The organism is Paenibacillus sp. E222, assembly GCF_013401555.1.
In the GTDB taxonomy this organism is placed as follows: Bacteria; Bacillota; Bacilli; order Paenibacillales; family Paenibacillaceae; genus Paenibacillus.
Genome location: NZ_CP058552.1, coordinates 1,960,826 through 2,076,168 on the forward strand (window position 1 = coordinate 1,960,826; position 115,343 = coordinate 2,076,168).

General features: G+C 44.9%; 86 protein-coding genes and 1 pseudogene (2 of these 87 running past the window's edge). 80 read left to right on the plus strand and 7 right to left on the minus strand.

All coding sequences use genetic code 11. The features are described 5' to 3' along the window. The 47 genes from HW560_RS08625 to HW560_RS08850 all read left to right on the plus strand — a co-directional run. On the plus strand, window positions 1-3,094 hold the 3' portion of the coding sequence (locus tag HW560_RS08625) for an S-layer homology domain-containing protein (protein WP_179262781.1). It extends 800 nt beyond the left edge of the window; the window shows 3,094 of its 3,894 coding nt (coding positions 801-3,894); its start codon lies off the left edge, out of view; its stop codon occupies window positions 3,092-3,094. 207 nt (window positions 3,095-3,301) lie between these two features. Then, entirely contained in the window at window positions 3,302-3,643 is a 342-nt protein-coding gene (locus tag HW560_RS08630) for a hypothetical protein (protein WP_179262783.1), read from the plus strand. A gap of 515 nt (window positions 3,644-4,158) precedes the next feature. Continuing rightward, complete coding sequence (locus HW560_RS34225; RefSeq protein WP_179262785.1) at window positions 4,159-7,671, plus strand: S-layer homology domain-containing protein; 3,513 nt, start codon at window positions 4,159-4,161, stop codon at window positions 7,669-7,671. A gap of 463 nt (window positions 7,672-8,134) precedes the next feature. Next, on the plus strand, window positions 8,135-9,376 hold the full coding sequence (locus HW560_RS08640) for a hypothetical protein (RefSeq protein ID WP_179262787.1): 1,242 nt from the start codon (window positions 8,135-8,137) through the stop codon (window positions 9,374-9,376). Between the two features lie 108 nt (window positions 9,377-9,484). Continuing rightward, the gene (locus HW560_RS08645; RefSeq protein ID WP_179262789.1) at window positions 9,485-12,142 is read left to right on the plus strand and encodes a hypothetical protein; all 2,658 of its coding nucleotides are present in this window, start codon (window positions 9,485-9,487) and stop codon (window positions 12,140-12,142) included. Between the two features lie 148 nt (window positions 12,143-12,290). Further along, complete coding sequence (locus tag HW560_RS08650) at window positions 12,291-12,884, plus strand: hypothetical protein (RefSeq protein WP_179262791.1); 594 nt, start codon at window positions 12,291-12,293, stop codon at window positions 12,882-12,884. 148 nt (window positions 12,885-13,032) lie between these two features. Beyond that, window positions 13,033-13,305, plus strand: coding sequence for an alpha/beta-type small acid-soluble spore protein (locus tag HW560_RS08655; protein WP_179262793.1), 273 nt, complete (start codon window positions 13,033-13,035; stop codon window positions 13,303-13,305). 257 nt (window positions 13,306-13,562) lie between these two features. Beyond that, on the plus strand, window positions 13,563-14,765 hold the full coding sequence (gene metK / locus HW560_RS08660) for a methionine adenosyltransferase (RefSeq protein ID WP_179262795.1): 1,203 nt from the start codon (window positions 13,563-13,565) through the stop codon (window positions 14,763-14,765). 204 nt (window positions 14,766-14,969) lie between these two features. Continuing rightward, window positions 14,970-18,707: a SwmB domain-containing protein gene (locus HW560_RS08665; RefSeq protein ID WP_179262797.1), complete on the plus strand. Its 3,738-nt coding sequence runs from the start codon at window positions 14,970-14,972 to the stop codon at window positions 18,705-18,707. Window positions 18,708-19,234: 527 nt separating this feature from the next. Next, window positions 19,235-21,958, plus strand: coding sequence for a stalk domain-containing protein (locus HW560_RS08670; protein WP_090903538.1), 2,724 nt, complete (start codon window positions 19,235-19,237; stop codon window positions 21,956-21,958). Between the two features lie 47 nt (window positions 21,959-22,005). Continuing rightward, window positions 22,006-23,166 (plus strand): sensor histidine kinase, encoded by a 1,161-nt coding sequence (locus HW560_RS08675; RefSeq protein ID WP_024631628.1) that lies wholly within the window; start codon window positions 22,006-22,008, stop codon window positions 23,164-23,166. Between the two features lie 4 nt (window positions 23,167-23,170). Next, a complete protein-coding gene (locus HW560_RS08680; protein WP_024631627.1) occupies window positions 23,171-23,893 on the plus strand; it encodes a response regulator transcription factor in 723 nt (240 codons plus the stop codon). Between the two features lie 326 nt (window positions 23,894-24,219). Continuing rightward, a complete protein-coding gene (locus tag HW560_RS08685; RefSeq protein WP_090903539.1) occupies window positions 24,220-24,600 on the plus strand; it encodes a hypothetical protein in 381 nt (126 codons plus the stop codon). A gap of 562 nt (window positions 24,601-25,162) precedes the next feature. Further along, a complete protein-coding gene (locus HW560_RS08690; RefSeq protein ID WP_179262799.1) occupies window positions 25,163-27,055 on the plus strand; it encodes a helicase-related protein in 1,893 nt (630 codons plus the stop codon). Window positions 27,056-27,164: 109 nt separating this feature from the next. Continuing rightward, window positions 27,165-27,359, plus strand: a complete 195-nt coding sequence (locus HW560_RS33765) for a hypothetical protein (protein ID WP_257031812.1) — start codon at window positions 27,165-27,167, stop codon at window positions 27,357-27,359. A gap of 25 nt (window positions 27,360-27,384) precedes the next feature. Continuing rightward, window positions 27,385-28,071, plus strand: coding sequence for a ComF family protein (locus HW560_RS08695; RefSeq protein WP_257031813.1), 687 nt, complete (start codon window positions 27,385-27,387; stop codon window positions 28,069-28,071). Between the two features lie 310 nt (window positions 28,072-28,381). After that, on the plus strand, window positions 28,382-28,789 hold the full coding sequence (locus HW560_RS08700; RefSeq protein WP_064641917.1) for a TIGR03826 family flagellar region protein: 408 nt from the start codon (window positions 28,382-28,384) through the stop codon (window positions 28,787-28,789). Between the two features lie 152 nt (window positions 28,790-28,941). Then, window positions 28,942-29,226, plus strand: a complete 285-nt coding sequence (gene flgM, locus HW560_RS08705; protein WP_062329757.1) for a flagellar biosynthesis anti-sigma factor FlgM — start codon at window positions 28,942-28,944, stop codon at window positions 29,224-29,226. A gap of 8 nt (window positions 29,227-29,234) precedes the next feature. After that, on the plus strand, window positions 29,235-29,735 hold the full coding sequence (locus HW560_RS08710; RefSeq protein WP_090903542.1) for a flagellar protein FlgN: 501 nt from the start codon (window positions 29,235-29,237) through the stop codon (window positions 29,733-29,735). An 18-nt stretch (window positions 29,736-29,753) separates the two neighbouring features. Continuing rightward, window positions 29,754-31,316: a flagellar hook-associated protein FlgK gene (gene flgK / locus HW560_RS08715; RefSeq protein ID WP_090903543.1), complete on the plus strand. Its 1,563-nt coding sequence runs from the start codon at window positions 29,754-29,756 to the stop codon at window positions 31,314-31,316. A 23-nt stretch (window positions 31,317-31,339) separates the two neighbouring features. Next, window positions 31,340-32,248, plus strand: coding sequence for a flagellar hook-associated protein FlgL (gene flgL, locus HW560_RS08720; RefSeq protein WP_090903544.1), 909 nt, complete (start codon window positions 31,340-31,342; stop codon window positions 32,246-32,248). A gap of 89 nt (window positions 32,249-32,337) precedes the next feature. Beyond that, on the plus strand, window positions 32,338-32,787 hold the full coding sequence (gene fliW, locus HW560_RS08725; protein ID WP_179262804.1) for a flagellar assembly protein FliW: 450 nt from the start codon (window positions 32,338-32,340) through the stop codon (window positions 32,785-32,787). Beyond that, window positions 32,787-33,020, plus strand: coding sequence for a carbon storage regulator CsrA (csrA, locus tag HW560_RS08730; RefSeq protein WP_179262806.1), 234 nt, complete (start codon window positions 32,787-32,789; stop codon window positions 33,018-33,020). The genes fliW and csrA overlap by 1 nt, the downstream gene beginning before the upstream one ends. A gap of 186 nt (window positions 33,021-33,206) precedes the next feature. After that, complete coding sequence (locus HW560_RS08735; RefSeq protein WP_179262808.1) at window positions 33,207-33,974, plus strand: flagellin N-terminal helical domain-containing protein; 768 nt, start codon at window positions 33,207-33,209, stop codon at window positions 33,972-33,974. A gap of 149 nt (window positions 33,975-34,123) precedes the next feature. After that, window positions 34,124-34,495 carry a flagellar protein FlaG gene (locus tag HW560_RS08740; protein WP_257031814.1) on the plus strand — a complete coding sequence of 124 codons (372 nt, stop codon included), beginning with the start codon at window positions 34,124-34,126 and terminating at the stop codon, window positions 34,493-34,495. Window positions 34,496-34,512: 17 nt separating this feature from the next. Next, entirely contained in the window at window positions 34,513-36,057 is a 1,545-nt protein-coding gene (gene fliD / locus HW560_RS08745) for a flagellar filament capping protein FliD (protein WP_306459232.1), read from the plus strand. A 13-nt stretch (window positions 36,058-36,070) separates the two neighbouring features. Further along, window positions 36,071-36,454, plus strand: coding sequence for a flagellar export chaperone FliS (fliS, locus tag HW560_RS08750; RefSeq protein WP_179262810.1), 384 nt, complete (start codon window positions 36,071-36,073; stop codon window positions 36,452-36,454). After that, complete coding sequence (locus tag HW560_RS08755) at window positions 36,451-36,798, plus strand: hypothetical protein (RefSeq protein ID WP_179262812.1); 348 nt, start codon at window positions 36,451-36,453, stop codon at window positions 36,796-36,798. Before fliS ends, HW560_RS08755 begins: the two co-directional genes overlap by 4 nt. A gap of 114 nt (window positions 36,799-36,912) precedes the next feature. Beyond that, a complete protein-coding gene (locus HW560_RS08760) occupies window positions 36,913-37,935 on the plus strand; it encodes a motility associated factor glycosyltransferase family protein (RefSeq protein ID WP_179262814.1) in 1,023 nt (340 codons plus the stop codon). 80 nt (window positions 37,936-38,015) lie between these two features. Continuing rightward, window positions 38,016-38,705, plus strand: a complete 690-nt coding sequence (locus tag HW560_RS08765; protein ID WP_179262816.1) for a hypothetical protein — start codon at window positions 38,016-38,018, stop codon at window positions 38,703-38,705. Between the two features lie 52 nt (window positions 38,706-38,757). Then, window positions 38,758-39,777, plus strand: coding sequence for a UDP-N-acetylglucosamine 4,6-dehydratase family protein (locus tag HW560_RS08770; protein ID WP_179262818.1), 1,020 nt, complete (start codon window positions 38,758-38,760; stop codon window positions 39,775-39,777). Then, window positions 39,774-40,472 carry an acylneuraminate cytidylyltransferase family protein gene (locus HW560_RS08775; RefSeq protein ID WP_179262820.1) on the plus strand — a complete coding sequence of 233 codons (699 nt, stop codon included), beginning with the start codon at window positions 39,774-39,776 and terminating at the stop codon, window positions 40,470-40,472. The genes HW560_RS08770 and HW560_RS08775 overlap by 4 nt, the downstream gene beginning before the upstream one ends. Window positions 40,473-40,505: 33 nt before the next feature. Continuing rightward, complete coding sequence (gene neuB, locus HW560_RS08780; RefSeq protein WP_179262822.1) at window positions 40,506-41,534, plus strand: N-acetylneuraminate synthase; 1,029 nt, start codon at window positions 40,506-40,508, stop codon at window positions 41,532-41,534. After that, a complete protein-coding gene (gene neuC, locus HW560_RS08785) occupies window positions 41,531-42,673 on the plus strand; it encodes a UDP-N-acetylglucosamine 2-epimerase (RefSeq protein ID WP_179262824.1) in 1,143 nt (380 codons plus the stop codon). The genes neuB and neuC overlap by 4 nt, the downstream gene beginning before the upstream one ends. A gap of 51 nt (window positions 42,674-42,724) precedes the next feature. After that, window positions 42,725-43,354, plus strand: a complete 630-nt coding sequence (locus tag HW560_RS08790) for an acetyltransferase (RefSeq protein ID WP_179262826.1) — start codon at window positions 42,725-42,727, stop codon at window positions 43,352-43,354. A gap of 11 nt (window positions 43,355-43,365) precedes the next feature. Further along, complete coding sequence (locus HW560_RS08795) at window positions 43,366-44,511, plus strand: DegT/DnrJ/EryC1/StrS family aminotransferase (protein WP_179262828.1); 1,146 nt, start codon at window positions 43,366-43,368, stop codon at window positions 44,509-44,511. 121 nt (window positions 44,512-44,632) lie between these two features. After that, window positions 44,633-46,195: a lipopolysaccharide biosynthesis protein RfbH gene (gene rfbH / locus HW560_RS08800; RefSeq protein ID WP_179262830.1), complete on the plus strand. Its 1,563-nt coding sequence runs from the start codon at window positions 44,633-44,635 to the stop codon at window positions 46,193-46,195. A 16-nt stretch (window positions 46,196-46,211) separates the two neighbouring features. Beyond that, window positions 46,212-47,006, plus strand: coding sequence for a glucose-1-phosphate cytidylyltransferase (gene rfbF / locus HW560_RS08805; protein ID WP_179262832.1), 795 nt, complete (start codon window positions 46,212-46,214; stop codon window positions 47,004-47,006). Continuing rightward, window positions 47,000-48,067, plus strand: coding sequence for a CDP-glucose 4,6-dehydratase (gene rfbG, locus HW560_RS08810; RefSeq protein WP_179262834.1), 1,068 nt, complete (start codon window positions 47,000-47,002; stop codon window positions 48,065-48,067). Before rfbF ends, rfbG begins: the two co-directional genes overlap by 7 nt. 15 nt (window positions 48,068-48,082) lie before the next feature. Then, window positions 48,083-49,858 (plus strand): thiamine pyrophosphate-binding protein, encoded by a 1,776-nt coding sequence (locus HW560_RS08815; RefSeq protein ID WP_179262836.1) that lies wholly within the window; start codon window positions 48,083-48,085, stop codon window positions 49,856-49,858. A 43-nt stretch (window positions 49,859-49,901) separates the two neighbouring features. After that, window positions 49,902-50,816 carry an NAD-dependent epimerase/dehydratase family protein gene (locus tag HW560_RS08820; protein ID WP_218834989.1) on the plus strand — a complete coding sequence of 305 codons (915 nt, stop codon included), beginning with the start codon at window positions 49,902-49,904 and terminating at the stop codon, window positions 50,814-50,816. A 15-nt stretch (window positions 50,817-50,831) separates the two neighbouring features. After that, a complete protein-coding gene (locus HW560_RS08825) occupies window positions 50,832-52,658 on the plus strand; it encodes a glycosyltransferase family 2 protein (RefSeq protein ID WP_179262838.1) in 1,827 nt (608 codons plus the stop codon). A 145-nt stretch (window positions 52,659-52,803) separates the two neighbouring features. Beyond that, on the plus strand, window positions 52,804-53,001 hold the full coding sequence (locus HW560_RS08830; protein WP_024631599.1) for a cold shock domain-containing protein: 198 nt from the start codon (window positions 52,804-52,806) through the stop codon (window positions 52,999-53,001). 417 nt (window positions 53,002-53,418) lie between these two features. After that, on the plus strand, window positions 53,419-53,982 hold the full coding sequence (hpf, locus tag HW560_RS08835) for a ribosome hibernation-promoting factor, HPF/YfiA family (protein WP_062329707.1): 564 nt from the start codon (window positions 53,419-53,421) through the stop codon (window positions 53,980-53,982). A gap of 1,015 nt (window positions 53,983-54,997) precedes the next feature. Further along, window positions 54,998-57,502 (plus strand): preprotein translocase subunit SecA, encoded by a 2,505-nt coding sequence (secA, locus tag HW560_RS08840; RefSeq protein ID WP_090903559.1) that lies wholly within the window; start codon window positions 54,998-55,000, stop codon window positions 57,500-57,502. Between the two features lie 439 nt (window positions 57,503-57,941). Beyond that, window positions 57,942-59,055 (plus strand): peptide chain release factor 2 gene (gene prfB / locus HW560_RS08845; protein WP_179262841.1). Its coding sequence is split into 2 segments (ribosomal slippage): window positions 57,942-58,013 and window positions 58,015-59,055, totalling 1,113 coding nucleotides; the frame shifts between segments, so codons are not numbered across the junction. Window positions 59,056-59,155: 100 nt separating this feature from the next. Further along, a complete protein-coding gene (locus HW560_RS08850) occupies window positions 59,156-60,061 on the plus strand; it encodes a YitT family protein (RefSeq protein WP_090903561.1) in 906 nt (301 codons plus the stop codon). Window positions 60,062-60,259: 198 nt separating this feature from the next. On the opposite strand, the gene cls is transcribed toward HW560_RS08850, so the two are convergent. Continuing rightward, window positions 60,260-61,708 (minus strand): cardiolipin synthase, encoded by a 1,449-nt coding sequence (gene cls, locus HW560_RS08855; RefSeq protein WP_090903562.1) that lies wholly within the window; start codon window positions 61,706-61,708, stop codon window positions 60,260-60,262. 330 nt (window positions 61,709-62,038) lie between these two features. Here cls and argC point away from each other — a divergent pair, with 330 nt between their 5' ends. The 7 genes from argC to argH all read left to right on the plus strand — a co-directional run bounded on the left by argC (window position 62,039) and on the right by argH (window position 71,227). Further along, window positions 62,039-63,088: an N-acetyl-gamma-glutamyl-phosphate reductase gene (gene argC / locus HW560_RS08860; RefSeq protein ID WP_110000868.1), complete on the plus strand. Its 1,050-nt coding sequence runs from the start codon at window positions 62,039-62,041 to the stop codon at window positions 63,086-63,088. Between the two features lie 116 nt (window positions 63,089-63,204). Continuing rightward, window positions 63,205-64,443 (plus strand): bifunctional glutamate N-acetyltransferase/amino-acid acetyltransferase ArgJ, encoded by a 1,239-nt coding sequence (gene argJ, locus HW560_RS08865; RefSeq protein WP_179262842.1) that lies wholly within the window; start codon window positions 63,205-63,207, stop codon window positions 64,441-64,443. A gap of 320 nt (window positions 64,444-64,763) precedes the next feature. After that, window positions 64,764-65,603 (plus strand): acetylglutamate kinase, encoded by an 840-nt coding sequence (gene argB / locus HW560_RS08870; protein ID WP_090903565.1) that lies wholly within the window; start codon window positions 64,764-64,766, stop codon window positions 65,601-65,603. 369 nt (window positions 65,604-65,972) lie between these two features. Further along, window positions 65,973-67,229, plus strand: a complete 1,257-nt coding sequence (locus tag HW560_RS08875) for an aspartate aminotransferase family protein (RefSeq protein ID WP_090903566.1) — start codon at window positions 65,973-65,975, stop codon at window positions 67,227-67,229. 199 nt (window positions 67,230-67,428) lie between these two features. Continuing rightward, window positions 67,429-68,397, plus strand: a complete 969-nt coding sequence (gene argF, locus HW560_RS08880; RefSeq protein ID WP_090903567.1) for an ornithine carbamoyltransferase — start codon at window positions 67,429-67,431, stop codon at window positions 68,395-68,397. An 85-nt stretch (window positions 68,398-68,482) separates the two neighbouring features. Beyond that, on the plus strand, window positions 68,483-69,718 hold the full coding sequence (locus tag HW560_RS08885) for an argininosuccinate synthase (RefSeq protein ID WP_090903568.1): 1,236 nt from the start codon (window positions 68,483-68,485) through the stop codon (window positions 69,716-69,718). 105 nt (window positions 69,719-69,823) lie between these two features. Beyond that, window positions 69,824-71,227 carry an argininosuccinate lyase gene (gene argH, locus HW560_RS08890; protein ID WP_090903650.1) on the plus strand — a complete coding sequence of 468 codons (1,404 nt, stop codon included), beginning with the start codon at window positions 69,824-69,826 and terminating at the stop codon, window positions 71,225-71,227. A gap of 211 nt (window positions 71,228-71,438) precedes the next feature. Here the strand turns inward: argH and HW560_RS08895 are convergent, their stop codons facing one another. Beyond that, on the minus strand, window positions 71,439-72,227 hold the full coding sequence (locus tag HW560_RS08895) for an alpha/beta hydrolase (RefSeq protein WP_179262845.1): 789 nt from the start codon (window positions 72,225-72,227) through the stop codon (window positions 71,439-71,441). A 305-nt stretch (window positions 72,228-72,532) separates the two neighbouring features. Here HW560_RS08895 and HW560_RS08900 point away from each other — a divergent pair, with 305 nt between their 5' ends. From HW560_RS08900 to HW560_RS08915, 4 genes are all read left to right on the plus strand, one after another. Further along, the gene (locus tag HW560_RS08900) at window positions 72,533-73,156 is read left to right on the plus strand and encodes a YhbD family protein (protein ID WP_179262847.1); all 624 of its coding nucleotides are present in this window, start codon (window positions 72,533-72,535) and stop codon (window positions 73,154-73,156) included. A gap of 14 nt (window positions 73,157-73,170) precedes the next feature. Further along, a complete protein-coding gene (locus tag HW560_RS08905; RefSeq protein ID WP_179262849.1) occupies window positions 73,171-73,896 on the plus strand; it encodes a polymer-forming cytoskeletal protein in 726 nt (241 codons plus the stop codon). A gap of 35 nt (window positions 73,897-73,931) precedes the next feature. Continuing rightward, complete coding sequence (locus tag HW560_RS08910) at window positions 73,932-74,636, plus strand: hypothetical protein (protein WP_179262851.1); 705 nt, start codon at window positions 73,932-73,934, stop codon at window positions 74,634-74,636. 73 nt (window positions 74,637-74,709) lie between these two features. Then, window positions 74,710-76,272: an MDR family MFS transporter gene (locus tag HW560_RS08915; protein WP_179262853.1), complete on the plus strand. Its 1,563-nt coding sequence runs from the start codon at window positions 74,710-74,712 to the stop codon at window positions 76,270-76,272. Window positions 76,273-76,428: 156 nt separating this feature from the next. Here the strand turns inward: HW560_RS08915 and HW560_RS08920 are convergent, their stop codons facing one another. Beyond that, window positions 76,429-77,862, minus strand: coding sequence for a VanW family protein (locus tag HW560_RS08920; protein ID WP_179262855.1), 1,434 nt, complete (start codon window positions 77,860-77,862; stop codon window positions 76,429-76,431). A 252-nt stretch (window positions 77,863-78,114) separates the two neighbouring features. Between HW560_RS08920 and ftsE the strand changes: the two genes are divergently transcribed. From ftsE to HW560_RS08945, 5 genes are all read left to right on the plus strand, one after another. Further along, window positions 78,115-78,801, plus strand: coding sequence for a cell division ATP-binding protein FtsE (ftsE, locus tag HW560_RS08925; protein ID WP_024631580.1), 687 nt, complete (start codon window positions 78,115-78,117; stop codon window positions 78,799-78,801). Then, window positions 78,791-79,708, plus strand: a complete 918-nt coding sequence (gene ftsX, locus HW560_RS08930; RefSeq protein ID WP_063567509.1) for a permease-like cell division protein FtsX — start codon at window positions 78,791-78,793, stop codon at window positions 79,706-79,708. The genes ftsE and ftsX overlap by 11 nt, the downstream gene beginning before the upstream one ends. A 153-nt stretch (window positions 79,709-79,861) precedes the next feature. Further along, window positions 79,862-81,142: a murein hydrolase activator EnvC family protein gene (locus HW560_RS08935; protein WP_179262857.1), complete on the plus strand. Its 1,281-nt coding sequence runs from the start codon at window positions 79,862-79,864 to the stop codon at window positions 81,140-81,142. A gap of 134 nt (window positions 81,143-81,276) precedes the next feature. After that, the gene (locus HW560_RS08940) at window positions 81,277-82,746 is read left to right on the plus strand and encodes a S41 family peptidase (protein ID WP_076287642.1); all 1,470 of its coding nucleotides are present in this window, start codon (window positions 81,277-81,279) and stop codon (window positions 82,744-82,746) included. Window positions 82,747-82,810: 64 nt separating this feature from the next. After that, window positions 82,811-84,136 (plus strand): PDZ domain-containing protein, encoded by a 1,326-nt coding sequence (locus HW560_RS08945; protein WP_179262859.1) that lies wholly within the window; start codon window positions 82,811-82,813, stop codon window positions 84,134-84,136. A gap of 52 nt (window positions 84,137-84,188) precedes the next feature. Here HW560_RS08945 and HW560_RS08950 read toward each other — a convergent pair whose 3' ends face one another. Continuing rightward, window positions 84,189-84,878, minus strand: a complete 690-nt coding sequence (locus HW560_RS08950) for a response regulator transcription factor (RefSeq protein ID WP_090903577.1) — start codon at window positions 84,876-84,878, stop codon at window positions 84,189-84,191. Window positions 84,879-84,897: 19 nt separating this feature from the next. Continuing rightward, window positions 84,898-86,172, minus strand: coding sequence for a sensor histidine kinase (locus tag HW560_RS08955; RefSeq protein WP_179262861.1), 1,275 nt, complete (start codon window positions 86,170-86,172; stop codon window positions 84,898-84,900). Between the two features lie 218 nt (window positions 86,173-86,390). Between HW560_RS08955 and HW560_RS08960 the strand changes: the two genes are divergently transcribed. From HW560_RS08960 to HW560_RS08985, 7 genes are all read left to right on the plus strand, one after another. Beyond that, window positions 86,391-87,326, plus strand: coding sequence for an ABC transporter ATP-binding protein (locus HW560_RS08960; protein ID WP_306459233.1), 936 nt, complete (start codon window positions 86,391-86,393; stop codon window positions 87,324-87,326). A gap of 11 nt (window positions 87,327-87,337) precedes the next feature. Further along, on the plus strand, window positions 87,338-88,528 hold the full coding sequence (locus HW560_RS08965) for an ABC transporter permease (RefSeq protein WP_179262863.1): 1,191 nt from the start codon (window positions 87,338-87,340) through the stop codon (window positions 88,526-88,528). Then, window positions 88,521-89,414, plus strand: a complete 894-nt coding sequence (locus HW560_RS08970) for an ABC transporter permease (protein ID WP_257031817.1) — start codon at window positions 88,521-88,523, stop codon at window positions 89,412-89,414. The genes HW560_RS08965 and HW560_RS08970 overlap by 8 nt, the downstream gene beginning before the upstream one ends. After that, window positions 89,312-89,698 carry an ABC transporter permease gene (locus HW560_RS33770; RefSeq protein ID WP_257031818.1) on the plus strand — a complete coding sequence of 129 codons (387 nt, stop codon included), beginning with the start codon at window positions 89,312-89,314 and terminating at the stop codon, window positions 89,696-89,698. The genes HW560_RS08970 and HW560_RS33770 overlap by 103 nt, the downstream gene beginning before the upstream one ends. Before the next feature lie 290 nt (window positions 89,699-89,988). Beyond that, window positions 89,989-91,686: a molecular chaperone HscC gene (locus HW560_RS08975; RefSeq protein ID WP_090903582.1), complete on the plus strand. Its 1,698-nt coding sequence runs from the start codon at window positions 89,989-89,991 to the stop codon at window positions 91,684-91,686. Window positions 91,687-91,693: 7 nt separating this feature from the next. Beyond that, window positions 91,694-94,483 carry a J domain-containing protein gene (locus HW560_RS08980; protein ID WP_090903583.1) on the plus strand — a complete coding sequence of 930 codons (2,790 nt, stop codon included), beginning with the start codon at window positions 91,694-91,696 and terminating at the stop codon, window positions 94,481-94,483. Between the two features lie 12 nt (window positions 94,484-94,495). Continuing rightward, a complete protein-coding gene (locus HW560_RS08985; RefSeq protein ID WP_090903584.1) occupies window positions 94,496-95,179 on the plus strand; it encodes a DUF1266 domain-containing protein in 684 nt (227 codons plus the stop codon). 133 nt (window positions 95,180-95,312) lie between these two features. On the opposite strand, the gene HW560_RS08990 is transcribed toward HW560_RS08985, so the two are convergent. Then, window positions 95,313-96,155 carry a flagellar motor protein MotB gene (locus HW560_RS08990; RefSeq protein WP_090903585.1) on the minus strand — a complete coding sequence of 281 codons (843 nt, stop codon included), beginning with the start codon at window positions 96,153-96,155 and terminating at the stop codon, window positions 95,313-95,315. Beyond that, the gene (locus HW560_RS08995; protein WP_090903586.1) at window positions 96,139-96,936 is read right to left on the minus strand and encodes a flagellar motor protein; all 798 of its coding nucleotides are present in this window, start codon (window positions 96,934-96,936) and stop codon (window positions 96,139-96,141) included. Before HW560_RS08995 ends, HW560_RS08990 begins: the two co-directional genes overlap by 17 nt. 169 nt (window positions 96,937-97,105) lie before the next feature. On the opposite strand from HW560_RS08995, the gene uvrB reads away from it, so the two are divergent. The 10 genes and pseudogenes from uvrB to rfbB form a co-directional block, all read left to right on the plus strand. Further along, window positions 97,106-99,097 (plus strand): excinuclease ABC subunit UvrB, encoded by a 1,992-nt coding sequence (gene uvrB / locus HW560_RS09000; protein ID WP_090903587.1) that lies wholly within the window; start codon window positions 97,106-97,108, stop codon window positions 99,095-99,097. A gap of 595 nt (window positions 99,098-99,692) precedes the next feature. Then, entirely contained in the window at window positions 99,693-102,551 is a 2,859-nt protein-coding gene (gene uvrA / locus HW560_RS09005) for an excinuclease ABC subunit UvrA (protein ID WP_090903588.1), read from the plus strand. A gap of 322 nt (window positions 102,552-102,873) precedes the next feature. After that, window positions 102,874-103,086, plus strand: coding sequence for a hypothetical protein (locus HW560_RS09010; RefSeq protein ID WP_090903589.1), 213 nt, complete (start codon window positions 102,874-102,876; stop codon window positions 103,084-103,086). A 272-nt stretch (window positions 103,087-103,358) separates the two neighbouring features. Then, window positions 103,359-104,529: pseudogene (locus HW560_RS09015) on the plus strand (S1C family serine protease). 43 nt (window positions 104,530-104,572) lie between these two features. Further along, window positions 104,573-106,471: a stalk domain-containing protein gene (locus HW560_RS09020; protein WP_256222280.1), complete on the plus strand. Its 1,899-nt coding sequence runs from the start codon at window positions 104,573-104,575 to the stop codon at window positions 106,469-106,471. Window positions 106,472-106,975: 504 nt separating this feature from the next. Further along, window positions 106,976-109,489 (plus strand): U32 family peptidase, encoded by a 2,514-nt coding sequence (locus HW560_RS09025; protein ID WP_111621560.1) that lies wholly within the window; start codon window positions 106,976-106,978, stop codon window positions 109,487-109,489. Window positions 109,490-109,662: 173 nt separating this feature from the next. After that, window positions 109,663-113,283, plus strand: a complete 3,621-nt coding sequence (locus HW560_RS09030; RefSeq protein WP_179262865.1) for a DEAD/DEAH box helicase — start codon at window positions 109,663-109,665, stop codon at window positions 113,281-113,283. An 81-nt stretch (window positions 113,284-113,364) separates the two neighbouring features. Further along, entirely contained in the window at window positions 113,365-114,243 is an 879-nt protein-coding gene (gene galU, locus HW560_RS09035) for a UTP--glucose-1-phosphate uridylyltransferase GalU (protein WP_179262867.1), read from the plus strand. 181 nt (window positions 114,244-114,424) lie between these two features. Then, on the plus strand, window positions 114,425-114,973 hold the full coding sequence (gene rfbC / locus HW560_RS09040; RefSeq protein WP_064641968.1) for a dTDP-4-dehydrorhamnose 3,5-epimerase: 549 nt from the start codon (window positions 114,425-114,427) through the stop codon (window positions 114,971-114,973). A 55-nt stretch (window positions 114,974-115,028) separates the two neighbouring features. After that, a protein-coding gene (rfbB, locus tag HW560_RS09045) for a dTDP-glucose 4,6-dehydratase (RefSeq protein ID WP_179262869.1) crosses the window boundary here: on the plus strand, window positions 115,029-115,343 show its start. 711 nt of this gene lie beyond the right edge of the window; only the first 315 of its 1,026 coding nucleotides appear in the window; its start codon is at window positions 115,029-115,031; its stop codon lies off the right edge, out of view.

Genomic DNA, 115,343 nt, shown 5'->3' on the forward strand with positions numbered 1-115,343 from the left:
TATTGTGGATACTCTGGGAAATGCCCAAAGCTTGCTTGGTGTAGAGCCAGTGTTCACCGAGACAGCCAAATCCGCTAAAGTACATGTACAGATGTTGGTTCCAAATGATGAAGTCTCTAAGAAAAGTTTCAAAGATGGCGCAGTTATTGGCGTAGATGGTCAAACGGTAACGCCATCCAATGTGACAGAACTGTTTATTCCTAGTTTGAAGGATAACACGCCTTCGTATTGGCTCGCATCATTTGATATCACTGCAGTAGCATTTAATGAAGATCCAAATACCAATAAGACTTTGGTGGATCAAAACCATACACTCTCTGTAACTTACGGTACCAAGACAATAAGTAAACCGATGGACTTCCAATACATGGAGGGACAGACGGTAATTACAAACCTTAAGTATCTCAAAGGGTACTCAGAGGATAATAAATCGAATGTTCCTTCAGGTGAGCCACTTAATAATGCCAAAGTAGACTCGGGTGACTTCTATATTCTGGTCGAGACGAATAGCACGCCTGCTGATTTGGATAAACTAATGGCCAATTACCTGCCACTGGGTACAAGTTCAATTACAGTTAAGCATGTATACACTGTTCCTACGAGTGATACGTCACCGAAACTGCAATATGTGTACAAAGTTGAAGGGCTGAAGAACGGGAATCAAACCGTTCGTTTTAATTATGATAAATCAACGGCTTACAAAGATGTTACGATCTCTTTTGCATCCAAGAACTATATCTATGTTGAAAATCTTACAGACGGTCAGACTTACAATGTAGATTCCTCAGAGAAGAAAAGCATGCATGTGAAAGGACAATATATTGATTTTGATACGTTGAAAAGTGACTATTTTGTGGCTGAAGTATTTGTAAATGGTGCGAAAGAGTATTCTACAGATCCGGCAGAAAAATTGACTCCTGGTTGGTTGGATACTGAAACAGGTGATTTTGGATTTGATCTGCCCATTTCTCTGGATAAAGGACCACTGGTGTATGGGGAGAACCGAATCATCTTTACAGGTACAGGCAAGGATGATAAAGGACAAGCTCGTGAAGTTCGTAAAGAATTGCGAATTTATGTTGTTGACAACAACGTTTCAACAATCGTGAATTTCCAACCAGCGGTAGGTAAGGATCGTCCAACATTCCCACCGAAAGAGTATAGTGGAAATAGCGAAGTAGTTAAAAACATCTTCAACCTCACACCTGAATTTACATTTAATGATAACAAGTATACAACTTCATTGAAGGAATATGACCTCGTTCTGCGTGGTAGTGGAGCTACAAAACTCAACCTGAACATGGGAACCAAAAATATTCTTTCTGTAGACATTCCGGCAACTGCAGCAGTTGGTACGCCAGTAGTCACTTTCCCGGATACCAGATACACGTATGAGTTTGCAGGAGACCAAAAAGATTTCATAATGCGTATTCAGGATCTGATCTCTGATGCGCCAGGAACGTATGTATATACCCTTGAACTCGTCAATGAACTTGGAGCGAAAACGACGCAAAGATTGGAAATCGTAAGAGAAGTCAGTGCGTATCGTATTCTTTCTCCACAGCCGACAGTAGGCAAGCAAATTGTCGTGAACAAAAACTTTGTCCACTTCGATATCGAAGCTGAAGGTGCTACGTCAGTACTTATCGGCAAAGATCCAGCTGTGAAGCGTACAGATCTAGGGGCCAACCGTTTTGTATATGATTATGTAGGCTTAAAACAAGACAAGTCCAACAAAATCAAAATCACAATTAATCGTACTGGCGCAAGTAACACAGATACAGTGGAAGTATTCTATACAGGAACAGTAGGTGTAGATGCACAGTTCATGGCACCTAAAGTTGCAACCAAATACACCGTATTTAACAAAGGACTCCAGCTGTCATTCCCTAAAGGGACTGTCATGCAGAGTACAACACCTAGAGGGATTGCAAAGTATTACCCAGATACCAAATTATTGTTTGGTATTGCTGATCCTGTGACTGGTATTGTAGAACGACGCAATGACTACGGTAATATTATTGGATTCCCCGGAACAGGGGAGAACAGCGGTGCTCCTTCATGGAGTATTCCGGATGAATACACACTCAACTTCGGATCAACTACAGCTTCCAGAAACTTTGGTCTGATCTCGCAAATCTATTGGATAAATGGTGGTCTGGGTGAGTCTGGTGATGTAGGTTCAGCTACGTATAAAGCACCTACGAATGGACTGGCGCCATATTCACTGGAAGGATTGTTTGGTAACCCGCAAACACCAGTTGAACGTAAAATTACTCCTTCAAAACGTGGTGAACTGACCCTTTCGTTCGACCCTAATGTCGTAGACGAAGCGGGTTCAACGATTACGGTGTATCGTTATACAGACAAACGCCAATGGGAGAACATCGGTGGGGAAGTAGATACCAAAAGTCATACAGTAACTGTACCATTTGATGAATTCGGTTATTACAAAGTAATGAAATTGAATCGTGGATATAATGATATAACGAATCATAACTGGGCTCGTAATATTCTGAATGGACTCTACTCCAAAGGTTTCATGAACAATCTTAGATTTGAACAGTTTGGTACAGACGATCAGACAACACGCGGCGAATTTGCTACGCTGCTGGTCAAAGGATTGAGTCTGCCAATCAATTCGGACAGCAACCGTACGTTTGCCGATCTCGTTCCGGGTGCTCGTTCCGCAACATGGGATTATGACCATATTGAGACAGCAGCTAGAGCAGGTATTGTCACAGGACTTACAGATGGCGTATTTGGTCCAGACCAACCGCTTACGCGCGAACAGGCTGCAGTAATGATTGCACGTGCACTGAAGCTGAAGCTGGCAAACAATGATAGTAAGCTCCAAGCTACATTGGCAAAATCATTCCTAGACTCTGGCCGTATTGAGACCTATGCAGGACCGGCAGTGATGGCTGTATCCAAGGCTAAAATCATGGAAGGTGCAGCTGTTACCGTTCCTGGTCAGAAGAAAGCGCAATATAACTTCAATCCCAAAGGCAATCTGACACGTGCAGAGGCCGGGAAAATTGCAGTAGAATTACTTAAGAAGAGTACTAGCGTATTCCCGAAAAACTTGAGCTAATTCATGTGATACCATCTATGCATTTTAGGAAGGACCTGTCCCTTGCGCTAAAGGGGCAGGTCCTTTTTATGAGTGTTATGTAACTGATAAAGAACACTTTTATAATAGAAGAAATAAGTTTTTTACCAATAACTATTTTTGTAATTTGCTAGAGTTTAAGATACAATAACGGTAAATACACAATGATCTAGAGGGTGAAGTTAGCTAATGAAACCGATTTATTCGAAAGCCCAGCTGGGCTACATGAAGGCAAAGACACAGTTCGAGAAGCAGGCAGTCATTATGGAGAAGAAAATAGAAGAGGCACGCAAAGTACAAGAGGTTTCACAAGAAGTAATGGAAGGGCTGGTACAGTCCACTGGCTTCCATGATGCGTATAACAATTTGGTTCTGGCTGAGAATGAATTGATTGAATGGTCTCACACAACGATGAAGCATGAAAAAACGTACCGTGAGAACAGACAACCCATTGATGATATGTATCTAAGATTGAACAGCGATCCGAATATGCGAGCTCAAATTATTGACCTTGCAATGAAGATTCGCTAACGTATAGAACCAGAACTGTACCTAAAGCATCCCATAATGGGGTGCTTTTTATTTTTGATTTTGAAGAATTTGTCGCTTCATGCTTGGAAACTGTGGGTATAAATAAACGATAGCAACTCAGACGACGCACTAAGTTTTTCAACAATTCCAGTTCTAACAAGGGTTTCCGATCGTTTTGAATGGCATCTTAACCTGCACTGTACCTATACATAAATAAATTCAAAACTTTTTTTGTGGAATCCGCAACTTTTTGAAATCTGCTGCGTTTAAGATGTAGAGTCAAAAACATTGGGCCTGTTACCAAGATTGACCTCGTGAAGAATCTTGTCTATTTTTTAGAAAAAATTGCTTTACGACACGGAAGACCCATTGTATAATACGTAGGTAGGATTAGGAAACTACTCTATTTTCGTATGATTCTGCATTACAACCTAGTTTACAAGTTTCTGTGATATGCTCACAGACATCATTTATATTAACTTGCTCACAACTCTGGAAAGGGGGTGCAACAATATATGAGGAATACGAGCGACCCTATTAAAGAAAATTCAAATGTTATGAACGCCCAAGGAGGAGAAAAAAAGGTTATGAAGAAAATTTTATCCGTAGCTCTGTCTACAGCAATGGCATTCTCAATGTTTGCATCTGTAGCATTCGGTGATACAGCAGTATCAGCACAACAACAGTTTGATGCATTGAAAGCAAAAGGTATTTTCACTGGTTACCCAGATGGAACTGCTGGTTTGAACAAAGAGATGACTCGCGCTGAGTTCGCAAAAGTTATCACTAAATTGCTTGGCCTGAAAGAAATCACTGGTGTATATTCTTACAACGATAAAAACTACAATGCTAAAAACTGGGCTGCTCCTTACATCGAAGCAGTAACAGCTGCAGGCATCATGGAAGGTAAAAACGTTGAGAAGAAAATCTTCGACTTTAACGGTAAAGTAACAGTTGAAGAAATGGCGAAAGTTCTGACAATCGCTTTGGAACTTGAAGTTCCAGCTGAAACTAACAACTCAGCAACAACTTGGGCTAAAGGTTATGTTCAAGCGGCAATCAACGCTGGATTGCTTGATTCCAAATTGAACTTCCAATCTAACGCTTCCCGTGAATTGCTTGTAGGCGCTGCTTACGCAATTGACCAAGCGCAAAGCTTGAAAGTTACTAAATACGAAGTAAGTGAAGGCGGTAAAGTCGTTACTTTCACAATCAGTGACGGCGAAACTGTAAAAGTTACTTTGGATAAAGCTCTTGAAGCTAACAAAGAAACTGAAGTGAAATTTACTTACAAAGAAAAAGAATTCACGGAAAAAGTTACTTATGTTGTAGAAGCTGCAACTAAAGTACAATCCGCTTCTTCTGTTAACTTGAAAGAAGTAGACGTTGCTTTTGACGGTAAAGTAGACAAAGCTACTGCAACTGACAAAAATAACTACACTGTTGATGCAGGTTCAAGAAAAGTTAAATCTGTAACTTTGTTGGAAGATGGTAAAACAGCACGTCTCTTGTTGGATACAACTTCTGCAGGTGCATTCACACAAGGAACTACTTACAAAGTAGTTGTTAAAAACGTGAAATCTTCTACTGGTACAGTATTGCCACAAGGTGAAGTTTCCTTCACATCTGCTGACAATGTACTGCCTACAGTAACAGAAGTTAAAGCTCTGGGAACTAAAGTTATCAAAGTAACTTTCTCTGAGCCAGTTAAAGCTCCAACAAGTAGCAACTTCCAATTGGATGGTAAAGCGTTTGTTGGTAATGTAACTTTGGGTGCAAATGAGCGTGAAGTAATCCTGCGCGATTACACAGGTTCAATCTCCGAAGGAGCACACAAACTCACAACTTCTTTGGTTGAAGACTATGCAGGATTGAAATCTTTGTCTGCAACAACTGATTTCACAGTAGCTGTTGATACTGAAGGTCCTAAAGTGACTGAAATTTCTGCTACTTTGGAAAAAGTCACAGTGACTTTTGATGAAGAAATCGATCCAGCGTCCTTGACTGATGAAAGCTTCTACTGGTTGTCCGGATCTACTAAGAAAACTGGTAAAGCAACTCAAATTTCAGGAAACGTATATGAAGTTGACTTCAATGCTAACGGTAATCGTTTGCCTGGCTACGAAACTACATTGTATGTTAACGTTAAAGATTATTCCGGTAACGTAAATGCGGTTAAAGAACATAAAGTCACTGCAAGTGTAGACCTTGTTCAACCTCGCGTATTGGAAGTATCTTATGGTTCTATGAATGCTAATGAGTTGACTGTAAGATTTGACAAAGCTGTTAACGCTGCAGATAAAAAGTACTTCACTATCAAAAAAGGTGACGATACTTACCCTGTACAAAGTGTAAGAGCAATTGATGGAACAAACAAAGTATTTAATGTTACTTTCTATGCTCCGCTTGCTTATGGCACTTATAACATCAAAGTATCTGGTCTGACTGATACTACTGCATTGAAAAATGTTCTTGTTGACTACGAAGGAACATTTGTTGCAGGTGATACTACTCAACCAGCTGCAGATGCAGTAGATGCTAACAGCAACACTCGCAAAGTATCTATTACTCTTGATAGAGAAATGGATCTGGCAACATTGAGCAACCGTAGCAACTACTATGTTTCTTTCAAGAAACAAAATAGTTCTGTAGTTGAAAGAATTGCTCTTCCTTCAGATGTACAACTTGATGTAGTGAACACTGGTAAATCTGTTGTTCTCACATTCCCGCAATATATTGAAGCTACTCCAGTTACTTTTAATGCAGATGGAACTGGAACTGTTTCTAAAATCTTGATCACTGGTTTGAAATCTAAATCCGGACAAAATGTCGGTATTGTAGACGAACCAGTGAAAACTGCAGCTCTTGCATTGAGCAGTGTTGCACAAAAAGATGCAAGAACATTTGAAGTGCTCTTTAACCAAGTCATTGCTACAGCAAGCACAAGTGACTTCACAATCGGTGGTGTATACCCTACTTCGGTATCAATCGATGGTAAAAAGGTAACTTTGAAAACAGGTTCTGATTTTGCAGGTAATAACACTATTAGAGTTCTTACAGGTAATGGAATCCAAACTTATTCCGGGAACACTATCGTAAGTGCTTCTGATAGCACTACTGATGCAGTTGCTCCTAAAGTTAGCTTGGCAAGTAATTCTGTGTTAGACCAAGTTAATAAGAAAATTGTGATCCCATTCACTGCAAACTTGGATACATCTTACCAAGGTAATGATAATCTTGGAGTTGACGCGGCGAACGATTTGATCATCAAAAAATTAGGCGCAACAAATACTCCTGCATTGTCTCCAAAAATTGATTATACTACTAGAATCATTGAAAACAATAAACTTGAAGTAACATTCACTGATAACACTTATACTAATGAGTACTCAGTACAAGTTAAGAAGGATGCTAACTTCATCCGTTCAAATGGTAAAGCAGCTGCAGAATCTGAAGTTTTTGCAACTACTAAAAACAAATTTGACGATGTTGAAGCTGCAAGTGCTAAATTTGCTGAAGTAACAGCTGCAGTAAAAGCTAAAGCTACAGTAGGCGGTTTGACTTTCACTGCTAAAGAAGGTGGAGAGTTCGCTGCTAATGTAACAGTAGTAACTGGTACAGCGTTCGGTGTGGCTAAAGATGCAGATGGTGATTACACAATTACTGTTCTTGCTAATTCCACAAATAATGATGTTATTGCTAATCTGACTCAAGAAGATGTGCCTTTCAGCGCTTCTCTTGCTGCAGGAGCACAAGGTATTGATACTGTAGGCGCTGGCAATGCTCAATTTGCGAATGGCTCTAATGCTAAAGGAACTGTAACTGTAGCTTTGAATGTTGCTTCCGAAGTATCTGAAGTCAAAGTTGATGGTAATCCAGTTGCAGCTAATAACTTGACAGTTGCTCAAGATGGAAAAAGCTTTGTAATTGCTAACGTTGATGCTTCCCAAGTAGGTAAAAACGTTACTGCAAAAGTTCAAGGTCCAAGCGGTGAAGAAAAAACAATCACTGAAGCAATTACTAAGTAATAATCAAAATTAAGACAAAGGAGAGTTTCCTATATGGAGACTCTCCTTTTACTTTTTTAGGTTATTTAATAATTGGTATGGTGGAGGGTGCATGTGCGAGATAGTATATAAGAAATGTTGTTGCTCGATTCAAAAAATAACGAAAACTTAGCATATTGAGATTTAAATAAATTAGGATTTCTATTATATAGAAACTGTGTATATTACTTTGTTAAACTGTGGTTAATACAACAACCGTTGAAGAGAACAAGAGTATTGTCATTTTATTGACAATACAATGTATATCTTCGCGATTGGAATTCCAAGAACACAAATTTACTGTGTACTATACAACAAAAAGTGTTAAATGGTTATGTAATATATCGTTTACTTATTTACTTCTTTAAAGCCAATAAGATTGAAACTTTTTTCGTTTAAAATGTTTATACTTGAAAGCAAGAAACAACTTAGGGGAGGTATGGAAGTGGATTATAAAAAGATTATTGCGACTTTGTTATCTAGCACATTGTTGATCAGTTGGAGTGGAGGGGGCATCTCTGCTAGAGCTAACTCTGGTGAGATAATAGATCATCTGCTAGCAACCAATAGTGGCGCTTATACAAAGCATAATAAATTTGATAAAGTACCTACAGTGTGTGCTGAAAGCAAATTTTTATCAAAGAATAAAATAGAGGAAGTTAACATAAATGCTCCTAAAGTGAGCCTCGAAGTTGAAACAAAGATTTCTCAAACGAACAAACAAATCAAAATTCCATTCAACGAGATTCTAGATACAGCTAATGCAGACCTGTATGCCAATGATTTGACTATCCGACCATTAGGTAGAGTTAATGTTCCTGTACTAATACCATTCGTGGATTATACAACTGCTGTAGAAGAAAACAAAATCGTCGTCACTTTTTCAGGCGATTATACAGACGAGTATTCGGTACAAGTGAAAGATGCAATATATATACGAGCAAATGGCATAGCAGCAGCCCAATCCCCTGAATACTATACAACGAAGAATATTCAAGTTAATCCTGAAATGCTAGAAGTAAGTTTGTCAGAGGGGACAGTGATTAATCAAACGAATAAACAAATCAAAATTCCATTCAACGAGATTCTAGATACAGCTAATGCAGACCTGTATGCCAATGATTTGACTATTCGACCATTAGGTAGAGTTAATGTTCCTGTACTAATACCATTCGTGGATTATACAACTGCTGTAGAAGAAAACAAAATCGTCGTCACTTTTTCAGGCGATTATACAGACGAGTATTCGGTACAAGTGAAAGATGCAATATATATACGTGCAAATGGCATAGCAGCAGCTCAATCCCCTGAATACTATACAACGAAGAATATTCAAGTTAATCCTGAAATGCTAGAAGTAAGTTTGTCAGAGGGGACAGTAATTAATCAAACGAATAAACAAATCAAAATTCCATTCAACGAGATTCTAGATACAGCTAATGCAGACCTGTATGCCAATGATTTGACTATCCGACCATTAGGTAGAGTTAATGTTCCTGTACTAATACCATTCGTGGATTATACAACTGCTGTAGAAGAAAACAAAATCGTCGTCACTTTTTCAGGCGATTATACAGACGAGTATTCGGTACAAGTGAAAGATGCAATATATATACGTGCTAATGGCATAGCAGCAATTCAATCCGCTATGTATTTTACAACAAAGAATGTTGATATGACAATGTAATACATTGTTTCTTGTTTTACTTGCCGAAAAACCAACAACATCGTAACTTTCTTTTCCTTTCAAACGTTTATACTATAAAGCAACAAGCAACTTATGGGAGGTTTGGAAGTGGATCATAAAAAGGTCATGATGACTTTAATGGCAAGCATGTTGTTGATCAGTTCAAGTGGAGGTATCGCAGCAGCTGCGAATACGTCGACGAGTTCAAATAAAACATCGAAGAACAGTGAAACTAACAATACAACGAAGAAAGAACAAACAACCACAGTTACAAAAGTAGTACATACATTGGCCAACGTTCCAGCAGTGAAAGTTACTGCACGGAGTACCGTGAAATTAACGGATGTGAATATCTTGTCTCAAGACGACGGGAATACAGTGACGTATACGCTGACGTATAAAAACAACGACAGCACACCAATGATGATGCTCGATTATTGGAGCAAAGTGAAGACCAGAGGTGGGACAACCTTCTCACCTAAATTGATCGCCAAGGATCAGGAAAAAAAGACGGTATCTCCTGGTTCTACGGTTGATCTTACTTATGTCATGAAGGTTGGACGTGAAGTGAAGCTGAGCGACCTGAACTTCCTCATCGTAAAATGGGATTTCAGTAAACCTAACTATGAAAGCACATTGGGGAAATTTAACGTTCCTGCTTCCTACAGCATTACAACACCTGTAGGCAAGACAAAAACGGTTCGTTTGAGTGATTCAGCGGTCAAAGTTAAGGTGTCTGGGATCAAGGTATATCCGGGTGAAGATAAGAAGCAGTACGTCAAAGTTGGCGTGAACCTTAATAACATTAGTTATAAATTGTTGGATAATCCGAATATCAAGTGGATTTTGCGTACACCGAATGGTACGAATTATCCGTTAACGCCGGACAAAGACAGTACAGGCATCAGCATTCAGGCACAGGCCAACAAAACCTTGAGTTTAATGGCCTCTTTACCCACAGCGTTGAAACTCGAAAAGTCCGAATTGCTGCTTGTGGAAGAACAAGGTGAAGAGAAGACAGCCCTGCCTGTGGCTGCTTTACAACTGCCAGAAGCTAGTCAATCTAATGTAGATACAGCAGCGAATCAACCGAATATCATTTCGATTGATGGACAACCTGTATCCACCCTTTTGGAATCCGCGCGTGTTCGTACAGAGGATGAAGAGTACGATCTGACGATGCAAATGGTCATTAAAAACCAAGGTAAGAAAGAAGTTAAGGTTCCTAAATATGCATTAGAGATTCGAACAGCAGATGGTACAGCATATCCGATTGAGACGAAAGCATTGGATGATCTGAAGCTGAAGCCAGGTGCGACGAAGACGATTAAACTGATTACTACCATTCAAGGTGATGGGGATACCAGCAAAATTAAACTGTATGTGATCACACCAACAACCAAGGATGAGAGCAAAGAAAGCGAAACAGGCGCAGGTGCAAGTACTAACGGTTTCCAGTTTTCTTATCCGGTAGGCATCTACGCTATTCCTGAGTCCGTCACAAGTGGAGATGGACTTACGACAGAGACGGTAATTAAGAATAGCAAAGGAACATTTGGTGTATCTGTTGGTTCTTTACAGCGGCTGCCTTGGACAGACAGCGATATTATTGCTGCCAAAGTGACGATCCGTAATGCATCGACCAAAACGGTTCAATTGCCTGAACTGGAAGCAATGTTTACTATCGATTCCGCAAAGATCGACGGGGATACGAAGCTAATTCGTGCGCAAGGGGGCAAGCTGCTCGGCCCAGGTATGACAACAGAGGCTTATCTTTTGACCAAAATTCCGTCAGAGTTGAATATGAGTCGTCTGGAAGTAACTTTGCTGGAGAAGGTAGGCGAAGAAGAAACGAATGATTGGATTACTCTTAGTACATCCGGTATAATCCAGCCACTTTCGTATGTAGGAGCAGGGAAGACCTTTACTCAAGGTACTTCAGAGAAGGAAACAGAGCTTGGTGTACGCAGAACCTATGTGTATCCTGGATCTTCTTCGGATATCGTATATACCGAGTTTGAAATGACGAATAAGTCCCTCAGACAGAATGGTCTCGGAAAACTCGTAGGATATTATAAAACAGCAGATGGCCAATATTACAAAGCTACAGCGAAGCAAGCAGACCGTGTTCCAGGGCCAGGTCAGAAGAGTGTCGTTACGTTCTGGGCCAAAGTACCGAAGAGTGTAACGTCGACATCCGATATGCGACTGATCGTGGGTGAAGGTGTGGCTGACAACAAATTTGTATCCGGCGAAGGTGAAGCAACGGCATATGTTAATGCGATGTCCTTTGAGGTGCAGCCGAAATCCTTACCTGTCCTGTCATCTCTGAATGATATCGACTTATATCCGTTCAAATTCTCTGGCAGCAACATCAGAGCTTATCTCACAGGTGGTACAGCGGTACAAATTGAGATGATCTACTCGCTAACCCAGGAAGAAGCTGTCGATAGCGGTGAATACGGACATAAATTGATTCTTTCGCTTACAGACGGATCTGGTAAAGTGTTTGATAAAGAACTCACGCCGGGAACCGATCTGAAAACGGGTATTAATCAGACACTGAACTGGAGCATCGATGACACGGTCTTCGATAAAATACGCGGGGGTTCATATCGTGTAGCTTTGTATGATGTGTTTGAAGGCCAACGGATTCGTCTTGCAGAACAAGGATACAGTTACGATGTATCCAAACTGCCAAAAGAAGAACCGGAGTTTCCAGAGTTTCCGGAAGAGGGTTCCGGGAACAACAACAATACAAAATAATAAGTAGATAGATTATCTGTACTACTATACTCAGAATGCAGACTTAACCTCGTTTCCGAGAAATCGGGAGCGAGGTTTTGCTTGTCCCCACAGCATTTTTTCTCTATAGTTAAAGTTAATAGATTTCCAGAGGAGGAAAATAAATCACATGAAACCTTATATGAAAGTATCCCTGGCTGCGCTGGCGATTGGTGTTGGCGTATGGGTTGGGTCTGTATACAGCAACACGGCAATAGGTGCAGGCACAATTCAACCGGGAACAGCCGATGATCCGGTTGTAACGAAGAGTTATGTCGACCAGCAAATCCAGCAAGCGTTGGGTGGTAAAATTCCCGCAGGCAGTGGTAACACGAATAGTGGAGGCAACAATGCAGGAACTGGCAATACATCGGGTGCGAACAACGGCTCTGCAGGAACAGGTACGACAGGTGGAGACACAACACTTCCACCACTGGTATCCGGTGCGACAGATGCCGTAGAGATTGTAACCGTGAAGCCGGGCCAACAGCTGATCGGGAAGTCTGGCGCGGAGTTCATTGTACGCAGCGGCAAAGCTGTGATTGTCAGTGAAGGTACGAATGGTGTAGCTGATCTGACGGACGGGGTAGACCTGACGAATGGACAGGCAGCGCCGACCAATCACCTGCTTTCTTTTCCAAAGGATGGTCGAGGCATTACAGTTCTCGATGGCAACAAATACAGTCTGACTGTTATGGTTCGCGGTGGATATTCTTTGAAGTAGTTTGAGCATTGTAACCTGAAATTATTCAATATTACGTAATAAGGATTGCTGAGATTACCCAGTTCTAACAAACATTAATACGGCTAGCCAGCCTTGTTCCTGCTCACTCTATAACTGTACACAACCAATAACCGGAGGTGCAGGAATCATGGCTAGAAGCAACCGCAAAGTGGTACCCGAAAGTCGTCAGATGTTGGATCAGATGAAGTATGAAATTGCCGCTGAGTTTGGTCTGAATGTGGGATATGGCGGTAGAGGTCTTGCTGGTGCAGATACCGAATTTGGTTCTGAACTGGGTGAGGTGAGTGATCACTCCTATGGGCAGTATAAAGGTTGGGGTCATCTGACTTCCCGTGACAATGGATCGGTCGGTGGAGAGATTACCAAAAGGCTGATTCGCCAGGCACAGCAGCACTTATAGGATGTTTTCCTTATCCCAATCCGTTTGACACGTCTTGACAAATACGTTAAGATGGCAGTTGAGGTACGCAACCTTTTCCGCTAGGGAAAGGTTGATTTTTTGTTGAGGCCATTACCTGAAAAATCCTTATCTTCGTAACTGCGGACCCTGCGTCCTTATTCCGCCCGGAAAGCTTTCGAGGGTACAGTGAACGAATCAACGTAAATGTTTTGTTCGGGCAATCGCCATACTACTCGTTATGGGAGGTTGAAACTTCAATGTCTATTAAAGGCCGACATCTATTCACATCGGAGTCTGTAACTGAAGGACATCCGGATAAAATTTGCGACCAGATCTCGGACGCCGTATTGGATGCGTTTCTGGCGAATGATCCAAACGCTCGTGTAGCGTGCGAAGTTTCCGTAGCAACAGGACTTGTGCTTGTCATCGGTGAGATCAGCTCCGCGTCTGAATATGTGGACATTCCGTCCATCGTTCGTAATACGATTAAGGAAATCGGGTACACTCGTGCCAAGTTCGGTTTCGACTATAATACTTGTGCAGTCCTGACTTCTCTGAACGAGCAGTCTGCTGACATTGCACAAGGCGTTAACGCAGCTCTGGAGAACCGTGACCCGGAACAAATGGCTCGCGAAACAGAGAACATTGGTGCTGGTGACCAAGGTCTGATGTTTGGTTTTGCAACGAATGAAACACCTGAACTCATGCCTTTGCCAATCGCATTATCCCACCGTATCGCTCGCCGTTTGGCTGAAGTGCGCAAAAACGGTACATTGGAATATCTCCGTCCGGATGGTAAAACTCAAGTAACGATTGAATACGACGGTGACAAACCGGTGCGTGTTGATACCATCGTCGTGTCTACTCAGCATGCTGAAGAGACTCTACTTGCGCAGATCCAAAAAGACATCAAAGAACACGTAATTCTGCCTGTCGTTCCAGCTGAATTGCTGGATGAGCAGACTAAATATTTCATCAACCCAACTGGACGTTTCGTTATTGGCGGACCTCAGGGAGATGCAGGTCTGACTGGACGTAAAATTATCGTAGATACCTACGGCGGTTATGCACGTCACGGCGGTGGCGCATTCTCCGGTAAAGATCCAACAAAAGTAGACCGTTCCGCAGCTTATGCAGCTCGTTATGTTGCGAAAAACCTGATTGCTGCAGGTCTTGCCGACAAAGTGGAAATCCAGCTCGCTTACGCGATTGGTGTAGCCAACCCGGTATCGATCAACGTAGATACATACGGAACAGGCAAAGTCAGCGAAGAGAAATTGGTTGAGCTTGTACGCAATAACTTCGATCTTCGTCCGGCTGGCATCATCCGTATGCTGGATCTGCGTCGCCCAATCTACAAACAAACGGCTGCTTATGGTCACTTCGGCCGTACAGACCTGGATGTACCTTGGGAACAAGTGGACAAAGCAGACGTTTTGAAAGAGCAAGCAGGTCTGTAAGTTAACTAAGGCCTTTAAATGAAGCTTCTGGTTCCGATTAGGAATCAGGGGCTTTTTTCATTTTGTAAATTGGAAAGCTAAAGATTTTAAATATAATTCCTTATATTCCCTTTTATCTAAATAATATCTTAGATTTAGCCGACATACATAATGAGGTCTGTACACCAGACAAGAGAGGAAATCCAAGATGAGGGGGAAGATTGGGTGAGTTTGAAACGAATAGCCAGAAGAGGAATGATGGGACTTTTAATCGTAATGCTAACCGCACAGGGTTTGTTGACGACTCTTGTGGGAAAAGAGAATACTGCATATGCGTTAGATGACTTAACTACACTTGGAGTCACTTCAACGGTTCCTGCATTAGGAGCAAATTATGTGAATGGGGCAGCACCACTGGAGATTGAATTTGATCGACCGGTACAGAAAACCGATGGAAGTACGAATGGATACATATCAATTAAACGTTTGGCGGGAGACATGGATGTCATTGACCCTATTAAAGTGAACGGCGTGGATTCAACTAATATAATTATTACACCAGATGATGTTGCCGTTCCAGGTGTAGGGAAAAAAGTAGTCATTAACCATGCTCCTCTTCCAGGAGGTACTTATTATGTGCAGATTGATGCAAATTCCTTTGTATACGCAGATGGAAGTAATACAGCATTTCCGGGATTAGATAAACAATGGACTTTCCGAACACAGGGTGTGGGATCTTCATCAATCATCAATAAATATCCGAGAAATGCAGCAACTCAAGTGCCACCTGATTCCAATTTGATTATGCATTTTGAAAAGAACGTCAGTGCTGGTTCAGGCTCACTGCTTGTATATCAGGGAAGTCTTCTACATGAGGAAATCCCTGTGACTTCTGACCGTATTACGGGGATAGGAACAACAACGATTACAGTTGATCCTAAGAAGACATGGAACAACAACAGTACGTATTTTATCGTATTTCCTGAAGGTTTTTTACGGGATGAACAGGGGAACGATATCGAAGGGCTTAAGGGAACCGATTGGGGATTTAACGTAGGTGTTATATCTGATCCGACCGCACTTACGGTTTCAACGTTATCACCTGCGAACGGTGCAACCAGTGCTTCACTGACAGGGGAATTGACCGTTACCTTTAACAAGGAACTTGACCCCAATTACAGAGGAAATGCAACCTTGAAGAAAGCGAATGGAGCAATCGTAGCTTCAACAACAGCTATTAATGCTTCTGACAACAAACAACTTCGCATTATTCCTTCAAGTGTATTGGACAGTAACACCACATATTCTATCGATATTCCAGGGAATATATTTCGTGATAAGGCGGGTAATATATTTGCTGGTTTAAATGGCTCTAGATCTTGGAGCTTTAAAACATTAAGTAAAGATACAACACCACCTGTACTAAAGTCTGCCAAGATGTACAGCAACAATACGATTCGACTTACTTACGACGAGTGGCTGTCTAATATAGATCCAATCACCAGTAGTTATGCCGTCACCGTTAATGGTGAGAATCGTAACGTGAGCACGGCGTATATCTCCGGAGATAGTGTGTATATTGTGCTGGATACAGGTGTAGCTGTAGGACAAGTGGTACGGATTGCGTATACGCCGGGAACGGGCAATCGCGCAGTTACAGATCAGTCACTGAATGCAGCAGCGTCTTTTTCCGCTCGGGATGTAGAGAACACGCTGGATTCTGTGATGTCCAAACCACGTGATGGTAACGTTTATTACAGTACAATTAGTTTATACTACCCGGAGACGGTATATGTTAATTCCAGCGATGCAGTGAGACAGTTCAGCGTAACCGCTGATGGTGCGTCTGTGGGCATCAATAGTATCTCCGTCAACAGCAGCTCATTGGTGACATTAAATCTTAGCCGTTCCATTACGGACGGAGAAGTGGTTCGGGTGGCGTATACACCTGGCTCATGGCCGGTAAAAGATAGCCGCGGTCAGGCACTTGCAGGATTTAGCGGTTTTTATATTCGTAATACGATTGATACCAAAGCACCTGTATTCCAAAGTGCCGAGGTAAGTGGCTCCAAGATGTGGGTCCGTTATAATGAACCCCTCAACACATTAAATAAGCCGCTAAAGAGCCAATATTCCGTACTTGTCGATGGCAAGGCAGTGTTTGTAAACGATATTGCGATTGAAGATGATCTGGTAACGTTAACGCTCGCTTCATCGGTTACGAATACTCAAAATGTGACCTTATCTTATGTGCCGGGAGCATTAAGATTGACCGATCTGAACGGGAACCCGGCAGGTTATATTAATCTGGCGCCAGTCACCTATACTTCAGGTACGGGCTTGATCAAATCAGCTTCTGTCCAGGGAGATACCGTTACCATAACGTTTCGTAATGCATTGCAATCCCAGACGGCGCTGACTACTTCCCAATTCAACGTACAGATTGGTGGTAGCACAGCAGGGATCATCTCTGCGGCTTCGTCAGGTACAACAGTAACACTGAAACTGTCAAATACGGTCACAACAGGACAGACAGGGACAGTAAACTATGTTCCAGGTGCAGTACCATTACGTGACCAGCTTAATGTATTGATTGAAGCATTTGGGCCGCTAACATTGCAACAAAACGGAGGCTTAACTACTAACACAGGAAATACGAATTCAACGCTTCCTTCATGGCTAACGGTTTCGGACACGTCTGCGTTTAATAAGTCCATGTATGTTATGAGTACGGACGCAGCAGTTTCTTCTTCAGCTTCGTCGCGAAACAGTCGCTCTACTCATCAGTTTAATGTGGATGGTAGCAAATTAAATCAGGCATTCCAGTATGCCGGATTAAGCAACAATGCAAGTCGTCTGGTCGTGTTCGAAGTTCCGTCATCTGAATCAGCGGCTTACGTTGGATTCCCAATCGACACCTTGGCAGAAATTGCTGCCCGTGAGCGTTTTTCTTCCATTGGAGTAAGATTTGGAGACCGTTTATGGTCAGTACCTTTATCCGATTTGAATATATCCGCGATTAGTCAAAGTCTGGGGACATCTGTTGGTTCTGGTGGATCATCGTACTTGTATGTCCAACTTGAATCGGTTCCTATAACCGTATCCGGTACAATGGACGGGATGTTAGCGTCGGCTGGAGCCCAAAGAGTTTCGGAGATTACGGATGTATATCTGTCTGCATACAATGGCTATAGCGGCCAGCGGGCTGAACAACAGACGAAGAGTCAGTTAGCGCTTAGATTGCCTTCAACGACATCAGGAACAATAACAGGACTAGTATACATCGATCAGGGTACTTCATCTCTGGCTAACATTCCTCATACGTTCACTAATGCAGCCGGGGCGGTTATGGTGACAGGTCAGCTGAGTGGAAACCAGACTGTCGTTGCAGCATCACATCCGGTTTCTTATCGCGATACGACTTCTCACTGGGCAAAGGATATCATTGGGGAGTTGTCCGCCAAATGGATTATTAATGGACAAAATGGGACACTTTATGTACCAGATCAGCAAATTTCACGTGCGGAATTCGCGACTTTGGTTGCAAAAGGGTTGGGGTTACCGGGTGATTATTCAAGTGCGCAGCAGTTCAAGGATGTACGCTACGGTGATATTTCGGGCGCTTATATTGGGGCAACGGCCAAAGCAGGCATTATTACTGGGAATACAGATGGTACCTTTAGACCGGATAGTCTCATTACCCGGGAACAGATGGCTATTATGATGGTGCGTGCATTGGAGTACGCAGGTCAGCCCACAGTCCTGAAGTCATCCGCAGCATCAACATTAGCTAAGTTTAAGGATAACAAAAAGATCCAATCCAAGGATTCTGTCGCCAAAGCGGTGCAGGAAGGTATTATTCAGGGGATGACGTCAAAGACATTTGAACCTCAGGGGAATGCATCTCGTGCACAAGCGGCGGTAATGTTGAAACGTGTTCTGGATAAGTTAGGATATTTGTAAAAAACGAGATATCTTATCATTCATTTTATTCAGGAATGGTCAGGATAATGATATGTAACAAGGTTGGAACATCTCAAGAAAGATCATTTCTTGAGGTGTTCCTTTTTTCATTAGAAAGAGGAGTTCGATTATGTTCGTGTACGAGAAAGATGGAACAACAATTATTGGTGAATTTATCATTTCAAAACCGTCACCGTAATTATTAGCTTCAACATTCCTAGATGTAGAAACTAACGTTGATTTGGTAACATCAATTGTTTCAACAGCCAGATTTACTTCAAATAGACTTCGGTTGTGCTAACTTAAGCTTAACTGAAGTCTATTTTTTTGACTGTAAAAACGTATAAAAGAAAAATAGAATGTCGCATAACCCAATAAATACCTGAATTCAGGCTCGGGGCGTAACTTTTTCCACAAAAAGTAGTCTATTAATAGAAGAGTATACTAGAAATCTCGCTATCTGCTGCCACGTGGCAGAGATCGTGATATCTAAGATTGATATACAAGATGGGAGAGACGTTTCAAACATGCTGGGGAAACAAGGGAAACGGCTGAACGACGTTAAGGGTAGCAAGGCGAAGAAATGGGCGATTGTGACGCTGGCAGGCGTGATCTGGATTGCACCGGTTCTGGGAGCAGGACAACAGGTGTGGTCGGGAAGTACATGGCAGTCGGTGGCTGCAGCGGCCTCTACAACAACAAGCAAATTGAGTGAAGAAATTCTGACTTCGGGTGCGAAGTTAATGAAATACAATTATACAACAACACGTTCCGGCTCGAAGGTGAACGTACTGGCTGACGTCATTCAAGTGGATTTGCAAAATCCCTATGTGAAGCTGGATGTCATGACAGGCAAAGGTGGCAATCTGAATAGTAAACAAAGCACGGGTGGCATGGCTAAGGAAAATGGTGCAGTAGCCGCCGTGAACGGCGATTATTTCAATGTATCCGGGGAACTTGCTCCAATCGGTGGACAGGTCTCGGATGGGGTCCTCGTATCTACTCCATCAGAACTGTCAGGGATGTATGCCCTCACCGTAACCAAAGACGGCAAGCCGATGATTGATGAATATTCATTCGATGGCACCGTGAAGGCAGATGATGGTTCAACGTTTGCTTTGCGTGGGATAAATAAAGAGGACTACACGGTCGAATCGAGCTCGGTGAAGTACAGTCATGCCAATTCGATGTATATTTATACACCGGCTTGGACGTCAACGAAGCGGCCGAATGATCCTTCCACAACACCAACCGAGGTCCTTGTGCAGAACGGTGTGATCACGCAGATTTCGGATAAAAAGGCGTTAAACATGACGGTGCCGGCGGATGGGTACATTTTGCGTGCGCACGGAACGGCAGCGACATGGATTATGACTCACCTGGCGGTAGGCCAGACGCTGAATGCGGATTACAAGTTGAAAGCCAAAACGACGGGGGAGACTGTTGATCCAAGCAACCTGCAGATGATGATCGGTGGCCATACCATTCTGGTGAATGGTGGCAAGGCGGCAACTTTTTCCCGCGATATTGCTGCTTCCGGCATTGGTGGCATTCGTGCGAGAACAGCAGTCGGCTACTCTCAAGATGGTCGGTATGTCTACATTATTGCAGCGGAGAAAAACAGTAACAGCAGTGGTTTGTCGCTGACTGAACTGCAATCCTTCATGACCAGCATTGGTGTATGGAAAGGCATGAATCTGGACGGAGGCGGCTCCACAACGATGGTAACTCGTCCGCTTGGTGAGGAGACAGCAGGGCTTACGTTCAACACGGAGTATGGTACAGAGCAGCGTCAGGTCGTAAACACGCTGGGCGTGTTCTCTACGGCTCCGGAAGGTAAGCTGAAGGGCTTTGCCGTGAGTGGCAGCCAAACGTTGCTGGTCGGACAAGAGGGCAAGTATACAGCCAAAGGATATGACACCTACTATAACCCGATTGCCACAGGCGATATCAAGATGACCTGGAAATCGAGCAACAACGGCATCGTGAGTGTAAGCAATGGAACGATCAAAGGTGTGAAACCAGGTACAGCGACGTTGACTGCAACAAGTAATGGTGCTTCATCTTCCATTAAAGTTACCGTGCTGGGCGGAAATGAACTGGCTTCCCTGACAGCAGGGTCTGGCTTGGGATCGCTCCAAGCGGGCACAACGATTTCCATACCGGTAACGGCGAAGACCAAAGACGGACAAAGTGTGACAGTTCCGGCGGACTCGCTGACTTGGGAATTTATTGGCTTCAAAGGTAAAGTGGTTGCAGACCAATTAACCGTATCCTCTGTGAACTCTGGTGCTCAAGTTGGCTATGCGATCGGTCGTTATGACGGCTACAGCACGGTGGTTGTGCTCTCTGCTGCGGGAAGTGAAACGATATGGGAGAACTTCGAGAATGTAAGCTACCCGATCAACTTCACGACCAACGCATCAGGTGTAACTGGATCGGCATCCGTGACAGCGGGAACAGGTGAAAAAGCCGGTTCCAAGGTGCTGCAGCTGAGCTATGATATGACCGCAGGAATAGGTAAAATGTATGCATATGCCCAATTGAACGGTTCCACTGGCAAAGAGGTATCTGCAACAGCGACATCCATGTCGATGGATGTTATGGGAGATAAGAGTCTGAACTGGCTGCGTGCCGAATTTACCGATGCCAATGGCAAAACGGTATATGCCGATCTCGCTAAAGCGATTGATTGGGATGGTTGGAAAAAGCTGAATGTGGACCTAAATGGGCTGAACATGGCTTATCCGGCGAAGCTGAAACGTGTTTATGTGGTGAATGTGGAAGAAGGTCAGGATGAGCGTGCGAAGACAGGCACGGTTGCTTTTGACAACATTGCTTTCACCATGCCATCCAAATCCAGTGAAGTGGGCTTGCCTACAGGAACTGCTTCGCTCGTGCTTGGACAGAAATCCATGACCGTAAACGGAACGAAAAAGGCAATCGATGCTGCGCCAGTACTGAAAAATGGTACAACATATGTTCCAATCAAGCATGTATTGGATGCTTTTGGCGGACAGGCGAGCTGGGATAGCAAAAACCAACGGATTACGGTTGTACGTGGCGGCAAGCTGATTGATCTGGTGGTAGGCCAGAAAGAATTCATTATCAATGGCAAAAGACAAAGTGCAACAGTAGCACCTTACGTATCTGGTGGTAGGACTTTAGTCCCGCTCAGACTCGTTTCGGAGCAGCTTGGACTGACTGTAAAATGGGAACAGAACACGAAGACCGTTACCATCTCATCGTGATATGGTATGATATATACCGGAAACGATAGAAATGGAGTCGAACAAACGTGGATTTACAAGCCGATGCCATAGACCGCGTCATAAAAAACGCCATACAAGTCATGGAAAACAGTAAATATCAAATGTTTGAGATTATGGACTCGACTCGCAATGAGCTGAAAACGCTGAACGAGGAGTTGAAGTCGGTTCTGAAGGAGACGGCGGAAACGATCGAGAAAGTAGATCAATTGGAGCTCAACTACCGCCGCTCCCGGATCCGGCTAACTGAGGTTAGCCGTGACTTCGTCCGTTATTCCGAGCATGATATCAAGCAGGCGTATGAGAAAGCGACGCAGTTACAGCTGGATCTGATGATTTACCGTGAGAAGGAAATGTATCTGAAAGCCCGTCGGGATGATCTGCAGAAGCGTGCCAAAAATGTGGAAGCTTCCGTGGAGCGCGCCGAGACGATCGGTTCCCAGATGGGGGTTGTACTGGAGTATCTGTCGGGTGAGCTGGGTCAAGTGACCCGCATCATTGAATCCGCCAAAAATCGACAAATGATTGGTTTGAAAATAATTTTGGCCCAGGAAGAAGAGCGGAAACGTATTGCCCGTGAGATCCATGACGGACCTGCGCAGATGCTCGCAAATCTAGTACTTAGGACGGAAATTGTAGAAAGAATGCTCATAAAGCAGGATTTTAAGATGGTCCAGGCCGAAATAGTAGATTTGAAAGGCCAGGTTCGTTCGAGTCTTGGAGAAATGAGAAAAGTTATTTTCAATTTGCGTCCTATGGCACTGGATGACCTGGGATTGATTCCAACGCTTCGGAAGTACGTGCAGGATTTTGAAGAAAAAACAAAAATCCGCTCGCTTTTTGAAACGAGAGGCAAGGAACACCGTTTATCTTCGGCAATGGAGGCTGCGATCTACCGCCTCGTGCAGGAAGGTCTGTCCAATGCTGCAAAGCATGCTTATCCCACTTATGTTGTAGTGGAAATTACATACCAGGCTCAGCTCGTTAAGATTGTCGTGCAGGACAATGGGCTTGGGTTCAAACCGGAGCTTCTTGCGAAGAAGAGCAAGGATCATACCCACTTCGGTCTGATTGGGATGAGAGAGCGGGTTGAACTGTTAGAAGGAAGAATAGAGATTGAATCCGCGGAAAATCAAGGAACCAAAATAGTGATTCATATCCCGACAAACGTGGATAAGGGAAAGGAGTAGCAGGATGGAAAACCGTGATACTGGCAAGGCATCAATTAAAGTTCTTTTGGCTGATGATCATCAGCTGTTCCGTGAAGGTCTGAAACGCATTTTAAATATGGAGGACGACATTGAGGTCATCGGCGAATGCGGCGATGGGATTCAAGTGCTCGAATTCTGTAATCAGGATAAACCGGACATCGTATTAATGGACATCAACATGCCGGTGGAAAACGGGGTTGAAGCGACGGAGAAATTGCGTGAGCTGTTCCCAGATGTCAAAGTGATTATCTTGTCTATTCATGATGATGAGAGTTATGTGTTCGAAACGCTCCGTAAAGGTGCTAACGGATACCTGCTGAAAGACATGGAGGCCGAGTCCCTGATCAATGCGATTCGTTCCGTTCATGAAGGGCATGCATTCATCCACCCTAAAGTAACTGGCAAACTGATCATGCAGTTGCGTCGGATGACGTACCTTAATGAGACAGGGGCAATGAGCGAAGGAGCTTCGAAGGAAGCAGGCGTTAAATTTGTCGCTGGCGACAATAATCCGCTTACTCGTCGTGAGGCTGAAGTTTTGCGTCTGATGGCTGAAGGTAAGAGCAATAAAATGATTGGTGAGTTCCTGTTCATCAGTGAGAAAACAGTAAAAAACCATGTCAGCAGTATTCTGCAGAAGATGGAAGTGGACGATCGTACGCAAGCGGTTATCAACTCGATCAAATATGGTTGGGTTACCCTTTAATATACGATTGTATTTAGATGTAATTTGGATGTAGCAATTATAGGATTCTGTTTACTCGCGCCCATTCCATAATATTGGACTGGTTAGCGGGTTAATGGACTTTATTACTGCAAATGAGCAAAGTGTGAAGTTAGGAGAACTTATGTGCAAGCTTCGGCATGAATGAGTGAACGACCTGGCCTGTCTTCTTCGTCCGGTGTCGATCAGAATGGAATATGCGCGTATGGGATTTGCAAGTGTAACCCTTCGGGGAATGCGGCATATACTGCTGTATACAGGGATGTTCGCCATGGGTGAGCATGACCTTCCGAGGAGGTGCAGTTGCCATGGTTGCTCATCTGACTATGATTCTGCTCATATACTTCCTGGCGGCAATGGCCGTTCATGCCATGCACCAGCGCCATCTTTCCCGTCCAGACCCTGAAGGCTACGAGCAGATTATGCTCATTCCTTCCAATCAGGAGCAGCGGATTGAAGGCATTGTAAGAGCGCTTTGCCGGGAATTATTTTACCGTGGAAAGAGCTTCACGTTGACGGTTGTCGCTGATCGCACGGAAGCCGAAACGGTTCGTATTATTGAAAAGCTTATGCTTAGGCAAGGAATGGAGTTATCCTACTTGTCTGCTGTCCCTACTGATATGGAACAGGGGAATCAGACCGGGAATCGTTCTATTCGCCTTATCGATTTGCGTGAGCCAAAGCAGTAGATGCTTTTTTTTGCAACAGTTGGGCTCATTCATCGTGCAAGCTGCTGAGACAGACTGGCTAAAGCGTGTCATCAGTCAGAATGCACTTTCAATGAAGTCATGCCGGCTTGCTCAAATAAGCGTGAATTTCATCATGTTTGAGGTTAAAGATTACAGCGTATGCTGTAGTCTTTTTTTGTCATTGTAGCCAAGCTTGCTGTTAAATTAAATATGGGTTTTTATGCAATCTATGGTTATTGTCCCTGTTAGAGTTGTGTAGGGAGCGTTGCATGAACCTTTTTGAAATCAGAACTCTTAAGTTAAAAGTATAGACGATGCAGATTGGAAAAAGTTTCGCATGATCAAAGAAAGATTATCGGTACTCATTGAATGGGTAAAATGATCGTAACAATTACTTTTGGAAACTAAACGACTTGTGGGACGACTCCACAATTGATATAGTGATAATACAAATGGATATTGGATTTATGAGATATGGACATGAAGCACATGCTCCGACGAATAGTCGGTTGGCATGTGCTTTTTTGCGTTTCGGGACATGGAGAATGAGGGAGGAGAGCAGATGAAGGTTGGGTTGTATGTGTGCCGAGTGAGAGAAGAGTGGAAGATGGCGCTGTCACTGGATATCCGAGTGGATGTGGCGTGGTGGCTTGAGGGGGTGAGCGGACGGCGGGTGTTGCGATGGTTGATGTTAGGCAGGGAATTACCTTTAAGTCAGGCCTCGTGGATGGTAGAGAATTTTGAGGTGGAGCGAGGTATGGATCAGTGGGGAGAGGAACACTGGCAGGTGTATATGCAGCGCAAACTGGAAATGTACGAGCGGGCCTCCGGGGATATGGAGGCTAGGGGAGACATGGCGGGCAATGTAGGGATTGTCGCTGAAAGAGGTGCGGAGGTGGGCGAGATGTCAGAGCCATATCCCGCCGGGGAATGGGCTCACCTGGAGCGGGGCGCTGCCCTGCTGGCTGAGCGGCTTCGCGGCCGCCAATTGCTGGCGGCCGAGGCAGAGGCGCTGCTGGCGGATACGTCGCCGCAGCTTGCCTCGGTTTGGCGTGCGGCTGCGCAGCTCGCGCACCTGCGTGGGCGGCTGAGCATAACAGCCGCCCTGGAAGGGCCTGCCACGCGGCGGCAACGCCTCGCGTGGCTTGGTCGCGCGCAGAGCGCGCCCCGCTGCCGCCGATGCGGCAGCTTTGCCGGGCAGCGCGTGCCCTGCGCTGCCTGCGGCCTGGCGGCGTGCGCCTACTGCGAGGCTTGCCTCGCGCTGGGGCGCAGCCGTGCCTGTGCGCTGCTGCTGCGTAGCGCAGCGCCATGGGCCGTGCCACGCGGGGCATCGCAGCGTGGCACGGCCGTTGTCCCCACCGAGGGCGGACTTGCCCGGTGGGGGCTTAGCCCTGCGCAGAGCGCGGCGGCTGCCGCGGCGCTGGCGTTTTTGGCCCAGCCATCCGCAGGGGATGGGCCGGGGCGGTTTTTGCTGTGGGCCGTGACCGGGGCGGGTAAAACCGAGATGATATTCCCTTTGCTCCAATACATATTGGAGCGCGGTGGACGTGCGCTTGTGGCTACGCCGCGCCGGGATGTCGTTCTGGAGCTTGCCCCTCGTTTGGCGAAGGCGTTCCCCGACATCTCGCTCGCTACGCTATACGGAGGCAGCACCGAGCGCTGGAAAGACGCACAGCTCACACTCGCGACCACACACCAACTGATGCGTTTTTACCAGGCATTCGATCTTGTCATTATCGACGAACTCGATGCATTTCCCTACCATAATGATCCCATGCTCGCTCATGCGGCTGCATCCTCGTGCAAGCCTGATGGTCATTTTGTGTACTTGTCTGCTACCCCACCAGCTAGGCTGCAGCGGGAAGCAGCGCAAGGAAAACTCACTCACGCCAAAGTTCCCGTCCGCTTCCACCGCCACCCTTTACCTGTACCGCGTTTACTGAAAATGGCTACCGTCGCCGAATGTATTCGAAAGCGAGAGCTGCCCGCCACACTAAAAAACAGTATTCAAACCTCCTTGCTGCGCGAAGCTCAGGTATTTGTTTTTGTGACACGGATCGCTCAGATCGAGGCATTTGTACATCTCATGCGTCGCATGTTTCCGCAAATCCATATCGAAGGAACATCATCCCAAGATCCGGATCGCGCGAGCAAAGTTATTGCGTTTCGTGAACGGACCATACGTCTGCTCGTGACCACCACTATCTTGGAGCGGGGCGTCACCATTCCGCGCAGCGATGTATTTATTTTGGATGCGGACAATGGTCTCTTCGACGAAGCATCTCTGGTACAGATGGCGGGTAGAGCGGGTCGATCTATGGATGATCCAGCAGGAAGAGTCGTCTTCGCATCATCCCGTCGTACGCGTTCCCAGGTAAAAGCGGTGGCCCAGATCCAAAAGATGAACACCATCGCAAAACGCAAAGGCTACCTTCACCCGCCAACACACCCATAGATACGAAGGGAGGCAACAATCGAATGTCAAACTGGCTAAGTAGTATCACTGACCACGTGCACCAACTCACCCATCGCCTGCATGGATTACTCGCCCCACCCGGAGCGACATGTCTAACCTGTGGTACACGAGCGATATTGTCTCCGATTTACCCCGGCATATGTCCGCGTTGTGTGCAGGAAATTCCATGGATTCGTTCCATCCGCTGTCTGCGTTGTGGTCGAGGGATCGGCTGCCCGGACTGCGTCCGCCCACACATGCAAAACCGTTCATTCATATGCAACCGCAGCGCCGTCCAGTATAACGCTCTTATGAAGGAATGGATTGGGATGTACAAATTCAGAGGACACGAGCGCTATGCAGCACTGTTAACAGCACTTATTATTCAAGCATTTCAAGCAATGAGCGAAGAACTCAACCCTGTTTTGGCAAAAGAAACCCTGGCCCCCGTGGCTCATCCCGGAGCAGCGAGGCGCCACCGCCAGTCGCTGCTCCAAAACAACAAGCAGCGATGGCGGCCAGACGCGGTGACCTATGTGCCCGTCAGCGACGAACGCCTGGCCGAGCGCGGCTTCAACCAGGCCGAGCGGCTCGCAGCAGGACTTGCCGCAGCCGTCCGCCTGCCTGTAGTTGATCTGCTGCAGCGTCGGATCAACACTACCAAACAAAGCTTCAAGACACGCGGCGAGCGTATTCAGACCATGCAGGATGCATTTGCAATGCAGCCGGATGGACTGGAGTTGATACATGACTTGTATCAAGCCAACTCTCAATTCGCGCAAAAGGAGATACATTCACAGCCATCAACAAATTCATACGCCATTGGAGAAAGAGTCTCTGCACATTTCAGATCATCCCCACAAAGCTGGCATATTCCTCCCTTACGCTTGCTGTTAATCGATGATATTTACACAACGGGTAGCACTTTGAATGCTTGTGGACAGGTGATACTGAACGCCGGATATTCCATGAACATTCCAATCGAGATTTACACGCTGACTTTGGCCAGATCTTAAGTTTGAAAATCGATAAGTGATATATGAAAATGCATGTTAAATTTAACGTGATCCCTGTCTCCATTACTGGGGATCACTTTACTAATTTTTAAATAACAACATATCTAGGTTTATGCTCATCTGTTCTTCACTGAGAAAGATTAATGTGTAATTCTGCAAAAACAACTTGTTTAATATCCATAAGATTGCGCATACATGCATTTTAACCCCTTGCTATGTTTGCAATAGACTATGGCTTGATGTGTGAAAATAAGGTAATGTATAATTATTATCCATTCGGAAAAGGAAGTATGAGAGGGGCGTTTTAGCAATGAATCTAGGTAATTGTCCTCGCTGCGGCAGATTATATGCGTTGAATTTTCGGGATGTGTGTTCGAACTGTATCAAAGAAATTGAGCAGGAATACCAGACATGTGTAGACTATCTACGTGAGAATAAGGGTACCAATATACAGGAATTATCTGATGCAACGGAGATTTCGATTAAGCAAATCACGCGCTTTATTCGGGAGGGTCGGATTTCCATCGAAAACGCCCCTAACATGATGTATCCTTGTGAAGTATGTGGAACGCTGATTCGTGAAGGACATATGTGTGATTCATGTCGAAGCCGCTTGACCAAAGATTTGGCAGGAGCAGCCCGTGAAGTAGGCCAGAAGGATAACAATAATATAGGCGGGCGAGCCTACAATGCTGTCGACAAACTGCGCGATTCATAGGAGCGAGGGCTTAAATACACTTTTTGCTATAACAAATGTTTTGGAACGTACCGATAAACTTATTAAAGATTATCGGTTTTTTTTATTATCTCAATCATTCAATAACATAAAGATAATGTAAAAAATCCTAGGGTAAAGGAAGTGTAGTTTGTATGAAAATCAATGAACCAAATAGAATTGGTGCTATCAATTCCTATCAGAGAAACGTTGAATCCAATCAGCAGGCTGATGCCAAAAAGAGCCGCCGTAAGGACGAAGTATCCATTTCTCCGGAGGCGATGAAGATGCTTGAGGAACAAGGTCGTACACAGGATGCAGGACGTATACAACGTATTCAAGAATTAAAGGAACAGGTAAATTCGGGAACTTATCAAGTAGACAGCCAGAAGCTTGCCGAGAAGCTCGCTCCATACTTTAAGAACTTCCCTAATCAATAGGAGGACACATGGCAATTGAATCGATAATTGATGTACTTGAACAGTTGGAAGCCGCACATGTGGAGATGCTTGAGCTGGGGGAACGGAAGAAGGAAGCTGTTGTTGCCAACAAAGTTGATATACTGATTTCCCTAATTAACCAGGAATCTAAACTGCTGAAAAGGATTGAGTTGATCGAGCAGCAAAGATTTCTGGCTGTCCACCAGTTTCTGGAGGGACGTGGTATTAAGTCCAAGTTAAATCTGACCATTAGTGAGTTGACAAGACTGGTCTTTGATACCGCAGAGAAAAAGAGGCTTCTTCAAGCTCAAACTTCATTAACAGATGTGCTACAAAAGGTGAAATATCTTAATGAATCCAATCAACAGCTTATTAAGCAGTCGCTCTCGTACATCGACTTTTTTATTGAGACAATGTCATTTCATGCTGAATCAGAAGCCACGTATCAGAATCCTTTAGAGAAATCTTATGGTATAGCTCGCTCTGGTCTTTTTGATACTCGTGGTTAACAATGGGGGAAAAATAATATGGCTTCAACATTTCATTCAATTGAAACGGCCAAACGCAGTCTGATCACACAAACGGCCGCTTTGAACACAACAGGACATAACGTTGCCAATGCGAATACACCAGGTTATTCACGACAAGTTGTCAACATGACGGCAGCAGATCCAATTGATGCAGTGGCATTTTACCGTACAACAGCACCAGGTCAGCTTGGAACGGGTGTGGAGTTTAACTCAATTATGCGTGTTCGTGAATCTTTTTTGGATGGCCAATTCCGCAATGAGAATACCTCTCTTGGAGGATGGACCATTCGTAATAGTACACTTGAAAAGCTTGAAACCATCATGAATGAGCCTTCGGATACGGGTATTCGCACAGTGCTGAATAACTTCTGGAACTCTTGGTCCGATCTTAGTCAAGATCCACAGGATGTTACAAACCGCAAAATTGTGAAAGAGACAACTTTGGCGTTAACAGATGGTTTAAATCAAATCAGTCTCCAATTGGATGCACTGACTAGTGATTTGACCAATAACGTTTCGTTAAAAACCACTGAGATCAACTCATATTTGCAGTCCATAGCGGATCTGAACAACAACATCGTAAAAGTGGAGCAACTCGGAGACAATGCCAATGATTTGCGTGACCAACGTGATTACGCCGTAGACCAGCTCTCCAAGATTGCAGGCGTTCAGATAACAGAACTGGATAGTGGCTACCAGGTAACGATTGCAGGCCAAGTAGCAGTCACTGGAGCTGCGGTGGTTCCTGTCACGGCTGATATTTTAGAGAATGCCTATCAAGCGGGGACTTTAACTGGTGGCGAAGTCTACGGAATGATCCATTCTCGTGATCAATATGTAGCAGACTATCGTAATCAAATCAATCAACTGGCGAATACGCTCGCAACCGGGGATATTGAGATTACAATTCCAGCGGGATCGGTTTTGCCAGAAGGCACAGTCCTGAACAATGTTACGTATTCCAATGCCAACAACAACAGAACGATAACTTCTGATCTGAAAGTGACGGTTCAAGGGATTAATGGGCTTCATAAACTGGGTTATACGCTTAGTGGGAGTACACCAACTGCGGGCGGGGACTTTTTTACAACCAAAGACGGTTCAGGAACGATCACGGCTGGAAATATTACATTAAGTAAAGATATCCAAAATGATCCGAATAACATCGCAACTTCGATGCGTACGACCGGAACAGGTACAAGTGAGAGTGTAGTACTGGGGAATAATAGCCTGGCGCTGGCTTTAGCTGGCTTAAAAGATGCGAAATTTGATTTTGGATCGGCATTGTCCAAACCAACCACGGTAGATGACTTTTTCGGCGCAATTGTAGGACAACTTGGTGTACAGACCCAAGAAGCTAACCGTCAAGCACAAAATGCTCAACTCCTCACTGAACAGGTCGACTTGAATCGTCAATCGGTAAGTGGAGTATCGCTAGATGAAGAAATGAGTAACTTGATCAAGTTTCAGCACGCGTATAGTGCAGCTGCTCGTTTTATGACTGCTTACGATGAACTGCTGAACAAACTCATTAACAGCACCGGTGTAGTCGGTCGCTAAGACGTAGAGAGGGGTAACCAATAATGGCTATTCGCGTAACCTCAGGAATGATGAGCACTCAGATGCTTAGCAACCTGAACCGCAACCTGAACCGTATGGATAACATGTCCAACCAGATTTCCACAGGGCGCAAAATCAATAAACCATCCGATGATCCTGTTGGTGTGACTTACGCGCTCCGTTACCGTGCAGAGTTGGCGGCGAATGAGCAGTACCAATCTAATACGGATGCAGCGGTAAGTTGGCTGGATGCGACGGATTCAAATATGCAGCAAGCTAATGATGTAATGAAAAGGTTGAAGGAACTGGCAGTCCAAGGATCTAATGGAACGTTGTCTGACTCAGATCTTGAAGCTGTTAACCTTGAAGTAGAACAATTGAAGAAACACCTTGTGGATATAGGTAATACGCAGATTCGTGGAAAGTTTATCTTCAATGGTCAAACGTATGACAAAGCCCCTTATGAATTAACGGGTACTGTGACAGATTATGCGGATGTAGAGACAGATACACAAGGAGTGCTGTATTCTATTAGTGAGCAGGTTACTTTTCAAATTAATACTTCAGGTTCAGAATTTTTTGGTAATAAAGGCGAGACCGATAATGTCTTTAAAATTATTGATGATCTTTCAACTGCGCTAAATAGTGGGAATCAGGCAGGGGTACAGCAACAACTACAGAACATTGAATCCCGTTCAACCAAAATGCAAGCGTGTCTATCTGAAGTTGGTGCGCGAACTAATCGGATTGAATTAGTGCAAAATCGTTTGCAGGATCAAGATTTGAATTTTACAACTCTTCAATCCAAGACAGAGGATGCCGATGTGGCTAGTCTTATGATTCAGGCTACTTCCGCGCAGACGATCTATGAAGCGGCGCTGAAGTCTTCTGCTCAAATCATGCAACCATCGCTGATGGACTTTATGAGGTAACCATTTGATTTTAATCCAGTATAGACTGTAAGCTATGGACAGTAAGTAGTCCGTAGCTTTTTTTACGAATTTGGGGGAGGATGAACATAATGAGTCAACATAACAGAACGGAGACTCCACAGGAGCAATTGGTGAAAGAAACATACATTTTCCCGAAAGGAATCCTAGGTTTTGAAGAACTGAAATCATTTGAGTTGCAGCAACATGATGAAGTATTTAGCTTGTTTAGTGCAGTTGAAGAACATTCAGTGGCCTTTGTGACTGTAAATCCATTTGACTTTGACCCGGAATATGAGTTCGAACTTTCTCCTGAAAGTGTAGAAGATCTCGCTGTAACCGATCCAAGTGATGTACAGGTTCGATGCATAGTCACGTTGCATGAAGAGATTCGACATGCAACAGCTAACTTATTGGCTCCCGTTGTGTTTAATACACACAAAAAAATGGGCAAGCAAATTGTACTGCAAAATACATCATACAAAACAAAACACGCATTATGGAGAAATGAAGATTTTCTCAATAAGGACGGTGGTATCTGATGTTGGTACTTACTCGCAAAAAAGGGGAATCTATTGTCATTTCAGATGATATCGTATTGACAGTGCTATCTGTAGAAGGTGAGAATGTGAAACTTGGTATAACAGCCCCAAGGGATATTGATATCTATCGTAAGGAAGTTCTCGACGCGATTGAGCAAAACAATCAAAATGCGGCTATGAATCTGGATATATTGCAAAAAACGATAAAAGACTTGGGGGGGCTAACTAAATAACGTTAAAAAAAGAGCCTCCCTTGAACGATGTTAAAAAAACAGAAAAAAAATTGAGATGGCTATAAACAAATTATGTCATGTCGTCGATATATATATTAAGGCGGTAATCTTCAGGGCGGCCGACCTGTGAAGACGCTAATACCACATGGATGTGGGCATATAACCATTTCAGGGAGGAAATAAACAATGATTATCAATCACAACTTACCAGCATTAAATACACACCGTAATATGGGTCTGAACAACGCTAATGCAAGCAAAAACATGGAGAAACTATCTTCCGGTCTGCGTATCAACCGTGCTGCAGACGATGCTGCAGGTCTCTCCATCTCTGAGAAAATGCGCGGTCAAATCCGTGGTTTGGAGCAAGCTCAACGTAACGTTCAAGACGGAATTTCGTTCGCACAAACAGCTGAGGGTGCAATGAACGAAGTATCTTCGATGCTGACTCGTATGAAAGAATTGTTGGTACAAAGCAGCAATGAAACATACCAAGCAAGTGATAAATCCAATATCAAAATGGAACTTGGTCAATTGGGTGCACAAATTGATGCAATCACTTCGAATACAAAATTCAATGGAATCAAAATTACTTCAAGCATTAAAATTCAAGCTGATGATGATAGCTTCAAAATTTCGATCAGTGGTATCGCTAATACAGATTTCAAAGCTATGACATCTGGTGTTACCCTTGCGAGCGCTACAAAAGCGATTGAATCCGTTGCTAAGCAACGTGCTAAAATCGGTGCTGTTCAAAACCGTCTGGAATATACTTCCAACAACTTGGGCACAACTATTGAGAACTTGACTGCATCCGAGTCACGTATCCGTGATACAGACATGGCTAAAGAGATGGTTACTTTGTCTAAAAATAACATCTTGCTTCAAGCTTCCCAATCTATGCTTTCCCAAGCAAACTCTGCTCCACAAGGCGTTCTGTCCTTGCTTCGTTAATTTCAAATTTTTGTATAAAGCTCTGTATTCTTATACAGAGCTTTTTTTATTTTTAATTTGCCATTCAAGAATCTATACCTTTCGCCGATATATACGTTAATGAATCCTTTTTGTTATCATACAAATACTACAAAATTATGGAGGTTTCAATGGAGCCAGTTAAGTCTACAGGACCGCTTCCTCATGGATTACCACAGGTGTCTGTTTCTCCAACATCGGAAACAAAAAGCAGAGAGATAATAGAGAATAAGGTTGCCCTCTCATCAAGTATGAGTATTTCAAACGGCAGAGTTGAAGATCAAGAGAAGGCAATCGAGGAACTTAATAAAGCTATTGAAGCAATTCAAGGACCACAAAGATTCTTGGAGTTCTCTGTTCATAAAGATACACATGCTATCATGATTAAGGTTTTAAATAAGGAGACAGGTGAATTGATTAGGGAAGTTCCTCCCGAAAAAATTTTAGATGTAGCTGCTAAAATGATGGAATTTGTTGGTCTGCTTGTAGATCAAAAAGCTTAAATAAGGAGGTTATTCGAGTGGCTGTAACAAGAATATCAGGAATGGCATCTGGAATGGATATCGACGCATTAGTGAAAAAACTGATGACCGCTGAAAGTCAACCGCTAAACAAACTTAATCAGAATAAGCAACTGATGGAGTGGAAACGGGAAGGTTATCGTGAATCAAGTGTGAAGCTAGTCACTTTCGCACAAACCAAAATAAACGATACATTTAGTAAATTGGGTGCACTTAACGCTCAAAAAGTTAACATTAGTGGGAATACAAGTGCAGTAACCGCCAAAGCATCTGCTACAGCGGCCGGTAATATGGAAATAGAAGTTCTTCTACTTGCTAAGGCGGCTTCTACTAAATCCTCATCTGCACCGACTAAAGGTGGTTCAGAGAGCAATTGGGGTAAAGTTCTATTGTCGGATATTACCGGTTCAGGAGTTGCAACAAGTGGGACATCAACTGTTCAAGTTAATGGAGTTGATATCGAAATTGATGGTGCAACAGAAACTCTGGATTCTTTTGTGAGAAAAATCAACACTAATACAAAGACAGGTGTAACAGCAATCTATGATTCAGCAACAGGCAATATGTCAATTACTAGTAGAGATACAGGTTTGAGTTCCAATAATATAACGATAAACGGGAGTATTTTTACAGCATTGAAGCTGAACAACCAACTTGCTGGTGGGGATGATGCAAAAGTTAAGATCAATGGGCTTGAAGTAACTAAAGCATCAAATACGTTTAATATGAATGGGGTTGACATCACCCTTAATGCATTAAGTAATGGTGCAACTACACAGGTTGGTGTAACAAAGGATATTGATAAAATCATAGAAACAGTTCAAAATTTTGTTGATTCTTATAACGAACTTTCTTCTTTCTTGAATGGTAAAGTTAACGAAGAGCGTAATTCAAAATATACTCCGCTAACAAGCGAACAGAAAAAAGATATGTCAGATGATGAGATTAAACTTTGGGAACAAAAAGCTAAAAGCGGAATGCTGAAGCGTGACAGTATTTTGGAAGGCGCTATCTCACAAATGAGAACTGCCCTTGTACAGACAGTCAAGCTTGATAAAACTATTACATTAGAAAATGGAACCAAGACAACAAACGAACTTAACATGACTCATATTGGGATTACTACAGGCACCTATGAAACAAAAGGGAAATTGATTTTAGATACCGATAAGTTAAGAGCGTCTCTGGAGGAAAATCCAGATATTGTTAGTGATTACTTGGGTAAAAACTATTCTTCCTCTTACTTAAATAATGAATATGATTCCTCAGATGGTATATTCTCTAGATTACGTAAAATATCAAATAAAACTTTAGATAGTTTGGCAAACACAGCGGGAACCTCTAAAGTTAGCACAGAAATTACTGCTTCATTTAATGCAAGTAGCGTTATGGGAGAATCATTACGGTTGCTTGACATTCGTATAGGTGACCTCACGTCAAAATTAAATATGAAAGAAACGAATTACTACAAAAAATTTACATCTATGGAAACTGCTATTAATAGATATAATAATACATCTTCTAATTTGTCCAGTTTTATGTGAGGAGGACAGTAAATTGATTAATTCTCCGTACCAGAAATATCAACAAACTCAAACTCAGACTGCTTCCAAACCCAAACTGCTAATTATGTTATACGATGGAGCAATTCGATTCGTCCAAGCAGGTATTGAGGGGATAGAGCAAAAAGATTATGAGCTAGCAAACCGAAATTTGTGTAAAGCTCAAGCCATCGTACATGAATTAATTTCATCCTTGAATTTTGAATACCCCTTAGCTAATAATCTAGTTGCCATATATGAATATATGTTACATCGTTTGATTGAATCTAATATAAATAAAAATGTTGTTCCTGCAAAAGAAGTATTAGAACACTTAAAGGAATTAAGAGAAGCTTGGGTAGAGGCAAGTAAATCCTTAGGTACAGGTTTTGCTTTATGACCGATATAGAAAAGCTACGACATCTAGTAAATAAGTATAGTCTTTTATCCAATCATACTATTGTAAATTTATCTGAATTGGATGAAGAGCAATTGCTTAATTACAGTGAACAAAGAGAGTCCATTGTTAACGAGATAGGTTCCTATAGATCGTTATTAACAGATGACATGAAAGCTGAAATCAAGCAGTTGCTTATTGGAGAGAGAGTGATTGTTGAACGAATGCTAGCGATTAAAAATGAAGCAGCAGCATGGCTGGAGAAACGAGAGAACATTCGTTCGCAACAAAATGCATACCAGCAGTCCTATTCTTCGGATAGCCTATTTATTGACTATCGAAAATAGTTGTAACAAAGCGTCGGTTAAAGGCCGATGCTTTTTCTATTTGGCTTCATTATTGTCAAAGATAGACCGATAATAATAGAAATAAAGAAGAAAATTGAGATTGGTGGATGAGCTATGATTAAAGAAAACTTTGAAGTTTTGAAGCAAAGATTCCCCCATATAGTAGAAAAATATGAATTTTCCAATCCATTAAATATGAAGCAAGATCACATTATGTATGAGCTTCTTGAAAAGGACGCTGAGTGGTTACAAGCCGTTAACGAAATTATAGGAGATTCTAAAATCATATTTGTATATGGTTTTGGACTGGGATTAAGCATCGCAGATCTCCTGGAAGAATTTCCAGATCGATGGCTGTTTATCTATGAATCTGATATAGATTCTTTTAAAAGAGTCATAAGTGAATATGATATTAGCTTGTTATTAAGTCATCCCAATCTTTATTGGATTTCTGTTGGTGATCATCAACTTAGGATGTTATTTCAATTACTATGTAGTTATATGCAGGAAAGCTTAGCCTTTATTGGACTGCGTACTTTCCTGGAAGAGCATATTGAATTGCTTCAAGAGGTGAGAAAAGATTTTATAGCTTATAAAAATGATTTTCATTCAAATAAGTTAATCGAAAATCGATTTAGAAATGAATGGACCCAAAACTATCTTTATCATTTACACGAGTCCTTGACCACGCATTCTATCGAAGAAATGTTTGGAACATTTGAAGGGTTCACGGCGATAATTGTATCATCGGGTCCTTCTCTGACTGAGGATATTGATTGGATTAAAAAAATGTCAAAACATGCTTTAATTATTGCCGCTGGTTCAAGTGTACAGGCCCTTGTTAAACACGGAATCAAGCCTCATCTATGTGTTATTATGGATGGTCATGAAGTGAATAATAAAATTTTTGCTAATGATAGTACCCTTCAGTCAACATTGTTGTTCACTTCATCATCCTATTATGGAATCTCTGAACGAAAAGGAAAAAATAAAGTATACAGTATCATGGAGAATGACCAAATTTCTCAATATTTCCTCCAAAAAACTAAGAGCGACATCTTAATGCGGCCGACACCCACTGTAGCTGGAACCGCGATTCAAACCGCAATTTTTTGGGAGCATCACATATTGTTTTAGCAGGTCAGGATCTATCTTATCCAGAACAGAAAGTGTATAGCGTAGGGGTCGATCATTTTTCTGAGGAAACTAAAGCGGAAATGTTACAAAAAGCGATGAAACAAGTTGAAAATGTAAAGGGAGGAATGAATTCGACAGATGCAAGTTTTATATCTATGAAAGAATCTATTGAGGGATTAATTAAGCATTTCGATCATATTAAATTCGACAACTCTTCCCGTCTTGGAGCTGTTATTGAAGGTGCCCCATTTAGACCTATAGAAGAAATATATGCAGGCCTCGATAATGGAGAATTGGTAGATCCAAATATATTAGAGAATTGGATAAAAGATCATCCTATAGTAATAAGTCACGAGCGGTATGCCAATGTAAAGGCTAAAATTGAGTTGGTTATCAACGATGTTAACCAATTATCTCCAGAGATTAGATCGATTCGTAAATTGCTATTAATTATTGAAGAACTTAGCAGAAATAAGCCATTAAAATGTCATAATGTGATATTTGATATAGAACAAAAATGGGGAGAGATAGTCAATAGAGAGTGGTTTGCACCAATTTTTGAATCCTTGATTCCCCTTCAGATTGCACGTTTTGATCGGATGTTACCTTCAATTGTTGTTGAACAGAACATTATCATCAAAGCAGGGTATGTAAAGGAATATATCGGTGAGATGTTAGATGAGATAGAAAAAAAACTCCCTCACTTGGAAGAGTTATTACTGGAAAGTGCAAGGAGAATAAATAGTATTCATAGTATAATGGATGCCTAGGTTCATAGCTTAATGCAATATATAAAACATCTTATTGAACCGGAGGTTATGTATGTTCACGGGTAAAGTTGTGATGGTCACTGGAGGCACAGGGTCTATAGGAAGTGAAATAGTAAGAAACTTATTAACTTATCAGCCGAAAGCGATTCGCATATTCAGTCGCGACGAAAGTAAGCAATTTGAGTTGCAACAAGAACTCAAAGAATATGATAATATCAGGTATTTAATAGGGGATATAAGAGATAAACAGAGACTTGGATATGCTATGGAGGATGTGGATGTTATTTTTCATGCAGCAGCTTTAAAACATGTCCCTGCATGCGAATATAATCCCATGGAAGCGGTAAAGACCAATGTTATTGGTGTACAGAATGTTATTGAGACAGCCATTGAGCACAATGTTGAGAAAGTTATAGCCATAAGCACGGATAAGGTTGTCAATCCAACCAATACAATGGGTGCCACAAAACTGCTTTCTGAGAAGTTGATTTCAGCTGCTGGCTTTTATAAAGGTAGCAAACGCACAATATTTGCATGTGTAAGGTTTGGTAATGTAATGGGTTCAAGAGGATCAGTAATTCCGCTGTTTAGAAATCAAATTGCAGAGGGGAAACCTGTAACGGTTACACATTCGGAGATGACACGCTTTATGATGTCAATTCCACAGGCGGCTCAATTGGTAATTGATGCAGCAAAATATTCTCAAGGCGGAGAGGTGTTTGTCCTGAAAATGCCGATCCTCAAAATTACAGATTTGGCCAAGTGTCTTATTGATTCTTATGAACAGTCTGAGGGCAGAAGTTTCTTAGGTGAAGTCATTGAAACGGGGATTCGTCCTGGAGAGAAATTATATGAGGAACTTATGACACTTGAAGAATCAGAGAGGGCTCAGGAAAACGAGCAAATGTATATCATTCCCTCCGTATTTAATACACAAGAATATGATTACACTGGATTTAAAAAAGCCATACATCAGGAATATTCCTCGAGAACAGCGAGACGAATGCATACATCAGAGATTAGGGACCTGATTGATGCTAACGGATTAGGCTTCTCGAAGGTGTTGATATGAAGAAATCGAAATGTTTGGCTGTAATCCCTGCTAGAGGCGGATCTAAGGGCTTGCTTCATAAAAATATAAGATTGTTGAATCTTAAACCGTTAATTAATTACACGATTGAAGCGGCTCTGAACAGTCATTATATTGATGAGGTAGTTGTCTCTACGGATAGTGAAGAAATAGCCCGTGTTGCTAAGTCGGCTGGTGCTGAAGTACCTTTTATCCGTCCTGTTGAATTGGCAACAGACCAAGCTGCCAGTATTGATGTTCTAAAGCATGCCGTCCTTTATTATGAACAGGAGGAGAACACCTCCTTTGAGCATATTGTGTTGCTTCAGCCAACTTCTCCATTGCGGAATGCTCATGATATTGATGAAGCTTATCAAATATTTATAAATAATGAAGGAGATTCACTACAAAGCATTACTGTATCTGATACTCATCCTTATTTACTAAGAGAGTGGACTTGTGGGAAGCTTGAACCTTATTTAAAGGAGCAGGCCGATAATCTTAGGAGACAAGACTTGTCTGAAATGTATATCTTGAACGGAGCAATTTATATTGTTAAAAGAGATTTGTTAATGATTCACAATACGATGACTGGATCAAATAATTATGGATATCTAATGCCACAAGAACGATCTGTTGATATAGATAACGAATTGGATTTAAGATGGGCTGAATTTCTTATACAAAACTCGAAATAGCCGGGAATTAGGATGAGGGGGGATATAAGACAAATGAGCAAGTTTCAATCGAAAATTAGTGGGAGCGCTGTTTACATTATTGCTGAAGTAGGGGTTAATCATAATGGATCATTAGATCGAGCGCTCCAATGTGTAGACCAAGCTTTCTTATGTGGAGCAGATGCAGTGAAGTTTCAAACATTTAATAGCAAGAAGCTAGTAACTAGGCATGCTCAAAAAGCAGAATATCAGGCTGAAAATACAGGTGATTACGGAAGTCAACTGGAAATGTTACAGCAACTTGAGCTAAGCTATTCCGATTTTATAAAGATTAAGCAGTATTGCGACAAGAAAGAAATCGATTTTTTATCCACTCCATTTGATGAGGAAAGTGCAGATTTTCTAAATTCGATCCAAGTTAATGCATTTAAGATAAGCTCTGGAGATATGAATAACCACCCTTTTCTACAAAAGGTTGATCAATATGGACGTCCGATTATTCTTTCAACGGGAATGGCGGATTTGAACGAAATCAGAGAGTCGTTGGAGGTTATTACTAAAAGTGATGTTTCTCTGCTTCACTGTACTTCGGATTACCCTGCTCCAGTCGAGGACGTGAATCTCCATGCAATCCATACTATGGCATCTGAATTCAAAAAAGTTATTGGTTATTCAGATCATACTACGGGAATTGAGGTATCTATTGCTGCTGTTGCAGTAGGTGCGAGGATTATTGAGAAACACTTCACTCTTGATCGTTCCCTTCCTGGTCCAGATCATAAGGCGTCTCTAGAGCCAGACGAATTTTCAGCTCTTGTAAAGGCAATTCGTAAAGTTGAACAATCAATGGGCGATGGTGTTAAGCGCTGTATGCCTTCAGAACAGACCACAAGGTCTGTTGCTAGAAAGAGCCTGGTTGCTGGACGAAGTATGAAAGTTGGAGAACAAATGCAAGAACATGATTTAGTTATCAAGCGACCTGGAACAGGTATTCCTCCCAAATATTATTTCGATTTTGTAGGCAGAACGCTTGTAAGAGATGTCGAACAGGATCAACTTTTGTCAAGGGAAGACTTTGAATGAAAAAAATAGTTGTTGTTACGGGTACGCGTGCTGATTATGGAATATATTATCCTATTTTAAAAGCAATAGAAAGAGAAGAGACATTAGAACTGCATCTTCTTGTAACAGGAATGCATTTGTCCCCAAAGTTTGGGAATACTGTTGAATTGATAAAAAAAGATGGATTCCAAGTATCTGCCCAAGTGGATTGTCTTTTACAAGGATCGACACATGGTAATATGTCTCGTTCAATAGGGCTGGCTATATTAGGCATGACACAGGCTATAGAATCCATTCAACCTGATACGGTAATTGTGTTGGGCGATCGAGGGGAAATGTTAGCAGCAGCAATAGTTACTTCACATATGAATATCCCTCTGGTACACATACACGGGGGAGAGGTTACTGGAACAATAGATGAATCAGTTCGTCATGCGATAAGCAAATTGGCTCATATTCATCTTGTGGCAACTATACAAAGTCAAGAAAGATTACAGAGATTAGGCGAAGATTCATGGAGAATTCATGTTGTTGGTGCTCCAAGATTGGAAACGATAATGAACACTGCTCTTCCGAGCCATAAGGAAACTTTTCATAAATACAATATTAATATTAAAACTAAAGGATATATTTTATTTGCTTATCACCCTGTTACGACAAAGACTGCTGATCTAAAAATGTTAGAAAAAATGTTGAATGTTATGGTGAGAAGTGAGTTTGATATTATATGCATACAACCAAACTCAGATGCAGGATCAGATTCATTAGTAGAGATTTATAAACGGTACTATGAAACGGATAGTATTCAATTAGTTACTAATTTTGATCCGATAGAATATTTGTCGGTTTTACAGAATGCTACAGTCTTAGTAGGGAACTCATCTTCAGGAATTATTGAAGCCGCTTCTTTTCATGTTCCAGTTATAAATATTGGTTCTCGTCAAAGTCGAAGAGAGCGTTCATCGAATGTAATAGATATTATTGAGAGTGATAAAGCACTTGAAAATGCATTAGACCTAGTAACTTCTTCTGAGTTTAAACAGAAAGTTTCATTAACTCCTAATGTTTACGCTAAAGAAAATACCAGTCAACTTATTGTAGAAGTACTAAAAGGCATAAGTAAAAGTGATTATATGATTCAAAAAATAATAACATACTGATCACATAGTTCTCATTTAATAGTCTTTATAGGACAGGGCGGGGGCTCTACGTTGGGATATATTATCTTTGGAACAGGTGGGCATGGGAAAGTTGTGTTAGATAATCTAAGATCCATTGGTGAGGATGTCTTGGGGGTCATGGATGATCGATGGTCTGAAGCTGAGTGGAGAGGAGTTCCGTTTCTTGGTGGTATGGATCATCTTGAGCAGATTGTCAGGAAATACAGTAATTCCTTATTTATAGTAGCCATAGGTGATAATGCTACGAGAGGAAGAATTGCTACTTACTTTGAGCAGAGGGGCGTTCGTTTTGGAAAGGCAGTGCATTCAAGTGCTGTGATTAGTCCGGACGCTTGTGTAGGAGAAGGAACAGTAATTATGGCAAACTCTGTAGTAAACGCAGATGTTGTTGTAGGAAGACATGTAATTATCAATACAGGAACAACAGTGGATCATGATTGTAATATAAAAGATTATGTCCATCTTTCACCAGGTGTACATTTAGCCGGGCAGGTCGAGATTGGAGCTTATACCCATATTGGAATAGGAGCTTCATTGATACCGGAAATTAAGGTTGGAAAAGAGACAAGAATTGGTGCTGGTGCTTGTGTAATTCGTAACATTCCCGACGGTGCTACAGCGGTGGGCTGTCCAGCTAAAGTAATCAAAATTTCGAATTAAGGGGCGAGTGGATGGTGAAGCATGATCGCATTTTATTAGCCTCGCCACATATGAGTGGTAAGGAACAGGAATATATTAAAGAGGCTTTTTCAACGAATTGGATTGCTCCTCTAGGGCCTAATGTCGATGCTTTTGAAAAAGATTTGGCTGCCTACGTTGGGAGCGCAGGGGCTGTTGCATTAAGTTCAGGAACAGCTGCTATTCATCTATCGTTACTACTGCTTAATGTGCAGGCGGATGATATAGTCTTTTGTTCTTCTTTGACTTTTGCTGCCAGTGCCAATCCGATTTTATATCAGAAAGCTACTCCGGTTTTTATCGATTCAGAGCCTGCAAGTTGGAATATGTCACCGATTGCTTTAGAACGCGCAATGAAGGAGTACTCAGCTAAAGGAAAGAAACCCAAAGCAGTTATTGTAGTGAATTTATATGGTCAAAGTGCAGATTATGACCCAATTGAACAAATATGTGCTGAATATGAAGTACCTATTATTGAGGATGCAGCGGAATCTTTAGGTGCAACGTATAAAGGGAAAATGAGTGGCACTATTGGAAAATTCGGTGTTTATTCGTTTAATGGCAATAAAATAATAACAACTTCAGGCGGAGGAATGTTGGTTTCTGATGATATTCAGAGTCTTAGTAAAGCTAGATTTTTAGCGAGTCAGGCCAGAGATAAAGCCTTACACTACCAACATAGCCAAATCGGATATAACTACAGACTGAGCAACGTATTAGCTGGTATTGGAAGAGCACAGTTGGAAGTGCTAAATGAACGAATAGTCCAAAAGAGAAAGATATTTAATCGATATTCTCAAATGCTCTCTTCTAAATATTCGTGTGACTTTTTGCCAGAATGTGATTATGGAAATTCAACAAAATGGTTAACTGTGATGTTGCTCGACCCATTGCAAGAATTATCGTTAAGCACGAAATTAATTGAATATTTGGATGAGCATAATATTGAGTCCAGACCTGCCTGGAAGCCCATGCATTTACAACCTGTTTTTTCTGATTATGATTACTTTGCCCATGACGAGGATGTAAGTTCTGATATTTTCCATAAGGGTATTTGTCTCCCGTCTGACACAAAGATGAGTCAAGAAGTTCAGGATATCGTAATTGAGCGGATAAAGAATTTTTTGGACATGCACTAAATAATAACATAATAGTTGAAGAATCATAACTATCCATTGTTAAACCTTGGAATTGATATAGTGTTTAACTTTTTCTATATAAGAAAATTTGGTGAATTTATAGGGTTTAAGGAGTGTGCAAATGATCACAGGAAGTATCATTCGTATAAAGGAAACTGGAATCTATGGTGTGGTTGCTAATAAAGTCAATGAAGATAAAGTCGAAATCTATATTGTTGCGTTCGATGCCCCATATAGCTACGACGAAAAGTATAATATTGAAATGACTTTGTCAGTATTTGAGCAAACAGTATATTTAGATATTTGTAATAAAGACACAATAGAGCCTGATAATCTTGTGACAATTGGTGAAGTTGATAAATTCTATCTCGAAAAAATATCCCGACTTGAAATACTCTCAAAAGTAGAAAACTATTACGATTTGTTCCATGCAGACAAGGATAGAGATTTCATTCCAAAAGTATCCTCAGTTTCATATGGCGGACGTGTTTACGATGAAAAAGAAATGAGGAGTCTAGTTGACTCTTCACTGGACTTTTGGTTAACTGCTGGCCGATACAATAAGCAGTTTGAGCAAGAGTATGCTAATTTTCTTGGAGTGAGATATGCTCTTTTGACCAACTCTGGCTCTTCTGCTAACCTTTTAGCTTTTTCTGCCCTTAGTTCGCCTAAATTGAAAGATCGTCAGATCAAGCCTGGAGATGAGGTGATTACAGTTGCGGCAGGATTCCCAACAACAGTAACACCTATTGTTCAGAATGGTGCTATTCCTGTATTTATAGATGTGGATTTAGGAACGTATAACATTTTGGTTGACCGGATTGAGGCCGCTATTACTCCCAAAACCAAAGCAATTATGATAGCTCATACGATGGGGAATCCATTCGAGATCGACCAAGTTATAGAAATTGCCTCTAAGTATAATTTATGGGTTGTTGAAGATAACTGTGATGCCCTTGGGTCAACTTTTAAAGGTCAATTAACGGGAACTTTTGGACATATTGGCACATCCAGTTTTTACCCGCCCCATCATATGACGATGGGGGAAGGTGGAGCGGTCTATACAAACAATGCACTTTTAAAGTCCATTCTTGAGTCGTTCAGGGATTGGGGAAGAGATTGCTGGTGCCCTTCTGGCTGCGACAATACCTGCAATAAACGCTTTGGTTGGGAACTAGGCTCGTTACCGTTTGGATATGATCATAAATACACATATTCGCATATTGGTTACAATCTTCGAGTAACTGAGATGCAGGCAGCTATTGGAGTAGAGCAGTTGAAAAAGGTACCAAGTTTTACTCAAGCCCGCAGACATAATTTTAGTCGTCTTTTAGAGGGGCTTAAGGATTTAGAGGAGTTTTTTATTCTACCAAGAGCTACGAGGGATTCGGACCCCAGTTGGTTTGGGTTTATTTTAACGTTACGCGATGGAGTGAAGTTTACAAAAAATGAAATTGTAGCTTATCTAGAAGCTCATCGTATTCAGACTCGTATGCTATTCGCAGGCAATCTAACTCGTCAGCCTGCATTTCAACATGTCAATTATCGAGTTAGTGGGGGTCTAACGAATACAGATAAAATCATGCATGATACATTTCTGGTTGGAGTCTATCCAGGACTTACAGTAGAAAAGGTAGATTACATGATAGAGACCATTCGAAGGTTTGTGCTTGAGAAAAAATAGATTCGGAGGATCAGGTATGAAAGTAGTCATTTTGGCGGGGGGATACGGCACCCGAATTAGCGAAGAATCTCATCTCAAACCTAAACCTATGGTTGAAATCGGGGGTAAACCAATTTTATGGCACATTATGAAATTATATTCCCACTATGGGTTCAATGATTTTATTATCTGTTTAGGTTATAAAGGATATGTAATTAAGGAGTATTTTGCTCACTACTTTTTGCATGAGTCGGATGTCACCTTTGATTTTACTACTAATCAACAAGTTATCCATCATATTCATGCTGAACCATGGAAGGTTACATTGGTTGATACGGGCTTGGAGACGATGACGGGGGGGAGGCTGAAGCGAGTAAAAGAGTATCTAAATAATGAACCCTTCATGCTTACCTATGGTGATGGAGTTTCTGATGTGAATATTAAGGAACTCGTTGAATATCATCAGAGTCATGGGAAACAAGCCACAGTTACAACGGTTCAACCCAATGGTCGTTTTGGATCGTTGGAATTAGATGGGGATTCAAATGTGCTTGGTTTTAAGGAAAAGCCAAAAGGCGATAATGGATGGATCAATGGCGGGTTCTTTATTTTGAACCCGATAGTTATTGATTATATTGAAGATGATCAGACGATTTTTGAAGAAGAGCCATTAAAGAATTTAGCTTTGAATAATCAGTTACAAGCATTTAAGCACTCTGGTTTTTGGCAGCCTATGGATACGTTGAGAGACAAGAACTACTTGGAAGAGTTGTGGACGAAAGGGAATGCTCCTTGGAGTGAAAGGAAATTGAAGGTGGAATTTAAATGGTGAACAAGGAATTTTGGAAAGGGAAAAAAGTTTTTTTAACAGGTCATACAGGGTTTAAAGGGTCTTGGTTAAGTATATGGCTAAGCTCACTGGGAGCAGAAGTTACCGGATTTTCATTATCGGCTGTAACGAAACCTAGCTTGTTTGAAATTTGCCAAGTCGAGAATTTAATTTATAAAAGCGTTATTGGGGACATTAGAGAGTATCATCCCCTAAGTGAAGCTATGCAGACCTCCCAACCTGAAATTGTTATACATATGGCGGCCCAACCTTTAGTGAGGGAATCATATAAATCTCCAGTTGAAACCTATATGACTAATGTTATGGGGACAGTCAATGTATTTGAAGCTGTAAGACAGTGTCAATCAGTCAAATGTGTTTTAAATGTAACTACAGACAAGTGTTATGACAACAAGGAATGGGTATGGGGTTACAGAGAAACGGAGCCACTTGGTGGATATGATCCTTATTCTAGCAGCAAAGCATGTTCAGAGCTGGTGACATCTGCTTACCGCGATTCTTTTTTTAATAATGAAAGTAGAAAGGTAGCGGTAGCAACAGCACGGGCAGGTAATGTCATAGGTGGGGGAGATTGGGCCGTGGATCGTCTTGTGCCTGATTGTATTCGTTCTTTATCGGCAGACGAGAGTGTTCAAATTCGAAATCCTAATTCAATTAGACCATGGCAACATGTTCTTGAACCTTTGAGTGGCTACCTTCTGCTATTAGAAAAGTTGTTTGAAAAAGGATCGGATTATGCAGAAGCGTGGAATTTTGGCCCAGATGAATCTGATGCAAAATCAGTAGAATGTATCGTTCAAATGATGTGCACTAAATGGAGTGATTCTAACAAAGGATACGAGATTTCTGTTGGTGACCATCCACATGAAGCGACATATCTTAAACTGGATTGTTCTAAATCTAAAAAGGAGTTAGGTTGGAGGCCTAGATGGTGTCTGGAAAAGACGATTGATCAAATTATTTCCTTTTCAAAGGCTGATCCTAACAAAGAAACTCTCCTTGATCTTTGTTTGAGTCAGATTGAAGAGCATCAAGTAACATAGTTTGGGGGGAAGGAATTGAAACTATCTGATTATGTAGTTCATTTCATAAAAGATCAAGGCGTTTCTCATGTTTTTGAGTTTATTGGAGGGGCAATTGTTCACCTACTTGATTCAATATCCAAAACTCCTGAGATTGAATGTATTTCAGTGAGACATGAACAAGGGGCAGCATTTGCCGCCGAAGCTTATGCACGTGTGAATGGCAAATTAGGAGTTGCTATGGCAACCAGTGGTCCAGGGTCGTTGAACTTGCTTACAGGAATAGGTAGTTGCTACTTTGATTCCGTTCCTTGTTTATTTATCACTGGTCAGGTTAACACCTATGAATACAAATTCGATAGACCGCTTCGGCAGGTAGGTTTTCAAGAAACCGATATTGTTAGTGTTGTAAAATCCCTCACTAAATATGCTGTGCTAATTACTGATCCAAAAATGATCAGATATGAGCTTGAAAAAGCCACCTATTTTGCTCAAAATGGACGTCCAGGACCTGTTTTAATAGATCTCCCAATGAATCTTCAGCGCGCTGATATCGAACCGGAGGAATTGCCAAGTTTTTTTAATAGCGAAGAGTATGAACTTCTTAGGCAAGGTACAGCATCGAAGACTATTGCAGAAGAAAAACTCAATGAAATTATTGATTTGATAAGTTTCTCAAAAAGACCACTCGTGTTAGCAGGTGGAGGGGTTCGAAGCGGTGGTGCTCAAGGAGAGTTGGAAAAATTTCTGAGTCTCACAGGAATTCCAATTGTTAGTTCGCTAATGGGACTAGATGTTGTTTCTACAGAGTACAATCGTAGCTTTGGTTTGATTGGTTCCTATGGGCACAGATATAGTAACTTAGCCGTGGCCAATTGTGATCTTTTAATTATACTGGGTTCGAGATTGGATAGTAGACAAACCGGTACTCGTCCAGACACATTTGCTAGAGCAGCTACCAAAATACACGTAGATATTGAAGCATGCGAGCTAAATGCTAAAGTACATGTGGACATTGCTATTACGGCTTCGATTAAAGTGTTTTTAACCGAGCTGAATATCAAACTAGCTAATTACAGAAAAAAACCTCTCGATTACTGGCTGAGCTTTATTAATGATCAAAAAAGCAAATATCCTACATTGTCATTTGTCTCTGAGGGTGTTGAGGTAGAACCAAATCAATTTATTGAGAAGTTATCTTTACAGGCAGGTCAAATTAATACAATTTGTTTGGACGTTGGACAACACCAAATGTGGGCCTCCCAGTCATTTAAGCTTTCTTCTGGTCAGAGATTATTAAATTCAGGGGGGATGGGAGCCATGGGATTTGCACTGCCTGCGGCTATCGGAGCTGCCCTATCCTCACAAAAAGAAGTCCTTGTCATAGCAGGAGACGGCGGTATTCAACTGAATATTCAAGAATTAGATACAATTGTGCGTCTTGATTTACCAGTAAAAATAGTTGTATTCAATAATCAATCACTTGGAATGGTTCGTCAATTCCAAGACTTGTATATGAATGGCCGGAAACAGTCTACGGTGAATCCGAATCCTGACTTTGGTCGCATCTTCCAAGCGTATGATATACCAAGCTTCTCAATTACATCAATGGACGAAATTGAGATAATGAAGGAGTTTTTTGATACCTCTGGGCCAGCTTTTTTGGAGGTCTTGTTGTCAAGCAACTCTGAAGTATATCCTAAATTGGTAGTTAACAGACCATTAGAAGACATGTTTCCATATTTAGATCGACAAGTACTTAAAGAGATTATGTTGATCGATTTGGTAGATGAAATTGATTTCTCTAGTTAAATTCTTTTAATCACAAAATACAGCATTATAGGGGTTTTTAATTATGAAGGTTGTAATTACAGGACCTACTGGCTCTATTGGAATGGCCCTAATTCAATTGTTCTTGGAGAACAACGTGGAAGTACTTGCTATATGTCGTAAAGAATCTACAGGCATTAAGTACCTCCCCAAAAGTGATTTAATCAAAATAGTTGAACTTAATTTAGCTGAATATGCAACAGCAAATATTCAGGGACATTATGATGTTTTTTATCATTTTGCGTGGAATGACAGCGTGGGTCCTGAACGTAATAACGTTGATACACAGAACAGCAATATTAGTTTCACATTAGACGCGGTACGTTTAGCAAAAAACTTTGGTTGCCAGATGTTTATTGGCGCTGGATCTCAAGCAGAATACGGAAGGTCATCTTATCCTCTTACTTCCAAGACCGCAACTTTTCCTGAGAATAGTTACGGTATGGCTAAGCTATGTGCAGGACAACTAAGTAGGATACTTTGTAATCAGTTAGGGATTAAACATGTCTGGACACGAGTGCTGAGTGTCTATGGTCCTTACGATGATAGCCAAACAATGATTATTGACACTATTAGAAAAATGTTGTTAAAAGAAAATATCGTTTTCACTAAAGGTGAGCAAATATGGAATTTTATTTACAGCAAAGATGCTGCGAAAATTTTATATGACTTAGCCTTAAAGGGACTGGATGGAAAAGTTTATTGTATAGGTAGTAAAGACACCCGTCCTTTAAAAAGTTTCATAGAGCAAATGAGAGATGAGGTTTCACCTTTACAGCCACTAAAGTTTGGTGGAATTCCTTATGCTCCCAACCAAGTGATGCATCTCTCAACCGACCTTGCTGAATTGGAACAAGATATCGGTTGTATCCAAGAAACAGCATTTACTGATGGGATTCGAGAAACAGCAGATTATGTGAAAACTGAATTTGGATTATGAGAAATGAGGTTCAATATGAATGATCTTGAGTTGGAGAAACTTGTACAGTTTATTCAAGAAGGAAATGCGGAGCAAGCGGTTAATAAACTCTATGAAATATATGAGGATGTTTCTAATAATCCCAACCACTATTCTAATGAAAATAAACACTTCTTTTATAAATTTTTTGGAGAGTTCTTATTCGAATCAGGAGAGTATCATCGGGCTGTATCAATGTTTAAACTGGCACAATCTATAGAACATTCTGATGAAATAGATTCGTTTATCCTGCAAGCGTTTATTGAACCCAACATTCCTGAATTTGAAATGAATTACATTGAGAACTTAAAGGCTTTAAAAAAAACAGTGGATGGAAGAGAGTTCACTAACTTATCGTACTATTTAATCCCTACAGAATTCGAAAATAGATATTATTTTTACAACAAAAAAACAAAAGAAATTATGGGCGATTTCACTTTATTTCAAACGAAAACTTCAGCATATAAAAAAAATGAATTTGATTCATTTTCTTCTTATTTGTATGTCGAAAAGTTTGAAATCGGAAACTCATTAGCTGCAGTGTCTTCAGTTGTCAAAGAGCATCGTGAGTGTTTTGTTCTTATAGAGGAGGAAGACAAATTCCTTGCAACCCTACAAGGTGGTTACAATCCAAAGCTAAATAACCTGACCCTATTTTTTTCCTATCTAGAAATGAAGAGTTTTTTTGAATTTCATACAAACTATATACCCAGAAACATAATAAGCTTCTCTACTGAAATACAAAAATCTCAGGAATATATTCAGTTTATTCATAATAATCGGAGAATGTCACTAAATAAGAATCGTGAGAACATTTTGCTAAGTATATGTATACCTTCATACAATAGAGGGCATAGGGCATTAGAAAACATAATTCATTTGCTGAGCAGTAAATATGACTATGAGCTAGAGGTGGTTGTTTCTAATAACGGATCTCAAAATACTACCGCGGGTTTTTACAAAGAAATAGAAGCCTGTACTGATAGCCGAGTTACATATTCTGAACTTAAATCGAATGAAGGGTTTTATGGGAATTTGGTGAATGTATGTAAGGAAGCGTCGGGAAGGTTCATACTTTTATTAAGTGATGAAGATTCGGTGGATTTGGATATATTGGAAAAAATGGTATCATTTCTGCGCTCAGAGCCTAATCTCGCTTTAGTTAAATCAAGTACAACTAACCAAAGTGAGTTTGAAGAAATTACAACCTCACCGGGGACAGAATCATTATATCAATTTATGCTAACTTCAAACTATATGTCAGGTATTATTTTCAATAAAGATTTACTTGTAGAAAAGAAAGTAATTGAAAATATTGAAATAATTCATTCATTAGGGAATGAGGCTACTTTGCATTATCCTCATATGTGCTGGGAGTTGCTAATGTGTCAATATGGAGCAGTTTACTCTACTTCATTGAAACTGATCAATGAAGGAGCACCAGAAAAAATGGAAGCAGAGAATATCAAGATAATTAAAAAACGTGGAGAAGTGTCACAATATGCAACTATTGAGAGTCGCTTGGAGCAACATCGTGGCTTCTTTGAAGTCATGAAATCTATGGAAATTTTTAAGGATGAAGAGATCATAAAAAAAATGTATAAAAAACTATGTGATAAGACATTTTGGTTGATATACATTTCTTTGGAGAATTTTTATAAAAAATTCTCTTCGCAAGAAGAACTTTTGGATATTATTGATGAGGTTCACCTGTATTGCTCTGATTTACATTATTTAAATCATTTTAAAGATTACACTGAGGTTAACAGGAGTAATGAAGTATGGCGTGAAACTCTGAAAAAATATGTATTACAACTTAACTGAGCATGCCTCTTTTTTGTATTTTATACCAATAAAACATTTTCTTTACCAATTGACAATGGATAAGATTAGGTGATATCATCTGAATTGTGGGCAAGGGTCTTTGACACAACCTCACTTCATTTGATGACGAAGGGAATGTTAGTGCATGCAAGGTAAAGTAAAATGGTTCAACGCAGAAAAAGGTTACGGTTTCATTGAAACTGAAGACGGCGGCGACGTATTCGTACATTTCTCCGCAATTCAATCCGAAGGATTCAAAACTTTGGAAGAAGGTCAATCCGTAGAATTCGACATCGTCGAAGGCGCGCGTGGACCGCAAGCCGCTAACGTAATCAAATTATAATCATCCGGACAATCCGACCTACATATATGGTTAGATGGTTACCAATTGAATTATCGCTAGCATCAGACTCCGGTGTTTCCGGGGTCTTTTTTTGTTCTAATAGATTCGAAATTTGAGAATCAGCCGAAGAACATTATTCTAATGAATTTGATAAATTCAAGTCATAGTTCATGTTCATTTTACATAATAGATTGAAGTAGCTCGGAAACGGTTAATTACATCATCAAGCGCCTAATAAGATAATCCATGTTAATGAATGATTATGCCTAAAAATGGAGAAATATCGCGAAATATGGCGGTAAGCCTATGTTGGCTGATGTGGCTTGAACAGATGTCATTATTCGGTCACCGGGAGTTTTTACATGGCGCTTACATTCGTGTTATAATGAAGTGGCAAAGGAAAAGGAGGAGTGCCCTATGAATTTAAGTATTCGAGGTCAACAAATCGAGGTTACCGATGCTTTGAAGGATTATGTCGACAAAAAGTTGAGTAGACTCGAGAAGTATTTCGATGCACCCCTTAACTCTGACGGTGCTGTTACATTGAGCACGACGAGAGGCTTGCATACGGTAGAGGTGACGATCCCTTTGAAAGGCTTTGTGCTCCGTGCCGAGGATGAGAGCGACGATATGTACGCTTCCATTGACTCGGTGGTAGACAAGCTGGAACGTCAGATCCGTAAACACAAAACGAAAATTAACCGTAAGTTCCGCCAGGAAGGCGGCCTAAAAACTTTCTTCGTGGAAGATCCGACAGGCACAGTAGCTACTGCTGAACTGGATGCGGATACGGAAGACGATGACTTGGAAGTGGTACGGACCAAACGGTTTATGTTGAAACCGATGGACGTGGAAGAAGCTATTCTCCAAATGAACATGGTTGGCCACAATTTCTTTGTATTCTCGAACATCGAGAATGAAGAAGTCAGCGTGGTGTACAAACGGAACGATGGGAAATACGGTTTAATTGAACAAGGTTAATGGATTGAGTTAAAATACTAAACTAGTTTGGTGACTGAACCATTGAATTGAAATGAAAAAATGATTTTTTTAAATGATAATGAATGAAGACAGGGGTCTTATCTCCTGTATAGGATTTCGAACTAACAAGAGCCTCCATCCTTTATGGGATGGGGCTCTTTTGTGCGTACTAGGGCTAGAAAAAGTGGATGAAGCAAGATTGTGAAACTATTTCCCATGCTACTGCGTCTAATAGATAATAGGAATGAGACAAATCCGTGCAAATTGAATGAAAAATTTTCAGTGCTTGCGGAGAAGTCGTTAAAGATGTATTCTTTTTCTCTATATTGAGATTTTCATCCAAATTTACCATCAAAATTCGTTAACATGCCTTATCCAACTGGAAAATGAAACGATAGAATTTAGGGCTTCCGCTAACGACTATGATTTTTTGCACTTAAACTCCATCGGAGAGGCTTCAGAAGTTCAAAGAAGTGTGCCGTGGCGTGTTGCGGCGACCCTTACAAACTGTTACAATTTATACAAAGAGAATCATTGTCCTGATGAGGAATTGTCAACGAATGATCACTAATCATAATCAATGACAGGCACAGCACCATGAACATGATTCATAAGGGTCGGTATTCGGCTTATTTCTAATAACCGGGTCCGGTTGAATACCGAATCAGCTTCATGAGGGAACCTTGGCAAGCCTGGAGTTGATTCATTTATATTATTATTTCTTCATAATAATTTGAATTTGATTTTTACACGGATAGCGAAGAGGGCAGAAATGACCTGTAGAAGCGAAGCGTTCGCCTTTATCCCCAGATTTCTACCTCTGAGATGGAGTTAAAGAAATCGGGGGATAACAGCGATCGGAAGGACATTCTGCCAGCTGAGTAATGGAGTGTAACCTTCAGTAAGCTCAAATTATATCGTTTGTCACCCCCGGGCAAGTGGATACATATCCATCCGATGGTGTCGCGCGGCGGCAGCAGGGGGTCTATTCTGTTTTGCACGAAAGGGGTATACCATGCTAGGACTTGTCAAAAAGATCTTCGGCGACATGAACGAACGTGATGTTAAACGTCTGATGAAGACAGTCGATGTGATCAATAAACTGGAACCACAATTTCAGGCTCTGTCTGATGAACAACTGAAATCCAAAACGGAGGAATTCCGTGCCCGCATTGAAAAGGGAGAAACAACAGATGAACTTCTTCCTGAAGCATTTGCAACCGTACGTGAGGCATCTCGCCGTGTACTGGGCAAACGTCACTATGACGTACAGATGCTCGGAGGCATTGCCTTGCATGAAGGCCGGATTTCAGAGATGAAGACGGGTGAAGGTAAGACACTGGTAGGAACACTCCCGGTATACCTGAATGCATTGATGTCCAAAGGTGTACACGTGGTAACGGTCAATGATTATTTGGCTCAACGGGATAGCCAGGAAATGGGACAAATTTATGAATTCATGGGCATGACGGTTGGGGTTAACCTGAGCGGTATGGACCATGCTTTGAAACAACATGCTTATGCATGTGATATTACGTACGGAACGAATAATGAATTTGGTTTTGACTATCTGCGTGATAACATGGTGTTATACAAAGAGCAGATGGTACAACGTCCATTGTTCTTCTGTATCATTGATGAAGTGGACTCCATTTTGGTCGATGAGGCACGTACGCCTTTGATCATTTCCGGACAAGCTCAGAAATCCACAGATCTGTACTATGCAGCTGACCGTTTCGTGAAGCGTCTGGTTCCAGAGGAAGACTTTACGGTGGACATCAAGGTGAAATCCGTAGCACTGACTGAAGCTGGTGTGGCGAAGGCAGAGAAAGCATTTGGTATCGAAAACTTGTATGATCATGCCAATGTTACGCTGAACCATCACATCGTACAGGGATTGAAAGCCAATGTAATCATGCGTCGTGACGTCGATTATGTGGTGAGTGATGAAGAAGTACTGATCGTCGATGAGTTCACAGGCCGTCTGATGGCAGGACGTCGTTATAGCGATGGATTGCACCAAGCGATCGAAGCCAAAGAAGGTATTGAAGTACAGAACGAGAGCATGACTCTTGCTACAATTACATTCCAGAACTATTTCCGGATGTACCGTAAGCTTGCGGGAATGACGGGTACAGCGAAGACCGAGGAAGAAGAGTTCAAAAAAATCTATGGTCTCGAAGTATTGCAGATTCCAACCAATCGTCCAAACAAACGGGATGATATGGCTGATGTGGTGTACAAGAGCATCGATGGCAAGTTCAACGCGGTTGTGGAAGAAATTGTGGCACGTCACAGCAAGAACCAACCGGTTCTGGTTGGTACGGTTTCTATCGAAAACTCCGAGCGTATTTCCGATATGTTGAAACGCCGTGGTGTCCGTCATCAGGTATTGAACGCCAAATATCATGCGGAAGAAGCGGAGATCATCTCAGGTGCGGGTCAGGCTGGTGCGGTTACGATTGCTACCAACATGGCAGGACGGGGTACGGATATTATCCTGGGTGAAGGCGTAGCTGAAGTGGGCGGCCTTCATATCATCGGTACAGAGCGTCATGAATCACGCCGGATTGATAACCAGCTGCGTGGACGTGCAGGACGTCAGGGTGACCCTGGTTCTACACAGTTCTACCTGTCACTTGGTGATGAGCTGATGAGACGTTTCGGTGCAGACAATGTACTGAACATGATGGAGCGTCTTGGTTTTGAAGAAGACCAACCGATTGAGAGCCGGATGATTACCCGTGCGGTAGAGTCGGCACAAAAACGGGTTGAAGGTAATAACTTTGACGTACGTAAAGTCGTTCTCCAATATGATGATGTCATGAACCAACAACGTGAAATTATATATAAACAACGCCGTGAGGTGCTTGAGTCCGAGAATATCAAACAGATCGTTATGGATATGATCAAGCCTTCCATTGAACGTATTGTGGAAGCTCATTGCAGTGACGATATTCCGGAAAACTGGGAGCTGCAGGAAGTTGCCGACTACATGAACAGCAAATTGCTGGATGAAGGCTCAGTAACGAAAGATGATCTGTGGGGCAAAGAAGCAGAAGAGATTATCGACTACCTGTTTGAGAAAGTTCAGAACAAGTACAATGCGCGTGAAGAGCGGATCGGTGAAGAGATGGTTCGTGAATTCGAGAAAGTGGTTGTACTCCGTGCAGTAGACAGCAAATGGATGGATCATATTGATGCGATGGATCAATTGCGTCAAGGTATCCACCTTCGTGCTTACGGCGGTACAGATCCGCTGCGTGAGTACCAGTTCGAAGGCTTCGAAATGTTCCATCAGATGATTGCTTCGATCCAGGAAGAAGTGGCAACCTATGTGATGAGAGCACAAATCGAGAGCAACCAGGAACGTCAAGCGGTTGTTGACGAAAGTCAGATCTCGACAAGCGGCGAACCTACAGAGAAACGTCCGGTAAAAGTGTCTGACCAAATCGGACGAAACGATGCTTGTCCATGTGGTAGCGGCAAAAAGTTCAAACACTGCCACGGTCAAGAGTAGTTAAACGACTCTCTACATTACCCTGTTTATAAGTTGGATCTGAATTTTTACACCATAACGGAGAGTGCAGAAGCAATCTGGAGAAGCAAAGCGTTCGCATTTATCACCGGATTTTTCCCTTGTGAGAGGGAATCAAGAAAATCTGGGGATAAGAGCGATCGGAAGATGCTACTGCAATCGGAGTGATAAGGTGTAACGAATGCTGGCTCAACTTAAATAGAATGACATGAACGGCTCCTTGCAGCCGGGTATTCCAAATGATCAAATGAAGGATGCATAACCTGTAATTGGTGCATAGTTATAACTATGTACCATAATCATGGAGAAGAGGCTTGCCGTTATTAAGGTAACCGAGACTCCAAGGTGAAGCATCGGATACTTGATCTGAAGGAATGCCCTGAATGCGGGGAGCTTATCTTAATGAAAAGAGGAATTGCACATGATCGATCCAAGCGTGAAGCAGGACCTGCGTGAAATAGGCAAGAAACTAACAAATCTTAGGGGGTCTCTTTGACTTAGATCTTAAGCAAGAGATGATTGAGAACTTCGAAGTGAAGATGTCCGCCCCGGATTTCTGGGATGATAATGATAAGGCACAATCCGTAATCGCTGAGCTGAACGCGGTGAAGGGATCTGTGGACCAATACATCAAGCTGCAGCAGGATTATGACGATGCGGTCATGATGGCAGAACTGGCTGACGAAGAAGGCGACGATGATCTGGCTGTGGAGATCGGCAACAGCGTGACAGCCATCGTGAGCAAGGTAGAAGAGTTCGAGCTACAGCTTCTCCTGAATCAGCCGTATGACAAGATGAATGCGATTCTGGAGCTTCATCCGGGTGCTGGTGGTACCGAGTCACAGGACTGGGGACAGATGCTGATGCGGATGTATACACGCTGGGCCGAGAAGCGTGGCTTCAAGGTTGAGGTGCTGGATTATCTGGCAGGAGATGAAGCAGGAATAAAGAGTGTCACGCTATCCATCAAGGGGCATAATGCTTATGGGTATCTGAAAGCCGAAAAGGGTGTGCACCGATTGGTGCGGATCTCACCTTTTGACTCCTCAGGACGCAGACATACTTCCTTCGTATCTTGTGACGTGGTGCCTGAGATTGATGACACGATTGAATTGGACATTCGGACAGAAGATCTCAAGATCGATACGTACCGTGCGAGCGGCGCGGGTGGACAGCATATCAATACCACCGACTCAGCTGTACGGATTACTCACCTTCCAACAGGTGTGGTTGTAACGTGCCAGAATGAACGGTCACAGATTAAGAACCGTGAGCGAGCGATGACGATGCTTCGTTCCAAATTGTATGAACGTAAAATTGAAGAACAAAAACAACAGCTGGACGAAATCCGAGGAGAACAGTCGGATATTGCGTGGGGTAGCCAGATTCGGTCCTATGTATTCCATCCCTATAGTATGGTAAAGGATCACCGTACGAGCGTAGAGACTGGAAACACAGGAGCAGTAATGGATGGCGACCTCGATGGATTCATCGATGGTTATTTGCGCAGCCAGATTAAAGTAGATACCGATTAATCAAAAGTTCCTGTATAGACCCGATACGTGTAGGCGTATGCTGGGTGTATACAGGGGCTTTTTTTTGAGCATATATACAAAAAAAGGAGAGCAAGATGACATGCAACAGCAACAGCCGTTACACAATAACCGCAAGAAGAGGCTAACCACGCTCATTCCCCTGAACGGCCCATGGAGAAACGTTGTAGATACCGTATCCATTATTTTAGGTTCGTTTTTGATTGCCGTGGCCTTTAATTTATTTTTACTTCCGAATCAGATTGCTTCAGGTGGGGTATCCGGGTTATCGATATTGGGCAAACATTGGCTGGGGCTTGAGCCGGCATACACCCAGTGGGCTATTAATATTCCGCTTCTGATCGCGGGTTTTCTCCTGATTGGCAAGCAGTATGGAATACGTTCTGTACTCGGCAGTATTGTACTGCCACTGTTTGTCTATCTCACGAAAGACTGGGCCATTCCAACAACGAATCCGCTGCTTGGTTCACTCTATGGCGGAATTGGGGTTGGACTTGGGATTGGAATCGTATATCGGGGTAGAGGCTCAACAGGGGGCATGAGCATTCTGGCTAGGATCGTACAAAAATATAGTGGACTAAGTTACTCTCTTTGCGTGGTGATGATGGATGCTACGGTCATTATTATGGCTGCTTTTGTATTGTCATTGGAGCAGTCGCTCTATGCTCTGATCGGGTTATACGTTACCGGTAAAGTTATTGATGCCGTCGAGATGGGCCTTGGTAACTCGAAGGTAGCTTACATTATTTCCAACCAGACCGAACCGATTACGAAGGTGATTCTGGATGATCTGGATCGCGGACTGACGAAGCTGGAGGCAAAAGGTGGCTACACCGACGATCAGCGAACCGTACTCATGGTGGTCGTTGGACAGAATGAGGTGCCTAGACTGAAAGCGTTGATCCGGTCCGTGGACCCGGGGGCTTTTGTCATTATTAGCAATGCGCATGAAGTACTCGGCGAAGGCTTTAAGCGTGGGGAATTTTAAGGTACAGCGAGTAGGGGCTTTATAACTGAAACTAACATTCATAAGATAACGGAGAACAGTGTAGAGATCATTCGTTTAACTTATAAGAAATTAAATTTATAATCCGAAAAAAAGCAGGTACTCCTCCACCAGACATAGCTGGAAAGGAAGCACCTGCTTTTTTCTTTGGACTGATAATCCTTCTACTACTACCTGTATCTACAGAATCGGAGATAGCAGACGAGAGATCGCTTCTTTGAAGCGGATTTTCACACTGCGTTTATTGTACTCCTCCAGCGTCATCTCACGGGATACAAGAAGATCATGCTCAAACGTCTGCACAAGAGCAGTCGCAATCGCCTCATCATACATAAAAGCATTGACCTCAAAGTTCAATCGGAAGCTGCGGTAATCAATATTAGCGGTTCCCACAGATGCGACCATACTGTCGATAATGAGCGTTTTCGCATGAATAAAGCCGTTATCGTAGATGAACACGGTGGCTCCCACTTTTAACAACTCACCGATATAAGATAGCGTAGCCCAATATACGAAGGCGTGATCCGGTTTATTTGGAATCATAATGCGAACATCAATTCCTGACAGGCACGCAAGACGAATGGCTTCGAATACACTGGCATCTGGAATAAAATAAGGCGTTTGAATCAGAATCGAATGTTTGGCTCCATTAATCATTTTCAGATAACTGTTCTTGATATGCTCTGTCTCTGCATCCGGTCCGCTGGATACAATCTGCATGGCAGTTGTTCCTGTGCCCTCAATATGAGGGAAATGCGCCGGAACATATGGGGTATCGTGCTGCTTGGACGCTTCATTCCAATCGAGAAGAAAACGGGTCTGAAGAGCATGAACAGCATTACCCTGAATACGCAAATGAGTATCTCGCCAGTAACCGAACTTGGAATTCAAGCCGAGATATTCATCCCCCACATTAAATCCGCCTGTATATCCAAGGTTACCATCAATGATGACGATTTTACGGTGATTTCGGTAGTTCATACGCAGGTTAATCAGACTGAATTTGGATGGGAAAAAGACCTCAACCAAACCGCCTGCTTCGCGCAATTCTTTGAAAAAACGTTTGGATACGCGCCGTGATCCCAGCGCGTCATACAGTAGACGAACTTTGACACCTTCGCGCGCTTTACGGATGAGTGCATCCCGGATTCTTTTGCCGAGTCGGTCGCCTCTATAAATGTAATATTGCACATGAACATGATCCTTCGCTGCCTCGATATCATCGAGCAACCGCTGAAATTTGTCTGTTCCGTCGGTAATAATCTCGACTGCATTATCTTCGGTCAAAAGAGCATCGTTTTGCTTCAGGTTCATATAAATCATGTCCTGACTACTCTCCGTCGCCTGATTACGGAACGGTGTTCGGTTGTCTTGCAGCTGATCAAGCTGGGCAGCAATACGTTTTTCAAGCCCAAGCTTCTTGCGCTCTTTCCACTGGAAAAGCCGATAGCGCGTCAGGTTTTGCCCTGTTAATAAGTAGAGTACAAACCCGAAAACCGGAATAAAGTTTAAGACGAGCAGCCAAGCCCAGGATGCACTGGCATCCTTTCGTTCGAAGAAAACGACCGCTGCTGCAAAAATAATATTCAGGCCCAGGAGTACAACAAGTAAAATGGATTCGATATGCACTGTAGTCCCCCATGTCTCATAATGACCATCATGAATCCATTCATAAACCCTTCATCGTGTAGATTGATTATGAAATAGACCCTGGTTGTAATGTTTCCTATAATACGTATTTTAGCAGAAGTATACGGGTTCGTCCGCAGATGTTGGAAAGATATGTTCGGAAGCAATGAGAATCCATGTAAAATTGATGATAGAGTGTTGTATTTATATAACTAGAGTTGTATAATAATACACAAATATGCATAGAAGCGACGGAATTGCTGTATGAAAGCTCATTGGGAGCAGGAGAACAGTATAAGTAGCGCATACGACAAGATTGGGGGAGCGAGAGTGAATAACAAATTAAAAGTGGCAATCGTCGGTTCCACCGGCTACGGCGGGGTGGAACTGATTCGTTTTTTCCAGAATCATCCGCAGGTTGAAATTACTTCGGTAATCTCTTCATCCAGCAGTGGTGAGTCCATCGCAGATGGATTCCCGCATTTGACGGACGTGATTCAGAGGCCACTCGACGGCGTAGACCCGGCTGAGATTGCAAGTCGTGCAGATCTGGTGTTCACAGCGACCCCGTCTGGTGTAAGCGCAAAGCTCGTTCCGAGCCTGCTTGAAGCAGGTCTTAAGGTCATTGATTTGTCTGGAGATTTCAGACTTAAGGATGGAACGGTGTATGAAGAGTGGTATAAACATCCGGCACCATCTGCTTCATTGCTGGAACAGGCGGTATACGGCATGGCAGAGGTGTATGGCGACGAAGTGAAGGGCAAGAACTTTATTTCCAACCCCGGCTGCTACCCAACGGCTACGTTACTCGGATTGATTCCAGCTGTTGAGGCAGGATGGATTGACCCTTCCAGTATCATCATTGATGCCAAATCCGGCGTATCGGGTGCGGGAAGGGGAACAGCTCTGGCGTATCATTATGCAGAAATGAATGAGAATTTCAAAGCATATAAACTCAATAAACATCAGCATATTCCCGAAATCGAGCAAGTGCTGGGAAATATCACTGGCACTCCAGTCACAGTAACGTTCACAACTCAACTGGTGCCGATGACGCGTGGAATCATGAGTACGATGTATGCCAATCTAACTGGTGAACATAGTGACCGTGAAATCGTTGATCTGTACCGCAAATATTATGAGAATCGGCCGTTCGTGCGTGTACGTGAGCCGGGGATCTGGCCTTCAACGAAGGAAGTGTACGGATCGAACTATTGTGATATCGGATTTGCGGCTGATCCTCGTACAGGTCGTTTGACGATTATTTCGGTCATCGACAACCTGGTGAAAGGTGCATCCGGGCAAGCCATTCAAAATATGAACCTGATGATGGGATGGGAGGAGAACCTCGGGCTGAACATGACTCCAGTATATCCATAAGGGTTGAATCATTGGGATTGCGTCTAGACGCAATCTCGAAACCATGTGGGGAAGACGGATCAGGCAAAGCAAGCGGACAATCGGCATGCGGCCGAACGCATAACGGGGGATAACATATGGGAACAAATGTGGAGCAAAAGGCCTTTACTATAGTTGAGAACGGAACGATTGTAACTCCGCGCGGGTTCACTGCTGGCGGACTGCACTGCGGATTGAAAAAAACGTCTCGTAACGACATCGGGGTCATCCGCTGTGACGTGCCGGCAACTGCAGCTGCGGTGTATACAACGAACGTGTTCCAAGCCGCACCTCTGAAAGTCACACGTGAGAGCTTGAGCAATGGACGCCTTCAGGCAGTCATCGTGAATAGCGGGAATGCCAATGCGTGTACTGGACAGCAAGGTGAAGAGGATGCCTACGCCATGCGTACGGCGGCTGCACGTGAATTGGGAGTAGCAGAAGAGGATGTTGCTGTCGCTTCTACAGGTGTCATTGGTGAATTGCTGAAGATGGACGCTGTACACTCGGGGATTACCGCACTTCCGGCACGTTTGGGCAAGGAAGCAGAAGAAGCGGAGCATTTTTCCCAAGCTATTCTGACAACCGATTTGGTAAAAAAAGAAGCCTGCGTCTCCGTTGAGGTGAACGGCAAAACGATTACCATTGCAGGTGCCGCCAAGGGATCGGGGATGATTCATCCGAATATGGCGACCATGCTGGCCTTCATGACCTCGGATGCGGTCATTAGTGCAGAAGCGTTGCAGCGCCTGCTGCGCCAGGCGACCAATCATACCTTTAACATGATTACAGTGGATGGAGATACGAGCACGAACGACATGCTGGTCGCAATGTCCAGTGGTCTGGCAGGTAACGAAGAGCTGACCGTGGAACATCCGGATTGGGATGCTTTTGCTGCAGGATTCACATATGTGTGCGAAGTGCTTGCCAAAGCCATCGCGCGCGATGGCGAAGGAGCAACCAAGCTGGTAGAAGTATACGTAACGGGTGCCGTAAGTGATGAATCTGCGCAAGCTATTGCTAAGACCGTCATTGGGTCCAGCCTGGTGAAATCCGCCATGTTTGGTGCTGATGCCAACTGGGGACGAATTATTGCAGCCGTAGGACGCGCAGGACAGCCGGTGAATCCGGAGACGGTTGATATCCGTCTGGGTAACATCTCTGTACTTGAACAATCCCGTCCAGTCGTATTCGACGAAGAAGCCGCGCTGGCCTACTTGCAAACCGATACCGTACGTATTGTAGTCGATCTGCACCACGGCGACGGAACAGCCATTGCATGGGGCTGTGACCTGACGTATGACTATGTACGAATTAACGCGGCATACCGCACGTAATAATTATTACGCATTTATTTTATTGAAGCTAACAGCTTCCCTATGAGAAGCTGTTTCGTAAATATATAGAAAATGTATAAGGATTAAACTTTATTTGGTAGTTGATAACTGGCGAAGGCAGTGGAGAAGTCGGAATCGATTCTGTAGAAGCGCAGCGTTCGCCTTTGTCTCCGAGTTTTCCCCTTAGAGAAGGGGAATCCCAAAAAAACTTGGAGACAACAGCGATGAAAGAACGATCCGGATTCGGAACGGTCAGCCACCGAATATCGCATCAATAAGTGTTAGGACTTTTAGAATATTTGAACGAAAGGAGTGCCCTCATGAATTCAACATTGCAAAATGAGAGTACCGGAACTGAAGCAGGTGCCGAGAAGCAGACGTTTGTCATGAAATGCGGAGGCAGCACGCTGGCGGCGTTGCCTGAATCCTTTTTTGCAGATCTGCGTGACTTGCAGTCCCAGGGAACACAGCCTGTCATCGTACATGGTGGCGGCCCTGCGATCTCGAATAACCTGGCGAAGCTGGGCATAGAGACCGAGTTTGTGAACGGATTGCGCAAAACAACGGAACCTGTGCTGGACGTCGTGGAAATGGTTCTTGCGGGGAGTATTAACAAACAGATCGTACGTTTAATCCAACGTGTTGGTGGACGTGCGCTGGGCTTGTCGGGTGTGGACGGTGGTTTGATCCAGGCGAAACCAGTTAGCAACCATGCAGAGATTGGTTTTGTAGGCGACGTAACTGGTGTTAACGCGGAGATTATTCAAGGTATTGTGGAAATGGGCTATATGCCAGTTATCGCGCCAGTTGGTGTGGATGCATCTGGGCAACGCTATAACATCAACGCCGATACAGCAGCAGGTGCGGTAGCTTCCCACCTCGGAGTGAGCCGGATGATCGTAGTGACTGATGTCCCTGGCATTATGAAAAATGTAGGTGGCGAGAAAAAAGTACTGCCATCCGTCTCTGTACAAGAGATCGAGGATATGATCCAAACCGGAGAAATCTATGGCGGCATGATTCCAAAGGTGCGTGCAGCCATCGCTTGTATTCACGGCAAAGTGCGTGAGGTCATCATCGTAGATGGCAGCGAACCACAGATCCTGAGCCGTGTGCTTGGCGGAGAAACGATCGGAACCCGAATTATCCGTATGCAGTAATTATTCTCAGTGCGCTAGTGTCTTCATGGTCTTATAGTAAATAAAAAAATATGTGCATCGCTTTTTTATATAAGAAATCTAATATTACACACACAATAACGTAGGGTGCAGAACCAATCTGAAGAATAAAAATGCATAACGTAGAGGACAGAAATAACCTGAAGAAGCGAAGCGTGCGCCTTTATCCCCGGATTTTCCCCTTTAAGGATCAATCAAAAAAATCCGGGGATAACAGCGATCGAAAGGTTGTTCTGTCATCGAAGTGGAGTATGCTTACGTTCAAAAGATGGTCCTGCAATCGGAGTGGTCTAGTGTAAATTATAGCTCTTATATGATTGCCGTTGCACCAACCAATAGGAGTGATAGGTGATGGCAAAAGGCAATGAACAGCCAGGTTCTGGCACAGCAGTAGCGGGCGTAGCAGCGACAGGTGCAGCGTCACAGACGGAAAGCTCTCTTTTCCAAACGTATGCACGTTATCCAATCAGTCTGGTCAAAGGTAAAGGCAGCTGGCTGTGGGATGATCAGGGCAATCGTTATCTTGATTTCATGTGCGGGTTGGCTGTAACGAGTCTGGGCCATGCACCGGAGAAAGTGGGAGCCAAGCTGAAAGCTCAGATTGATGAGCTGTGGCATGTATCCAACCTGTTCCAGATTCCCGGTCAGGAAAAAGCAGCGGCTTTGTTGACTGCAAATACGTGCGCAGATGCTGTATTTTTCTGTAACAGTGGTGCAGAAGCGAATGAAGCGGCAATCAAACTGGCGCGTCGCTATCACCAGAAGGTAAAAGGCACAGGTCGGTACGAAGTCATTACATTTGCCCAATCCTTCCACGGACGGACACTCGCAACCTTGACAGCAACTGGACAGGATAAGGTGAAAGAAGGATTTTTGCCATTGCCAGCCGGATTCGTGACCGTACCATTGCATGATACAGCCGCTCTCGAAGCGGCAATCGGACCCAATACAGCAGCAATTATGCTGGAGATGGTGCAAGCTGAGGGTGGCGTGCATCCGGTTAAACCGGATTTTGTCCATCACGTTCGGAAACTGTGTGAAGAACACGGACTGCTGTTGATTGTGGATGAAGTGCAGACCGGAATGGGACGTACAGGCAAACTGTTCGCGCATGAGCATTATGGCATTGAGCCGGACATTTTCACGGTAGCCAAAGGTATTGGTAGTGGATTCCCTGTAGGTGCGATGCTAGGTAAAGGTTATCTAAAGGATGCGTTTACTGCAGGCAGCCATGCTACAACGTTTGGCGGTACACCACTTGCTTCCTCCGTGGTCATTGCAACGATTGAAACGATGCTTGAAGACCACCTGCCAGAACGTGCAGCTGAAATGGGCGAATACCTGATGAAATCTCTGCGGGAGCGTCTGGCAGGCAACTCGTTTGTAAAAGAAGTTCGGGGTATGGGTCTGCTAGTTGGAATCGAATGTGCTGAAGCGGTAGGCGACATCGTGCTTGCCGGTCAGAAACGAGGCATTCTCTTTGTATCCGCTGGACCAAATGTCATTCGTCTGCTTCCAAACTTGTATGTGAGCAAGGAAGAGATCGATGAGGCAGTATCCTTGGTAGCTACGTTGATTGAAGAGCACGTGGCAGCGAAGAACGCTTAATAAGACTTTATACAATCTTTCTGATTCGGGGCCTTCGCGGGCCTCGAAGCGGAACATAATGATGAATCATGAATCCCTGTAGCCGCGCGGTAAACTAGCGGAAGCTGATAGTGAGTAGCCGGATGGCAAAATCTTAACGTTCTACACTCTTCTGCCCATGCGGGTGCAGGGAACCGGAAATAAGGAGGACAAAAAGAACATGACACAAACGCAACAGACGGAGAAAGTCCAGAAGGTCGATCTTAGAGGCCGTGATTTTATTGAATTTACAGATTATACAGCAGAGGAAATTCGCTATTTGCTGGACCTTGCGATTGAGATTAAAGGCAAACAAAAGAACGGTGTGCCGTATAAGCCACTCCAAGGCAAAACGATCGGACTCATTTTTGAAAAATCATCTACACGTACCCGTGTATCCTTTGAAGTCGGCATGTTCCAACTCGGCGGTCACGCGCTCTTCCTGAGCAAAAACGATATCCAACTTGGTCGCGGGGAAACGACACATGATACAGCCAAAGTCCTGTCACGTTACCTGGACGGCATCATGATTCGTACCTTTGGACACCATAATGTGACTGAACTGGCACAACATGCGGATATTCCAGTTATTAACGGCCTGAGCGATGCAGCACATCCATGCCAAGTACTCGCAGACTTCCAAACTGTGCTGGAGCACAAAGGTAAGCTGGAAGGTCTGAAAATGGCTTATGTCGGAGACGGTAATAACATGGCGCACTCCCTAATGCTTGGTGCAGCGAAGATGGGTATGCATGTTGCGGTAGCGACTCCGGAAGGCTATGAGCCTGACAGCGCAGTTGTAGAGCAGGCGCGCAGCATCGCACAGGAGAGCGGGTCGCAGGTGACTGTAACGTACAGTGCACAGGAAGCTGTGAAAGATGCAGATATCGTGTATACGGATGTATGGGCGAGCATGGGTTTTGAAGAGGAACAGAAGATTCGTGAACAAGCATTCGCTGCGTATCAGGTGGATGAGGAACTGATGAAAGGCGCGAAGCCGGATTACATGTTCCTGCACTGCCTGCCAGCTCACCGTGGAGAAGAAGTGAGTGCTGGGGTAATTGACGGACCTAACTCCCTGATCTTTGATCAGGCGGAGAACCGACTGCATGCGCAGAAAGCATTGATGGCTGCGTTAATGAGCGAATAGATGCTGTTTGCCTGAATGGGTTGATTTTAGGCGCAGATTTCGCGATGATAGATTAAGCAACTGAACTTGGGGAGGACCACCACACATGGCTAAAGAAAAAATTGTACTCGCTTATTCTGGCGGGTTGGACACATCTGTAATTTTGAAATGGTTGAAAGAAACATATGATGCGGAGATTATTGCATTTACGGCGGATATTGGACAAAAGGATGAGTTGGACGGCCTTGAGGAAAAAGCACTCGCTACAGGCGCTTCCAAAGTGTACATCGATGATCTGCGCGACGAGTTCGCCAAAGATTTCATCTATCCAATGTTCCAGGCAGGTGCTCTTTATGAAGGACAGTATCTGCTTGGCACAAGTATCGCACGTCCACTGATCGCTAAACGTATGGTGGATATCGCTCGTGCAGAAGGCGCTACTGCGATTGCTCACGGCGCTACGGGTAAAGGGAATGACCAGGTTCGCTTTGAGTTGAACGCAGCTGCGCTGACACCAGACATTCAAGTCATCGCGCCTTGGCGTCTGGAAGAATTCCGCAACCAGTTCCCGGGACGTGCGGAGATGATCGCTTACGCTGAAAAACATGGTATTCCGGTAACCGCATCGGCGGCTAAACCGTACTCCACAGACCGTAACCTGCTGCATATCAGCTATGAGAGCGGCGTGCTCGAAGACCCTTGGTTCGATCCAAGTATGGACGAGAACAAAGACATGTTCCTGCTCAGCAGTGCACCTGAAGATGCACCGGATCAAGCGGAATATGTTGAGCTTGAATTCGAACAAGGTGACTGTGTTGCACTGAATGGTGAGCGCTTGAGCCCACTGCAAGTGATGGAGCAACTGAACGAACTTGGTGGCAAACATGGTATCGGCCGTGTGGACATGGTAGAGAACCGCTTCGTCGGCATGAAGAGTCGTGGCGTATATGAGACACCAGGTGGAACAATTCTGTTCACGGCACACCGCAAAATGGAATCCATCACGATGGACCGTGAAGTCATGAACCTGCGTGATAGCCTGATCACACGTTACAGCACACTCGTATACAACGGATTCTGGTTCGCACCGGAACGTCTGGCGCTGCAAGCGCTGGTGACCGAAAGCCAGAAAAATGTAACAGGTACCGTTCGTGTGAAACTGTATAAAGGCAACATCATCGGTGCAGGTGTGAAAAGCCCTGTCAGCCTGTACAACCCGGACATTGCCACGATGGAAGCTGATCCAACACAAGCGTACGATCAAGGGGATGCAACGGGCTTTATTCGCCTGAATGCATTGCGTTTGAAAGTGAATTCCGGTGTGGAACAAAACAAAAACTAATTTCATTATGCATATACAGCATCACGATAATAACTGACAAGGCGGGCCGTTCTTGCACATCTGGCAGGAGCGGCTTTGTCCATGAGCGAAAGGGGAGTACTCACTGTGAGCAAGCTGTGGGGAGGACGTTTTACCAAACAAACCAATCACCTGGTTGAGGAATATACAGCGTCAATCAATTTTGACAAAGCGTTGGCCGAGGAAGATATTCAAGGGAGTCTGGCTCATGTCACGATGTTGGGCAAATGCGGCATTCTGCCGGCAGAGGATGTAGAGACGATTAAGGAAGGTCTAATCACGGTTCTGCACAAAATCCGTGCAGGGGAAGTGGAATTCTCCGTATCGGATGAAGACATCCACATGAATATTGAGAAAAATCTTATCGATACCATCGGCCCTGTAGGCGGCAAATTACATACGGGACGCAGCCGGAATGACCAGGTGGCAACCGATATGCACTTGTACTTGCGTGAGCGCGTAGTTGGATTTGTTGGCATGCTGCACTCGTTGCAGGAAGCGCTGATCGGACAAGCCAAAGACAATCTTGATACGATTGTACCGGGGTATACGCATCTTCAACGTGCACAACCGATTCTGTTCGCCCATCACCTGATGGCGTATGTATCGATGTTCCAACGGGATGCAGAGCGTCTTATGGACAGCTACAAACGCATTAACGTACTGCCACTGGGTGCAGGTGCGCTTGCAGGCACAACGTTCCCGATTGACCGTCATTTTGTGGCGGAACAACTGGGCTTCGATGGTGTGTACGAGAACAGTCTGGACGCGGTCAGTGACCGTGACTTTATTGTGGAGTTCCTGGCAGCCGCTTCGCTGATCATGACTCACTTGTCCCGTTTGAGCGAAGAGTTGGTCCTGTGGAGCAGCACGGAGTTTGGTTTTGTTGAACTGGACGATGCATTCTGTACGGGCAGCAGCATTATGCCACAGAAGAAAAATCCGGACGTTCCGGAACTCGTTCGTGGTAAAACAGGGCGTGTGTACGGCAACCTGATCGGTTTGCTGACAGTGCTGAAATCTCTGCCGCTTGCTTACAACAAGGACATGCAGGAAGACAAGGAAGGCATGTTTGACACAGTAGCGACGCTTGAAGGCGCACTTCAATTGTTCGCTCCGATGATTGCTACGATGACGGTCAACAAGGGTCGGATGCGTCAAGCGGTCAATCAGGATTTCTCGAACGCTACAGATATTGCGGACTTCCTTGTGGGCGAAGGATTGCCATTCCGTCAGGCACATGAGGTTATCGGCAAAACGGTATTGTACTGTATCCAGAACGGCAAGTATCTACTGGACCTGACCATCGATGAATTCCGTCAATTCTCCCCGTTGTTCGATGAGCGTATTTACGACGTGCTGCAACCGGAAGCGGTTGTAAATGCTCGTAACGTATACGGCGGAACAGCTTCGAACCAGGTGGCTGAGGCGATTGCACGTAGTGAAAAGGTGCTGGAAATTACGGAGCAATGGATCACCAATCGAGGATAATGACGCATTTACCATAATGAAATAAAGATATACAACGCAAAAGCAGGCCGAGAATTTCTTCTCAAGGGCCTGCTTTTTTTGTGTGTTACAACGATTTAGATATGTTCAACTCAACATTTACTGGATAACAGCGATCGGAAGGTTAATCTGTCATTGGAGTGCCAGTGTACATATCCATCTAAAATGCAATGGCTTCATTTAAACTTCTCGGCTATTTACGTTCACGCAAAGGCAACCATTTCAATACACTCTGAATTTTCTGATCCCAATAGCCCCACTCATGTTCACCGGGTTCCTCCTCATAGGTCAATTGAAGATCGGTCTGCGCACAGGCTTCACGGAAGGATTGGTTCTGATCATACAGGAAATCTTCCGTACCACAGCATTGATAGAGCAATGGCCGAGGTCCACTGCTCGCTTGGTTATTCTTCAGTAGTTGGAGCAGGTCGTTCTCCGAGCCTTCAATCTTCGGCCCAAAGATACGTTCCATTTCGGCCCGCCAGAGTGGGCTGGATTTCATATTATCCAGATGCGCCGTCATGTCGAGTGCCCCGGATAAACTTGCTGCCGCGGCATATTGATCTGGTTTACGCAGAGCAAGTTTAAATGCACCGTAGCCCCCCATGGACAAGCCCGCAACAAAGTTATCCTCACGTTTGTGTGATAGTGGGAAGAAGGAACGTGCAAGTGCAGGCAGTTCCTCACTGATGAAAGTCCAATAAGATCCGCCCTCAACCATGTCCGTGTAGAAGCTGCGATGCACTTGAGGCATGACCACAGCAATCCCCAAGTCAGCGACGTAACGTTCAATGGATGTGCGGCGCAGCCAGATGGAGTCATCATCCGATAGCCCGTGCAGCAGATACAGCGTGGGATGTAACCCCTGGCCGGATACGTTCTCCATGCCGATCTGATTGTGGGTCTGTTGTGGCAGGATGACATGCATGCTGGTGCTTAAACCAAGCGTGTCCGAGTAAAAATTACATTGAATAAGTGCCATGTGTTAAAGTAACCCCTTTCATAATTCATTGTCGAAGTGTTCTGATTTGATACAAGGGATGGGATCTGGAGCCGTCATGGCTCCAAAGTGTTTATAGTAAACAGGTTATACGTAAATCTCTTCCGATGCAACAACAAGGTCCACTGTAGGGAGAGATAAGTAAGCGCTTTCGAAGATGAGTGAATTTTAATGTGGGAGTAAGAGATATGAATAGTACACGTAGGTTCAATTCCCAATGTTCTTCGCCTTCTTTACAACGTAACAATGTTATGTTACACTGTTTTCAACACAAAGGGGGACCATATATGACGGATGATTTGATCTCCAAAAAAGAATTGCTGGACCTGACGGGTATCTCCTACGGCCAGTTGTACCGCTGGAAGCGGAAGAATCTCATTCCGGAGGAATGGTTTATTCGGAAGTCGTCCTATACGGGACAAGAAACTTTTTTTCCAAAACAACAGATTTTACTGCGGATTGACAAGATTCTTAATATGAAAGACGGCTTGTCGCTGGATGAACTGGCAGACGTGTTTTCACCAACGTTGGGTGAAGTGGAAATGTCCGCTGAGGAACTATTAGAGCGAAACATTGTTTCGAGCACTTCGCTTGAGCTGTTAAAAGAAGCAGGGCGGGAGCGGCCGCTGTATGCGTTGGAGCAGATCATGATGCTTTATGTACTCGATAAGCTGCTAATGAGCGGAGATATTACCCGCCAGGAGGGTTCGCTGCTGATCGATGTCATGTCCGAGCATTATTATCGTTTTACAGGTAAGCCAAGCGAATTGGTGCTTATTCGAAAGATGGGTGTCCCTTCATTCTTGCTGGTAACGGCAGGGACAGAGCTTTATTTTGACAATGGAGTGAAGGTCGTTCTCAGGCAGCCAATGGGCACGTTCATGGAAGAGTTAAAACTCAAATTGGGATAAGGAGAGGTTCATATATGGAGGAACGTAATTTGCGCAATGATCTGAATATAGCGGGCATGAGCCAAACGGCAGGCGGGAATTTTCACCGGGTATCCATCGATGGCATGGCCAAAGTAAACGGTAACCTGGACTGTACCTCTTTGAATGTGAATGGAACAATGAAGATGCACGGAGCTTTGAGCTCAGAGAGTGCAACGATCAACGGTATGTGCACGCTGAACGGCCCCTTGGTTAGTTCTCGTGTTCGTGTGGATGGCTTGACAACCATTAACGGAGACCTCCGAAGCCCGGAGATCGAAGTTAACGGGAAGTGTACTGTACGCGGTCGGGTAGATGGGGAACGGATCGATATTGGTGGCGTGATTGATATTGAAGGCGACGTACAATGTGAGTCCCTGAACGTACAGGGCAATATTAAAATCAGTGGCTTTCTGAATGCGGGGACGGTAGAGATCAGGCTGCATACATCCTCTTCCGCCAAAGAGATCGGCGGGGAACGCATCGATATTCGTCGTAAGGAACAGACTGGTTTTTGGAAAAGTATTGGCCTGGGAGGCACACCTTCATTTAAGTCAGCCTTAATTGAGGGAGATGAAATCGTGCTGGAAGATACCGAGGCTGATATTGTTCGTGGCAGCAAGGTTCATATCGGTCGTGGCTGTAACATCAGGTTGGTCGAATATTCGGGTGAACTAGAGGTTGATCCAGACGCCAAGGTGGGCAGCAGTCAGCGGATTTAAGTTTTAGTTTAAGTTTTGACCTGGAGAGAAAGGGATTGATCGATTTGAATAACCATTTTGCTGGTTCATTGGCTAAAAAACACGATATTAGCATCATCGGCGACGGCAGTTCTTCTGGCGGTGTGTACGGCAAGGTCAAGGTAGTGGGGGATTCCTCATTTAACGATAATCTGATCTGTGATCAATTCAAATGCACTGGCACATCGGTCGTATACGGATCTCTGGAATCAACCGATATCAAAATTACAGGAACCCTTACCCTGAAAGAGCGGGCTGCTGTCGGCGACGAAGATCAGGAGGGCGATTTTGCCTCTAACCTGTATGCCAAAGCTGAACATATGAAAGTGGTAGGCGAGCTTCATGTAGCAGGCGATTGTCAGGTGGAGAATATGAAGTTGAATGGCCGTTTTACGATAACCGGTATGCTCAGTGCCGAACAAATGACACTCAAAATTATGGGGCCATCCGAGGTGAAGGAAATGGGCGGTTCCATCATTTCAGTGAAGAGTTCGCGGGGGAAACTGCTGGAGGGTTTGTTCACTGGTAACAAATCGATTCTCAAAGTGAACATGATCGAAGGCGACGAAATTGAACTTGAGAACACGGAGGCCGAGGTTGTACGAGGAGATAAAATAAAAATTGGCCCAGGCTGCCGGATTGGTACAGTAGAATACCGCTCTTCTCTGCAAATTCATCCACAATCGGAAGTTTTGGTGCAAAGCAATCGGTCCTTGGACTGATTATCCGCCGTAACTTTTCGGATATACTAATTCAGTCATATGAATCGGATGTGAATGGGAGAGATTGAGTAGAATGGCTACACGTAGAAATAATATTGGATTGGTGCTGGCAGGGTTACTGCTGAGCATACTGATGGCTTCGATGGATAATACCATCGTGGCAACAGCTATGGGCGACATTGTCGGGAAGTTGGGTGGACTCGACAAGTTCGTCTGGGTGACTTCCGCCTACATGGTGGCCGAGATGGCGGGTATGCCAATCTTCGGTAAGTTATCCGACATGTACGGACGAAAGAAGTTTTTTGTTTTCGGAATACTGGTATTTATGCTCGGATCTGCGTTATGTGGAACGGCAACATCAATCGTTGAGCTGACGATGTACAGAGCTATTCAGGGTATTGGTGCAGGTGCATTGGTGCCGATTGCCTTTACGATCATGTTTGATGTGGTCGCACCGGAATCACGGGGGAAATTGGGCGGTTTGTTCGGAGCCGTGTTTGGTTTATCGAGCGTATTTGGTCCGCTGCTGGGTGCTTACATTACAGAGTATGCGACATGGGAATGGGTATTTTATATTAACCTGCCGCTTGGTCTGATTGCGTTTGTGTTTATTGCATTTTTCTACAAAGAATCTCATCAGCATCAATCCCAACAGATTGACTGGCTCGGTGCAATCACACTGATTGGTGCGGTAGTCTGTCTCATCTTCGGGCTTGAACTGGGTGGCAAAACGTATGCCTGGGGTTCATGGCAGATCCTCGGTTTGTTTACCGGATTCGTTGTGCTTGCGCTGCTTTTCCTGTTTGCAGAAACGAGAGCCAAGGAACCCATCATCTCCTTCGGCATGTTCCGCAACCGGGTGTACTGGTCCAGTAACGTTATTGGCATGTTCAGTGGTGCGGCGTTTATTACCGCATCCGTTTACATTCCAATCTTCATCCAGGGGGTACTCGGTGGCAAAGCGACCAACTCTGGTCTCGTGTTATTGCCTATGATGCTGGGGTCTGTTGTGACGGCTTCCATGGGTGGCGTACTGATGACCAAAATCAAGTATCGCAACATTATGATTCCTACGCTGGCCTTGCTGGTAGTTGGTCTTGGATTGCTGACAACGCTGGATGAAACTTCATCTCTATGGACCATACGTATATTCATGGTGATGATTGGTCTCGGTGTTGGAGCGTCGTTCTCGGTACTTAGCAATGCAGCCATGAACGCGTTTGAACCGCAAAGACGCGGAGCGGCAAGCTCTACACTTAACTTCCTACGTTCACTTGGGATGACGATGGGTATTACGATCTTTGGTATCGTGCAGAGCCAGGTATTTACGCGCAAAATGAATGATGCCCTCGCCGGATCAGCGGCGGAAGCGGGTGGCGCTGGTGCTCCTGCAGCAGGCGGCGTGCCTCAGGGAGTGAATCTGAGCGATCCACATGCGTTGCTGTCGCCAGAGCTGAGAAAGGCGATTCCGCCTCAGGTGCTGGATGCCATTACGCACGCGTTGTCTTCATCTATCGTGCAGCTCTTTGCCTGGGCTGCGATCCCGGCTGCACTCGCGTTGATTGCTGCTTTCTTCATGGGTAATGAGAAGATGGTTATCGGCGAGGAGCAGAAAGAGTACACAGGCGGACATTAGATGTTTCAGTCTAATCAAACCTAATATGTATCTGTACAACAAACCAAAGACACATCTCTCGAGGGTCCCATAATGGGAAACGGGAGATGTGTCTTTTTCTATCTGTTATTACTTGCTGAGTTGAGCCTATCCAAGTGTACGCAAGTGAAATGAAGATTAAGGCTGCTTCGTGTCGCTGATGCCATCCTCTACAACAGAAGGCTCCCTGGGATCAGGTAAGTTAGTATGACCAGAGCGGGCAATCAGGCGATTCTGTGCTTTGTACGTGTCACGTGTAATGGTCTTGGATTCGACAATTTTGCCATCCACCTTTTTGGTGCGCATCGTCTCTACAATATATCCGGGTTGACCGTTCTGGAGCACCTGCTGGGCACCCTCAGGCAGCACATTGCTCGATACATATTTCACGGGAGCACTTAATGTCTCAATTGTGCGGGATTCCAGTGCATAACTGACGTTCTCCGGGAAGGTGCCGAAAAATTTGACCGTTAAGCTTCCACCTTCCACTTTGGCATGAATGAGCAGAGACTTGCCGGTATTGTTTTTGAACCGAAAATTGATGGAACCTGAGGCAAACGTGGCATCCAGCCCCTTCGGCAAATATTTGACGGGCAGGGAGTGATTGCGGCGCTCTACAATGTCCAGTCCGGTCAACAGGGCTGCGTTGTAAACGGTGCTTGATACCTGACAGATACCACCACCAATGCCAGGAGTCAGCTGCCCATTCACGATTACCGGGGCTTCCCGAAAACCATAGTCTTCCTCGGCCTTCTTAATGACCTTCTCATAATCAAAAGTACCATTCGGCGGCAAAATCATGCCGTTAACGGCTTGTGCTGCTGCGCTGACGTTATGTATCCGGCCTGCGCTGCTGTTTCCGAGGCTAGTGGAGAACTGAATGATCTTCCGGTCAATTCCTTCTTGGCGCAGCGAATCGAGAGTCACTTCGGGCTGCAGCGTATACAACGGCAGCTGAATCAACAGCGGGTTGGGCTTCGCATCATGGTCCAGTGGAGCGAAATCCCGGTGCAGTTTAGCCTGCATCAGGCTCGCGAGTTCATCCCAGGCGATCCGGCGGACGCCTTTTTCCGGGATGTACTGGACCTTGTCACTTGCGGTAATGCGGCGAACGGCGTTCGCGGGTGTACCGAAGGTTTCCTTTTCCCAGGCAGGGGTAAGCTGCTCTTTCAGTGTTTTTGAATTATACGTCAGCTTCAGGGGCCATTCCTTGATGAAATGATATCGGGCATAAGCGCGCTCCCACAGATTGCCTTCATCCAGCTGCTGCACAGCTGTCCGGAAGTCGTCAGCACTGTAGCTTGCGCCTGTCTGGGCGGCGGTGAACGTCATTGCTTTGGGTGTAGAACCGTCAACCTCCAGGGTGATCGGCCACGCTTCCATTTGTTTCAATCGTTCATCCAGTCCCAGTAGAACTTCCTTGCGCTTCACGTCCTCAACCGACCACTCACCAACACGTACACCTTCTGGTAGGGTGGGTTGGTTCACGTACATATACAGCAATCCATAGGACGCGGAACCGATTAATAGGATGGAGAACAGTGCAATGACCATCAAATGTATTTTTTTCATATCCGTACGCTCCTTTGTACTTCTGTTGTTCCGCATTTCGTAACACTTTCCATATATATGATCCAATGATGGAAAACTTTCGGGTACTCAATAGGTAACAAATTTGTTACAATAAAATTCATATGAATCCATGCTTCACCATCGAAAAAAGGGCGAAATGGATTTTCCCTGATGAAATTCAGGTCTTTTTAAAGGAAATGCCGGGATTGTGTCGAAATGATAATGGCTAACTATGCAACGGGAAGTGATGATGTGATAGAAATGCAGGACGTGTGGAAGACCTACGCCAATGGTACCCACGCATTACAAGGGGTGTCGGTGAAGATTGACCGCAATGAATTTGTCTATATCGTCGGTCCGTCCGGCGCAGGCAAATCGACATTTATGAAATTGATGTACAGGGAAGAAGTTCCGACCAAAGGACAAATATCCATTAACGGATTTAATATCGGAAAGTTAAAGCCACGCAAAATTCCTTATGTACGCCGGAATATCGGCGTTGTGTTCCAGGATTTCAGGTTGCTGCCACGCATGACGGCATTTGAGAACGTGGCATTTGCCATGGAAGTTATTGAAGCACCGAAGCGCCACATCAAGAAACGAGTGATGGAAGTACTTGATCTGGTTGGATTGCGCAGCAAGGCGAATCGTGAACCTTCACAGTTGTCGGGTGGGGAACAGCAGCGTATTGCCATCGCACGTGCCATCGTGAACAATCCGTCTGTTATTATTGCGGACGAGCCTACGGGGAACCTTGATCCGGAGACGTCATGGGGCATTATGCAGCTGTTGGATGAAATTAATTTTCGCGGGACAACCATTGTTATGGCGACCCACAACAAGGATATCGTTAATACGATGCGTAAACGGGTTATTGCGATTGAACGGGGACAGATTGTACGGGATCAGATGAGAGGGGAATACGGTTATGAATTTTAGTACTCTCTTGCGCCATTTACGGGAGGGATTCAAAAACGTATTCCGCAACGGCTGGATGTCCGTGGCCTCCATCATGTCCATTATCGTGTCTCTGCTCATTCTGGGCGTGTTCATGCTGCTGGTGCTTAATGTGAATTCCATGGCCAACCAGGTGGACAGTCAGGTCGAGATCAGTACGTTTCTTGAGCTGAACGTGGATGAGAACCTGCGTAACACGCTGGAGCAGGAAATCAGTGCCATGCCTGAAGTCAGTGAAATTCGTTTTGTTTCCAAAGAAGAGGGACTCAAGGAGTTCCGTGAACGTCTCGGAGAAAGTGCAGACAATGTGCTAAGCGGTTTCGATGTGGATAACAATCCACTGCCGGAGACCATTGAAGTAGAGGTCATTGAACCGGAAACCGTCACTTTTGTGGCGCAAAAAATCGAAGCATTGAACGATAAACACCCGGAGAAGCCGATCATGAAAGTGAACTACGGCAAGGAAACGGTGGAAGTATTGTTCAAATTTACGAAGCTTGTCCGTAATATCGGATTTATTTTTGTTGGGGGACTGGGGTTAATGTCCATGTTCCTGATCTCGAATACGATTCGCGTAACGATTCTGGCCCGGCGCCGGGAGATCGGTATTATGAAACTGGTTGGTGCAACCAACACGTTCATTCGTTGGCCTTTCTTTGTCGAAGGGGCATTGATTGGATTGATCGGTTCGGCGATTACGGTAGCAGTACTGTTCTTCGGTTACAGCCGCCTGATGGCCACGATTGGTCAGGATGTATTTATGCAGATGCTTAATTTGATTCCACTCGGTGATATTTGGTTGCTGTTTGGAACACTGTTGATCGGACTCGGTGTGCTGGTTGGTATTTTGGGAAGCACATTGTCCATCCGCAAATCTCTTAACGTTTAATCGAAAAAGAATGGCAAAGCAGGTTCACAACTGAACACTGTTTGACGATATGTAGTAAAGACGGAGTCTTTAGTGTAAAGAAAGCAAAGAACATGCTGTTCACCACCTGTGCAGGTTGCTTTCTTGTGAATTCATAGGATGGGGGATCACATTTTGAAAAAAACAGCTTCGCTGCTGGCTCTAACGTTATTGGCCAGTTTGACGCTTCAACCTTCTGACGGATATGCCAAGAGTAGCATTAGCGACATTGATCAGCAGATTCAGCAACTGGAGAACAAAGCGGCTTCGGCCAAAAAGGAGCAGCAAAAAGCTGCCAGTAACAAAAAGGAAGCTCAACATTACAAGAACAAGACCAATGCTTACTTGAAAGTCGTCATGGAGCAGATCAATGTAGTTAGTGATGAGCTGGCAAACGTATCGTTGCAGATTGAAAATACGGAAGAGGATCTCCGGACAACGAAAAAAGATCTGCAGGCCGCAGAAGAACGTATCGTTGCAAGAGAAAAATTACTTGAATCGCGTGTAAGGCTGATGTATACAGACGGTGCCGTTTCTTATCTCGATGTGTTGCTAACTTCTACAAGCTTCTCTGATTTTCTGACTCGTGCCGATTCACTGAAAACGATTGTGGATCAGGACCAGCACTTGCTGGATGAACACAAAAAGGACAAGCAGCTCGTCGTGGACAAAAAAGCAGAACTCGATGTGCAATATGCAGAAGCCAAGAGTCTGTATGCACAGAAGAAACAGCGCAAGTCCCAGTTGAATGAGAAGGAGCAGGAGAAGCAGGTGCTTCTCGCTTCCTATGATGCTAAAATTGAAGAGTCGGAAGAGCTGACGCAAGAGCAGGAAGATGTATTGATGCAGATTGCCAGCAAACGTTCGGCCCTTCTGCAAGAGAAAAATAAATTGCGTGAGCAGCAAGCGGCGGCGGCTGCCAAAGCAAAAGCAGCAGCAGCTGCCCGTGCCGCGGCTGCTGCGAAGGCACCGACCAAGGTCAGCTCCAACAGCAGTAGCAGTACTTCATACTCAAGTGGTAACGGCATCTTTGGCATGCCAGTATCAGGTGCGCGTGTATCTTCCGGTTTTGGACCTCGTATTCACCCGATCACGGGTGAAGTGGGTAAATTGCACGCAGGTGTAGACTTTGCTGTTGCTCAAGGAACGTCCGTTCATGCCGCTTCTGGCGGGATCGTCATCATGGCTGAATGGTATAGCGGGTATGGTTACACCGTCATTGTTGACCATGGAGGCGGATTATGGACGCTATACGGTCATTTACGTGAAGGCGGATTTAAGGTTAGCAAGGGTGACACGGTAAGCCGTGGCGACATTATTGCTGAATCAGGCAATACAGGCAACTCCACTGGACCGCATTTGCATTTTGAAGTACGTGATAATGGAACAGCAGTGAATCCATTCAACTATTTGTAGTTTTTAGCCAACAGTTGGAATGGAACAAACATATTCCGTACAAGCTAGGCATATACTAAGCTGGCATGTTCAGGGAATGATTCACAGAACAATTGAATTTGACACGCTTCAATACTAAAGGCGGTGACAAACGGATGATGAAGAAAAGATCGGCCCTGCTGCTTGTCATTGTAGCCCTTCTCGGAGGCAGCCTGCTTACGCTGGTGCTGATGAGCTCTCCTGGCCTGGCACAGACGACACCTGGCGAAGGATTGCTCGCCAGCGTTACTGGCAGTTCGCAGCAGAAGAACGATTTGAAGAAGATTGAAACCGCGATGGATTTGATCTCAAGCAACTATTATAAAGACGTGGATCGAACCAAACTGATTGATGGTGCGATCAACGGCATGATGGAATCTCTTGGTGATCCGTACTCCAACTATATGGGACAGGAAACAGCAGCCCAGTTCGAGGAGTCGATTGAAGGTTCGTTTACCGGAATCGGCGCAGAGGTATCCTCACAGGATGGAAATGTGGTAGTGGTATCACCGATCAAAGGATCGCCTGCCGAGAAAGCGGGTATTCGCGCGAAAGACATGATCATGTCCGTGAATGGTGAATCCCTGCAAGGATTGGAACTGAACAAAGCCGTTAATAAAATCAGAGGTCCAAAAGGCAGTGAAGCGAAGGTACAGGTTAAACGTGCCGGATCTTCCGAGCTGATTGAATTTGTCATTGTGCGTGATGACATTGATCTGGAGACGGTGTACGCCCACATGGAGGATAATGGTGTTGGTGTGATTACAATCACCCAATTCTCGCTGAACACAGGAGATCGCTTTAAGGAAGAACTGGCGAAGCTGGAGAAGCAGAACATGAAGGGCTTGATCATTGATGTTCGTAATGACCCGGGTGGTGTTTTGCAGGTCGTTATTGATATTGCAGAGCAATTTGTTCCGAAAGGCAAAGTTATTGTTCAAGTCGAAGACAAGAACGGTAAAAAGGAACAAAGCAAATCGAACGGATCAGGTAAATCGTACCCCATTACGGTATTGATGAACAAGGGGAGCGCGAGTGCGTCGGAAATTTTGGCTGGTGCATTGCAACAGTCGGCAGGCGCAACGCTGGTTGGAGAAAACTCCTTTGGTAAAGGAACCGTACAGACGAGTTATGACAAACAGATGGGTGATGGCAGCTTGCTGAAAATCACCATCGCGAAATGGCTGACTCCGAACGGAGACTGGATTCATGAAAAAGGTATTAAACCGGATATCGCTGTGAACCAGCCGGATTACTTCTCGGTGGCACCAATCAACAAAGAAAAATTACCTTTGAAATACGACAGCAATAGCACGGATGTGAAAAGTGCGCAGACGATGCTGAGAGGACTTGACTTTAAGCCGGATCGTGTGGACGGATACTATGACCAGAAGACAGAAGAAGCGGTCAAAGCATTCCAGAAACAAAAAGGCATTCAGGCAACTGGCCAGATTGATGAGAAAACCGCGGAATCACTGGAAGCGGCTCTGATTGAACGCATTGCCAATCCTCAATATGATGCACAGCTGAAGCGCGCGATCGAAAATGTCTCAAAGGATATTTCGTCTGCAGTGTCGAAGCCATAAAGAAGGCTGATTTTCAGCCTTCTTTTTTTCTGAACCGGCTGAAGGAGAGGGGTGACCGTCCACAATGGAATGGGCTTGGCCATGGTTGACCACATTAGGAGAAGCATTGTTGCAGTTGTTTATTCAGCCGTTTTATTATATTGCGGTAATCTTGATTGCTCTCGTTTATCATCGTCAACTCTTACAGGAACGTAAATTGTTCCACGTTCGTCTGCAAAGCTCGATAACACAGACCATTCGTGCAGTACTTGGAGGTATTGTGATTGGTGTAATGGTCTCAATCGTGTCGCTGTTTCTTGGGGCACATCTTACACTGAGCAGCCTGATCTGTATTTGGGCAGCTACGTTATTCCTGGCATTATTCCGTATCCGATACTTATGTTTTGCTTATGCAGCAGGTTTGCTTGGCGTGTTGCAGTTTGGCTTAAATATGGCTTCGGGCTGGCACCCGGCAGGATGGATAGGAAGTGTCACAGAAGCATTACGTGCGCTGGATATGCCTGCACTGCTTGTGCTCGCAGCTGTATTACATATCGGTGAAGCACTGATGGTACGCATGCAAGGGGTATCGATGGCATCGCCTTTGCTCTTCGAAGGTAAACGAGGCAAGCTCGTTGGAGGATACCAGTTGCAGCATTTCTGGCCAATTCCGTTACTGATTCTTGTTCCAGTTACGGGCGGGGCCGAATTGCCATGGACCGCTTGGATCAGCGGAGGGAATGGCTACATGCTGGTTGCGCTGCCGATTATGCTGGGATTTGGAGAAGTTACGCAAAGTATGCTCCCGGGGAAAAAAGTCCAGATTTCCGCAAAACGATTGCTGCTATATGGGACAGGGCTGCTTGTACTCAGCCTCCTGGCTGCGTGGTGGTCTCCACTCATGGTTGTCGCAGCATTGGCTGCTTTCATTGGGCATGAGTTCCTGGTGTGGTACAGCGGCTTTGAGGAGCAAAACCGCAGCCCGCTGTTTGTACACCCTGAGCACGGCTTGAAGGTGCTGGGCGTCATTCCTGATAGTCCTGCGGAAGAGCTGGGGATAGAAGCTGGGGAGACCTTGTACAAGGTGAATGGCGTATTGGTGCATTCGCCTGAGCAGTTACATCGCGCTTTGCGTATGAATCCGGCTTTTTGTAAGCTGGAGGTACGTAATCATCAGGGTGAGAGCAAGTTCATGCAACGGGCGATCTATGAAGGTGAGCATCATCAGCTCGGGGTGCTCATGGCCCCGGACAATCATGAAGCCTGGGCGCTCCGCTTGCGTCCGTTAACGCTGTTTCATATCGTAAGTCTTAAGTTGTTCGCACGACGTCGGAAAGATCAGCTAGATGTTGAGGCTCCACTGGCATTGCCACCCGCCCCGGCGGGGGAGCAAAGATCTGTAGAGATGTAATGACGAAAGGGTATTTCCTCCGCCTAATTAGGCGAGGGAAATACCCTTTTTGCTACTTTTTTAACATGAAAATAGCGATTTGAGTCCGATCACGCAAACTAAGCTTGCCAAGAATATCGGTAACATAGTTTTTGACCGTGCCCTCACTCAAGAATAGTTTTGCGGCAATTTCTTTATTGGACAGACCTTCTGATATAGCCTCTGCAACAGCCATTTCCATACGGGTTAGCCCGTAAGAGTCAATGGGTTCGTGTGTCTGAGGCGCTGCAGCAGGACGGAGTAGACTCGCGAGCTTACGAGCAATATCGGGATGAATCAACATGTCCCCGTTATGTACAGTCTTGATGCCCTGAATGATCCGGTCAGGGGGCACGTTTTTGAGCAAATAACCGCTTGCTCCGTTTTGCAAAGCCTGGATGATGTACTCATCATCGTCAAACGTGGTAAGCATCAGTACACGCACGTCAGGGAAGTTTGCCTTAATGATTCGGGTGCCTTCAACTCCGTCACAATCTGGCATGCGAATATCCATAAGTACAACGTCGGCAATTGTCCCTGACTCCAACAGTTCCAAAGCTTCTCGTCCGTTTGAAGCTGTACCTGTAACGTTAATACCAGGATCGAGTCCGAGAAGGACTTTGAGACTTTCACGGATAAAGGAATCATCATCCGCAAGCATCAGCCGAATGGACTGAGGTTGGACAGAATGGCTCGAGTTATTTATTTCATTCAGGTCAGACATGAGCAAATCACTTCCTTTTTCAGATCAGTTCAGCTTTGTTCGTCATGGGCAGGTGTGTAATCACCGTATAGGGATAGTCCGACTTGATCTCCAGTTTCCCACCAACCAATTGTGTGCGTAGGCGCATTCCTTCAAGTCCCATGCCGAGTCCTGTAGACTCTGCCTTTAAGTCCGGTTTAGCACGAGATCCTTCATGTCTTCCTTTCGTTTGTTCGTTGGTGGAAAGGGTGTGAATCTTCCCATCGTTGCTGATGGACATACAGATCTCTCTTTCCCCAAATTCCAGTTCCACACTAATCGTAGTGGCATTACCATGACGGAGTGCATTGGTCACGGCCTCTTTGGCATTTTTGTACAAGACAATCTGCATACTGGGATAAAGTACATGTGAATGCCCACGAACTTTGTAACTCGTCTTCACACCCGTTTCCCTTCCAACGTCTTCAAGCAGACGATCTAATGCGTAGGCATCGGATATATAAGAGTCAGGCCGCAACTTGTGAAGCGTGGTCCGCATGTCATCCATACTGGCGGCCAATTGATCCCGAATCTGTCTCACCATTTCCGTGCCCTGTTCTGGATGTATAGGGAGGGTGAGGAGGGCTGCCTCAGACATCATTTTGGTGCGAATCAGGCGATGACCAATATCATCATGAAGCTGCCGGGATATCCGGGTACGTTCCTCAACCTGTGCCGCTCCTTCAAGCTGCTTCGTGAATTGCAGCAATTGTTCGCGTGTCTCCTGAAGCTCGTAATGTTTACTTCGCAGCTCATCGTACACCTGTTCAAGCTGCCCACGGCTGCTCGCGCTTTTAGACCCCTGCCATGAGAGTGTTGCGGTGATGAGCAGGAGCAAGTTACCTGCAACCCGAGCCATTGTCTCTTGGGTGAAGCTAAAAGGAATGGCTGTATTTGTGTGAAATGTAAGCCATGCATGAAGCTCCTGTGGCGGGGCGTAATACCAATGTAGCGCAATATTGCTGGCGATAAGCTGAATGGCGAGCATTAACCAACGCTGGGTCCTGTCCAGTCTGTACATATATACATAAAGCGCAGATAAGGAGAGGAAAAACATAAATGGGCCGTATAGAGCGATCAACCAGCAGCTGAAGAGGATTTCGGCTGCGAGAAGAAAACTCTGCATACCTGAACGGGTGAAGTCTTTCCACACCGCGAGTCCTAGCGCAATGATAATATACAGAGTATAGCGATCTTCTTGTTCCTGTGGTAGCACCAGAATGTACAGGACCGCGGGAACTATGAGTAAACCGTATTGCAGCAACCGCATCGGCATATGTCAGAGACATCCTTTATTTTTAGAAGTGAAGGTATACCTTCCGGTAATGTATGTCGATTATATCATAGGCAGTTTTCCCAACCGAAGATGACTTAAGTCACCTTTGTTTCATGACCTTTCGTACCTTCGCAGAAGTTCACAATTCGTTACAATACAAATATAAAATCCAGTCGCAGGAGCAGGGGATAGCTGGACGGAAGAGGAGTGTATAATCTATGGCTATGCTTGAAGTGGATCATGTGGTGAAACGATACGGTAGCAAGCTGTCAGTGGATCATTTGAATCTGAGTGTAGGTAAAGGTGAAATTTTTGGATTGCTTGGACCCAATGGAGCAGGGAAAAGTACCACCATTAGCATGATTGCCGGTCTTTTAAATATGGATCAGGGTGAAATTCGGTTGGATGGCATATCGGTTCGGGAACGGCCGCTTGAGGTGAAACGCAAAATCGGGCTGGTACCACAGGATCTGGCTTTATACGAAACGATGACCGCTGCGGAGAATGTAACTTTTTTTGCCAGACTATATGGACTCCGTGGAAAAATGCTGAAAGAAAGAGTGCAGGAATCTCTTGAATTTGTAGGTTTGCAGGACAAAGCGAAGGATGCCCCGTCCACTTTCTCCGGTGGTATGAAACGTAGGCTGAACATTGCGTGTGCCATTATGCATCGACCGGATTTAATCATTATGGATGAACCAACAGTGGGCATTGACCCGCAATCGCGGAATCATATTTTGGAGTCGGTCCGTACGCTTAATCAGATGGGGTCAACCATCATTTATACAAGTCATTATATGGAGGAAGTTGCTGCAATCAGTCACCGGGTAGCGATTATGGATCAGGGACATATCATTGCCTGCGGCACCGAAGCAGAGCTGAGAGAACGAGTTGCATCTGATGAAAAAATAGTGCTCACCACTTCGGGCATTGGTCCCGATGTTGTGGAGGAGTTAAAGCTTCACCCCCGTGTGCGGGCGGTAGACGTATCAGACGATACATTGATCGTTACGCTGCCTTCTGCGCAGCAGGATCTACAGGATATGCTCTTCATTTGCAGCAAACATGAAATCTCCATTCAATCGCTCAAGGTTGAAGAGCCTGATCTGGAAACGCTCTTCCTCAATCTGACCGGACGTACGCTTCGGGACTAGGAGGAGCTCAGATGAACATATGGCATATTTGCATCTTTGAGTTAAGGCGGATTCTGAAAATTCGCTCCGTTCTGCTGAATCTGTTTATTCTACCGCTGCTGCTCATCTTTATATTGGGTACTGCACTTTCCAGTACAATGGGTACGGCAAAAGAAGCCATTCCTGACCCGGTGAGAGTAGGGATCATTCAAACAGAAGAGAATTCCGGTTCGGGAGCGATCAGTAAAGCTTTAAATGCATTTGTGACATCCCCGGCGGTAGCCGACATGATGAAGGTACAGAGCATACCTACGGAAGAAGAGGCTGTAAGTGCAATGCGAGGTGGTGATTTGGATTTTGCCGTAATCGTCCCATCAGATCTGGAGGAGCAGATCATGAAAGGGGAAGAGGCAAGGTTACAATGGATACTGGGGAAAGACGGAACACTCAATGTTATAGGTGAAACTTTGTTTACGCGGTTCACGGATGAACTGAACAGACAGGTCGCTGCGGCGAAAGTGTTAGGTCCTGATGCAGCAGCTGCAATGGCTGAGCATTCGCAGACCCATAGTGCGAGCTCTTCATATATAGCCGTCAGCAGTCCCGGAGAAGTGGGCACCTCTTATAGTGCTTCACAATATTATGCGGCTTCCATGCTCGCCATGTTCATGCTTTACTCAGGCATGACAACTAGCAACAGTCTGTTTGGTGAGAGAGACAAAAAAACGCTAACTCGCTTACAGGCAGCTCCAATCGGCAATGGGGTCATTTTTGCAGGGAAAATTGCAGGCAACAGCCTGATTGCTTTCTCGCAGGCCATCATCATCGTATTGATGACACATTGGTTATATGGTGTGAACTGGGGCACACATCCCTGGCTGATTGTTCTGATCTGTGTGCTAATTACGCTGGCTTCCATGACTCTCGGTGTGATCGTTGCCCTACTTTTCAAGAATGCCGCATCCGCAAGCGCCGCTCTTCAAGGCATCATTATTGCCATGACGTTTATTAGCGGTGGATTTACACCCATTGCCGTTGGTTTTGTACAGCGAATAAGCGAATTTACGGTGAATCACTGGGCTCTGCAAAGTTTTCTGCGAATGATGCTGAACGCTCCCGTAAGTGAGATTATGTATAGCATCATGATGCTTGGTGCGGTATGTACGGTAATGGTGGCGGCAGCGGGACTGATCTATAGAAAGGCGGGATATCGGTATGAATAGCCTCAATATTGCCTTGCTGATGATCAGGCGCACGATATTGCGCAAACGCGGCTTTATCACGTTTTTTCTTCTTCCTTGCCTTGTCGTCACAGGAACAATTGCGCTGTTTGGGAGCGAGGAGGGAACGCGTGCGGTCATTCCTTATGTAAACGAGGATCAGGGTCCAGCAGGAGCATGGATCTTGAATGAGCTTGGCCGCAAAGAGGAATATCTGCTCAAACCCATGAAAACCGTTGTGGAAGTTAATGAAGCCATCGCGCAGCAAACGGGGAGTTCAGGACTCGTTATCCCGACGCATTACACGGACGATCTACTGCAAGACAAACAGCCTGAAGTCCAACTGGTAGAACTTCGTGTCAGAGAAAGCTCTTATACGCTGAGAGCTGCGGTTGAAGGTTTGGCGGCGGGATTGAATCAATCTGCTTCGGCAGTACTGGCAGCAACAGATGCGGCATCGGGTGAGATTCCTGATCCAGCTCTGGCAGAAGCAAAATTGAAAGAGTTGTTACTTGAACTTGGCAAACATCAAATTTCGGGTGAAGCAACGGAGCTTCAGATGTATCCCAAACCGGGTCTGAACAATGTCACAGGTTTTACGATCATGTTCATGATGGGGCTGCTGACCAGTACAGTTGCTGTTATTATGGAAGACCGCAGGCAGCGGACGATGGCAAGAGTCTACACGGCGCCAGTCCGGGCTTATGAAATTGCACTGGGCAATTTTTTGGGGAGTTTTGCAATCGGTTTGATCCAAATTGTTTGGTGCTGGGGATTAGCAGATGGGTGCTTCATTATGATGCGGGGATCCCATTTGGCATTCACCTTCTCATTCTGGCCGCATTTATGCTGGTCTCCATGGGGATTGCAAGTACGGTTGCCGGCTTGATTCGTGAATCGAAAAATGCAACCATGCTGAATTCACTGATTATTACACCGACGTGTATGATTGGCGGCTGCTTCTGGCCGCTGTCGATCATGCCGGATTATATGCAAAAACTCGCCAATTTTGTTCCGCAGAAATGGGCGATTCAAGCGGTGGAAACGATCTCTGCAGGTGGTACGCTGTCGGATATTACACTGCCGCTGCTGATATTATTTGGCATGGCAGCCATTTTGCTGACGGTGGGTTCTGCGATTCTTCGTCCCAGCCAGCCGGGGGTGAATGCATAACTTACAGGAGTAACGCTTAATAAATGAGCCGGATGCACAATTATGCATCCGGCTTTTTGAGCTGCCATAAGGCATGGAGCGTGCCGATTTCTGTTTCGTGTAATTGCTGGGGAAGAATCAGTGAAGTTATACCTATGTCCTGGTGCTACTCATATGTGATAAATTGATCGTTAGAACTATAGAAAGATTGAGATTTCAAAGATTGGCCTAACATGCCATCACATAACAACAAGGCATGTGGATTTATTCTATGCATGATTAGATTGTAATTAGAAAGAAGGTATACGTTAATGACAATTATTGGTATTGATTTGGGGACAACGAACAGCCTTGTATCTTGCTGGATGAATGGAGAATCGGTTATTATTCCGAATGCCCTGGGTAATCGTTTGACGCCTTCAGTTGTCAGCGTGGATGACAATGGAGAGGTACTGGTAGGAGAAGTGGCCAAGGAGCGAATGATCACGCATCCTGAGCGTACAGCATCCGTTTTCAAAAGATACATGGGTACTGGAAGAACCTTTAGTTTGGGTACATATCGATTTTTACCGGAGGAACTTTCGGCGTTTGTTTTGAAATCACTCAAAGCGGATGCAGAAGCTTTTCTGGGAGAAGTAGTGACAGAAGCTGTCATCAGCGTGCCAGCATATTTCAATGATGCTCAACGAAAGGCAACTCAGCGTGCAGGTGAGCTTGCCGGCATTAAGGTGGAACGCCTTCTTAGTGAACCGACTGCGGCAGCCATTGCTTATGGTTTGCATCAACAGCAATCTGAAACCAAGTTTTTGGTATTTGATCTGGGTGGAGGTACATTTGATGTATCCGTCTTGGAGCTGTTTGATCAGATTATGGAAGTAAAATCGGTTGCTGGGGATAACTTTCTGGGTGGTGAAGATTTCACACGTCTGCTCGCGGATTTGTTTGCGTTGGAGCATCAGATTCAGCAAGATACCTTGTCAGCCAAAGAGCAGTCGGCATTATGGAAGCAGGCAGAGTTGTGTAAGCGGGCATTAAGCGATGGACGTGAGGGTGCAATGTCCCTGACTTTTGAAAAAGGGTTGAAAGAGTTTGGTATAGATCGTTCCAGTTTCGATCAGGCGGCGAAGCCATTGCTGGCACGTCTGCAAAAACCGGTTGAACGGGCACTGCGTGATGCTTCAGTTAAACTAAGTGAATTGGATGCAGTAATCCTCGTGGGAGGAGCTACTCGCATGCCACTTATTTATTCATTTACTGGCAAGCTGTTTGGTAGATTGCCTGCCAATCACTTGCATCCCGATGAAGCTGTTGCGCTAGGTGTCGGCATTCAGGCGGCAATGAAATCGCGCCATGAAGATTTACAGGAAGTCATCCTGACGGATGTATGTCCATATACATTGGGGACTTCGGTTTCCGTATCACTCGGAAATGGACGATACGAATCCGGGATGTTTTCCCCAATTATCGAACGAAATACAGTGATTCCGGTCAGTAGAGTGGAACGTTACTACACGATAGACGATAATCAGACCTCTCTTACTGCGGACATTTACCAAGGTGAGAGCCGCGTGGCCAAAAACAACGTGAAGCTTGGGGATCTGGCCATCTCAATACCTCCAGCTCCTGGAGGAGAGCAAGCTGTGGATATCCGGTTCACGTATGACATTAACGGCATCCTTGAAGTGGAAGTCACAGCGGTTGGAACGGGAGAGAAGAAGGTAGCGATCATTCAGGCGAAGGAAACTGAGTTGTCCAAGGAGGAGATTATCGAACGTTTCAAAGCGTTGGAGGCTATCAAGATTCATCCCCGGGAACGGATGGAGAATCGCTTGCTTTTGGCTCGGGGAGAACGAATGTATGAAGAATCGCTGTCTGAGCATCGGGAAATCATCGCCAAGGCCATGCTTGGATATGAAGAGACCCTTAAACGTCAGGATGACAAGGAAATCAAGAAAGAAGCTGAGAAGTTGAAGGAAGTGCTGGATCAAATCGAAAAAGTTTGGGGGTGATTCGTGAATGGACTTCTGGGCGCGATTAGAACTCGAGCCGACGCAGGATGTGAGGGTTATCAAACGAGCTTATGCCAAGCAACTTCGGATGACTCATCCGGAAGATGATCCGGACGGTTTTCAGTTACTTCGATCCGCTTATGAACAAGCACTCAAGGCTGCTAAAGAGCTTGAGAAAGAGGGCTTTCTGTTAAGTGATCGAGATCAGATTGAACTGAGACCCGTGCATAGGCAGGAAATAAGACATGATGAGGATAGACAAACTGAACAACTAAATAACTTGGATCGGGAGACTTTGATCGAAGTTGATGCCAAGCATGATATTGAAAATCAGGAATGGTTGCAGGAGAATGAGGCTGATGTTAAACCAGTGTATCCCTCCATAGAACAAGAGCACTGGGTGCCTCCGTCTTGGATTGAAGTCTCTGCTCCTGCAGAAGATCTAAGTGCTACTGTTTTACCGCTGAATAGAGCGAATTGGGTATCTCCATCGTGGATGGAGGCATTATCGCTTGAAGGTTCCAGAGACCTGAGCGATTCAGTGTTGCTGCTGGCTCAGGCACGAGGTATTCTGGAGGATATTTTTAGGCGCCCAGAAATCACTGTTTGGGAAGAATGGACACAGAGAGAGGAGCTATGGCGGCTCGATGTGAAATATCACACCGGAACTGAATTGCTGCAGATTCTGGTGGAATATCCTTATATGCCGAAAGCAATCTGGCGCATATTAAATGAATTCTTCGGATGGACGGAGCGTCAGGATGAATTAAGAGCGTTGTTATCGGATGAAATTGCTGATCGTCCTACTCTAGAGCTGGAACGTGCTTGGGAATTGCGTTACGACACGTTTGATCCTGAACAAGAAGTGGATTATGAAACGTTCATACGGTACCGGGATACTGTATTTCAAAGGATGTTACAGGGGGAGTGGAGACAAGTCAGTCCCCATATTGACGCTGCGATGGAGTTATATGCAGACGATCCCGATATGCTTCTGTTGGCAGGCAAATTTCGTCTGTGGAATCGAGAGGAAATGGCTGCAGAGATGTTGTTTGAACGACTGATTGAACTGGTTCCTGAATCTATAGACGGATTGCTTCACCGTGCAAGATTGTTGGAAAATGCGGGACATCTTGAGCTGTCCGTCAATTTGTACAATAAGATTCTGGAGCTTCATCCCAATCATCTGGATGCCTTAAATGGACTTGCGAGATATCATCAACATCACGGAGATGACGCCAAGGCAATCCATCTATTGCAACGGATTGTCTCCATTCATCCGTTTGATTTTGAAGCACAGATTGCTTTGATAGAATTAAATCTGGCTTTAGTTGAGGCGCAGAAGAAAACGGCAGAGGATGAGAAGGATTGGAGTGCTCGCAAAGAGCTTCAACGTCTGGTTGCCCTAAGTTATGTCGAAATGGATGAAGATGAACAGCTTCTTCGATATATGGCCGAAATTCACATGGCGGATAAGCTCGATGAAGGTTTATATGTATTGTGGGCGCAGGCATGCATTCGGATGGAGAAAAATGAGGAAGCGCTGGAGATCCTAAAAAATGCGGAAATGGCAGCAATCGAAGCGGAAGGCGATATTTTTGCAATCCTTTTTGAACGCGGTCAGTTGCATCTCGAAATGGGAAACAGCCCAGAGGCAATACTTGATCTGGATAAATCGACCCAGTTGAATCCTTCCCATGCAGGGGCGTGGCACTCTCTTGCGATTGCACATCATCGCCAGGAACAAAACATGAAATGTATTTATTTTTCAGATAAGGCCATTGAACTTGATCCTCACGTATATGCATACCGATCATTAAGGGCATTTTGTTACTATATTAACGGAAGATATGAAGAAGCGTTGGTTGACTATGAGCATGTTACACTTGATGATTCGGATCACACGATGGACTGGTTTCGCAAGGGCTTCTCACATCTGAAAAGGCAGCAATATGCCGAAGCGCTCCAATCACTTAAAGTATCACAAACATTTGGGTGCTCTACAAACACACCCTATTATTTGGCGGTTGCTCATGCAAGATTGGGGGAGGGCGTTCAGGCGCTGGAGGAAGTTAGAACATTTCGCAGGGAAAATCCTGAAGATCCGGACGGTCCTCTGCTTGAAGGGGATATTTTGCGTGAGCAAGGAAGGGTTAACGAGGCACTGAATGTGTACAGGAATGGCCTGAACGAAAACCCCGGCACATATGAACTGATCAGAATGGTAATTGTTTGCGTCATGGAGTCCGATGTTCAAAAACGAGATGATATATTGAATCGGCTGGCTGAAGAGATGTCTAACTTCGATTCGATTCAGCTGTGGGGAATACTCTTCATAACACGCTATCATGTGGAAAGTCATTCTTGGGAGCGAGCCCTTTCTTGGGTTGAGGTTTATATAGACGGAGAACCATCAGAGAATATTGATCCTCATATTTGGTTGTACGCGGGGATTGCTGCTTACCGTATGGGGGATTTGAATCAGGCGCTGCTTGATCTCGACAAAGCGTATCGTGGAGGGCTTGAAGGTGATGTATGCAGTTACCTGAGCATGGTCTATTACGATATCGGAAATATGGATCGTGCGCGTATTTATGCCGAAAAAGCAGTTCGTGAACAGCCGGAACATCCAGACTACGTTCTGAGATGGGAAGCTATCGTTGCCCGTGCAGAACAGCGAGGACTTCCATTTTGGAGAAGATTGAGAAAATCAAAACCGGCGTATGAACTGTGGCCATCCAGGTTACCGCTTCAACATCTGATGCCTGATGACGTCGTGAGTTTACATTTTGTATAAGGAGGCACTGCGTTGAGAGGACACCATGCGACAGAATCCTCGTCTATACATCGTGTTACGGACAAAGAACTTTGGTTTCGTGGCATGGCTGCTATACTTAACGAAATCATCGATCTGGATATTAACAATGATTATGAGTATCATGCAGATGAAGAACAACGAGAAAAATTTTGCACCAAATTAGAGGAAAACTGGGAAATTCATGACAGGAAGAGTTTGATGTCTTCACTGGATTGGATTCGGAACGAAGGATATCGTATATCATTTGATGAGAAGCGGACTTTCTTGAGTACAATGTCTGAAAAGGATCAGGGGAATTATATGAACTCACTGGATCCAGATACAGGGAAATATCACGAATATCTGGTGGTTAAAACATATATGCACAAATTACCAGCCGAAGGAGTTGCAGCGTGGGACTGGGGATGTTATGCGAACCTGTGTCGACAAAGCGCCCATGTGGGTTATATAACTGAAACTGAATCAGAACAGCTGGTTTTACAGGCGGCATTAGACGCACAATCCGCGTATACGTCCTGGAAGGCCTACACGGTGGCTTTTATGGCAGGGAGGCTATACTGGCTTGAAAAAACCGATGAATCGGTTGTAAAGCGGCAAATGAATTATCTACAGAATCTGTTTGTTCATCCAAACAGCATCTATAAAAAGATAGATTGGAATCTTTCGTTACAATAGCCTTCTGTTATGAAATTGATATTCATACGTTGGAAAAAGAAAAGCACGATCTTGCTCAGGTTCTGAGACAGATCGTGCTTCTTTTATAAAAATATGAAGTGATGAACTAATCCTGGATTGGAAATTACAGTTATTATGGCTGGAGTTGCCGCAACACGGTAATTTCTACACGGCGGTTCTTTTGCCGTCCAGCCGCCGTGGTATTGTCACTGGTTGGGCGGGTATCCGCGTATCCGGCATATTGAAAACCGTCAGGATCAAGCTTTTCTTTATCGAGAAAAAATCGCAATACAGACAGTGCACGTGCACCGGAAAGCTCCCAATTGTCTTTATAGGTAGCGTTTGCCCCGACAGGAACGTTGTCCGTATGTCCTTCAATGCTGACAACTGTGCTCAGGTCACGGAACAGGCTTGCCAATTTGCTTAGTGTGGGTGAAGCATCACTTTTGAGTGCAGCTTTTCCCTGATCAAACAGGAAGCGGTCACTGAGTGTGATAGAGATGCCTTGCGGCTTGTCTGCAACAAAAATCTGATTTTCCAGTTTATTGTCCTCGATATACTGGGTAATCACATTGAACAGATTTTGCAGCTCCTGCTCCTGTGATCTGAATTGCTCTTCCCGCTCCGTAAGTGGCTGATCTTCATCATCTGGCTTGCCTGTTTCGGAGTCGGAAGAGGATCCTTCGCCTTCTCCAGGGTCTTCGCCCTGAATCTGGGAAGGTGGATTTTTGGTAATGGCTTGTCCAGCTGTACCACCAATGCCTTCACCTTGATCAAGCAGGGAGTTGGATTGGTTGAAAGTATTTTGCAACGATTGAGTAACCACATCGTATTTGCCAGAATCCAGATTGCTCATGGCATACATGATCACAAAAAAGATCAGCAGCAGGGTAATGAGATCGGCATAGGTAATCATCCAGCGATCTCGATGATCTCCAGGTTCACGTTTTCCGCGCCGTTTACTGCGCCGACTCATCCAATCCCTCCTTCACTACAGGACGTGTGATCTGGCGGTGAGAGAGTGTGAAGGACTCCAGCCGTTTACGCACAAGCTGAGGGTTCTCCCCGTTCTGAATGGATAGTACGCCCTCGAGCAGCATTTCCATCGTCTGAATTTCGTCTGCTCCACGGGATTTGATTTTGGAAGCAATGGGTAAAAAGATAAGATTGGCACTGGCGACCCCGTAAAGGGTTGCGGTAAAAGCAACAGCAATGGCTGGTCCGAGTCCGGTAGGATCGGTCAGACTGCCAAGTACCTGAATAAGTCCCATCACGGTACCAATGATACCCATCGTTGGAGCATAACCGCCTGCTGATTCAAAAATTTTGGCATAACCTTCATATTTTTGTTCGACGGAATCAATTTCCATCTCCATGATCTGGCGAACAACATCCTGATCTGTGCCATCGACAACCATCTGAATACCATCTTGTAAAAATGGATGCGGATGGTACATCACTTTTCGTTCCAGTGCAAGCACGCCTGAGCGGCGAGCAATTGAAGACATATCTACAAGTTCTTCAACCCACTGGCTTGAGTCATTGTTGTTACGCCCAAAGGCCATGCGGAGGGCAGCAGGAATCGTACGCAGCCGATGTGCAGGGAAACTGGCAACAACTGCGGCAATTGTTCCACCAAATACAATTAGAGCAGCGGTCTTTTGCATCAGACCGGATAATTGGCCACCTTCCCATAAAAAACCACTAATGACTGCGGCAATCCCGGCAATAATGCCGATAAGTGTCGCAATATCCATAAATTAACCCACTCCTATCTTTAGTTCGCGATTGCATCACTTGCACAGACGAGGTATAATTAAACGGGAACAAATATTCCTATTACTATAAGTTTTCCCATATGTAAATTCGGGGAACTTCGACAATATATAGTGACTATTATTTTAGACGATAGGGTGAGATACGGCAATGAGCGATATTATAATGAGCGACAAAACGTTCGAAATCGAGTCAGAGTTTTCTCCCCAAGGTGATCAGCCTGTAGCCATTGAAGAATTGGTGAAGGGTGTTCAGGAGGGGAAGAGATATCAGACGCTACTGGGTGCAACCGGTACGGGTAAGACGTTTACCATTGCACAGACGATTGCCAAGCTGCAACGTCCCACGCTGATTATTGCCCACAATAAAACGCTGGCAGCACAGCTTGCAAGTGAGTTCAAAGACTTTTTTCCAAATAATATGGTTGAGTATTTTGTCAGTTACTACGATTACTTTCAGCCAGAAGCCTATATTCCTTCCTCGGATACGTATATCGAGAAGGATTCAAGTATCAATGAAGAGATCGATAAATTGCGCCATGCGGCTACGAGTTCATTGTTCGAACGCAGAGATGTCATTATTGTAGCGAGTGTATCCTGCATCTATGGTTTGGGTTCGCCGCATTCGTATTCGAGCATGCTTCTGTCCCTGCGGGTAGGAATGGAGAAACCACGCAATCAGATTTTGTCTCGTCTGGTAGAGATTCAGTATCAGCGCAATGATATTAACTTTGTGCGTGGCACGTTCCGCGTTCGCGGAGACGTTATCGAAATTTTCCCGGCATCAAAGGGTGAACATGCGATTCGGGTGGAATTGTTCGGTGATGAGATTGAGAAAATTACGGAGATTGACGTGTTAACCGGAGAACTGGTTGGCGAACGTGAACATATCGCCATATTCCCGGCATCTCACTTCGTAACCCAAGAAGAGACGATGCGCGTCGCGTTGGTGAACATTGAGCGTGAACTGGAAGAGCGTCTTGAAGTGCTGAGAGAACAGGGGAAATTGCTGGAGGCTCAGCGACTGGAGCAACGTACACGTTACGATATCGAGATGATGAAGGAAGTCGGGTTCTGTTCAGGGATTGAGAACTATTCCGGACCACTGACGTTCCGTGAACGTGGCGATACACCTTACACACTGATGGACTATTTCCCGGATGACATGTTGATTGTGGTCGATGAGTCCCACGTGACGCTGCCACAGATCCGTGCAATGTATAACGGTGACCAAGCACGGAAGACTGTACTGGTTGACCACGGATTCCGTCTGCCATCTGCGTTGGATAACCGTCCGCTCAAATTCGAAGAGTTCGAAGAAAAGATGAATCAGATCATCTATGTATCCGCGACACCGGGTCCTTACGAAATAGAGCATACGGATACGATGGTACAACAGATCATTCGTCCAACCGGTCTGCTTGATCCAATTATTGAACTGCGCCCAACGAAGGGACAGATCGATGATCTGATCGGTGAGATTAACGACCGGATTGCGAAAGACGAGCGGGTCCTGATCACAACATTAACGAAGAAGATGTCCGAGGATTTAACAGATTATCTGAAGGAGATTGGAATCAAGGTACGTTATTTGCACTCCGAGATCAAGACGTTGGAGCGTATGGCGATCCTGCGTGATCTAAGGCTGGGTACGTTCCATGTGCTGATCGGAATCAACTTACTCCGGGAAGGTCTCGATCTTCCTGAAGTTTCTCTGGTAGCCATTTTGGATGCCGACAAAGAAGGCTTCCTGCGCTCGGAACGCTCACTGATCCAAACGATTGGTCGGGCAGCGCGGAACAGCGAAGGTAGAGTCATTCTGTATGGTGACAAAGTGACGGATTCCATGGATAAGGCGATTAAGGAAACAGAACGCCGTCGTGCAATCCAGATTGAATATAACGAAAAACATGGCATTACACCACAGACGATTCGTAAAAAAGTGCGTGATGTGATTGAAGCAACCAAAGTTGCCGAATCCAAGAAAGATTATCTTACAGGCGCTGCCGAGAAGATGTCGAAGAAGGAACGTCAGTCACTTATTCAGCGCCTAGAGGCAGAGATGAAAGACGCAGCCAAAAACCTGCAGTTTGAGCGTGCTGCTGAACTTCGTGATGCATTGCTGGAACTGCGCGCAGAATAGCTTATTAAGTAGACTGTAGAGATATAAGATAAAGGCACAGTTAATGAAGTGTCGCAACAAGGATAGATCTGCAACAAGAGAACGGCCGGGTGGCCGTTCTCTTGTTGAGTCAGGAAATCAGTGATATCTACCGATAATTAGATATGTTGAAAACGTAAAATCAGGTCTATACTGATAGAAAAGTTGAAATTGGTTAAAAGGTTTATAGGGAAAACATTTGGAAGTCGTGTACCCGGGAGCCGAGCCGAAGGGAATGGCGACCATCGCGAGCGATGCAAAGCCGTGAGCATCCCGGTGTTCAAAGGGAGCCGAGCCAAAGGCAATGGCGACCTTCGCGAACGAGGCGAAGCTGTGAGCGCCCTCTCGTGGTAGAGCGGCCGTCCAAGAGACCGGCGATCGGCCGGGATCTTGGACGAAGCTGCGGGCACACGACAACCTTCACATAGCAAGACCCGACCATTCACCATTGCACCGCTTGTTTCGGGTGTCCAGAGGGCTGCGCCCTTTGGGGCCCTCCCTTGGAAGGGAGGGTTTGGGAGGGATTGAAAAGCCTTTAAAAAAGGTTGGAATTTCAACATTGAAAGGATGAAACCCATTGGCGAGCGAGAACATTGTCATCAAAGGCGCGCGAGCGCATAACCTCAAAAACATTGATATCACCATCCCGCGTGACCGTTTTGTTGTATTAACCGGTCTGAGTGGCTCAGGCAAGTCCTCGCTGGCTTTTGACACGATATATGCCGAAGGACAGCGACGTTACGTTGAATCATTATCGGCTTATGCACGGCAGTTTCTGGGGCAGATGGAGAAACCGGACGTTGATTCCATTGAAGGATTGTCTCCGGCCATCTCCATAGATCAGAAAACGACAAGTCGTAACCCGCGTTCTACCGTGGGAACCGTTACGGAAATCTATGATTACCTGCGTCTGTTGTTTGCACGTGTGGGACATCCTCATTGTCCGGATCATGGCGTGGAAATTAGCTCCCAGACCGTAGAACAAATGGTTGACCGCATCATGCAATATCCTGAACGGACCCGATTGCAGATTCTGGCACCGATTGTCTCGGGACGCAAGGGTGAACACAAAAGTGTGTTTTCCGATATCTCCAAACAAGGTTTTGTCCGTGTTCGGGTGAACGGGGAATTACGTGATCTGTCCGAAGATATTCAATTGGAGAAGAACAAAAAGCATACGATTGAAGTTGTGGTTGACCGGATAGTAATCAAGGAAGATGTGCAATCACGTTTGGCCGATTCTATTGAGACTGCACTTAATCTGTCCGGTGGACAACTGCTGGTAGATATTATGGGTGAAGAAGAACTGCGTTTCAGTTCCAACTTTGCCTGCCCGGTGTGTGGATTCAGTATTGAAGAGCTTGCGCCGCGCATGTTTTCGTTCAACAGCCCATTTGGAGCCTGCCCGGATTGTGATGGATTAGGTGTCAAAATGATTGTTGACCCGGACCTGTTGGTACCGGATCGCAGCAAAACCATTGAAGAGGGTGCGTTTGATGCCTGGACAGGTGGTACATCCACCTATTATCCGCAGTTCCTCAAATCGGTATGCGAACACTTTAACATTCCGCAAAACGTACCTGTAGAAGACCTGCCTGCTGAACAAATGAACAAGCTTTTGCAGGGTACAGGTACGGAGAAAATTCGTTTCCGGTACGAGAATGATTTTGGACAACGGAAAGAAGCATTGGTTACCTTTGAAGGTATTGTGAATAATCTGGAGCGTCGTTACCGTGAGACAGCATCCGAAGGTATCCGTGAATTCATTGAAGGTTATATGAGTGCTAAGCCTTGTGGAACATGTAAAGGACAGCGACTGAAACGTGAAAGCCTTGCAGTTACGATTAACGATCACAACATGGCGTATGTGACAAGTTTGTCCATTGGAGAAGCTGGTCGTTTCTTCGACTCGCTGCAATTGAGTGAGAAAGAAGAAATAATCGCTAAACTTATTTTAAAAGAAATCAACAGCCGTCTCGGCTTCCTGGTAAACGTAGGACTGGATTACTTGACCCTGAGCCGTGCTGCAGGAACGTTGTCCGGTGGTGAAGCCCAGCGGATCAGACTGGCGACACAGATTGGTTCCAGCCTGATGGGCGTGCTGTATATTCTGGATGAGCCGAGTATCGGCCTGCATCAACGGGATAACGATCGTCTGATCTCCACACTCGCTCACATGCGGGATATCGGTAACACACTGATCGTGGTTGAACATGATGAGGATACGATGATGGCCGCCGATTATATTATCGATATTGGTCCGGGGGCAGGTATCCACGGTGGTACCATCATGTCTCAGGGCACACCGGAAGAAATCATGAATGACGAGAACTCGCTAACGGGTCAATATCTCAGTGGGCGCAAGTTTATTCCGGTACGTACCGAACGCCGTAGTGTCGGGGACCGCTGGTTGGAAGTACGTGGAGCGAAGGAAAATAACCTGAAAAACCTGAATGTAAAAATTCCAGTGGGTGTATTCACCGCAGTAACGGGTGTATCCGGCTCGGGTAAATCAACGCTAATTAATGAGATTTTGTATAAAACGCTGGCTCGTGATTTGAACCGCGCACGGGTACGCCCTGGTCAGCACAAAGAGATTCGGGGTCTGGAACATATCGATAAAGTTATTGATATTGACCAGTCGCCAATCGGACGGACACCACGTTCCAACCCGGCTACCTATACAGGCGTCTTTGATGACATCCGTGATCTGTTTGCACAGACCAATGAAGCCAAAGTGCGTGGATACAAAAAAGGCAGATTTAGTTTCAATATTAAAGGTGGTCGTTGTGAAGCATGTCGTGGGGACGGCATTATCAAAATTGAGATGCACTTCCTGCCAGATGTCTACGTGCCTTGTGAGGTCTGCAAAGGCAAACGGTATAATCGCGAAACCCTTGAAGTCAAATACAAAAACAGAAATATTGCAGATGTGCTGGAAATGACGGTAGAGGATGCAACGCAGTTCTTCGAGAACATTCCGAAAATTCATCGCAAAATGCAAACCTTACTTGACGTAGGGTTGGGCTATATTAACCTGGGTCAGCCTGCAACAACGTTGTCTGGCGGTGAAGCACAACGCGTGAAGCTCGCTTCCGAGTTGTATCGTCGCAGTACGGGTAAAACAATATATATTCTGGATGAGCCAACGACCGGTCTTCATGTCGATGATATTGATCGTCTGCTGAACGTCCTGCACCGTCTGGTGGATTCCGGAGAATCGGTACTGGTTATCGAGCATAACCTGGATGTTATCAAAACAGCCGATTATATTGTTGATCTGGGTCCAGAAGGTGGAAGTGGTGGCGGAACTATTGTTGCGACAGGTACACCAGAGGATATTATTAAAGTGGAAGCTTCCTATACTGGTAAGTACTTGAAGCCAGTATTGGAGCGGGATACGGAACGAAGCAAGACGTTACAATTGACGGAATAAATGCTCCAGTTTACAGCTTGTTTGTGAATATCTAACCCTTCTTTTCATGAAGTAGGCGGCATCGGTGTATGATATGATGTCCTCTTCTTCCGAGGAGAAGGGTTTTCTGATATTTTGCCGTTGTGCCAATCTTAATATGACATCGGTGAAAGTGTTTACATATGCGGTAGAGCAAGCATTCCAACAATCGACTGCCAAACTGGATTTTTTTCATTTTTCTGGATGATAGGGCTTGCATTACAAGCAGGGTACAGATAACATAGAGGAAGATATTAGGGTATGCGTTTAGCTGTTCAACTATGGTGAGGAGGTCTGTCTATCCATGCTGTTTGCAGAAGCTGCCGCGGCGAGTACTTCAAATTTTAATGCGTTTGATATTTTTGTCATCTTATTTACGATCCTGATTTTCATCGGAGTGGTCCGTCTGATTCGCGCGCCGAAGAAGAATTTGTTTGCTATCGGATTTGCAGTGGTTAGTCTGTTGGTATTTCTTTTGACGGACTATGCCATGATTACCGGTTGGTTTGGTTCGTAGAGACAAGGCTGGACTTATTTGAAAGCAGCAAGTAGAAGAACAGACAAACACTTTCCAGGGAATGAAGGAGGGTGTTTTTTTGTGTTTTGCAGAGTGGTTCGAACAATACGGTCTTCTCTATTGAAATTAGGTCTTAAAGCGATTGTATAGGAATAATTTGTATGTTAAATTTGAGGATACCGGTATTGCAGATAATAGAGAAAGAGATTCAGTCATGGATCATATGGTTCGGTTGCATAACGGAGGATATATAGAGAGGGTTAGGTGAGAGAATGAGAGTGTTGGGGAAAAAGGGTGTAGCCATACTAATGGCTGCTGTACTCTCGATCAGTGTTGCAGCAACTGCTGGAGCAGCGGAGTCTTCATCAGGTATGCAAGCCAAAGTGGTAGATGGACAAGTCTATGTTAGTTCAACGGATTTGGTCAAAGCGCTTGGAGGAAGTGGGCAATATGACGCCAAATCTGGAACGTTTCAGTATAAGGGCAGTGAAGCAGTTCCAAAAGTAATTGAAAAAGTATCTCCTTCTGTTGTAGGCATTATCGGCAAATCTACTGAATCACAGGATGGCGTCACATCGGATCGCTATAACCTGGCTCATGGCACTGGCGTGATCATCCGCTCCAACGGCTGGATTGTAACGAATGCCCATGTAGTTGATGGATTAATCAATCCTTTGGTCGTGACGACGGATGGCAATACATATAAAATCACCAAAACATACAGTGACCCGTTAAGCGATATCGCTCTAATCAAAATTAATGCTAAATCTCTTAAACCGGCGACCTTTGCCAAAGCTTCACAAACAACCGTTGGAGAAACCGTCATTGCTATCGGCACACCGATTTCCTTCTCTTTGCGTAACTCGGCGACAGTGGGCGTAATCAGTGGTCTTAATCGGGGAGTGGAGGCAACATATCGGTTGATTCAAACAGATACGGCCATTAACCCGGGTAACAGCGGCGGACCGCTGGTCAACCTGAAAGGTGAAGTTGTGGGTATTAACTCTATCTATGAAATTTTCAGCAGTAGGTATCGAGAGCATGGGATTTTCGATTCCAGTAGATACCGTCCAATATATTATTAATCAGTTCTTTGAATACGGAAAAATCAAGCGTGCAAGCCTCGGCTTGCAACTGGAAGAGAGCTGGTCAGCGATTGTGGGCCTGCCTACAGATGATCCTTTGACGATTACGGGCGTGCTGTCTGCTCAAGCGAAGAAAGCCAAAATCAAAGAGGGAGATGTGTTATACAGTGTGGCAGGCACACGTGTGTCCTCTGTGGTGGATATCAATGAGTTGCTCAAAACGTATCTGCCAGGACAGAAGGTCAAACTGTTAATGCAAACGGACGGCGATATTATCACTCGTACGGTGGTCCTTGCTGATCGAGCGGATATCCAAGAAGAGGAAGATGAGCAGTTCCCTGTAGAAGAAGATCAATAAAGCCCGGCGAGCCATCCGGATCCAGAGAGGACGAATGAACGGAATGAAAAAAACATTTTTACGTGTGCTGAACACAGGTGTGTTAGCCGGGATGCTGAGCATTGGAGCGGCATTGCCTGCGTGGGCATCCGATCTTACAACGAGTGAGCTGCGGATCACAGCAGGTAGCACGAGCGCCTACATCAACGGCAGCAAACAGACAATCGTGAAACCATATAAGTTCAAAGGGGTTACGATGGTCCCTGTCGGTGTATTCAAGAAAGCTTTTGGCAGCGAGATCCGACTGGAGAAGAATGATGTGGTCAAAGTGAAGGAAGGTCCGCATACAGTCACCTTAACGATTGGCAGTTCGATTGCCTGGGTGGATGGAGTCAAAAAAGAGATGGGCGCTGCTCCAAAAATGGTGAATGGCGTGCTCATGGTACCACTTCGCCCAATAGCTGCGGGGATAGGCGCTACACTCGCCCCAAGCAGCTCAGGAGAAATGGTCATTCGATTATTGCAAACGGATGAATCGACGGATGAGGACGAGGGCGGCATTAATCTGGACGAAGGCAAAACGAGAATTGGTAACAGTTATTACGGCTGGTCCATTAATTACCCATCCGACCTCATGATTTTGCAAACGGGTGAGCAGGAGCGCATGATGACATTTGGCGCGGAGGACAGCAGTTATTATCTTGAAGTGTACGTGAGTGACCAGGATGTGAGTCTGGATTCGGATGATTTGTTACAGCAGCTTGTTCAGGAAGCAAAAGAAACCGGAGATACGGTGCTCGATCGGGAATCGATTGCCAAAGGGAAAACCCCTTATGCCCGGATTGTGGTTAAAGATGCGGACGGGGTGTTATGGGAAATGCGCCAATATATCCATGATGGTCGCCAATATGACGTATACCTCGCGGACTATGAAGCTCTGAATTACAAGGATCTGGGCAAGCGTGCAGCACTGCTCAATTCATTCCAGCCTACGTATGTTCAGTCCGATCGTACAATTAAGGATCTTTCAACCGTGGATGAGGGTATGCGCTCTACCTGGAATGACGATTATGGCATTGAACTGAAGATTCCAGCAGGCTGGTCTATGGACAACAACCAGATGATATACGAAGCCAAGGATGGTGCATATCTGCAGCTGCGTGTTACATCTGCACCGAAAGGTGCGACGGTCAAAGAGTGGAGCGGCCAACTGGACAAGTGGATGCGCGAGACGTTCACGCCGGATAGTTATGAACCGATAGGTTCGTATACGATGGATGTATCAGGCGAGACTGCTGAGGTGAATGAGTTCCGTTATAACTTTGGAGATGGATGGCAGACGGAGTTCGATGTTCTTTTGCAAAAAAACGGTTATCGCTATTATGCAGAGTATACGTTCCCTGAGGAGCAGACAAAGGACCGTGAATGGTTTAAGAGTATCATGAAGAGTGTCGTGATTGATTTTGATACCGTATCCGATAATTTCGGCCAGCTGGATGAAGACCCGTATTTGACGGATAAAACAAAAGCTGTGACACGAACGTCCAAACGTTATCATTACAGTGTTGATATTCCGCGTTACTGGACGCCGTACAATGATCGGTTTGAGTATTCTCCTGTTGTGTATACCTTCACAGGTGGTCAATTCTCCATTGCCGCGAGTGAGGACAAATCCATTGAAATGACCGTCAGTCAACTTAGAGAGGCATATACGGAAGCAACCAAAACGCGTAAAAACTTCAAGTTGCTTAGCAGTGAGGAGTTGACGTTTGCGGGTGTGCCTGCGTTTTCCTTTATCTATCATGAAGTGGACAATGGTGTGCCGTATACCGGACGTCAGATCGTGTTTGAACAGAATGGAACGACTTATACGATTACGAGCGGGCTGAATGATGCCAACAAGACGGAAGTGCAGGCAGCAGCGCTGGAAAAAGCCGTGAACTCATTTACTTTTATTAAATAATGCAAAATGCTGAAACAACAGAGATGCAATTTGCCGGAGGGTCGAGAGACCTTCCGGTTTATTTGGTTTCTATATAAAAAAATGGACATTTACACTGGAACGAAGAGTGCAGAACCGATCTGAAGAAGCGAAAGCTACAAGCTTTCTGAAGGAAAGCTGCATCGGAAGCATATGCTACGTGTTTATCGAGCGATCGGAAGATGGTACTGCAATCGGAGTGTCTAGTGTAAAGTTTAATGGAAATGAAAATGATAAACGGTTTTTTCAGGAAAGCGTAGAAGAGTCGTTGCAGAAGTGGTACACTATACTAGTTCAGGAGTTATGACTGCTGTTCTGAAAAATAAGAATGACTGTAGGCTTGGGAATCAGGCAATACAGACATAATGTATAGATATAGCGATACAGTGACAATGCAGGCGTATGGATCAAGGTACAGGATGTTAGCGTACAGGGTACAGGGCACAGGGATGAAATCCGGCTATGCCGGTTATGGGGAGGATACACATGAAAACAGCAACAATACGAAGAGAAGACGTTGAGCTTCTGGCACCCGCAGGTGACTGGGATTGTATGCGTTCGGCGGTAGCCAACGGCGCGGATGCGATTTTCTTCGGAGTCGAAAAATTTAATGCACGGGCACGGGCGAACAATTTCCGTATGGACGAGCTGCCGGAGATTATGGCGTTTTTGCACAGTTATGGCGTAAAAGGTTTTTTGACCTTTAATATATTGATTTTTGAAAATGAATTGACGGATGCCAAAGAACTGATTGATGCTTGTGTCGATGCAGGTGTGGATGCCGTAATTGTACAGGATTTGGGTCTGGTCAAAATGATTCGCGAGATCTCGCCTGATTTCCCGATTCACGGTTCCACCCAAATGACGATTACGTCACCGGAAGCGGTGGAGTTTACGAAGCCGTTTGATATGGAACGTGTCGTGCTTGGACGGGAGAACAACCTGAAGCAGATCCAGAAGATCGGAGAACAGGCGAAGTTGCCGATGGAAGTATTTGTTCACGGTGCGTTGTGTGTATCTTATTCTGGGCAATGTTTGACATCTGAAATGTGGGGTGGACGCTCCGCCAACCGTGGGGAATGTGCACAGGCTTGTCGTCTGCCGTACGACCTGATGGTAGATGGCGAGCATAAACCAATGGGCGATGTGGCGTATCTGCTGTCTCCGAAGGATCTGGCTGCGATTGACTTGATGCCGGAACTGATCGAAGCGGGCGTAACTTCCTTCAAAATCGAAGGACGTCTCAAAACGCCGGAATACGTGGCCAACGTGGTTAGTAAATACCGCAAAGCAATCGACCGTTACTTTGATGGAGATAACACTCCTCCAAGTAAGGAAGAAGTTCGTGAATTGCAGCAGAGCTTCTCTCGTGGATTCACGCACGGTTTCCTGGACGGAACGAACAATAAACAACTCGTTGACGGTACGTTCCCGAAAAGCCGTGGCGTCTATCTGGGTCGTGTAGACCAGGTATTGCGTGATGGTGTCGTCCTGAAGCTGGATGCACCAGTGAAACGTGGAGACGGAATCGTATTTGATGCCGGAGATCCAACGAAGAAGGAAGAAGGCGGACGTGTCTACGATGTACGTCGCAAAGGCGTGAAGCTTGAAGGAGAAGCCGAGGAAGGCTGGATCGTGGACGTTGTACCCGGCCGTAGTGATGTGGACCTGCGCCGCGTGAAAGTTGGCGACAAAGTATGGAAAACGAATGATCCGGCGCTGGACAAACGTCTGCGTCAGAGCTTTGAAACCGAGAAGCCTTATCGTATCTTCCCGGTAAACGTAAAAGTTATCGGCAGCCCAGGGCAGCCACTTAGTACATGGTGGACGGACGTGCAGAAGGGCACGACGGTCCGTGTGAATTCCGAGATGGAACTGGATATTGCCCAGAAGCGTCCAATGACGCACGAACTGCTCGAAGAGCAATTCGGACGTCTGGGCGGCACTGTGTTCCAGCTGGAAGAATTGGACGTCAACCTGCACGGTGACGTCATCATCCCGATGCGCGAGTTGAATAACATTCGCCGTCAGGCGGTGGAACAACTCGCGGGCGAGCGCCCTAAACCGCCCGTCTACGTGAAACGGGCGGTGGAAGTCTACGGCGATGCGGTTAAACCGGCAGCGCCAGTTGCTCGCGGTCATGCGGAGCTGACCGCGCTCTGCCGCAGCCTGCCACAAGTGGAGGCAGCGCTGGAAGCGGGTGTCGGCATGATCTATGCCGACTTCGAGTTTATCAAGCAGTTCCCGGCAGCGGTGGAAGCTGTTCGTGCCGCAGGCCGCAAGATTGCGTTGGCAACACCACGCATTCATATGCCTGGCGAGAACGGGTATCACAACAACATCCTGCGTTTGCAGCCGGATGCTGTGCTTGTACGTAATACGGGTGCATTGTACTTCTACTTGCGCCATCGGATGGAGAACCCGGATGCGAAGCATCCTGAATTGATCGGTGACTTCTCACTGAACATTGCCAATCACAAAGCAGTGGAACTGTTCCTGGAAGCAGGTTGTGACTGGATTACACCTTCTTATGACCTGAACATTCAGCAAATGGTTGATTTGCTGGGACACTCCCGTACAAGTCAGACAGAAGTCGTTATTCATCAGCATCTGCCGATGTTCCATACCGAGCACTGTGTGTACTGTACGTTTATGAGTGAAGGAACGGACTATACGAACTGTGGACGTCCATGTGAAGATCACCGGGCTTCCTTGCAAGACCGGATCGGTATGTCCCACCCGGTACGTGTGGACGAAGGCTGCCGTAATACCGTGTATAATGCAGTGGAACAATCCGGTGCTGAATACCTGACCAACTTCATGGATCTGGGTGTATCCCGTTACCGTGTGGAATTCCTGGAGGAAACTCCAGAGCAAGTGCGCGAGGTTATTGATCTGTACAACCGTGCTCTGCGTGGCGAGATCAGTGGTACACAAGTTTGGAAAACACTGAAAGCAACAAACCAGCTTGGCGTAACACGTGGTCAACTGGTGAAATAATAGATCGAAACTGGAACAATCAGCAACGCAACAGGCATGAAAGTTTGAAGCAACCCCAATCTCTGCTTTACGGAGCTCTTGGGGTTTTTTCTATAAAAGAGACTTGAATTATACCGATACTAAATTCGTATGTGGTATCTTGTTTGTCAGAGTAATATAGGAGGCGAAGAACCGTGGCGCCATTCACGATGATGGATATCAAATTGCTGTGCGGGGTCACGGCATTCAAACGGGGAGAAGCGTATAACCAATCTGGCAGGGTGACCAACCTGGTCGCCAGTCACGATGAACGCCATTACGAAGCTGTGGTTCGAGGTACAGAACGATACAAAGTAACGGTTGATCTGGATGATGCAGGTGAGGTGGTTGCCGGATGCAGCTGTCCGGGCGATGGGAGATATTATGACTATTGCAAACATGTGGCTGCCGTTTTGCTGGCGATCCATGAATGGGGAGAACAGCGTGACACGGGCTCTCAAACATCGTCGAAGCTGGTGTCTAAACCTGATCGTGGCTCCGCTTCCAGAGTAGGAACGCTGGTGGAGGAGAAGGAGTGGGAGCGTCCAAACTCCATTTCAAATACCGACTCAGTAATGAATGTGGGATCTCATTCAACTTCATCTGCTCAGGCCTTTGCAGCCGAGCCATTGCCTTCCGATTCCAAGCTTGATGACCATGCGGATAGGGATCGTCCGTCTGTGCATTTCGCTCAAGCAGGTCGTCCAAGCTCTGCTCCTGGATGGGGCAGATCAGCAGATAAACCTTCGTACCGAACAGCCGATCAGATTCTTTCCATGTTTGCCAAAGAACGCAGCCCTTTGCATGCAAATGATCGTAAATACACTGCGCCTGTAACCCGGTCTTCATTGCGGGAGGAGCTGCAGCTCCAATTTATATGCAAGCTTGTGCAAGTTCACAAAGGCGGAGCCAAGCTCGCACTCGAACTGAAGGTCGGAAATAAACGCCTGTATGTCGTTCAGAAAGTGAAGCAATTCCTGAACTGCATTGAGAATGGTGAGCCGATGTCGTTTACCAAGCTATTTTTCTATGACCCTTCAATGCATTATTTTAGTCCCCAGGATCAGGCGATCCTGTCTATGCTTATCCGGATGAGGCAGAGTGAGGAAGCTTACCGCGAATCCATCTCCGGTTACTTGGGTGCTTCAGACGGAAGAGATATATTGATTGCTCCTCTGGTCTGGAAGCCTCTTCTGGATTTGCTGCTTCAGGCAGATAGCCGGATGGAGGGAACAGGGTTGGCGAATGGTCCGCTCACTTTGGGTGAGGGGGCACTGCCTTTATTTTACCGTATTGCGCAGGGGACTAATGAAGGATATCAGCTGGAGATCTCCGGATTGCGTGAGTTGATTCTTCTTCCAGCCTATGATGCTGCCGTAGTGGAAGGGCAATTGCATATGTTGGAGCCGATGCAGATGCGAAGTCTGGAGGATTTGAGCAGAGCGCTCACTTCTTATGGAATCAAGGAAAGTATCGATATTTCAGCTCAGCAGGTGGATGAATTTGTGCAGCATGTAGTGCCGGAACTACGTACACTTGGACATCTGTCCATCGACTCACAGGTGAGAGAACGAATCGCAGAACCGGAGCTTGCGCCAAAGTTGTATATCGATTTCTACCGAGAACGGATTACTGCGCGTCTGGAGTTTGATTATGGTGTAATGGTGATTAATCCGCTGGCCGAATATTTGATCGATGAGGAAGAGAAAAAGGTGATTTTGGTACGTGACCGTCATGCGGAGCGTAACCTGATCGACCGACTAGATCGCTCTTTCCTGGAACGGGATGGCAGTGTATGGGCAAGTGAACGAGAAGATGCGGTATACGATGTGATGTACCATCTGCTGCCAGAGCTTGAGAAGCAGGTAGATATCTATATTCCGAATGCGGTGAAGGCCATGGTGCAATCTTATCCGACACCGCCCAAAGTTCGTGCAGATCTGGGCAAAGGCTTGGATTGGCTGGAGATCTCATTCGAGATGGAAGGTGTAGATGAGCTGGAGCTTCAGGAAATTATGCGCAGCATTGTAGAAAAGAAACCGTATTTCCGCTTGCGCAGCGGTGTGTTTGTCTCTCTCGAAAACGAAGGAGCGGACAGCTTCGCACACATGGCGGATTCGCTTGGACTTGCGTCGGGTGACATCAAGGGCAGTCATATTCGGATGCCGGCAGTTCGAGCGTTGCAGCTTCCTGGCCGGGACGAGGTTTCGGGCCATGTGAAGTGGGGAGGTTCCCTGAAACGTTTCCTGGATGATCTTCGTGATCCCGAGCGGATGGATTTTGCACTGCCGGATACGCTTGCTCCTGTGCTGCGTGATTATCAGGCGAGTGGATACCAGTGGCTGCGTACACTCGCATTTTACCGATTTGGCGGCATTCTGGCAGATGATATGGGACTTGGTAAAACGCTGCAAAGTATCGCCTATATCGCGGCAGAACTGAAAGAAAAGCCGAAACTGCACATTAGCAATCCAGGTGATGCTGATTACACTGTCGATGAGGGAACTTTCGAGAGTAACATCCCAGATGAAGTGCAGGCCGGAATGTTAGACCAACAACCTGCTCATCCCCCGGTACTCGTCGTTGCACCCGCTTCATTAACGTACAACTGGGCGAATGAATTTGCCCGTTTTGCACCGCATTTGCGAGTACTGATTGCAGCAGGTCAAAAAGACGAACGAGCCAGTATGCTCGAAGGTATGGATGACGCAGATGTCATTGTGACGTCCTACCCGCTATTGCGCCGCGATCTGGACACATATCTCGGAAGAACGTTTCATACGCTTATTTTGGATGAAGCCCAGGCGATCAAGAATGCTTCTTCCCAGACGGCTCAGGCTGTTAAACAGATTCAGGCGCCACGTCGCTTCGCTCTTACAGGAACACCCGTGGAAAACTCATTGGATGAGTTGTGGTCAATCTTTGAAGCCGTCTTCCCGGGTTTGTTTCCAAGTTATCGCAGATTCCGGGATCTGCCTCCTGAACGGATCGCGCGAATGGTCCGTCCGTTTATTCTCCGCCGTCTGAAGAAAGATGTGCTGGAGGAATTGCCGGATCGTATTGAAACCGTACAACGCTCCGAGCTGAAGGACGAACAGAAGAAACTGTATGCCGCGTACCTGTCACAGCTTCAGGATGAGACATCAAAGGATATGGAAGAGAACGGTTTTCAGAAGAACCGCATTAAAATTCTGGCTGGTATTACACGCCTGCGCCAGTTGTGCTGTCATCCGGCTCTCTTTGTGGAGGGGTATCAAGGGGATTCCGGGAAAATGGAACAGCTGCTGGAGACGGTGCAGGATTGTCTGGCTGCTGGCAAGCGAATTCTCATCTTCTCCCAGTTCGCTAGCATGCTGAATCTGATTCGACAGACGCTCGCTGCACAGGGGAGAGATTTGTTCTACCTGGATGGTCAGACACCTGCCCAGAGTCGGGTAGAAATGTGCCGCAGATTCAATGAGGGCGAAGCCGAACTGTTCCTGATCTCGTTGAAGGCTGGCGGTACCGGATTGAATTTAACGGGTGCAGATACTGTTATTTTATATGATTTGTGGTGGAACCCCGCAGTTGAAGAACAGGCCATTGGACGTGCCCATCGTATGGGACAGAAACAAGTCGTACAGGTTATCCGCCTCGTTACGGAAGGTACGATTGAGGAGAAGATTCTGGAACTGCAGCAGCGCAAAAAAGATTTGATTGCCGAAGTCATTGAACCCGGAGATCGAGGATCGACTACCTTATCCGAGCAGGATATCCGGGAACTGCTGATGGTATAATGAAGTCCAATCGCATTGGAGTTTGCCATCATTTAATATATTTAAATATGACTCTAGCAAAAAAAAGGAGTGGGGCTCAGCATGCACATCCGTAAAGCAATTATTCCAGCAGCCGGGCTCGGTACCCGGTTTCTGCCTGCCACGAAGGCGATGCCCAAGGAAATGCTGCCCATCGTCGATAAGCCGACGATTCAGTACATTATTGAAGAAGCTGTGGCTTCAGGCATTGAGGATATCATTATCGTGACAGGTAAAGGTAAACGGGCCATCGAGGATCATTTTGACTATTCATTCGAACTGGAACAGAACCTGGCTGGTAAACAGAAATGGGATCTGCTGAATGAAGTTCGCAAACCCTCCGAGATGGCAGACATCCATTATATCCGTCAAAAGGAACCGAAAGGTCTTGGACACGCCATCTGGTGTGCCCGCAAGTTTATCGGAAATGAACCATTTGCTGTCTTGCTAGGAGATGACATTGTGGAGTCCAATCATCCCTGTCTTCAGCAAATGATCGAAGTCTATGATGAATTGCAATCTCCGATCGTAGGTGTACAGCCTGTTGATTGGAGCGAAGTGTCACGTTACGGCATTGTGGATGGGGAATTGCTCTCTCGCACCGAAGATCGTGTGTACCGCGCGCGTCGTTTGATCGAGAAACCGAAGACGGATGAATCACCTTCCAATCTGGCGATTATGGGACGTTATATTCTGACGCCAGATATCTTCGATATCCTAGGTCAGCAGTCTGCTGGCGTGGGTGGAGAAATCCAATTAACGGATGCCTTGTCCCGTCTGAATGACCAACGACAGATTCTTGCCTATCACTTTGATGGCCTACGTCATGATGTTGGGGAGAAACTTGGTTTTATTGAAACCACGATTCATTATGCACTTCAGCGCCCGGATTTGCGGGAGGATTTGTTGAAGTATTTGGAGCAGATAGTACAGAACAAATAGAGAAATAGCTATGATTAAACCCAGCCGAAAGTTAGACACCGGCTGGGTTTTTATTCTTTTATGGAACAGTATTGAAATATCATGATTTAACCAGGCCAATGAACGATCACTTGCCCGACGCCTTACATATACATAGATTAATATGAAGAAATGCTGTTAATAGCAATAACGGAGGGATAACATGAAGGTGATTCCGCTGTTTATGGATGGCGCAGCTATATTGGAACCTAAGGTTTATGGCGATCATCGGGGATATTTCATGGAAAGTTATAATGAACGTGTTCTGTATGAAAATGGTATACATCATGTATTCGTTCAGGACAATCAATCCCTGTCCGCAGAAGCTGGAGTTCTTCGTGGACTTCATTACCAGCTTCAGCCCAGAGCACAGACCAAGTTGGTCAGAGTTATATCTGGAGCCATTTATGATGTTATTGTAGATATTCGTACCACTTCACCAACCTTCGGACAGTGGAAAAGTGTCATTCTCAGTGAGTATAATCAGCGGCAGTTGCTTGTCCCTCAAGGTTTCGCTCATGGATTCTGTACACTGGTGCCACATACACAGGTGACATACAAGGTGGATGCATACTATTCGCCTGAACATGACAGGGGTATTTTGTGGAACGATCCAGCGCTCGGAATTGATTGGCCTGTGTCGGATCCCATTCTCTCCGAGAAAGATCAGAAGCATCCTTTACTTCAAGGAGCGGAACTGAATTTTGGGTAACTAAAACAAGCTTCTCGGATCGTACAGTATCTGGGGGCAGAAGGAGAGAGATAACATGAAACTGCTCGTTACTGGAGGGGCTGGATTTATTGGCAGCAACTTTGTGATGTATATGCTTCGTGAACATCCTGATTATGAAATTGTTAACGTGGATTCCTTAACGTATGCGGGCAACCTTGAGAATTTGCAATCGGTAGAATCGAATTCTCAATATACGTTTATCCGAGCGGATATCACTGACGTACAACAGATGGAACAAATTATCTCCCAAGGGATCGATGTAATCGTCAATTTTGCGGCTGAGTCTCATGTGGATCGCAGCATTCTGTCCCCGGATATTTTTGTGCGCACCAATGTACTTGGAACTCAA

What these genes read in the sequence shown, in the direction of transcription:
- HW560_RS08630 (WP_179262783.1), top strand. Translation starts at nt 3,302, where the DNA reads ATGAAACCGATTTATTCGAAAGCCCAGCTGGGCTACATGAAGGCAAAG.
- HW560_RS34225 (WP_179262785.1), top strand. Translation starts at nt 4,159, where the DNA reads ATGAGGAATACGAGCGACCCTATTAAAGAAAATTCAAATGTTATGAAC.
- HW560_RS08650 (WP_179262791.1), top strand. Translation starts at nt 12,291, where the DNA reads ATGAAACCTTATATGAAAGTATCCCTGGCTGCGCTGGCGATTGGTGTT.
- HW560_RS08655 (WP_179262793.1), top strand. Translation starts at nt 13,033, where the DNA reads ATGGCTAGAAGCAACCGCAAAGTGGTACCCGAAAGTCGTCAGATGTTG.
- metK (WP_179262795.1), top strand. Translation starts at nt 13,563, where the DNA reads ATGTCTATTAAAGGCCGACATCTATTCACATCGGAGTCTGTAACTGAA.
- HW560_RS08670 (WP_090903538.1), top strand. Translation starts at nt 19,235, where the DNA reads ATGCTGGGGAAACAAGGGAAACGGCTGAACGACGTTAAGGGTAGCAAG.
- HW560_RS08680 (WP_024631627.1), top strand. Translation starts at nt 23,171, where the DNA reads ATGGAAAACCGTGATACTGGCAAGGCATCAATTAAAGTTCTTTTGGCT.
- HW560_RS08685 (WP_090903539.1), top strand. Translation starts at nt 24,220, where the DNA reads ATGGTTGCTCATCTGACTATGATTCTGCTCATATACTTCCTGGCGGCA.
- HW560_RS08690 (WP_179262799.1), top strand. Translation starts at nt 25,163, where the DNA reads ATGAAGGTTGGGTTGTATGTGTGCCGAGTGAGAGAAGAGTGGAAGATG.
- HW560_RS33765 (WP_257031812.1), top strand. Translation starts at nt 27,165, where the DNA reads ATGTCTAACCTGTGGTACACGAGCGATATTGTCTCCGATTTACCCCGG.
- HW560_RS08695 (WP_257031813.1), top strand. Translation starts at nt 27,385, where the DNA reads ATGTACAAATTCAGAGGACACGAGCGCTATGCAGCACTGTTAACAGCA.
- HW560_RS08700 (WP_064641917.1), top strand. Translation starts at nt 28,382, where the DNA reads ATGAATCTAGGTAATTGTCCTCGCTGCGGCAGATTATATGCGTTGAAT.
- flgM (WP_062329757.1), top strand. Translation starts at nt 28,942, where the DNA reads ATGAAAATCAATGAACCAAATAGAATTGGTGCTATCAATTCCTATCAG.
- HW560_RS08710 (WP_090903542.1), top strand. Translation starts at nt 29,235, where the DNA reads ATGGCAATTGAATCGATAATTGATGTACTTGAACAGTTGGAAGCCGCA.
- flgK (WP_090903543.1), top strand. Translation starts at nt 29,754, where the DNA reads ATGGCTTCAACATTTCATTCAATTGAAACGGCCAAACGCAGTCTGATC.
- flgL (WP_090903544.1), top strand. Translation starts at nt 31,340, where the DNA reads ATGGCTATTCGCGTAACCTCAGGAATGATGAGCACTCAGATGCTTAGC.
- fliW (WP_179262804.1), top strand. Translation starts at nt 32,338, where the DNA reads ATGAGTCAACATAACAGAACGGAGACTCCACAGGAGCAATTGGTGAAA.
- csrA (WP_179262806.1), top strand. Translation starts at nt 32,787, where the DNA reads ATGTTGGTACTTACTCGCAAAAAAGGGGAATCTATTGTCATTTCAGAT.
- HW560_RS08735 (WP_179262808.1), top strand. Translation starts at nt 33,207, where the DNA reads ATGATTATCAATCACAACTTACCAGCATTAAATACACACCGTAATATG.
- HW560_RS08740 (WP_257031814.1), top strand. Translation starts at nt 34,124, where the DNA reads ATGGAGCCAGTTAAGTCTACAGGACCGCTTCCTCATGGATTACCACAG.
- HW560_RS08755 (WP_179262812.1), top strand. Translation starts at nt 36,451, where the DNA reads ATGACCGATATAGAAAAGCTACGACATCTAGTAAATAAGTATAGTCTT.
- HW560_RS08760 (WP_179262814.1), top strand. Translation starts at nt 36,913, where the DNA reads ATGATTAAAGAAAACTTTGAAGTTTTGAAGCAAAGATTCCCCCATATA.
- HW560_RS08765 (WP_179262816.1), top strand. Translation starts at nt 38,016, where the DNA reads ATGTTACAAAAAGCGATGAAACAAGTTGAAAATGTAAAGGGAGGAATG.
- HW560_RS08770 (WP_179262818.1), top strand. Translation starts at nt 38,758, where the DNA reads ATGTTCACGGGTAAAGTTGTGATGGTCACTGGAGGCACAGGGTCTATA.
- HW560_RS08775 (WP_179262820.1), top strand. Translation starts at nt 39,774, where the DNA reads ATGAAGAAATCGAAATGTTTGGCTGTAATCCCTGCTAGAGGCGGATCT.
- neuB (WP_179262822.1), top strand. Translation starts at nt 40,506, where the DNA reads ATGAGCAAGTTTCAATCGAAAATTAGTGGGAGCGCTGTTTACATTATT.
- neuC (WP_179262824.1), top strand. Translation starts at nt 41,531, where the DNA reads ATGAAAAAAATAGTTGTTGTTACGGGTACGCGTGCTGATTATGGAATA.
- HW560_RS08795 (WP_179262828.1), top strand. Translation starts at nt 43,366, where the DNA reads ATGGTGAAGCATGATCGCATTTTATTAGCCTCGCCACATATGAGTGGT.
- rfbH (WP_179262830.1), top strand. Translation starts at nt 44,633, where the DNA reads ATGATCACAGGAAGTATCATTCGTATAAAGGAAACTGGAATCTATGGT.
- rfbF (WP_179262832.1), top strand. Translation starts at nt 46,212, where the DNA reads ATGAAAGTAGTCATTTTGGCGGGGGGATACGGCACCCGAATTAGCGAA.
- rfbG (WP_179262834.1), top strand. Translation starts at nt 47,000, where the DNA reads ATGGTGAACAAGGAATTTTGGAAAGGGAAAAAAGTTTTTTTAACAGGT.
- HW560_RS08820 (WP_218834989.1), top strand. Translation starts at nt 49,902, where the DNA reads ATGAAGGTTGTAATTACAGGACCTACTGGCTCTATTGGAATGGCCCTA.
- HW560_RS08825 (WP_179262838.1), top strand. Translation starts at nt 50,832, where the DNA reads ATGAATGATCTTGAGTTGGAGAAACTTGTACAGTTTATTCAAGAAGGA.
- HW560_RS08830 (WP_024631599.1), top strand. Translation starts at nt 52,804, where the DNA reads ATGCAAGGTAAAGTAAAATGGTTCAACGCAGAAAAAGGTTACGGTTTC.
- hpf (WP_062329707.1), top strand. Translation starts at nt 53,419, where the DNA reads ATGAATTTAAGTATTCGAGGTCAACAAATCGAGGTTACCGATGCTTTG.
- secA (WP_090903559.1), top strand. Translation starts at nt 54,998, where the DNA reads ATGCTAGGACTTGTCAAAAAGATCTTCGGCGACATGAACGAACGTGAT.
- HW560_RS08850 (WP_090903561.1), top strand. Translation starts at nt 59,156, where the DNA reads ATGCAACAGCAACAGCCGTTACACAATAACCGCAAGAAGAGGCTAACC.
- argJ (WP_179262842.1), top strand. Translation starts at nt 63,205, where the DNA reads ATGGGAACAAATGTGGAGCAAAAGGCCTTTACTATAGTTGAGAACGGA.
- argB (WP_090903565.1), top strand. Translation starts at nt 64,764, where the DNA reads ATGAATTCAACATTGCAAAATGAGAGTACCGGAACTGAAGCAGGTGCC.
- HW560_RS08875 (WP_090903566.1), top strand. Translation starts at nt 65,973, where the DNA reads ATGGCAAAAGGCAATGAACAGCCAGGTTCTGGCACAGCAGTAGCGGGC.
- argF (WP_090903567.1), top strand. Translation starts at nt 67,429, where the DNA reads ATGACACAAACGCAACAGACGGAGAAAGTCCAGAAGGTCGATCTTAGA.
- HW560_RS08885 (WP_090903568.1), top strand. Translation starts at nt 68,483, where the DNA reads ATGGCTAAAGAAAAAATTGTACTCGCTTATTCTGGCGGGTTGGACACA.
- HW560_RS08895 (WP_179262845.1), bottom strand. Translation starts at nt 72,227, where the DNA reads ATGGCACTTATTCAATGTAATTTTTACTCGGACACGCTTGGTTTAAGC.
- HW560_RS08900 (WP_179262847.1), top strand. Translation starts at nt 72,533, where the DNA reads ATGACGGATGATTTGATCTCCAAAAAAGAATTGCTGGACCTGACGGGT.
- HW560_RS08905 (WP_179262849.1), top strand. Translation starts at nt 73,171, where the DNA reads ATGGAGGAACGTAATTTGCGCAATGATCTGAATATAGCGGGCATGAGC.
- HW560_RS08915 (WP_179262853.1), top strand. Translation starts at nt 74,710, where the DNA reads ATGGCTACACGTAGAAATAATATTGGATTGGTGCTGGCAGGGTTACTG.
- HW560_RS08920 (WP_179262855.1), bottom strand. Translation starts at nt 77,862, where the DNA reads ATGAAAAAAATACATTTGATGGTCATTGCACTGTTCTCCATCCTATTA.
- ftsX (WP_063567509.1), top strand. Translation starts at nt 78,791, where the DNA reads ATGAATTTTAGTACTCTCTTGCGCCATTTACGGGAGGGATTCAAAAAC.
- HW560_RS08940 (WP_076287642.1), top strand. Translation starts at nt 81,277, where the DNA reads ATGATGAAGAAAAGATCGGCCCTGCTGCTTGTCATTGTAGCCCTTCTC.
- HW560_RS08945 (WP_179262859.1), top strand. Translation starts at nt 82,811, where the DNA reads ATGGAATGGGCTTGGCCATGGTTGACCACATTAGGAGAAGCATTGTTG.
- HW560_RS08950 (WP_090903577.1), bottom strand. Translation starts at nt 84,878, where the DNA reads ATGTCTGACCTGAATGAAATAAATAACTCGAGCCATTCTGTCCAACCT.
- HW560_RS08955 (WP_179262861.1), bottom strand. Translation starts at nt 86,172, where the DNA reads ATGCCGATGCGGTTGCTGCAATACGGTTTACTCATAGTTCCCGCGGTC.
- HW560_RS08960 (WP_306459233.1), top strand. Translation starts at nt 86,391, where the DNA reads ATGGCTATGCTTGAAGTGGATCATGTGGTGAAACGATACGGTAGCAAG.
- HW560_RS08965 (WP_179262863.1), top strand. Translation starts at nt 87,338, where the DNA reads ATGAACATATGGCATATTTGCATCTTTGAGTTAAGGCGGATTCTGAAA.
- HW560_RS08970 (WP_257031817.1), top strand. Translation starts at nt 88,521, where the DNA reads ATGAATAGCCTCAATATTGCCTTGCTGATGATCAGGCGCACGATATTG.
- HW560_RS08975 (WP_090903582.1), top strand. Translation starts at nt 89,989, where the DNA reads ATGACAATTATTGGTATTGATTTGGGGACAACGAACAGCCTTGTATCT.
- HW560_RS08980 (WP_090903583.1), top strand. Translation starts at nt 91,694, where the DNA reads ATGGACTTCTGGGCGCGATTAGAACTCGAGCCGACGCAGGATGTGAGG.
- HW560_RS08990 (WP_090903585.1), bottom strand. Translation starts at nt 96,155, where the DNA reads ATGAGTCGGCGCAGTAAACGGCGCGGAAAACGTGAACCTGGAGATCAT.
- HW560_RS08995 (WP_090903586.1), bottom strand. Translation starts at nt 96,936, where the DNA reads ATGGATATTGCGACACTTATCGGCATTATTGCCGGGATTGCCGCAGTC.
- uvrB (WP_090903587.1), top strand. Translation starts at nt 97,106, where the DNA reads ATGAGCGATATTATAATGAGCGACAAAACGTTCGAAATCGAGTCAGAG.
- HW560_RS09010 (WP_090903589.1), top strand. Translation starts at nt 102,874, where the DNA reads ATGCTGTTTGCAGAAGCTGCCGCGGCGAGTACTTCAAATTTTAATGCG.
- HW560_RS09020 (WP_256222280.1), top strand. Translation starts at nt 104,573, where the DNA reads ATGAAAAAAACATTTTTACGTGTGCTGAACACAGGTGTGTTAGCCGGG.
- HW560_RS09025 (WP_111621560.1), top strand. Translation starts at nt 106,976, where the DNA reads ATGAAAACAGCAACAATACGAAGAGAAGACGTTGAGCTTCTGGCACCC.
- galU (WP_179262867.1), top strand. Translation starts at nt 113,365, where the DNA reads ATGCACATCCGTAAAGCAATTATTCCAGCAGCCGGGCTCGGTACCCGG.
- rfbC (WP_064641968.1), top strand. Translation starts at nt 114,425, where the DNA reads ATGAAGGTGATTCCGCTGTTTATGGATGGCGCAGCTATATTGGAACCT.